The sequence below is a fragment of the Pseudomonas sp. KUIN-1 genome (assembly GCF_009176725.1).
Taxonomy (GTDB): Bacteria; Pseudomonadota; Gammaproteobacteria; order Pseudomonadales; family Pseudomonadaceae; genus Aquipseudomonas; species Aquipseudomonas fragariae.
Map to the genome: position 1 here is coordinate 1,429,313 of NZ_AP020337.1, position 115,343 is coordinate 1,544,655.

Below are 115,343 nucleotides of genomic sequence, written 5' to 3' on the forward strand. Positions count from 1 at the left end.
AACTGTCCAAGGCCGAAGCTGAAGGTTTCTACGCTGAGCACAGCGCTCGCGGTTTCTTCGGCGACCTGGTTGCTTTCATGATCTCCGGTCCGGTTGTCGTTCAGGTTCTGGAAGGCGAAAACGCTATCGCTCTGAACCGTGAGCTGATGGGCGCTACCAACCCTAAAGAAGCGGCTGCCGGCACCATCCGTGCTGACTTCGCTGATTCCATCGACGCCAACGCTGTTCACGGCTCCGATTCCGAAGCAGCCGCCGCTCGCGAAATCTCGTACTTCTTCGCAGCTACCGAAGTAACCGCTCGCTAAGTCATTTTTGACTGACGAGTGAAGGGTGAATTCATGATTGCATCGACTGGTAAAACCAACCTGCTGGGGCTGACTCAACAGGAAATGGAGAAATTCTTCGACTCTATCGGGGAGAAGCGCTTCCGTGCCGGTCAGGTCATGAAGTGGATTCACCACTTCGGCGTCGACGATTTCGACGCGATGACGAACGTCAGCAAGGCCCTGCGCGAAAAGCTCAAGGCCTGTGCTGAGGTTCGCGGTCCTGAAGTGGTCAGCGAGGACATCTCCAGCGACGGCACCCGTAAATGGGTGGTGCGCGTAGAGTCCGGCAGCTGTGTCGAGACCGTCTATATTCCGCAGGGCAAGCGTGGCACCTTGTGTGTTTCGTCCCAGGCGGGCTGTGCCCTGGATTGCAGTTTCTGCTCCACGGGCAAGCAAGGCTTCAACAGCAACCTCACCGCCGCCGAAGTCATCGGTCAGGTGTGGATTGCCAACAAATCCTTTGGCAGCGTCCCGGCGACCGTCGACCGTGCCATCACCAACGTGGTGATGATGGGCATGGGTGAGCCGCTGCTGAACTTCGACAATGTCATTGCCGCCATGCATCTGATGATGGATGACCTGGGGTATGGCATTTCCAAACGCCGGGTGACCTTGTCCACTTCCGGTGTGGTACCGATGATCGATGAGCTTTCCAAGCACATCGACGTGTCCCTGGCCTTGTCGCTGCACGCACCGAACGATGCGCTGCGCAACCAGCTGGTGCCGATCAACAAGAAATACCCGTTGAAAATGCTTCTCGAGTCCTGCCGTCGCTACATGTCCAGTCTGGGCGAAAAGCGTGTGCTCACCATCGAGTACACCATGCTCAAGGACATCAACGACAAGGTAGAGCACGCGGTCGAGATGATCGAGCTGCTCAAGGACACACCTTGCAAGATCAACCTGATCCCGTTCAACCCGTTTCCGCACTCCGGTTACGAGCGTCCCAGCAATAACGCGATACGTCGTTTTCAGGACCTGTTGCATCAGGCCGGTTATAACGTCACTGTGCGCACCACGCGTGGTGAAGACATCGATGCTGCATGCGGCCAATTGGTCGGGCAGGTGATGGACCGCACACGCCGTAGCGAACGCTATATAACCGTGCGTGAGTTGAGCGCCGAGGCCGATGCGGCCCCTGTCGCGGTGACTCGAACCTGACTGCGAACCTGACCGAGAGAGACCCCATGCCTGTGCGTGCCTCGCTGCTGCTCTGTGTTGTCGTCTTGCTGACAGCGTGCGTGTCCACCGGCAACGTCAACCCGCTGACGACGGCCCAGGGGCGCGAGGAAGCGCGCAAGGCATATGTGCAGCTCGGGCTGGGTTACTTTCAGCAGGGGCAGACCGAGCGCGCCAAGGTTCCGCTGAAAAAGGCGCTCGAGCTCGACAGTTCCGATGCGCAGGCCAACGCCGCGCTGGCCCTGGTGTTCCAGACAGAGATGGAGCCGGAGCTGGCAGAGCAGTACTTTCGCAAGGCGTTGGCTGCCAGCAATAACGAAACACGCATCGTCAACAATTACGGCAGTTTTCTTTTCGAACAAAAGCGTTATAAGGAAGCCTACGAGCGTTTTGAACAGGCGGCTGCCGACAACCTGTATCCTGAGCGGTCACGGGTTTTTGAAAGCCTGGGCATGACCTCGCTGAAACTGGGCAACCGCGAGCAGGCTCGCGAGCATTTTACCAAGGCATTGCGCCTGGACCGTCAGTTGCCGTTATCCTTGCTGGAAATGGCTCAGCTGTCCTACGAAGACAAGCAATATGTGCCGGCGCGTGACTATTACGACCGTTTTAGCCAGCTCAGCGAGCAAAATGCACGTAGTCTATTGCTCGGTACGCGGCTGGCGAAGATATATGATGATCGTAACAAGGCGGCCAGCTTTGGCCTGCTGTTGAAAAGACTCTATCCCGGTACGCCGGAATATCAGCAATACCTGTCGGAGCAATGATGAAAGCGGCGCATCCCGAAGTTGTAGCAACCAATCGCGTGAATCCTGGAGAAACCCTGCGCCAGGCCCGCGAGAGCAGGAGCTGGTCGCTGCCAGATGTGGCCTTGAGACTGAATCTCACCGTGACCTCCCTGACCAATCTGGAGAACGGCCAGTTTGAAAAGCTGCCCGGGCATACGTTTGCCCGGGGTTATGTGCGTGCCTACGCCAAACTGCTTGATCTTGATCAGGCGGCGCTGGTCGAGCGGTTCGACCAGTTCACCGGCACCGACGGTAAAGGCAGTTCGGTTCACGCGCTGGGCCGTATCGAAGAGCCGGTCAGGCTGTCGCACAATATTCTGCGTATCGTCAGCCTGCTGTTGCTGGTGATTCTGGTCGGCGGCGGTTTCTTCTGGTGGCAGGATCAGGCGACCTTGCGCGGCAAGGATCAGTCCGGGCTGAACATGGAGCACGTCGAAGTCGAAAGCGCGGATGGCACCACGCAGATTCACCCGCTTGACGAACCGGAAGAGCCTGCTGTGGCTGAAACGCCTGCCTCTGGACAAACTTCCTTGCCGTTGAATACCGGTGCGCCTGCCAGTGAGGCGCCCGCTGCTGCGCCTGCGGCCCCGGCTTCCAGCGTCACAGGTCACGCAACCGCACAACCACAGACACCTGCTGCCGCTACGCCACCGGCGAGCGCGCCTCAAGCACCCGTTGCTGCGCCGAACGTGCCGTCGATGCCGACTGCACCTGCCGAGCAGCCAGCGCCTGTCATGGCAGGTGCCGGTCAGGTGACCGTACAGTTCGTTGCCGATTGCTGGACCCAGGTCACTGACGGAAACGGCAAAGTGCTGGTCAGCGGTCTCAAGCGCAAGGGCGAGAGCCTGGATGTCAACGGCAAGCCGCCGTTGACCCTGCGTCTGGGCTACGCGCGCGGTGCGCAGGTCAGCTACAACGGTCAGCCTGTGGATGTAGCACCTTTTACCAGCGGCGAAACTGCTCGCCTGAAGCTAGGGCAATAAGTCATGCACGGCGAATCTCCAATCAAGCGTCGCGAATCCCGGAAAATATGGGTCGGTTCCGTACCGGTAGGCGGTGATGCGCCGATCGCGGTGCAGAGCATGACCAACAGCGATACCAACGATGTCGCCGCTACCGTGGCACAGATCAATCGTCTGGAAGCGGCGGGTGTCGACATCGTGCGTGTTTCGGTGCCGGACATGGACGCTGCCGAAGCATTCGGCCGCATCAAGCAACTGGTCAAGGTGCCGCTGGTCGCCGACATTCACTTCGATCACCGCATCGCCTTGCGTGTGGCGGAGCTGGGCGTCGACTGTCTGCGTATCAACCCGGGCAACATCGGTCGCGAAGACCGTGTGCGGGCGGTGGTCGATGCTGCACGTGATCGGGGCATCCCGATCCGTATCGGCGTCAATGCCGGTTCGCTGGAAAAAGACCTGCAGAAGAAGTACGGCGAGCCCACGCCAGAGGCCCTGGTAGAGTCTGCGCTGCGCCATGTCGAGCATCTGCAACGCCTGAACTTTCAGGACTTCAAGGTCAGCGTCAAGGCTTCCGATGTGTTCATGGCGGTCGCGGCCTATCGGCTGCTGGCCAAGGAGATCGTTCAGCCGCTGCACCTGGGCATCACCGAAGCCGGTGGCTTGCGTTCGGGTACGGTGAAATCGGCTGTCGGTCTCGGTATGCTGCTTGCCGAAGGAATTGGCGATACTATCCGCATCTCGCTGGCGGCTGACCCGGTCGAGGAAGTGAAGGTCGGGTACGACATTCTCAAATCGTTGCGCCTTCGTTCGCGTGGAATCAACTTCATCGCCTGTCCGAGCTGCTCGCGGCAGAACTTCGATGTGGTCAAGACCATGAACGAGCTGGAAGGTCGACTCGAGGATTTGCTGGTGCCGCTCGACGTCGCGGTGATCGGTTGTGTGGTCAATGGTCCGGGCGAAGCCAAAGAGGCGCACATCGGCCTGACCGGTGGCACGCCGAACCTGATCTACATCGACGGCAAACCCGCGCAGAAACTGACCAATGATAATCTCGTGAATGAGCTGGAACGCTTGATTCGCGAGAAAGCGGCTGAAAAAGCCGAAGCCGACGCCTCGGTCATCGTGCGCGGCTAACCCGGATTGCTAAGGATTTTCTGTGAGTAAGTCTCTACAAGCCATTCGTGGCATGAACGACATTCTGCCCGAGCAGACGCCGCTGTGGCGTCACTTCGAAGGCACTGTTGCCCGTCTGCTGGATAACTACGGTTACCGGCAGATTCGTATGCCTATCGTCGAATTCACCGAGCTGTTCAAGCGCTCCATCGGTGAAGTGACCGATATCGTCGAGAAAGAGATGTACACCTTCGCCGACCGCAACGGCGACTCTCTGACCCTGCGCCCTGAAGGCACTGCCGCGTGCGTGCGTGCGGTCCTCGAGCACGGCATCACCGGCGGCGGCCAGGTTCAGAAACTGTGGTACATCGGTCCGATGTTCCGTCACGAGCGTCCGCAGAAAGGCCGTTATCGTCAGTTTCACCAGATCGGTGTCGAGGTCTTCAACCTGGACGGCCCGGATATCGATGCCGAACTGATTGTCATGACCTGGCGCCTGTGGGGCCTGCTGGGCATTCGCAACGCCGTCAAGCTCGAGCTGAACAGCCTGGGCACCAGCGAGGCGCGTGCGCGTTATCGCGAGGCGCTGGTCGAATACCTCTCGGCACGTCTCGACCAACTGGACGAAGACAGCCAGCGCCGCCTGAAAACCAACCCGCTGCGCGTGCTGGACACCAAGCATCCTGAAACCCAGGCTGTGCTGGTCGATGCGCCGAAACTGGCGGACTACCTGGATGACGAATCCCGCGTTCACTTCGAAGGCCTGAAGGCCCGTCTGGATGCCGCCGGTATTCCTTATGTGATCAATCCCAAGCTGGTGCGTGGCCTGGATTACTACAGCAAGACCGTTTTCGAGTGGGTCACCGACCAGCTCGGTGCCCAGGGTACGGTCTGTGCGGGCGGTCGTTACGACGGTCTGGTCGAGCAGATGGGCGGCAAGCCTACTGCAGGCGTCGGTTTCGCGATGGGCATCGAGCGACTGGTGCTGCTGCTCGAAACCCTCGAGCAGGTGCCGGAAGAGATTGCCCGTCAGGTCGATGTCTACCTGTGCGCATTTGGCGAAGCCGCCGAGCTGGCTGCGCTGGCACTGACCGAAAAGGTGCGTGATCAGCTGCCGACTCTGCGGTTGCAGGTCAACGCCGGTGCCGGCAGCTTCAAAAGCCAGTTCAAGAAAGCCGACAAGAGCGGTGCGCTGTACGCGCTGATCCTCGGCGAAGAAGAACTGGCGGCGAAGGTCATTGGCGTCAAACCCCTGCGTGGCCAGGGTGAACAACAAAATATTGCCTGGGATGCTCTGTCAGAGCACCTGGCCTCCTGCGTCGTGCAGGGTTGAAGCTGATTTAACAGCCGTTTAGCGAATAGGAGTATTGGGGTGTCGGGTACCGAAGATGAAGAGCTGGCGGTAATGAAGGACTGGTGGCAGCGCAACGGCAAACCTCTGTTGACCGGCGGTCTGCTTGCGCTGGTCGTGGTTCTGGGTTGGCAGTTCTGGCACAGGTATCAAGCCAGCCAGTCGCAAGGCGCCTCGATGCTTTATCAGCAATTGCTGGAAACCGCACTGACGCCCAGTGGCCAGGCAGACACCGCACGTGTCGCCGAGATCTCCGGCAAACTGAAAAGCGAATTCGGTGGCACTACCTACGCACAGTTCGGTAGCCTGTTCGTCGCCAAGGTGGCGGTCGATGCCGGCAAGCTGGATGATGCTGCAGCCGAGCTGAAAACCGTGGCCGACAAGCCTGCCAACGACACGCTGGGCGAGATTGCCCGTCAGCGTCTGGCACGCGTGCTGGCTGCGCAGAACAAGACCGATGACGCGCTGAAGCTGCTCGACGGCGATGCCGACAAGGCTTTCCTCGCCAGTCGTGAAGAACTCAAGGGTGACCTGCTGGTACAGCTGGGTCGTACCGACGAGGCGTATGCTGCATACCAAAAGGCCAAATCTGCTCTGTCCGAAGACGCAGCAGTGGGTGGCCTGCAAATGAAGCTCGACGATCTGGCGAAAGGGGATGCGTGACGTGATTCGTTGGAAACATGCAGCATTGCTGGCTCTGGCCATTCTGGCCGCGGGTTGCAGCAGCAACAGCAAAAAGGAATTGCCTCCGGCCGAGCTGACCGACTTCAAAGAAGAAGTGGTTCTGCACAAGCAGTGGAGCCGTTCCGTTGGCGACGGCCAGGGCAAGACTTACAACATGCTCGTGCCAGCCATTGACGGCGACCGCATCTATGCGGCGGACGTCACGGGCGAAGTCGTGTCGCTGGATCGTCTGACTGGCGACGTGATCTGGAAGAAGGATCTCGATCTGCCCGTTTCCGGTGCAGTCGGCGTGGGCTATGGCCTGGTAATGATCGGCACCCTCAAGGGTGAAGTGATTGCCATGGACGCCACGTCCGGTGAGGAAAAGTGGCGCGCCCACGTGACCAGTGAAGTGCTGGCTCCGCCGGCCACCAACGGTTCTGTGGTCGTTGTCCAGACTCAGGATGACCGCATCGTCGGTTTCGACGCTTCTACCGGTTCGCAGCTCTGGATCTACGAAAGTACGCCGGCGGTGCTGACCCTGCGCGGCACGGGTGCTCCGCTGGCAACCAACCGTCTTGCCGTAGCGGGTCTGTCGACCGGCAAGGTCGTCGCTCTGGATATCACCAACGGCGTGCCGATCTGGGAACAGCGTGTTGCCATCCCGCAAGGCCGCTCGGAACTGGATCGTGTCGTCGATATCGACGGCGGCCTGTTGCTGTCCGGCGGTACGCTGTACGTCGCTACCTATCAGGGGCGCGTCGCCGGTCTCGATCTGGAAAGCGGTCGTGTGCTCTGGCAGCGTGATGCTTCGAGCTACTCGGGTGTCGCCCAGGGCTTTGGCAGCGTCTATGCCACTCTGGCCTCCGGTACTGTCGAAGGTATCGACGAGCGTTCGTCCTCTGCACTGTGGAGCAACGAATCACTGGCTCGCCGCCAGCTCGGCGCGCCGGAAGTGTATTCCAGCTACGTAGCGGTCGGTGACATGGAAGGCTACCTGCACCTGTTGAGCCAGGTGGATGGTCGTTTTGTCGGTCGCGAACGTATCGACAGCGACGGCCTGCGTGCGCGTCCGCTGGTGGTTGGGGACATGATTTACGTGTATGGCAACAGCGGCAAACTGGAAGCCCTGACCATCAAGCAATAAGTGTCCATGCCCGGGGCCAATGGCCCCGGGTGCCCTTGCTTCGGCAAGGCTGCGGTGCCTTTGTGGCATCGCCCCGAACTCCGGCCGCTGCCCTGCAGCGGCTTTTGTATTTTCTGAAATAACGAAGTGGAGAGCCGCATGGTTCCCGTAATCGCCCTGGTGGGTCGACCGAACGTCGGCAAGTCCACCATGTTCAACCGCCTGACCAGGACTCGCGACGCCATTGTCGGCGATCTGTCCGGTCTTACCCGTGATCGCCAATACGGAGAGGCGAAGTGGCAAGGGCGCTCCTATATTCTGATCGACACCGGCGGTATCTCCGGTGACGAGCATGGCATGGACGAAAAGATGGCCGAGCAGTCGCTGCTGGCCATTGAAGAAGCCGATGTGGTGCTGTTTCTGGTGGACGCCCGTGCGGGCTACACCGCTGCTGATCAGATGATTGGTGAGCACCTGCGCAAGCGCAACAAGCGTTCCTACGTGGTTGCCAACAAGATCGACAACATCGACGAGAACCTGGCGCGTGCCGAGTTCAGCCCGATGGGTCTGGGCGACGCCATTCCGGTGGCCGGTGCCCACGGCCGTGGCATCTCGCAGATGCTCGAAATCGCCCTGCGGGAATTCCCCAGGGACGAGGATGAGCCTGAAGAGGGCGTTGAGGTCGAAGAAGTCGCCGAAGGTCAGGAAGCCAAGCGCATCCCCGGCCCGAGCGAGAAGGACGGCATCAAGATCGCCATCATCGGTCGTCCCAACGTCGGCAAGTCGACGCTGGTCAACCGCATGCTGGGTGAAGACCGGGTTATCGTCTATGACGAGCCAGGCACCACGCGCGACAGTATCTACATTCCCTTCGAGCGTAACGAAGAGAAGTACACGCTGATCGACACCGCCGGTGTGCGCAAGCGCGGCAAGATCCACGAGGAAGTCGAAAAGTTCTCGGTGGTCAAGACGCTGCAGGCCATCAAGGACGCCAACGTGGTGATCTTTGTGATGGACGCCCGCGAAGGTGTGGTCGACCACGACCTGAACCTGCTGGGCTTCGCCCTTGAAGCGGGTCGTGCGCTGGTCATCGCGCTGAACAAGTGGGACGGCATGACGCCGGGCGAACGCGATTTCGTGAAGATCGAACTGGAGCGCCGGTTGTTCTTCGTCGACTTCGCCGACATCCACTTTATCTCGGCCATGCATGGCACGGGCGTGGGCAACCTGTATCAGTCGGTACAGAACTCGTTCAAGTCCGCGGTAACGCGCTGGCCAACCAGCCGCCTGACCCAGATTCTCGAAGATGCAGTCAGCGAGCATGCGCCACCGATGGTCGGCAGCCGCCGCATCAAGCTGCGCTACGCTCACCTGGGGGGTGCCAACCCGCCGCTGATCGTAATCCACGGTAACCAGGTCGAGAAGGTACCCAAGTCCTACGTCCGTTATCTGGAAAACACGTATCGGCGTGTGCTCAAACTGGTCGGTACGCCGATCCGTATCGAGTTCAAGGGCGGCGAGAACCCGTATGAAGGCAACAAGAACACGCTCACTGACCGTCAGGTCAACAAGAAGCGTCGGATGATGTCGCACCACAAGAAGGCCGACAAGAAGCGCCGCGACAAGCGCTGAGTCAGCATCGGGAAAAAGGCGCTTCGGCGCCTTTTTTTGTGTCCGTTTAATGGGCTATCCTGCCTGACCCGTGCCGCCCGGTGCCGGGAGATTGCAGGGAAAGGGTTCCATGATCGACAGCAAGTTGCCCAACGTGGGCACCACTATCTTCACCGTCATGTCACAGCTGGCCGCCGAAACCGGGGCTATCAACCTGTCCCAGGGGTTTCCCGATTTTGACGGGCCGCAGGCGCTGCGTGATGCAGTCTGCCGACACGTCACTCAAGGCCATAACCAATACTCACCGATGACCGGCCTGCCTGCGCTTCGTCAGCAAGTCGCGGCAAAGATCGCCCGCAGCTATGGGCGTACGGTCAATCCGGACAGCGAAATCACCATCACACCGGGTGCCACGCAGGCGATTTTCTGCGCGATCCACAGCGTTATTCGCGCTGGCGACGAAGTGATCATTTTCGACCCTTGCTATGACAGCTACGAGCCTGCCGTCGAACTGGCCGGTGGGCGCTGCGTGCATGTGCAACTGGGGCTGGATGACTTCTCCATCGACTGGCAAAAGCTCAGCGATGCGCTGAGCCCGCGCACCCGCATGATCGTCATCAACAGCCCGCACAACCCCAGCGGCGCGTTGATCAGCCGTGCAGAGCTCGATCGGCTGGCCGCACTGATTGCCGATCGCGACATCTACCTGCTCAGCGACGAAGTCTATGAGCACCTGGTGTTCGACGGCGCACGCCATGTCAGTGTGCTTGATCACGAAGCGTTGTATCAGCGCGCCTTCGTCGTCAGCTCGTTCGGCAAGACGTATCACGTCACTGGCTGGAAAACCGGCTATGTGGTCGCGCCGCCAGCATTGAGCGCCGAGTTGCGCAAGGTGCATCAGTATGTGAGCTTCTGCGGTGTCACGCCTTTGCAGTACGCGTTGGCCGACTTCATGGCCGAACACCCGGAGCATGTCGATGAACTGCCAGGCTTTTATCAGGCCAAGCGCGACTTTTTCTGTGGTCATCTGGCCGAGTCGCGTTTCAGCTTCCGGCCGGTGGGCGGGACTTATTTCCAGTTGGTCGATTACTCGCAGATCAGGCCCGACCTCAACGATGTCGACATGGCCTTGTGGATGACCCGTGAACACGGTGTGGCGAGCATTCCGATTTCTGTGTTCTACCAGAGCCCGCCAGCAGGGCAGCGCCTGATCCGCCTGTGCTTTGCCAAACAGGAAGAGACGTTGCGTCAGGCGGCGGAGAAACTATGCGCGATCTAAGCGGGCTGCCGAACCTCAACCTCGCGCTGATCCAGACCACGCTGGCGTGGCATGATCGCGAGGCCAATCTCGAGCATTTCGAGCCATTGCTGGATCAGGCGCGCGGCGCGGACCTGGTGATCCTGCCAGAGATGTTCACCACCGGATTCTCGATGGAGTCCGAGGCCCTGTCAGAACCGGAAGCCGGGCCTACATCGGCATGGCTACTGGCGCAGGCCAGGCGTATCAACGCCGTGGTGACCGGCAGCGTCATGATCCGCGCTGCCGATGGCAGTCATCGCAACCGCTTGCTGTGGGCGCGACCGGATGGTGCGCTGCTGCATTACGACAAGCGCCACCTGTTTCGCATGGCCGGAGAGCACGAGCATTACACGCCGGGCGATCGCCAGGTCATGTTTGAACTCAACGGCTGGCGTGTACGGCCGCTGATCTGCTATGACCTGCGCTTTCCGGTCTGGAGCCGTGACGCTCAGGACACCGACCTGTTGCTGTACACCGCCAACTGGCCGGGTGCGCGGCGTCTGCACTGGAATCGCTTGCTGCCTGCCAGAGCCATTGAAAACCTGTGCTATGTGGCGGCAGTCAACCGGGTCGGATCGGACGGCAAGGGCTTCGCTTACACTGGTGACAGTCAGGTTCTGGATTTCCAGGGCGAGAGCCTGTTGAGCGTGGGCGAAGCGGACGGAGTGTTCAAGGCGACGCTCAGCGCGGCAGACTTGCATGCCTATCGCACACGGTTTCCAGCCGGGCTGGATGCTGATTCATTTAATATTGAATAAAGGTACTTCAGAATGTTTCTGGTCGGCCGATAGCTTCTCCAGAATTCCTGGAGACCGCCATGACTACCATCAATACATCCACGCTGAACAGTTACTCGAGCTCGTTGACGTTAGCGATTAAACCTACCGAGGCTGAAACAGCCAAGGCCACTGCTGCTGCCGCCACCACGACTACCGAAACAGAGAAAAGCTCTGATCAGGCATCCACCGAAGGTGGCAAGGCCGGTGCGGCGGGTGGCGGCGGCAGCGTGGGTGGCTCCAGCGAGTCGTCTCTCAATCAGACCATCGAGCAAATAAAGCAGCAGATCAAGGACGCTCAGAAACAACTCGCCGAGCAGAAAGCGCAGTTGGCTGCCGCACAAAGCAGCAAAGGCACGGCGGAAGAAAAGGCCCAGAAATCCATGGCGATTCAGGGTCAGATAGCGAGCACCAGTGCCAACCTGCAGACCTTGCAGGCCTCGTTGTTGCAATTGGAGACTGAAGGTGGCGTGAACACCACTGCGTGATCCCTCCTGATGAGCGTCCGAAGTGACGCTCATCATGCCCACTCACAGTGTTGCGTGGGCATTCAGCTGCGTCTGCCTCCGATCAGGCGGCGCAGCGTCCGGCGTTGCCTGTCACTCGTTCACGTTCATGAACTTGCGGGCCCACTCTACGTAGTCTTCAGGCTGCGTATAGGTGTGGGTCAGTTCGGTTGCGCTCATGTTCGATTCGTTGCCCAGGATCTGGCGCTGTTCGCGCAGGCAATCGTAGGTGGCCTTGATCGCGGCGAAGTACGCTGCGTGGCCATGTACGCAGACCCTCACACCCATCTCGGCAAGGCGCGCGTTGTCGTGCAGTTCCGGGTTGCCGTACGTCACCAGCATCAGCGGCACGGTCACACCTTCGGATATCTGCGCCAGGTGATCGAAGTCACGAATGCCGACGATGGTAATGCCGTCAGCTCCGGCAGCCTGGTATTGCTGCACACGGCTGATGGCTTCCTGAACCGGGATAATTGCCGCATTGGTGCGGGCAAAGATCGACATCTCCGGATCGACACGTGCTTCCAGCGCTGCGCGGATCTTGCCAACACCTTCTGCAGTGGAAATCAGGTCCGTGGATTTGCGTCCGAACTGCGCCGGCAGCAGGGTATCTTCAATCGTCAGTGCAGAAATACCGGCACGTTCCAGTTCGACAACGGTGCGCATGACGTTAAGGGCATTGCCATAACCATGGTCTGCGTCCGCGATGACCGGGAGCTGTGCGACACGGCCGATGCGCGTGGCCTGTTCAACGAATTCACTCAGGGTGATCAGGGCGAAGTCAGGGGCTGCCAGGACTTGCAGCGACGCCACGGAGCCGCCGAGGATGCCTACTTCAAAGCCCAGATCCGCTGCGATTCGCGCTGACATGGGGTCGAACACCGAGGCTGTGTGAAAGCAAGCGTTCGACGAGGTGAGCGCACGGAAGCTGCGGCGCAAATCTTGATGGGAAGCCTTGGGCATAATCGCTCCAAATGTGATTGGATCAGCTCAGCGTACCGAGGCCGATGGTAATTTCAATGCACGGTGGGTCTGCCCGAGCATTCTTTTCGTCCGGAAATCAATGCAATAGTCGTCTTGGTTTTATAGGAAAGGTGCAGCTGGCAGGTAAGTCCGAGCAGGCATCGTCAGCATATGAATTGCTGTTGGATTGGGCGAACTCTGGAGTAAGGGCAGCATGCTACCACAGCATAAATGAAAAAGATTATGCCGAAACAGGCAGGGTCATGCGCGGAATGCAAGAGGCAGGTGCAGCGTGAGGCGGGGGAGGGAAGCGGGCGCTGCGGATGGCGGACCTGCGTCCGCCATCCGGCTATCGAATCAGGCAGCCTTGGCTTGCGTCTGACTGATTGAACGATTAAGGGCGCTGAACAGGGCGCGGAAGCTCGCCGTGGTGATGTTTTCATCGATGCCCACACCATGCACGGCGCGTTCGCCATTCACGCGCAGCTCAATGTAGGCGGCCGCCTTTGCGGTGGTACCCGAACCGATCGCATGCTCGTTGTAGTCCATGATTTCCACGGCCACTGGCAGACCGGCGACCAGTGCTTCCAGGGCGCCCTTGCCCTTGCCACGCCAGTGCTGGGTTTCACCGTCGACGTGCACCTCGGCATCCACCGAGCTGTTGCCGTTCTCTTCCTGCAACTTATGGCTGATCAGCGCATAAGGAACGTTAGCTTGCAGGTATTCACGACGCAACAGCGAGTGAATCTGCTCGGCCGTCATCTCCAGGCCCAGGCGATCAGTTTCACCCTGAACCACCTGGCTGAACTCGATCTGCATGCGGCGTGGCAGGGAAATGCCATATTCCTGTTCCAGCAGGTAAGCGATGCCACCTTTGCCTGACTGGCTGTTGACGCGAATCACCGCCTCGTAGCTGCGACCGATGTCGGCCGGGTCGATCGGCAGGTAAGGCACTTCCCACAACTCGCCTTCCTTCTGCTGGGTGAAACCCTTGCGAATCGCATCCTGGTGCGAGCCAGAGAAGGCGGTGTGGACCAGGTCGCCAACGTACGGATGACGTGGGTGCACCGGAATCTGGTTGCACTCTTCGACGACCTTGCGCACGCCGTCGATGTCCGAGAAGTCCAGCCCGGGATTGATGCCCTGGGTGTAGAGGTTCAGCGCCACGGTGACCAGATCGACGTTACCGGTCCGCTCGCCGTTACCGAACAGGCAGCCCTCGACGCGATCCGCGCCGGCCATCAGGCCCAGCTCGGTAGCCGCAACGCCCGTGCCGCGGTCGTTGTGGGTATGCAGGCTGATCAGCACGCTGTCGCGGCGGGTAATGTTGCGGCCAAACCATTCGATCTGGTCGGCGTAAATGTTGGGTGTCGCCACTTCCACGGTGGCCGGGAGGTTGAGGATCACCTTGTTCTCGGGCGTCGGGTTCCACACCTCGATCACCGCATCACAGACTTCCTTGGCGAATTCCAGTTCGGTCGCACTGAAGGTCTCCGGCGAGTACTGGAAGGTCCACTGGGTTTCCGGCTGCTGCGCTGCGTATTTGACGAACAGCTTGGCGGCGTTGACCGCGATCTCCTTCACCCCGGCCTTGTCCTGATTGAAGACAATGCGGCGGAACGACGGGCAGGTCGCGTTATACAGGTGAACGATGGCTTTCTTGGCGCCGCGCAGTGATTCGAAGGTGCGGGCGATCAGGTCTTCGCGAGCCTGGGTCAGTACCTGGATGGTGGTGTCATCCGGGATGTGACCGTCTTCGATCAGGGTACGCACGAAGTCGAAGTCAGTCTGCGAAGCCGATGGAAAGGATGCCTCGATTTCCTTGACGCCGACGCTGACCAGGGTTTTCCAGAAGCGCAGCTTCTTGGCCGCGTCCATTGGTTCGATCAGCGACTGGTTGCCGTCGCGCAGATCGGAGCTGCACCAGATCGGCACTGCGTCGATGGTCTTCGAAGGCCAGGTACGGTCAGGCAGATCAATGGTCGGGAACGCGCGGTACTTCTTCGACGGGTCTTTGAGCATGGTCATCAGGAAATCCTTTTGTATTCACGGGGCCGGGGTTGGGCGGCCTGCCGTTCTGGATAGATAGCACAGGGAATTGCGAACACAGGGACGAGGCACAGCACGCTAGCCAGGCAGTCGGGCGCTGACCAGGCTGAGGCACCGGTGTTGGCGCAACAGAATAAGGGTCTGAGAGGTTTTCATGAGGCCAACCGTAACCATTGGCATGGATGATGGCAAGCACTTGAAAAAGATTAGAATAAATTCTCGAAAATACGTCTTTGGCGAGTTTTTATAGCGGTATCTGAAGCGTTATGTGCGGGTTATTGTTGTTCGAAAGCGATGTGCGCAAGTGAGGGGGCGTGTGAGCGAGCGCCGTAGCGCTCGCTCACTAACAGGCTTACGGCTGAAACGCTCCGATGAAGATCGCCGGGTCCACGCGCGCATCGTTGAGGCTGACGTTCCAGTGCATGTGCGGCCCGGTTGCGCGACCTGTGGCGCCGACTTTGCCGACCACTCCGCCACGCGGGACGAGATCGCCGACTTTCACGTCGATCTTCGACATATGGCAAAACATGCTGATGAAGCCTTGCCCGTGATCGACGAATACGGTGTTGCCATTGAAGAAGTAATTGCCGGTCAGGATGACCTTGCCCGCTGCCGGGGATTTGATCGGCGTGCCGGCCGGCACCGCGAAGTCGAGGCCCGAATGCGGGTTGCGCTCTTCGCCATTGAAGAAGCGACGCACGCCGAACTTGCTCGATAACGGGCCATTGACCGGCTTGTCCAGAATCAGGTTGCTTGGCGTGCCTGGGCTGAAACTGCGGTAGGCGCGCAGTTGCTCGGCCAGTTCGCCCTCAATGCGTTTGTTGTCTTCAGGGTTGGGATTGACCTGACGTTTGTTCTTGAGCGTGATGTGCTGTTCCGGGTATTTCTTGATGCCAACGGTGAAGTTGAGCGTGCGCCCGCCGGAGGTGACCTGCTGGGTGCCGGGTTTGACGGTCAGTGGAATGCCGACGATGGCCAGCCAGCGCGTGCCCTGTTCCTTGACTACCAGCACCGGTTTGCCTTGATAGGTGGCGGTCGGTGCCTGAGCGCCAGTGCCCAGATCGACAACCGCCACGCCGCCTGGCACCGGTTTGTCGAGTGCGCGGGTAATAAAGCTGTCAGCGTGAACGGGAAGACAGAGCAGCAGGGCGAACAGCGGGGCGATAAAACGTAGCATCAGGCAGTCAGTCCAGAAGGGAGAGGGTCACAGGTGTGAGGTGATTGTCTTCGACGCGTACTTGCAGTTCGCCTTCGCCGAGCCTGGCGGTAAGTCGTTGGCCTGTCTGCGTCTGTGCAGCGTTACGAATCGCGTGGCCGCGCTCGTCGAGCAGAATGCTGTAACCGCGTCCCAGTGTGGCAAGCGGGCTGACTACGTTGAGGGTCTGCACCTGACTTTGCAGTTGCAGCTTGCGTGCCTTGATCTGTTCGCGAATGGCTCTCGGCAGACGCTCGGCCAGGGCATCCAGACGCTGGCGTAAAAAAGCCAGGGTCCGGCCTGGATGCTGGGCAGCAAGGCGGCTCTGCATATGCGCCAGACGCAGATGACGTTGATGCATGTTCTGTTCAAAGGCGCGGCGCAGGCGCATGTCCAGGTCATCCAGCCGCTGCGACTGCTGACGCAAGCGCTCGCCGGGGTGACGCAGACGCCGGGATATACCCTCGAGACGCAGCCGCTCGCGCATCAGACGGTCCTGCATGCGGCTGACCAGTCGCCGGTGCAGGTTGTCGACGCGTCGATGCAGGTCGCTGGAGTCCGGGGCGAGCAGTTCAGCGGCGGCAGAGGGCGTCGGTGCCCGCACGTCGGCGACAAAGTCGCTGATGGACACATCGGTTTCATGCCCGACAGCGCTGACAATCGGCGTTACGCAGGCGTCGATGGCACGGGCGACGGCTTCTTCGTTGAAGCACCACAGGTCTTCCAGCGAGCCGCCGCCACGGGCCAGGATCAGCGCATCGAAGCCTCTGCTGTCGGCCAGCTTCAGTGCGCGGACAATCTGGTTGATCGCCTCGCGGCCCTGAACGGCGGTGGGAATCAAGGTCAGCTCGACCCGCGGCGCGCGACGGCGGAACACGCTGATGATGTCGCGGATCACCGCACCGGTCGGAGAGCTGATAATCCCGATACGTTGCGGGTGCAGCGGCAGAGCGACCTTGCGCTCGGCGCTGAACAGGCCTTCGTCGCTGAGCTTGGCTTTCAGCGCATCGAACGCCAGGCGCAATGCACCGTCACCGGCAGGTTCCACCGTATCGAGAATCAACTGATAGTCGCCGCGGCCTTCAAACAGCGAGACCTTACCGCGCACCTTGACCTGCAAGCCGTCCTTGAGCGCCTGACGCACCCGCGCCGCGCTCTGCCGGAACAAGGCGCAGCGGACCTGCGCGCCAGAGTCCTTCAGCGTGAAGTACACATGGCCCGACGCCGGGCGCGAGAGGTTGGAGATCTCGCCCTCGACCCAGATGCTGCTGAACACGTCTTCCAGCAGTACGCGCGCGCGGCCGTTGAGCTGGCTGACAGTAAGGACTTCCCGGTCGAGGCCGAGTCTTGCGAAAGGGTCTTTGATCATGTCCGGCATCATAATGGCAATGCCGGTCTGGCGCACAGGTCTGTCTCGTCGGTAAAGGCAGGATTGCTTCTTGACCTGAATGGCCAGCCCATTAAGCTGCGGCCTCGAACAGCTTTAAGCGACGCTCCGTTATGAACACCCAAAGCATCATCGTCCCGCAAATCTCTACCTTTCCCGGGCACGAGGCCAGGGCGCGGCTCATTCTGCGCTGGCTGGTCAAGCTCGATGTGGTCGAGCCGGAGCTGACCACCTGCGGACGCACCTATAACAAGATGGCCTACGCGGTGGCATCGGGAGCGAAGCGGGTGGTGAAGAATCCCGATGCGTTGCCGTTCGGGCAGGTCGTCAACGGCCTGGAAATCGTCACCAAGCGCTGCATCTATACCCCGCTGAACGACTTTGCCGAAGAGGCCGGTTGCCCGGAGTGTCGCCGCGAAGTGGGGGAGGCGCTGTTCGACAGCCTGGAAGACTGGATGCCCGGTCACACCGATAATTTCACCTGCCCCGAATGCCGCCACGAAGATGACATCAACGGCTTTCTTTTTCTCGACGCCTGCGGGTTTTCCAACCTCGGTTTCATCTTCAATAACTGGCTGGATGCGTCGTTCACGCAGACCTTTCTGGATGACTTCGCCGAACGTCTGGATCGCCCGGTCTCCTGCGTTAATGTGCGTCTATAAACAGCTTTGATAATAGGCTGAGGTTTACATTGAGCCGGGCGGGGTCTGTGGGTATAATGGCGCGCTTCCAATTTCCCGCCCGGGAGCCCCCGCGATGCTGCGTATCAGTCAAGAAGCCCTTACATTCGACGACATTCTCCTTGTGCCCGGTTATTCCGAGGTACTCCCTAACGAAGTCAGTCTGAAAACCCGTTTGACCCGTGGCATCGAGCTGAATATACCTTTGGTCTCTGCTGCAATGGATACAGTCACCGAGGCCCGTCTGGCAATTGCCATGGCCCAGGAAGGCGGTATCGGTATCATCCACAAGAACATGACCATCGAGCAGCAAGCTGCCGAAGTGCGCAAGGTCAAGAAGTTCGAGGCCGGTGTCGTCAAGGACCCGATCACGATCGAAGCCGACGCCACTGTTCGCGATCTGTTCGAACTCACCCGCATGCACAACATTTCCGGCGTACCGGTCCTGCACAATGGCGACCTGGTCGGCATCGTGACGTCCCGCGACGTACGCTTCGAAAACCGTCTTGATGTCCCTGTCCGCGAAGTGATGACGCCCAAAGAGCGTCTGGTCACCGTGCGCGAAGGCGCCGACAAGAACGAAGTGCGCGAACTGCTGCACAAGCACCGTCTTGAAAAAGTCCTGATCGTGGATGCCAATTTCGCGCTCAAGGGCATGATGACCGTCAAGGACATCGAAAAAGCCAAGGCTTACCCGCTGGCCAGCAAGGACGATCAGGCTCGCCTGCGTGTCGGCGCTGCAGTCGGTACCGGCAAGGACACCGGCGAGCGCGTCACCGCACTGGTCGCGGCTGGCGTTGACGTTGTTGTCGTCGACACCGCTCACGGTCACTCCAAAGGCGTGATCGACCGCGTCCGCTGGGTCAAGGAAAACTTCCCTCAGGTGCAGGTCATCGGCGGCAACATCGCCACTGGCGAAGCAGCCAGGGCACTGGTTGCCGCAGGCGCCGATGCAGTCAAGGTCGGTATCGGCCCGGGCTCCATCTGCACCACGCGTATCGTTGCCGGTGTCGGCGTGCCGCAGATCAGCGCCATCGCCAACGTCTCCGCTGCCCTTGAAGGCACTGGCGTGCCGATGATCGCCGACGGCGGTATCCGCTTCTCCGGTGACCTGTCCAAGGCCATCGTGGCTGGCGCCTCCTGTGTGATGATGGGCTCGATGTTCGCCGGTACTGAAGAAGCGCCAGGCGAGATCGAACTGTTCCAGGGCCGTTCCTACAAGGCCTATCGCGGCATGGGTTCGCTGGGTGCGATGTCCCAGGCACAAGGCTCGTCCGATCGCTACTTCCAGGATTCGTCCGCAGGTGCCGAAAAGCTGGTGCCGGAAGGTATCGAAGGCCGTGTGGCCTATAAAGGTCCGTTGTCGGCCATCATCCATCAGTTGATGGGCGGCCTGCGTTCCTCCATGGGTTACACCGGCAGTGCCGATATCGAGCAGATGCGCACCAAGCCAGAGTTCGTTCGCATCACCGGTGCTGGTATGGCTGAGTCCCACGTCCATGACGTGCAGATCACCAAGGAAGCGCCGAACTATCGCGTCGGCTAAAGCCTCCAGCTTCAAGCCCCAAGCAATCAGCTACAAGCGGTAGTTACGCACATGTAACTACCGCATTGATTCCGACAACTTGCCGCTTGCAGCGTATAGCTTGCAGCTGCTCAGAGAGTTTCCATGGCCCTCGACATTCACGCCCACCGTATCCTGATCCTCGACTTCGGTTCCCAGTACACCCAGCTGATCGCCCGCCGCGTGCGCGAAATCGGCGTGTATTGCGAGCTGCATCCGTTTGACATGGACGACGAAGCGATTCGCGAATTCGCTCCAAAAGGCGTGATCCTCGCCGGCGGCCCCGAGTCCGTACACGAAGCCGACAGCCCGCGCTGCCCGCAAGCGGTATTTGACCTGGGTGTGCCGGTTTTCGGTATCTGCTACGGTATGCAGACCATGGCCGAGCAGTTGGGCGGCAAGGTTGCCGGTTCCGAGTTGCGCGAGTTCGGCTACGCTCGCGTTGACGTAGTTGGCAAAAGCCGTCTGCTCGATGGTATCGAAGACCATATCGACGCCGACGGCCTGTTTGGCCTCGACGTATGGATGAGTCACGGTGACAAGGTCACCAAACTGCCGGAAAACTTCCACATTCTGGCCAGCACCCCGAGCTGCCCGATTGCCGGTATGGCTGACGACGCTCGCGGTTACTACGGCGTGCAGTTCCACCCGGAAGTGACCCACACCAAGCAGGGCGGTCGCATCCTGTCGCGCTTCATCCTCGACATCTGCGGCTGTGAAGCACTGTGGACCCCTTCGAAGATTGCTGAAGACGCCATCGCTCAGGTTCGCGCTCAGGTCGGTACTGACAACGTGTTGCTGGGCCTGTCCGGCGGCGTTGACTCCTCCGTGGTCGCGGCGCTGCTGCACAAGGCCATCGGCGATCAACTGACCTGCGTATTCGTCGACAACGGCCTGCTGCGCCTGCACGAAGGCGAGCAGGTGATGGCCATGTTCGCCGAGAACATGGGCGTCAAGGTGATCCGCGCCAACGCCGAAGAGCAGTTCCTGAACAACCTGGCAGGCGAGAGCGATCCAGAGAAAAAGCGCAAGATCATCGGCCGCACCTTTATCGACGTGTTCGATGCCGAGTCCTGCAAGCTGGACAACATCAAGTACCTGGCGCAAGGCACCATCTACCCCGACGTCATCGAGTCGGCTGGCGCGAAAAGCGGCAAGGCCCACGTCATCAAGTCGCACCACAACGTGGGCGGCCTGCCGGAAGAAATGAACCTCAAGCTGGTCGAGCCACTGCGCGAACTGTTCAAGGACGAAGTCCGCCGCCTGGGCCTTGAACTCGGCCTGCCCTACGACATGGTCTACCGCCACCCATTCCCAGGCCCAGGCCTGGGCGTGCGCATCCTCGGCGAAGTGAAGAAGGAATACGCCGACCTCCTGCGTCGTGCCGACCACATCTTCATCGAAGAACTGCGCAAGGCCGACTGGTACCACAAGGTTAGCCAGGCATTCGTAGTGTTCCAGCCGGTCAAATCAGTCGGCGTCGTCGGCGACGGCCGCCGCTACGCCTGGGTCGTTGCGCTGCGTGCGGTGGAAACCATCGACTTCATGACTGCTCGTTGGGCACACCTGCCTTATGAGCTTCTGGAGACAGTGAGCGGCCGGATCATCAACGAGATCGAAGGGATTTCGCGGGTGACTTACGACGTGTCGAGCAAGCCGCCGGCTACGATTGAGTGGGAATGATTGGGTTGCCGGGATTTGCCGGTACCTGCAATCGAAACTGCCCTGGAGCCCGCGTGATTGCGGGCTTTTGGCTTTTTGGGTCTGGCAAACTCAGGCATCTTCATGCATCGCCAAGCACCTTGTTTCTGTGGCATGGTACGCGGCATTGACTGAGCCAAATGCCATGCTTGGTGCTTGATACCATGTCGCCCTAGTAGAGGTGGGCATGGTATCAAATCTCATCATCAGCCCGGTTTCATTGGGTTTTATCGTGGTGCATGAGTGCTTTTCTGAGCATGGTATTTTTTCCATGGAATCCGTAACTACCATGCTGACCGATACCAAGCTGCGTAACCTCAAACCGCAAGAAAAACTCTACAAGGTGAACGACCGCGACGGGCTGTACGTGGCCGTCACTGCTGCCGGTTCCATCTCATTTCGTTACAACTACTCAATCAATGGCCGTCAGGAGACCATCACGTTCGGTCGTTATGGCGTGGGTGGCATTACACTTGCGGAAGCCAGAGAGCGCCTGGGCGAGGCTAAAAAGATGGTTTCGGCGGGTAAGTCACCTGCCAAAGAGAAAGCCCGTGCAAAGGCTCGCACCAAAGGGGCAGAGACGTTTGATGCGTGGGCTGAGAAATGGCTGCGTGGGTATCAGATGGCTGACTCGACGCGTGACATGCGCCGATCGGTTTACGAGCGCGAGCTAAAGCCGCACTTCGGTAATCAGAAGCTGGTGGAAATTAATCATGAGGACCTGCGAACGCTGACTGATGCAATCGTGGAGCGTGGAGCTCCAGCCACGGCCGTGCACTCCCGCGAGATCGTGATGCAGGTGTTTAGATGGGCGATTGAGCGTGGTCAGAAGGTCGAGAACCCGGCTGATCTGGTGCGCCCTGCGAGCATCGCGAGATTTGAGCCACGTGACCGCGCTTTAGGGCCTGACGAAATCGCGTTGATGTATCAGTACCTAGACCGCATCGGCACCGCCTCGTCCGTTAGGGTCGCCGCTAAGCTGTTGTTGCTGACCATGGTCCGCAAAAGTGAGTTGACCAACGCTACTTGGAGCGAGATCAATTTCAGCGAGGCCTTGTGGATCATTCCGAAAGAGCGGATGAAGCGCCGCAACCCCCATTTGGTGTTCTTATCTCAGCAGGCTTTGGATTTCTTCATTGCATTGAAGACGTTTGCCGGCGGTTCAGATTACGTCTTCCCCTCCCGGTACGATTCTGATTTGCCGATGAGTACCGCGACGATCAATCAGGTTCTGACGCTTACCTATCGGCTCGCGCAGAAAGAGGGGCAGCCACTGAGTAAGTTCGGACCACATGATTTGAGGCGCACAGCGAGTACGCTGCTGCATGAAGCGGGGTACAACTCAGACTGGATTGAGAAGTGCCTCGCGCACGAGCAGAAGGGCGTACGGGCCGTCTACAACAAAGCTGAATATCGTGATCAGCGTCGGGCAATGTTGCAGGATTGGGCGGATATGATTGATGAGTGGACGCGCAGAAGAACGCGCTCAGAGAGTTGATTTCGTTTTTTGTAATTGGATAAGCGGGAACTGATCTATTTTGTTCTATCAAAAAACCCACATTCGTGGGTTTTTTCTTTCCCGAAACTATCGTTTGTGGGACACATATTTTCTCGTGGCTTCTGAGGAGAAAACTCCTGACAGAACAACTATATGGCATTGTTTTTTGTCCCGAAACCAGACGTTTGTGGGAATTAACATGCTGATTTAAAAGGGGATTCCCTGATAAATATCGCTGGAATGCTCTGGAAATATGGGGCAATAATCGAACCTCGAAATGCGACAAAACGAGGAGTTCGGTGTGAAGAAAGAATCAAAAAAAGCGGTTGGCGTCCTCATCAGTAAGAAGCAATTGCTGGCGATAATCCCGTTGTGCGAACGCACGATTTACAACTTTGAAAAACAAGGGAAGTTCCCGCGACGCATCGCTTTGAGCAGCCGTAAAGTCGTGTGGGATTTGGCGGAGATCGAGGCATGGATTGATAGCTGTAAGGAGTTCGGCAAGGCACACCGTCCAGGAATGGGGGCCTGAATTGTGGCGATTGATTTGCGGGCTGCGTTCGAGAACGAACCGCCCACTCTGGACTTCATTTGGCCGGGCTTCCTTGCTGGGACGGTAGGAGCCTTGGTAGCTCCCGGAGCCACGGGCAAGAGCTTTTGGGCGTTGGAAGCCGCAATGTCCGTTGCCTGTGCCGCAACCGTTGAAAGCAGAGCAGCCGGTGGTGACTTAGTAGGGCTTGCACCTGCGAAAGCTGGTCGCGTCGTCTATTACGCGGGAGAAGACCCTGAGCCAGCTCTGATTGGGCGGATTCACTCTATCGGCAAACACCTTGAGCAGGAAGCTCGCGAAGCCATCATAGAAAACCTAATGGTCATGCCGATCATGGGAAAACTAATGGACGTGATGGATGAAAGTAAGAGTGCCGAGGTAGTCGAGCAATGCGAAGGCGCTCGACTGATCGTTCTGGATACATTGAGTCGTATTCACACCCTTGATGAGAATAGCAACGGTGAGATGGCTCAGCTTGTCGCTAAGCTTGAGGAAATCGCGGCCATTACAGGAGCGTCACTGCTTTATCTGCACCATGTCAGCAAGGGCAGTGCTCGCGACGGGCAGGCCGATCAGCAGCAGGCAGTACGTGGTGCATCGGCTCTTGTCGATAATCCTCGATGGTGCGGTTTTGTCGCCAAAATGACTGAAAAAGAAGCGCGGAACCATACTGAACGCGTTTATGACCGACAGCCTATCGGGGAAGACCACCGGAAGTTCTTTGTTCGTTTTGGTGTTAGCAAACAGAACTACGATGCCACACCGCTCGATCAATGGTACAAGCGCCACGACGGTGGCGTGCTTGTGCCGGTGGAGTTGGAGGCGGTGAAGAAGGAACGCGCTCTGCACGTCGTAAGTGGGAATGACGATGAGCGGTGGTAACGCCGTGGTCCCCACCAGTACTACCGCACTGGCCCGAGTGAGGCTTTATCAGCCCAGCCAGCGCCCGCAGCATCGCCAAGGCGATTGGATCGATACATCATTTGGGCGTTGTCGCGTGGTAGGTAGACTAGGCCAGAGACACGCCGATACTGTTGAAGCAGTCTTGTATTGCGCAGAACGGCAACGCCCTGTTTCAGATGGCGGTGCGGAGCTTCTGGTAGATCCCGCTCAAGTTAGAAAAACAATTTCCGACAGCCGTTATAGCTTCACACAGATTGAGAAATTGTTTGTGGAGCTGCGCGCCGCAACGATCACGATTGAAACGCCCCAATTTGATTTCCCAATAATCGGCGGATTGATCGACCACGTTATCCCTTCGTCCAAGACACGACCTGATCCCCTAACTGGGGGGCAGCGTAATCTATGGCGGGTGCGCCTTGGTGTAGCACTAGTTATGCTGCTAGAGCATGACTTGAGTTTGTTCTACGATCCGGCCCCTATTGCCCGCCTCCAGCATGGCATCAGCCAAGCGGTAGCTCGGCACGTTTTGAGCCACAAAGTAGAGCCGACAGGCGGTTGGTATCTCGACACCCTTATCGCGGCCGTCGCAGGTACTGTGCCAAGTAAGGCAATGCGTGATGCACGATTCAGGCTAAGGGAAGACACGGATAAATTGAAGGCGTTAGGCCTGACTATCGACGGCAACAGGGTGAGGATAAAAGTTTCTCGCAACGCTTAAGGCGTCGCACACCCGCCCGATAGCGTCGCATACCCGCCCGATAGCGTCGCGCACCCGCCCGAAACGTCGCACACCCGCCCGGAGTTAACAGGATATTCAGGATATTCAGTCCCTGCGCGGCGCAGCCCGCGCTTTAGGCGCGGTCCGGCCTTGCCGGTCGGCCTGCGGCCGTTGGGCACCAAAAAGTAAGAGCTTGGGGCTTTCCGATCCCTTTGGGCTTGTCAGAATGCCCCAGGAGCCGTCAAAAACGCTTTTTAAGCGTGCGGTGATTGCTGTGAGTGCGCATAGTCCCAAGAACGCTCAGAACGGAGCGCAAGGCCTTACAGTGGGTGTGATGGACGGAGTTGAGACGAGTTCGTGCGTATTACAGCCCGATGAGGTGGCACAAGTCCGTGCGTATTACTAATGACGAAGCCCCCGTGTGTTTGTCCGGAGTAGTCGGGTGTAGCCCCCGGCATGAATTATCGCGAGTAGCCCGCAAGGCCGGTGCGTCAACGCGAAGCGTCGTCCACGGCCGCGCAGCCGCGGAAGGGGCGAAGTGTTCGTAGCCAGAATCGAGCAGCTAGGGTGGTCGGCGTCGTGTCCGCGTTGATAGTGGAGGTGTCCCCCTATCCTTCCAGAATTGGACATAAGTCAGGAGAGGCTGCGTTTGGAAAACACAACCCCGCACTGAGGCGGGGTTGTGTGGGGCTGGTCAGCGATCACCGCTTACTTGGCTTCTCTTGCTTCTGTGCTTCCTGCGCTGCCTGCGCTGCCTGGATGGCCATCAACGCCTGCTGATTCAGGGCTGCGTTATTCTTGCTGCCCAGCAAAGGTAGTCGATTCATAGCCTGTGCCCCGGCAAATAGGCGATACGAAGCCGATAGAGCGAGCGGGCTTACGCGAAGCTGCAAGGCCGTGTACTGGCGATCCAGCCTATCGAGTTGCGGCCCGTAGCCCTTGCTACGCAGCCATCGGCCGAGCGCCCACATGCCGATGCCGAACGTAAAAGCGAATACTACGAATCCAGCGAACATCAGAAAGCCCATCATGATTATTTCCCCGTTTTTTCGTTGTTGGAGGCCGTACATGGCACACTCAGCGAGGCTAGGCGACCATTAGTAGGGCTTGCGTCTGAGGCTGGACGGATCACGTTTGAATCCCCCTGCTCGGAATCAGCGGCTAAATCTCCACCGCCGTTTATCGGGGCCGAATTGACCTCGCTATTTGAAGGTGGGGTTGATCCAGCACCAAGGGACAGGCCATGCGCATTCTCCATGCCCGGTACAGCCATTGAAGCCATCACCCCAAGCACCTTTGCACCTCCATTCGCTGTTTGAGAAAGGGCATTTCCCAAGCCTTCAGTACCCCTTTTTGGTGTCTCTTGCTGTTTGTCTTTGTCGTCGTTGTCTTGGATTGCCTTTCCAGCCTGCTTAGCGGCCTGCTGTACGCCGCTGTTAGATTGCTGGGCAGGGCTAGGCCTCGTATTAGCCGTACTGCCCCCTACGCTCGAGCCCGCTGATGTAGAGCCCTTGAGGGCTGCGCCGCCACCAGTGCTAGCACCCACTCCAGAGGATGCGGCATTGGCTGTTGACGCTACCGCACCGGTGCCGGAGTTTGCCGCACCGGCAAAGCTGGAGTTGATAGCGCCAGCCAATCCTCCGCTACCGGCAGCCCCTGCAGCACTTGCACCACCACCACCGGCAGCGCCAAGCGCACCAGCGGCGGCGGGCGCAGCGGCACCGGCCGTGGCGATGGTGGCGACTGCGGCAGCAGCACCGGCTGCGCCAGCCGCTGCCATTCCGCCGATGGTCGAGCCTCCGCCCATTGACGTGCCGCTGATCATCCCGCCAATCAGTTCGGGAATAGTCTTGGTCAGGTAGGCGCATACGAGAGCCAAACCTGCCAATGTCATCAGAGATGCTTCGTCATTGGTATAAGCCGCTAACCAGGACTTAGCCGACGTGACAATAATTCCTACGATCAATGTTAAGACGAACAGCTTGGCACCTACTGCAACAACGAAACGGAGTGGTGCAATTGCAAAATCGCGAGTCCATTGCGAACCGCCGAAACCGAAGAACAGCACGGAGGCATTGATTATGACGTACGACTCTACAAGCGTCACAAACATGAATGCCGCGATAAAGGCGAAGCACAATAAAACCAAACAGCCAACAAGCGCGATAAGGACTGCTTTACCCGGAGAGAAAAGTGAAATTCCTTCCACAATGGTACGTGAGAAGTTGACGGCCACCGCGAACATATCACCGGGCTGAAGCGCACGACCCAAACCGCTAGCTGTGCCTGCCGCTTCTCGGAAACTGTCCACTACGGCTGTTGCCCATGGCACGGAATGCTCAATGACTGCGTAGAAAAAACCAATGACCATGAAGAAGCGGATCAGCTCGCCGACAACTTCGCCTAAGTCAACTTGTTTCATCACTAAAGGCATGAACGTCCAAACCAATTGGATGAGAGCGAGAGACGCCAGTAATTTGAGTGCATAACCCTGTAGTCGTGGTGACCATTCACTTGCAGCTTGATAGAGCATCCGCAAAAGTCCGTTCATTTCATTGCTTTGAGTTACATCTCCTGCTGCCATCGCGCTACCGGCTGAAAGCAAGAGTATTGCACTAATGAGTGGTAGAAATGCTGAGCGTTGCATAGTTAGAAATCCTCAGACGGGCCCCAATTGTTTTTCCGGGCTTCAAAGTTTTTATCCGTGTCTAATTGCATCGAACGATCAGTAGCACCGCAATCTGTGCGGATAGAAACAATGAATCCGGACAGAACAGCACCACTAAGAGCAGAGACGATACATAACCCAGCGATCAGGTTTTTAGATATGAACATAGTTAGAAATCCTCGGAGGGCCCCCAGTTATTTCTACGAGCCTCGAACTTCTGCTCGGCGGCTTCGCTAGCAGCCTTTCGGTCGCCCTGCTGAGCCATATAGTTACCTTGCATATTTATTTGCGTGGCCAGTAGATCGCGCAGTTTTTGCAACTGCTGCACGTTCTGAGACGCTATCTCGTTGCCTGCCTGAATGGCTTGCATCCGGCCCACGGCTGACTGTGAGCGAGCCACCATGTGATCGAGCTGGGTATCCTCAGACTCGAAAGTGCTGGTGTTGAGATTGGCAGCTTCAAGGGCCGCTTTTACGCTGTCGCGGTTTTGCTCTGACCACTTCTGATAGCGCTCACGCGCCGGTACTTCCGCAGAGTTCGCAGCTTGATTTAGGTATGACTGAAAGCCAGGAAAAGCGGTGTTGAACTGAGAGTCCATATTCTGGATCTGGCGGCCTAGGGACTGCGACCGGTTGTAGATGTTGGCCACATTTTTAAGATCGGCCGCGATGCTGCCAAACATGGAATTGGGCAAACCCGTGCCCTGAGTGACCATGTTTTGATACTGCTGAATCTGCGTCTGTAGCTGCTCGGCAGTGTTCAGCGACGTGTTGACTGCTTCGGCGTACTCGAACATCTGTTGATAAAACGTCGAGCAGTTCGAGCAGTAAATTGCGTAGGCGGGAGACGATGCCAAGTAGAGACCCACATTAAGGCTTGTGCTTATCATTGCTAAAATCATTGCAGTGCATCTTCTGGATTTTCGAGCTAATGAAATCGGCGGCTTTAGCGATTCTGCATTCACAACGAATACCTCGTTTTGTCATAGTTCAAGATTCGATTATTGCCCTATATTTCCAGAGCATTCCAGTGATGTTTGTTAAAATTTATCTTTAAAAATCAGTATGTTAATTCCCGCAAACGTCTAGTTTCGGGACGAAAAAAAATGCCATATCGTTGATCTGTCAGGAGTTTTCTGCTCAAGAACCGCAAGAAAAAATGTGTCCCGCAAACATTTGTTTCGGGACAGAAATAAAACCTACTGAAGTGGGCTTTGCAGCTAAAAGGTTTAGCCAAAAGCTAGATGGGATTGCCGCGATGTGGATCGCGCTGAAATCCGGGGTATTTTTCGCCGGTTTTCGGGCGGCCGCTGGTGTGGTCTTGGTTTGACTCCCTTAGCCTCTTGGACAGGATGGGTAGGGGGAGTGATTTGCTCGCCACTTTTTTTCTTTGGTGCCCATCGTCCTTTACTTGGTTCATATCATGCACGCCTTCTGTCTCTGTTTTGCGCATTGAGCAAGTAGGCCGTAACGGAATCCGCCCTAGTTAAAAACTGCGCTGTTACGCGTCTGGGTGCGTTTCTATGCGCCTATTAGCTTCTTTGCGACACACAAAGTGCGCTGGTATGCGCTTCAATGCGTCCTTATGCGTTTAGCCCTCTGTTTCGGGGCTCCGATGGATATTGATCGATTCGAACGCATGGAAACGCACGGAGTTAGACGGCAAGATATGTGTTGTACGGGTACGGGCAAGCCCGTACCCATCCACCACTGCCACTTATTCGCCTTCGGCTCAACGTATCTTGCTCTGCGAGGCGCACAGCCGCTGCCGCGTCTAAGAGCAAAAACACAGCAACAACAGGAGCACCCATGACAGGCAGCACCAAAGAAAAAACAACGGCTCGCCGACGCGGCAAGCCGATAGAGGTTTGGGTCACTGATGAGGAAAAAGAGGCAATTACTGAGCGTGCTAACGAGGCAGGCATGTCCCGTTCTGGCTACCTTCGCGCCCTTGGTTTGAACACTCCGATCCGGTCGGTTGTTGATCTGGTCGCAGTCGCTGACTTGGCCAAGGTCAATGGTGACCTTGGGCGGGTGGCTGGCCTGCTGAAACTCTGGCTGGCAGAGAAGCGAGGAGAAGGGGCTAGCGCCATTGATGTGGATGCATTGATGGTCGATTTCCGGGAACTACAGGTCACAGTTCGAGAAAAAATGGGATTGATCGTCAAAATTCATAAGTGAGCCCGTTTTTGCTTATATCTGTAGCGATCCGATATGCTCTTGGTCGAGAAATTGCCGACAGACCCTCGCCCGTAGTGTGAACCAGTTCAGTCTGCATCTGACACGTTCGAAAAGCGTAATTTCTAAGGCAGCACCGGACCTTACGTGTCACAGTAGCCTGATGCCATATGGGGCGCTACTATCCGACCAACGACGAAGTACTGCTCGTGGTTACGTGGTTGGGCTAAAGAGCACCAGCGCGCAAAAGCCAGTTGTATTGCGTTGTTACGCTCATATGGGGTCAAACCTTGACTAATTCGTGGATAAGGACATGCCTACAATCTAGGGGATAGGTTGTTCGCCAGGGAGGTAAGTGTGAGCGAGAGTAAAACGACCGTACCTACAGGTGCCCAAAGGACCGCCCTTCCTAGTCCAACACCGTGGCCAGGAGCAAACGCCCGGCTTCTAGGTCTCGGCGCAGGTCTGCCTGTTTCCAAGCTTGATCGACTCGCAAGCTTCGATGATAGCCAATTCGAGCGCTTCGTACTCGAATGGGGGAACGACTACCTAAAGGCAAGAGTGCCGGGTGTTTACGAAGTCCAGCTTCGCGGAGGCGCCGGTGATAAAGGGCGAGACGTCATCGTTTGGTTCGATCCACCGAGCGCAGTTCCACGCCGTTGGCATCTGTATCAATGTAAACATTACGCCACCGCGCTAGGGGCAAGCTCTGCTTACGAGGAAATTGGGAAGGTTCTATACTACACTTACGTCGATGACTACTCTTCACTGGCGGAGTATTGGTTTGTTACGCACAAAGGTGTGACGTCATCGTTGCAGGATCTTTTTGACTATCCCGAAAAATTAAGAGCAGGCCTTCTCACGAATTGGGATAAGTATTGCCAGAATAAGATAACTACAAAGAAGAAGGTCGAGCTCACTCCAATGCTCAAAGCGCATATTGAAGCGTTTGATTTCAGCATTTTTCGCGCAAAGCAGCCGCTTGATCTCATATCAGAGCATGCACAGACACGTTATCATCTCGCCGTATTTGGAGCTCCTTTAATCGATCGACCTTTACCACAAAAACCGCCGTCGTCAGTGGCTCCTCTTGAAGCGGTCTACATTGCCCAACTTTACAAGGCAATAAGTCAGAAACTTGGAATTGAAGTGACCAATACTGGCCACTTCAATCATGACACAAAGCTATCCGCTCTCTTTGAACGCTCCAGAATGGCTTTCTATTCGGCCGAAGGCTTAAAGGAACTTGCTCGCGATCAAATGGCCGATATGTCCTACTTTGACACGCTACTCGGCGAATTCTGCGACGGTCTTTATCATTACTATTCTGACGAAGGCCGTGTCGGCCTCGACCGCGTGGTGGACACAGTGAAGGGCGCGCAGTCTCTTCAACTCAGCGATCATGTATTGAAGCCACATGTTGTACCAAATGATCGTGAGGGAATGTGCCATCAAATGGCAAACGATGGTCGAGTGGAATGGTGCTCATCATGACTTATAATTCGGAGTTGACGCCGGTTCGCCCATTCAATAGCCCGCTCGAATGTGGCCTGCGGATGTTGTTTTTGCTAGAAGCTAGCACTGGGCAAGACACAGACCTTCAACGTTTGATCTCCTACGACTACTTGCTAGTGCACTCTGGTGATGTTGTCGGCGGTCCGGAAAGCCTTCACCCCGCAGTTCCTTTTCGAGGTAGCGAGTTCCTCGTAAAAAGAGATCTTGTCCATGCGGGACTTAATCAAATGTGCTCTCGAGAGCTACTCCTTAAAACCTTTGATGCTACAGGCATCCTATACCGTGCCACGACCCTGACGTCGGCTTTTCTAGCACTGATGAGAACGTCGTACGCGTTGGCGTTGCGTGAGCGCTCTAGCTGGGTTATTGAGCATTTTGGAATGTATTCAGACGGCGAGCTTGAAAAATATATGAATGAAAATGTTGGCCGCTGGGGTGGCGAGTTCGAACGGTTGTCCGCCCTAAATGAATTGGAGCTCTGAAGATGTTGCAGCTCCGACAAATAGTTCTTAGAGGCGAAGGTGTCCCGGATGCCTCAATTAAATTTTTACCCGGCGGAAACATCGTAGCTGGTGAGTCCGATACAGGTAAGAGTTATCTGCTTAGGTGCCTAGACTATATTTTCGGCGCCGATGAGATGAAGAAGCGAATTCCAGTAGCAGAGCCTTATTCAAAGTTATATGTTCAGTTTGAGAACAAAGTTGGCGGCGTTTTAACGCTAGAGCGCCATTTGTCTGGCGGTAATCTTGCATCACATACCTGCCTTATCGAAGATATCCAAGGCGCTGGAAAACCGCTAAAGCCGAAGCGAAAAGGCAAAAGTAAGGCCCGAGATATTACTGAGGTACTGTTCCAGTTCGCAGGCTTAAGTGAGGCTGTTCTTCGCAAAAATGATCGAGGGGAAGTGCAGCGCCTTACTATAAGGCAATACCTCCCAGTCTTACTTGTCGACGAGATCGCCATTATCGACGAAAGGTCACCGGTTTTAGGGAAGGGCGGCTTTGATGAGACCCCGCGTAAGCGCATGTTCGCCCATATGCTCACAGGTAAAGATGACGCAGGCGTAATCGCGGCCGAGAAGTCCGAGATTGCCCAAGCGAGGCTTACAGCGCAGCTTGGTCTGATTACCGGGCTCCTTGAACCACTAGAGCATCGGATTCAGCAGGGCCCGATGGCAGATCAAGACTCCATCGAAAAGGTCGAGTTTGCGATAGCCGAGCTGTCTGCCTCGCATTTCGAAATAACCGGCGAACGTGCCAAGTTGCAGGCTGAGCGTACAGAAAAAACTCGATCGCTGAACCGGGCAGAGTCTCAGGTGGTGGCAGCTGACGAGCTCTTGGCTCGGTACCATTTACTTGAAGATCGATATAACTCCGATTTGCAACGCCTTGATTTCGTCACAGAAGGTGCTCATTTTTTTGATGGCTTACAAGAAATAACTTGCCCATTGTGCGAACAGCCAATGACTACCGGTCACGCTCATACTACGCAAGATTCCGTGAGAAATATCTATGAGTCCGCAAGAGCAGAGGCTTCCAAGATTCTTGGTCAGCGCGGCGACCTCGCCTTAGCTATTAAGAGCCTTGAGAGTATCCGGAGCGCTAGATTATCTGAAGTGATCTCATCCAAGGATGCGCTTGCGCTAACCGATCAGAGAACTGTGGACGTTATATCTCCAGCTCTTCAACAAACGGCGGTGCGCCTCGAAGTATTGGTGGCCCGCCGGATAGAGCTTGAGAGGCTAAAAGCTGATGAGGATCAGGCGGGCACACTGCGGCTGATGAGAGATGAAATTGAACGTATGTTCGACGATAAGCCCGGCAAGAGCACTTGGGAGGCACTACCTTCTACAGCTCTCAGATTACTCTGCAAGGAGATAGAGGCCGTCCTAACGGAATGGGAATGGAAGGGTGAAGGACGTGTTGAGTTTGACCAAAAAGAGTTCGACATCATAGTAGATGGCCAGTCTCGGCAATCCCATGGTAAAGGCGTCCGGGCGGTTCTGCACACCGCGTTCACAATCGGGCTACTGCGCTTCTGCAAAATCAATGATTTGCCTCATCCGGGTGTCGTCGTTATTGACTCTCCTCTGACGAGCTATAAAAAAGGAAAACCCGGTGGAGCCAAAGATGGGCCAATCGATGCGGGTATGGAGTCCGCCTTCTGGCGTTCGCTCACGGCGATTGATCCCGGGGTCCAGGTCATCATTGTAGAGAATAAAGAGCCGCCGGCCGACGTGGCGAATGACCTGACATATTATTGGTTTGCGGGAGACACCGGTTCCTCGACCGATCGTAAAGGCTTCATTCCGGCCGCGTGAATCATGTGCGCTAAGTACGGCGCGAAACGTCGAAATGACTGGGTATGCGTTACCAATCGGGGCAAGCCTGAACGATCTGGAGTTCTACATTCTGTCCGGTGACCGTATTTTTCCGGCTAGCCGGTACCTCATCTTTACAGCTGCTTCCGTCGGTTTCGCTTGATAGAATGCTCCACTTTTTTCACGCTCTCTTGCTAGCTTCCCCATAAGGAAATGCGCCATATGTCGGCCCTTGCCGTGCTGCTCAACGCTTATCGCGTTGCTTCTGTTACCGAACGCGAGAAAGGCACCTATTTTGAAGAACTGATCTGTGCCTACCTGCGCAACGAGGCCACTTACCGCGACCTCTACGACCAGGTATGGACGTACGCGGATTGGGCCAAAGAAAGGGGCCTTAGTGGCAAGGATGCGGGTATCGATCTGGTGGCTAAGACCCAAGGCACCAACGAGTACCACGCTATCCAGTGCAAGCTGTACGCCGAGGACTACAAAGTCCAGAAAAAGGACATCGATAGTTTCTTCACTGCTTCAGGCAAAGCGCCTTTCACATATCGTGTCATTGTGACCACCACCAATAACTGGAGCGAGCACGCCGAGGACGCATTGCAGGGGCAGCAGCCCCCGGTGAGTAAGATTGATCTTCAAGCTTTGGAGGACAGTCAGATTGACTGGGCAAGGTACCAGTCCAGCAAAGTGGTCACGCTTAAAACCAAGAAGCAGCTGCGAGAGCACCAGCAGACTGCATTGAATGCTGTGGAGGCGGGCCTCAAAGATGCTGAGCGCGGCAAGCTGATTATGGCTTGCGGCACTGGCAAAACGTTCACGAGTCTAAAGATCGCTGAGCGTCTGGCCGGCAAGGGCAAACGAGTACTTTTTTTGGTGCCCAGCCTGTCGCTGCTATCCCAGACGCTCACAGAGTGGACGCAGGAGAGTGAAAACCCGCTGCACAGCTTTGCAGTCTGCTCTGACAGTGATGTAGGGAAGAAACGCAAAACTGATGACGACGCGGTGCAGGTTTTCACTCATGAGCTGCGCTACCCGGCGACGACGAAGGCAGATCGTCTGGCTGCGGAAGTGCTCAAGCGCCATGACGCTGAGCACATGAGCGTGGTGTTCTCCACCTATCACTCAATCGACGTGATCAGTCGTGCCCAGCATGAGCATGGCTTGGCTGACTTCGATCTAGTGATCTGCGACGAAGCACACCGCACTACAGGCGCGACCTTCGGTGATGATGACGAAAGCAATTTCGTGCGGATTCACGATGGTGCCGATATATGCGCCGCTAAGCGCTTGTATATGACCGCCACGCCACGCATCTACGGTGACATCGCTAAGGTCAAGGCTGAGTCCGGCGAAGTCACGCTCTGCTCGATGGATGACGAAGCCCTGTACGGTAAGGAGTTGTTCGTCATTAACTTCTCCGAGGCTGTCCAGCGTGGATTGCTCACGGACTACAAAGTGTTGGTGCTGACGGTTGAGGAGAGTGTTATCAGCCGTCGTTTGCAAGAGCTTCTGAAGGACGAGAACAACCAGCTCAAGGTCGATGATGCAGCCAAGATCGTTGGTTGTTGGAAGGCGTTGTCAAAGCAAGGGTTGCATGACCAGCTGATCGGTGATGATGAGCCAATGAAGCGCGCTGTCGCCTTTTGTCAGGTCATTTCACCCAACTACAAGGGCGCCAAGCACAAGGTCAGTTCCGTCAACATTGCCGACATGTTCCAGTCGGTAGTGGAGGCTTATCAGGACTCGGAGGAAATCGAAGAGGCCGTGCGGCTTACCTGCGAAGCCGAGCACGTTGATGGTGGCATGAATGCTAGCCAGAAGGAAGCCAAGCTGAAGTGGCTGAAGGCTGAGGCACCGGCCAATACCTGCCGTATCCTCAGCAACGTTCGCTGTTTGTCTGAGGGCGTGGATGTGCCGGCTTTGGACGCCGTACTTTTCCTCACTCCGCGTAACTCCCAAGTAGACGTGGTGCAGTCTGTTGGGCGCGTGATGCGTAACGCTCCGGGTAAAAAACGTGGCTATGTTGTGCTGCCGGTGGTTATCCCGGCAGGCATGGAACCTCACGAAGCGCTAAACGACAACCAGACTTACAAGGTGGTCTGGCAGGTACTTCAAGCGCTACGCTCGCACGATGACAGCTTCGACGCCATGGTTAACAAGCTCGACCTGATCGGTTCAGACCCGCGCAAGATGGAAGTCATCGCCATTACCGACAAGGCCGAGAAGAAGGCCAAGAAATCTTCCGGCACAAGCAACGGAAAAGCAGGCAAAGGCCAGTACGGCATTGGTAGCAAGAACAATGATGCTCCCGGGCAGCTGACCCAGCAGGCAGAGCTGGCCTATGAAGTGGGTGAAATCGAGAAGGCTATCTACGCCAAGATCGTCGACAAGTGCGGCAACCGCCACCACTGGGAGGAGTGGGCTGGTGATATCGCCAAGATTGCCCGTACTCACATTGACCGCATTCAGGGTATTCTGGAAAATCCGGAATATGGCAAAGAGAAGGCTGCATTCGCAAATTTTGCTGCCGAGCTGCGCGACGACTTGAACGACAGTATCACCGATGGTGAAATTATTGAAATGTTAGCCCAGCATTTGATAACTAAGCCGGTGTTCGACGCGTTGTTTGAGGAGTATAGTTTTGCTAGTAATAATCCTATGTCTAAAGCTATGCAGGGGGTGTTAGACGCGCTTCATGAACATAATCTTGAAAAAGAAGCTGATACACTAGAGAAGTTCTATAGTACCGTTAGGTTGCGCGCCTCAGGTATTAATAATTCTGAAGGTAAGCAACGGGTTATCAAAGAGCTCTATGATAAGTTCTTCAATGGTGCGTTCCCAAATTTAGCGAAAAGATTGGGTATTGTTTATACTCCAGTTGAGGTTGTAGATTTCATTCTCCACAGCGTCAATCATTTGCTTAAGAAAGAATTTGGTCAAGATTTGGGTGCTGAAGGGGTGCATATTATAGACCCCTTCACAGGTACTGGGACGTTTATTACGCGCCTTATCCAGTCTGGCTTGATTGGTCCGGATAAATTGACCCATAAGTACCGTCACGAAATTCATGCCAATGAGCTGGTGTTGCTTGCCTATTATATTGCTGCCATAAATATTGAGGCAACATATCATGATGAAGCCTTAGTTCCCTATACTCCGTTCGAGGGGATCTGTCTTACTGATACTTTTCAAATGTATGAAAGGGATGATCTGGTAAGTGGGCTTCTGGAAGATAATAGTGCGCGCCGTAAGCGCCAGAAAATGTTGGATATTAGGGTCATTGTCGGCAACCCACCTTACTCTTCTGGAGATAAGGATGATGAAAATAATAAGAATGTTGAGTATCCGTCTTTAGATGCTCGTATATCTGATACGTATGTCAATAAGTCATCTAAGAAAATGGGTAAGAGCAAGATTTATGACTCTTACATCAGGGCTATCCGTTGGGCTAGTGATCGCGTTGGGGATGCAGGAATTATTGGCTTTGTTACGAATGCTGGCTGGGTTGAAGCAAATACAACAGACGGACTTCGCAAATGCTTAGCTGAAGAGTTTTCTAGTATTTATGTATTTCACCTGCGAGGTAACCAGTACACGTCGGGTGAGCGGTCGCGTAAAGAAGGCGGAAAGATTTTTGGCGGCGGTAGTCGTGCGCCAATTGCTATCTCCTTCTTAGTAAAAAATCCAACGAAAGGTAGTCATGGCGAAATATTTTTCCACGATATTGGCGAATACCTCAGTCGAGAAGAGAAGCTTGAAAAAATTTCCAACTTGATTAGCATTGAGAATGTGAGCGAGTGGCAAGAAATTACACCAAACGATCATGGTGACTGGTTAGGTCAGAGGGATGAAAGCTTCTCTAGCCATATTTGCATCGGGGCTAAAGAGGGTAAGGGTGACGATTGCATTTTTGGCTCTTACTCAATGGGCATTAAAACAAATCGCGATGAGTGGACATATAATTGTTCAAGAAGTAAGTTGGTTGAGAATGTATCTAGCATGATTTCCTTCTATAATTCTGAGCTCTCGAGATTCAAGCTGTTGGGGCTAAGCAAGGACGAAGTTGAAGGTTTTTTATCTCGGGATAAGACGAAGATAAAATGGACTTCTGATATTGTTGGTGATTTTAAAAAAGAAAGATTTCACGTCGTTAAAGAAGAGGATTTTGTGATTTCTATGTATAGGCCTTTCTCTAAGGAATGGGTCTACGCAAATAAAAGCTGGAATTGGACGCGTCACTTGATGCCGCGATATTTTCCCAGAAATGAGCGCGAGAACATAGTTATCTGTGTCACGGGGACAGGTGAGACGAAAGGGTTTACTGCTCTTGTTACAAACTATGTGCCTAACTTGCATTTGGTTGCGGGTGCTCAATGCTATCCTATGTATCTTCACAAGGAAGAAATATCTTCTGCGGATGACGGACTTTTTAAGACGGAAGATGTTACTGAGCAAGGTCGGTCCAGTGCTATCACTGGGAGAGGTCTAGAGCATTTCTTATTGGCTTATCCAGGTGAAAAAATAACAAAAGAAGATGTGTTTTATTACGTCTATGGAATCCTACATTCTCCAGACTATCGCGAGCGTTATGCAGACAATTTGAGCAAGGAATTGCCTCGCATTCCAAAAGTCAAAAGCGTCGTTGATTTTTGGAGGTATAGTACGGCTGGAAGGGATTTGGCAGGCCTGCATCTAAATTATGAGTCTGTTGAACTTTATCCTTTGCTCATCGAGATTAGTGGAGGCCTATCAACTGCAGATTATCGCGTAAATAAAATGAAGCCTGCAAAAAAAGGCGATAAGACGACTGTGCTCTATAATCATAGGATCACAATAAAGGGTATTCCGGAGACCGCTTGGGATTATATGGTCAACGGCCGTCCAGCGTTAGAGTGGGTTATGGAGCGACAGTCTGTTCGAGCTGATAAGGTCAGTGGAATCGTCAATGATGCCAATGACTGGTCGACTGAAACAATGCGCAATTCTAAATATCCGCTAGAGCTCTTCCAGCGCATTGTGACTGTCAGCGTTAAGACGATGGATATCGTGAGAGCGTTACCTCCCTTGGATATTTGAGCTGAGCCTCTGATGCCAGCTAGAGCTGGCTCGGATCATCAAACTTTTACGTTGAAACAGGGCAAGCAATGAAAGACCGCAGTCATGATGAGGCAATGGCAAAGCTTTTCCAGGCGAATCCGTCTTACGCGGATGAGCTGCTTGCTGAGGTGCGTCGGACTGGCGACAAGGATGAGATGGCTATTTTGAGGCGTCAGCTTTCACCGGATCTAGCCATCAAAAGTACGCGCTCTGGCGAACGTAAAAACTAGCAGAATATGGCACTTTCCATGGTATCGTCACGGTTTATACGTGCTTAGTCCCATTATTAAAGGGTTTTCTAGACTAATTGATAATAGAGTGGGAATGATTGGACGTCCGGCATTGTCCGGCACGATCTAGCAAGAAATGCCCTGGAGCCCGCGTAATTGCGGGCTTTTGGCTTTTTGGGTCTGGCCGATTTTCTTTTTGAGAATGATGTGATTACTTTTCACGCAAGATGCTCACCCCCAGCCTACCTGCGAGCCGAGTCAGGTTCGCGCGATCCAGATTAAGACCTCTAGCTGCAGCAGAAACATTGCCTTCTGAAAGCCTGAGAGCCTCTTCCAATATCGCTTTCTTGTATCCGTCGACAGATGATTTGAAATCGTGAGACGGGATCTGCTGTGCAAGGATAGAGCCTGATTTTTCCGCAACCCTCTCGGAGGGCGATTCCAGTAGGTCAAGGTCCTGCAATTCCAGCGACAAAACACTCTGCCTTTGCAAAGACGCCGCTCTTTTTTTTGCCTTCAGCGCGGCCCTCGCCATCAGGTGTTCCAGTTCCCGGATATTCCCTGGCCACGAGTAGCCGACTAATGCTTGGCGGGCAGAGTCGGAAAATCGCAACGAAGGTACGCCGATCCTCCAGCGGTTTTCTTCCGCGAATGCTCCGGCGAGCAACATGATGTCGTCCCGACGTTCTTTCAAAGAGGGGACGCGTAATGGGTAGACGCTTAGTCGGTGATACAAGTCTGCTCGAAAGCGACCCGCACGCACTTCCTCAATCAGGTCTCGGTTGGTGGCGGCAATCAAACGAATATCGACGACATGGAGCTTGTCTGAACCGACCCGCTGAAGCTGGCCACCCTGAAGTACGCGAAGCAGGGTGGCTTGCGCGGCCAACGGCAGCTCGCCGAGCTCATCCAGAAATAGTGTGCCAGTGCTGGCCACTTCAAATTTACCCAGCCGATTTTCGATGGCTCCCGAAAAGGCGCCTTTGACGTGTCCGAAAAGCTCGCTTTCAATCAGGTGCTCAGGAAGGGCGGCGCAATTGACCGTTATGAACGGTTTGTCCGCTCGCGTCGAGAGATCGTGCAGCCGCTGGGCAACCAGTTCCTTACCTACTCCGGTTTCGCCGGTAATCAAAACCGTGAGGTCGCTTGAAGCGACCAGATCGATTTCAGAGAGGAGTTGCCTGAAACTTTCGCTGTTCCCAATCATTTCAGGCTTGGGCCTGCGTGCAGAGAGCCGGTACGCTTCTGCTCGTTTCCGTTCTCCGGCAACGGTGCGCAATAGATCATCAAATCGGGATGCCGCTACGACGGTCGCCGCAGCGAACATGGCAAAGGTCTCGACGGTTTGAAGATCCTGCTCAGAGAACTGCCCCACGGTCAGGGCGTCCAGTGTCAGAACCCCCCAGGTTTTGTCATTGATCCGCAACGAGCAGCCCATGCAGTCGTGTACGGGCAAGGCGCTTGAACCGATCAGTCCGTCATAGGGGTCTGGAAGATCACAGTTCGGTGGAAACAGAACGGCTCCCTGCGCTTCAATGATCGCCTCCAGTCGCGGATTGCTTGCCACGCGGTAGCGTCGGGCCATTGCGTCACTGGCCAAGCCATGCGCGGCAACCGGTATGAGTTCGCCCTGCTCCAAGCGCAGTAATGCCACAGCATCCGAGGGGACCAGCTCTCGCAATGCGTTCAGAACACGGTAGTAACGATGCTCTGCAGGCAGCTCTACTGCTAAATCACCCAAGAGCGGAAGAAGGGCATGCAACGCATTCAGTTGATGAGTCGAAATGACATCTTTTTTCACGGATAAGGTCTTAATAACACAGTCATAAAGACTCTATACGCCTTCGGCTTGCTGTTTTACAAGGCTTTTATGCCTGGCACGGCGGTTGCTCTAACCAAGGGTATAGATTCCTACCCTCTGGAGCCCACCATGCTGACCTCAACCCAGCGCGACATCATCAAAGCAACTGTGCCTCTGCTTGAAACTGGAGGGGAAGCGCTGATCACTTATTTTTATCAACTCATGCTCGACACGCACCCTGAAGTGCGTCCGTTGTTCAATGAGGCGCATCAAGCTAACGGGTCGCAGCCCCGCGCGCTTGCCAACGGCGTGCTGATGTATGCCAGGAATATCGACAGGCTCGAAAACCTGGGCGGGCTGGCGAGCCAGATAATCAACAAGCATGTGGCGCTGCAGATCCTTCCCGAGCATTACCCTATTGTCGGCTCCTGCCTTTTGCAGGCTATCCGCGAGGTGCTGGGCGCAGAAATCGCGACAGATGAAGTCATCGCAGCGTGGGCCGCAGCCTATCAACAGCTCGCAGATATCCTCATCGCCGGTGAGCAGAGTGTCTACGACGCCATTGCTGCAGCACCGGGCGGCTGGCGGGGTGGCCGTCAATTCACAGTCCTTAGAAAGGTGGCCGAAAGCGCTGAAATTACGTCATTTTATCTTGCGCCCACTGATCATCAGCCCGTTATCCGGCATAAAGCCGGACAGTACATCGGCCTACGGCTCATGATCGATGGTAAGGAAGTGCGGCGTAACTACTCTTTGAGTGAGCAGGCTGACGGTGTTCGATATCGAATCAGCGTCAAGCGCGAGCTGGGGGGACTCGCGTCTACCTATCTGCACGATCATGTGGAGGCGGGAAGCTCGCTCGATGTGTTTCCTCCTTCCGGGGATTTCACGCTTAACGACCATATCAAGCCACTGATACTTATCAGCGGCGGCGTCGGGATCACGCCAACGTTGGCAATGGCCGAGCAAGCGCTGGAGTCCGGGGAGCGACCAGTAACCTTCATTCACTATGCACGTAATGGTCAGGTGCATGCGTTCTCAGACCTCCTGCGAAGCTGGCAACAACGCTACCCGCTGTTCAAGGCTCGTGTCGTCTATGCGGAGCGGGCCGATCATGAGGTCTACACGCCAGACGCCATTGGCTTTCCCTTAATCACTCACCTTGAACAATGGCTGCCGGCTGACCGCGATGTCGACGTTTATTTCCTGGGACCCAAACCATTCATGGCATTCATGAAACGGGCCTTAAAGGATCTGGGAGTACCAGAGAAACAGGCCCGGTATGAGTTTTTCGGTCCCGCGCAAGCCTTGGCGTGAGGTTGCAAGGCAACTCTAGGCTCTGTACGAAAAGTGGCTGCGCTCGGTGATGCTTCGTTAAAAACAGGCTCGGAATGCTCATTTACAACACGTAGACTCCGCTTCCTCGCCTGTTTTTGCCTCGCCTGACCTTCGCTCGCCGACTTTTCGTACAGAGCCTAGGGCAGTGGCTAAAGAGTTCGTATTTGCTTTGGCAGATTCGGCTCAAAGACAATAAATGAGACCAGAGTGATGCATAACCAGGCGTTACCGGCACGAAATAATCAAAACCAGAACTTGCTATGGTCTGCGGTCGCTGCGGCCATGGTAATGGCCATTGGCATGGGCTTTGGACGTTTTGCTTATACCGGCGTCTATCCTGTGATGGTTCACGAGGGCATAGTGAACCTGCATGATGGCACTTTGGCTGCGTCAGCCAATTATGCCGGATACTTGTTAGGCGCTTTACTGGCTGCGCGCTTATCAAGCGGTCATTCACGCAGGTGGATAGTGGTCTCTATCCTCGCCAGCGTGGGGTGCCTGATTGCGCTGGCCTATACCGCACTGCCTTGGCTAATTATCAGCGTTCGAGGCGTGGCAGGGCTCTTCAGTGCGCTGTCCATGATCGCCGCATCGCAGTGGTTGTTGCAGCACAAGGGGCATCATGAGGGAGCCCCTATACTCTTTTCAGGAGTGGGCATAGGAATCTTCTTGTCAGCAGAAATTCTGGCCATTGCTCAAGGCGTCGGACTTAACAGTTTTAGTCTGTGGCTTACGCTGGGCGCGAGCAGCGCCGTACTAAGCGGCATTGCCATAAAGAAACTGGATAAGCGCTCCACCCATTTAATAGCCCCATCAGCCAGTGATGCTCCTGGGCGTCATATGGCGTTAGGCGCATGGCCTTTAATTGCGGCCTACGGGTTGGCGGGTTTTGGCTACATTATTACGGCGACGTACCTTCCGATGCTGGTGAAAAGCGCCTTTGGAGATATGAACCCCGTTCACATCTGGGCTATTTTCGGTCTTGGAGCCGCGCCCTCCTGCTACCTCTGGCACACACTTCACCTGAGATTTGGCACTCACGTTGCGCTCCGTGCAAACCTTCTGCTTCAAGCGTTCGGCGTCATTCTGCCAGTTATATCACCTACCGAGGTGGGATACGTGGGCAGCGCGTTAATTGTTGGCGGAACATTCATGGGCACCGTAACCATAGCCATGCCCGCCGCAAAACGCGTTTCACACACTATTAAGCACAACCTTATCGCTGTCATGACTGCTGCCTATGGCATAGGCCAAATCATTGGGCCGTTATTAGCGAGCTACCTGTTCGCATACAGCGGCTCGTTTAACACCTCGCTGATCGCCGCAGGCGTTGGCCTGCTGCTCTCGACACTGCTGACCGTTCGACTTCCTTCACCACTCCAGACAGACAGGTAGTGACATGAACACCACGAATTTCTGGTCCAGCATAGGGGTTCGGCTACCCATTATTCAGGCGCCGATGGTTGGCGTTTCAACCCCAGTACTTGCTGCCGAGGCTAGTAACGCAGGAGCCCTGGGATCGATCGGCCTTGGCGCCAGCACCCCGGATCAGGCACGAGCCCTTATAAAACAGACGCGCGAACTGACTGACCAACCGTTCAACGTGAACATGTTCTGCCACAGACCTGCCCGTTTTAGCCATACGCAGAACGATGCCTGGCTGGCCTATACCGCAAAATGGTTCTCCGAATTCAATGCAGCGCCTCCTCAAGAAATACGCGAAATTTATAAAAGTTTTCTGAGTGACCGGGTGATGCTTGAAGTGCTATTAGCCGAGCGGCCCGCCGTAGTCAGCTTCCACTTCGGCACACCCGACGCGGCCTGGGTAGCAGAGCTAAGAGAGGCGGGCATTGTTACGCTGGGTTGTGCCACCACGCTCAAGGAAGCACAAATGCTTCAGAAGACAGGCGTGGACGCCATTGTCGCGCAAGGCTATGAGGCAGGAGGGCACCGTGGTGTATTCGACGATACGCCCAACCAGGACCACGAGCTTGGGTTGTTCCCCTTGACCCGGATGTTGACTACACACGTAGGCTTACCGGTGATCGCAGCCGGTGGGATCATGGACGGCGTAGGCATTAACGCGGCATTGGCATTGGGGGCCATAGGTGTACAAATGGGAACCGCCTTTATCCTGTGTCCCGAGTCCTCAGCTACGCCCGAGCATCGCGCAGTGCTTGTCTCCGCAAGAGCCCATGAAACTCGCGTAACCAGCTATGTATCCGGCCGTCCTGCCCGTGGCTTGGCGAATCGTTTGTACCTGGAAAACACCGAACAACAGATCCCTGTCCCAGCCGAATATCCCTTGGCTTATGATGTGGCCAAAGCACTGCACGCCGCCGCTGTTCTAAAAGGCTGTCATGATTTTGCCGCTCAATGGGCCGGGCAAGGGGCGCCACTCGCACGCGCACTCCCTGCAGCAGAATTGATCAAAACCCTGGTGGAAGAGATGCGTTCAGCGTCTACATCCACAACCTTCCTGTAGAGAGACAATCAATGCCATTGCTGAAAATTGATGTAATAGAGGGCCGTTCGGATCAGGAAATCGAGACGTTGCTGGATGCGATCCACGACGCGATGGTGAACGCATTCCAGGTTCCTGAACGTGACCGCTACCAGGTGTTGAATGAACACAAAAGAAATCGACTGATCATTCAGGATACGGGTCTTGGATTTACGCGGTCCGACAAAGTCGTTGTCATCACCGCCATTAGCAGGCCGCGTCCAGCAGAGATGAAAAAGCGGTTTTATGCCCTGATAGCAGAAGGATTGGAGCGCAACTGTGGCATCGCAGCAGAGGACGTGATGGTTTCGATAGTGATCAACAGTGACGAAGACTGGAGTTTCGGTCTGGGGCGCGCTCAATTTCTAACCGGTGAGCTATAACGGCACTTCCGCCAATCACCACCTCGAACTTCATGCTAGATGCTGGGCAGAAATCAATCAGGGTTGGAGCTTATGTGATCTATCAAACGGCCCGAGAACGCAAAGGAATCAGCGCTACGTTACCCGCTGGTGATACGTCCCAATGATCACTTTCACGCAAGAGGCTGCCTTCGTGACGGGCGTCTCAGCTCCTTACCGACCGCAAAACACCTCATTTGATACTGATCTGAAGTTCGAGGAAAATCGTTACGGACAACCCGCTCAAAGGCACCCCAGCCCCAACGTCGACGCCGGGGTAGCCTAGCAAAAAATATTCGATATCCGCATCCCTAAAAACCAAGGACCCCATTCATGAAATCCCGATTTTCTCTCAGTTCATCTTTCCTGATCATGTTGTCGCTGACAGGATGCGCAGCGAATATGGATGCTCCAAAGCACGATCAGCCTGGAGAAAGCGCGCTTTACGGCAGTTGGCATGTTGCAGGTGTAGCGGTATCAGACTCGGGCGTGCAGGCACTGGGGGATGATGATCCGAGCTTTATGGGGCGACGTCTCAGTTTCAGTCACGACCAGCTTGCATGGAAAGCGTCCACAGACTCCACGGAAGATGTGTGCAAGGGGCCTGTTTTTCATAAGCTTCCGGCGATGAGTGGAGCTGAACTGGAGCCGCAACTCCATAAGCTTGGCATCGAAAAAGCTGTGCGCTATAGCGTTGAATGCAAATCTGGGAGCTGGGGTCCTTTTGACAAAGAAACTCCGGCATTTTTCCTGGCACAGGACGGGTCGTTAGCTCTTTCCTGGTATGACGGCGGACTGCTGAAGCTCGTGCGAGACTGATCACGCACAGACCCTTCGCATAGCGCTGTGAAGGGTCTCCTGAAAAAGTAACCTGCGTTGCAATCAGTACAACTGAGGCGGAACATCGGCTATTGGTACTAAGGGCTGCGCTCGGCAGTTACCTCTCTCTTACCACACAAGTCCCCCTGAGCATCAACTGTTGCTATCAGATCAGCCCCGACTGTAACTATCTCCCCATCAATAATCCGCTTATCGTCGTGCTTGTACTACGGAGTGACAGTCATGCCGGATGCAGCCAATCTCTACCTGTTCATTGTCGCCACCACGTTACTTTTAATCGTTCCGGGTCCGAACATGGCTTTTGTGACCAGTCATGCGTTGGCCCACGGTTGGCGTGCTGGCTTCGCTGCCGCTCTCGGTATCTCCTTCGCCGACGTGCTGATGACCGCTCTGGTCAGTGCAGGTATTGGCGCTGTGGTCATGAGTTGGGCACCTGCATTTGAAGTACTACGCTTGGCAGGGGCGTGTTATCTGATATGGATCGCCTGGCAAGCTTTAAAAGCGCCAGCCGCGACTGCCAGCGGGCAGCCCCAATTGGCTTCCTTCCGGAAAATATTCGCCAGAGGCACACTGAATAGCCTGTTGAATCCCAAGGCGCTTTTGTTCTTTATGGTATTCCTGCATCAGTTTGTCAGCGTAACTGGTGGCAATGTCAGCCTCCAGTTGATGTTTCTCGGAGCGCTGCTTGCGCTGATCGCGCTACTTTTCCATACCGCACTCGGAATATTTGCCGGGCAGCTAAGAGGGAAACTGGGCGGCGGCAAGATCGCCAGATGTTTAGGGATTTATGGCTTTGCCGGGATAATGGCAGCGTTGGCGGCACGCTTGTTGTTTCTTGACCGCCCGCTTTGAGGCGGTGAATGAAAACTCGCAGCCGAGTCATGCGTACTCGGCGAGTAAGCGGCAGGCCATGTCACGTCCCAAACGCCACATCACCACCAGTTGCGCATGTACACGCTGGCCCTCCGCACACGTTATGACCTGAAGCCACTTGCCCATTAACCCCAAACCGCGGCGACTCCATTTATGTTCAAACGCATTCTGTCCGCCCTCAGCGGCAAGAAATCTCAAGCTTCAACAGATAACTCGCCTGCTGATACAACGCCGCCAGAAGCTCACGACGGCGAGTTAATCACTGCCTACGACAGTTACGGACGCGAGATAAAGATCACTCGTAGCGAGTGGCGCGAGAAGGTGTTCCTGCCCAATCTGCAACAGCAGTGGGGTGATGCTGACGAGCTCTACAACCTCATCGTTTCGGGGCTGAACGATGGATTTGCGACTGACCTGATGTCTGCCGCCGAACGACTGGTCGAGATCGACGCTAATCCCGAGCGCAGCCATGTGGTGAATGGCATCGTGCTGATGCATAACGCGCGGCTCGATGCAGCAGAAGCCTCGCTACGCGAAGGGCTGGCTAAAGTCGGCGTGTCGGGAATCATCCTGACCAATCTGGCCAAGGTGTTTGCCGAGCGTGGTGATCAATCAGGTGCAGAGGCGACGCTTTGGCAGGCGGTTGAAGCCGATCCGAATCAGGAAAACGGTCTGTTGTGGTGGCTGAGCATTCAGCAGGAGCGGGGCGGTGAGGCCGCCTACCTCGATGCTCTACGCACTGTAGCGGCGTTGCCGGGCAGTTGGCGTGCGCAGTTGTGGATGGCGCGGCATTACCTGCAGCAGCAAAACGTCGCGCAGGCGCGTGTGTTGTATGAAGAGGTACTGGCAGGAGGTCATTTCGACCGCAGTGCCTTGCAGATGATATCGGGTGACTTGGGCAACAATGGCCACATTCCGCTGATCGTCGAGCTTGTCGGGCCTGCTTATGATGAGCACAAACATGATTCGACGGCAGGTCTCAACTTGCTGCGTGCCTATCAGGAACTGGGCAGGGTGGATGAAGGCGAAGCGTTGCTTACTCGCTTGTATGCACTCGGCTTTGCGCCAATCAAAAGTCACCTTGACCAGTTTGCGCATGCTTTCGAGGACGTGCGCAGGCAGGAAGACAAAGGCATTCCGATTGACCCTGCCAGCGTGACGATCAGTACCTTGGCGCTGAACAAGCCGGTCTGGCACTACGGTTTGCGCAATGCTGACTGGCTCTTCGCGCAAAAACCGGAAGGTGCGCCAGAAATCGGTTTCTTCGCCTTGTCCAAAATCATGGAGAAAGCAGAGCCTGCCGAATCGCAGCGCGAAGATGATGTCGGGCGCTATACGCGTGCCATTCCTCTTTACCTGGCGGAGTCGGTTCACTATTGGCATGACTATGTAGCCAATTGCTATGTTCAGGTCGCGGAGGGTGCGGGGCCGGTTGTATCGGGGGTTGAGGTCGACGGCAACACACTGTTCGATATCGTCCCGCCAACGACGAAGTATTTCGTGACGGGCGAAGTGGGTTGTTCGGGTGAGGGCGATCAGGCCCAGTGGCGGATTTCACTGAGCCTATGGAATTGTGCGACTCGCACCCGGCAAACCGTTGAAAGCGGTAGTGCAGGCAAGTCAGAACTTGGTGCGCTGGTACTTGATCTTCAACAGCGCTTGCTGGTCGGTATCGGACTCAAGCGCGAGCAGCCACTGGATGTTTTTTACCAGCAGCCCACCGCCGAAGTACTGCCGGTGTATCTGACCCAGTTGGGCCAATCATTCATGCTGACGTTGCTTGCGAACGACCATTTGCCCAAGTCATCAATGTGGGGTGAGCGGGCCATGCTCGAGTGGCCTCTGAATATGGCGCTCCAGTGGCCTGAGATGGAGACCGCAAAACTGATGTACATCTCCGGGCTGGGAAAGGCGTTCGGTTACAAGTCGGAGACAGTCGCCGAGCACAAGCAACGAAGCCTGCAAGTGCTGAGCGAACTGGAGCGGGCAAACAGCCCGGCATGGCGCCTTGCACCGTTGGTATGGAAAGTGTTCGGCATGCAGGCAGAGCTGGAGGATTACCGCGCCAATCTACCGCCTGATGTAGAGCCGGCCTATATCGAATGGCTGGAGCGGGTGAGCCAGGCATAGCGGTTGATCGATGCAAAAAGCCGGAGCGGGCGTCACTGCCTTGCCCGGCTTTTTTACGCCTCGACTTCAGTTCGTGGTATCCACCCTTATCTTTCCCCAAATGCAGGTGTATCGTATTCGCCCCTCGCATTTGCTCGCAGATGCGCTCAGTCGTCGTTTTCGAGGTTGCGCCGTTCATGTCCTTTACCCGTCGTCAAATCCTTACAGGCATCGCCGGTCTGGCCGTAGTCGGCCTTGGCGCGGGTGGTGCTTCGCGTTACTGGATGGGGCGTCGCGAGTCTGAAGCGGGCTCTGACTTCGTGCTGATCGCCGCTCCGCTGGATGTGGAACTGGTGGCGGGCCACAAGACGCCAGCCTGGGCCTTTGGCGGTTCTGCGCCGGGTACGGAGCTGCGCGTGCGGCAGGGTGAGTGGCTGCGGCTGCGCTTCATCAATCAGTTGCCGGTCGAGACGACCATTCATTGGCATGGCATTCGTTTGCCGCTGGAGATGGATGGCGTGCCGTATGTGTCGCAGTTGCCGGTCAAGCCGGGTGAATACTTCGATTACAAATTCCGTGTGCCGGACGCGGGTAGCTACTGGTATCACCCGCACGTCAGCAGCAGCGAAGAGCTGGGCCGCGGGCTGGTCGGGCCGCTGATTGTCGAAGAACGCGAGCCGACCGGTTTTGCCTATGAGCGCACGGTCAGCCTGAAAAGCTGGCACGTGGACGAGCAGGGCGCCTTTACCGAGTTCAGTGTGTTGCGTGAAGCGGCGCGTGAAGGCACGGCTGGTCGATTGTCGACGCTGAACGGTATTCCGCAGGCGGTGATTGAGTTGCCTGCCGGGCAGATCACTCGCGTGCGCTTGCTCAATCTCGACAATACCGTGACCTATCGACTCAATCTGCCGGACGCCGAGGCGCAGATCTATGCGCTGGATGGCAACCCGGTCAAACCGCGTCCCTTCGGCGACGAATACTGGCTGGGGCCGGGCATGCGCATCTGTCTGGCGATCAAGGCCCCGCCGGCAGGCGAGGAAATCTCGCTGCGTAACGGTCCGGTGCGCCTGGGGACGTTCCGCTCGGTCGCCAATAACGACGCGCCTGGCCAGTGGCCGCCCGAGCTGCCGGCCAATCCGGTGGCTGAGCCTGATATGGCTAACGCCGAAAAGATCAATTTCAACTTCGAGTGGGTGGGCTCGATGTCGGTCAACACCGACAATGGCAAACCGCCCAGCCTGTGGCAGATCAACGGCGAAGCGTGGGACATTACCGACAAGACCTGCGCCGATCGGCCTATCGCCAGGTTGAAGCTGGGCAAGAGCTATATCTTCGAGTTGAAGAACATGACTCAGTATCAGCACCCGATTCACTTGCACGGCATGAGTTTCAAGGTAATCGCCTCCAATCGGCGCAAGATCATCCCGTACTTCACCGACACCTTTTTGCTGGGCCGTAACGAACGGGCGCGAGTGGCGCTGGTGGCGGATAACCCCGGTGTATGGATGTTCCATTGCCACGTTATCGATCACATGGAAACCGGCCTGATGGCCGCCATCGAGGTGGCATGATGCGGCAACCGCAGATCATCGACCGCAGCAAGGATCAGGATTTCATGCGCGAGGCGCTGGCACTGGCCGCGCAAGGCGCACTGCTGGGCGAGGTGCCTGTCGGGGCAGTGGTGGTGCAGAACGGCGAGATCATCGGTCGTGGTTACAACTGCCCGATCAGCGGCAGCGACCCGAGCGCGCATGCCGAAATGGTCGCGATTCGTGACGCCGCCAAGGCGCTGGACAATTATCGCCTGCCGGGCAGCACGCTCTACGTGACGCTGGAGCCGTGCAGCATGTGCGCGGGGCTGATCGTGCACTCACGGGTGGCGCGTGTGGTCTACGGGGCGCTCGAACCCAAGGCGGGCATCGTGCAGAGCCAGGGGCAGTTTTTCAGTCAGGCATTTCTCAATCACCGCGTACTGTTCGAAGGCGGGGTGCTGGGCGAGGAGTGCGGGACGATGCTGAGCGAGTTTTTCAGAATGCGCCGGGCAGCCAAGGACGCTGACAAAGGCCAGGGCAACGTTTAGAGCGGAGATTCGTCCGTGCTGCTGGACGAGGGGACGGGAGAGGCTGGCGGGACGGGCGGTTGGGTCTTGTCGACGCCAGGAACATGCAGGTTGCCATCGGCGACCTGACTGCCTTCAAGCTGGGGCTGCGTCACCCAGGTCAGAATGTCGTAATAACGGCGAATGTTGGCCACGAAATGCACCGGCTCACCGCCTCGGGCGTAGCCGTAACGCGTTTTGCTGTACCATTTCTTCTGTGCCAAGCGCGGCAGCATTTTTTTAACGTCGAGCCATTTATCAGGATTCAGCCCCTCGTTCTGGGCCAATTTGCGCGCATCTTCGAGGTGACCGCTGCCAATGTTGTAGGAAGCGAGAGCTAGCCACGTGCGATCCGGCTCTTTAATCGAATCGTCCAGCTGATCCTTTATGTAGGCAAAGTACTTTGCCCCGCCCTGAATGCTCTGGCGCGCATCCAGCCTGTTGGACACGCCCATGGCTTGCGCGGTGTTCTGGGTGAGCATCATCAGGCCGCGCACGCCGGTTTTCGAGGTCACGGTCGGCTGCCACATCGATTCCTGATAGCCGATGGCGGCCAGCAGTCTCCAGTCGACCTGCTCTTTCTTGGCCGATGTCTGGAAGTGCTTCTCGTATTTGGGCAGGCGTTCCTGAAGGTGCTGGGCAAAGGTGTAGGCACCGACATAGCCGAGCACGTCGACGTGGCCGTAGTAACGGTCCTTCAGGCGTTGCAGGGTGCCGTTCTTTTCGACCTTGTCGAGGTAGGCGTTGATTTCGTTGAGCAGGCTGTTGTCTTCACCCGGCGCGACGGCCCAGCGCTGTGCACGGGCTTCGCCCAGGTCAAAGGCTACGCGTACATTGGGGAAGTAGACCTGGTTCATTGCCAGCTCATTGGAGTCGACCAGGGTCAGATCGATCTGGCCTTCGTCGACCATGCGCAGGAGATCAACGACCTCGACCGCGTCCGATTCTTCATATTGAATGCCGGGATTCTGCGCCTTGAGCGCCGCCAGTTGCTCGGCATGCGCGCTGCCTTTGAGCACCACGATGCGTTTGCCCACCAGATCGCCGGGATCGGTCGGTCGCGACTGGCCGTTGCGATAGACCACCTGAGGGGTGACTTCCAGATAAGAGTGCGAGAAACGCGCCTGTTGCTTGCGCAGTGGCGTTTCAATCAGGCCGGCGGCACCGAGTACCGGACCGCCCGGTTTGTTCATCTGGTCGAAAAGATCGTCAAGGTTGTCAGCTGTTTCTATCTTCAGTTCGACGCCCAGATCATCGGCAAAGCGCTTGACCAGCTCGTATTCGAAGCCGGTTTCACCGTTGCGATCCTGGAAATAAGTCGCCGGGCTGTTGCGGGTGATCACCCGCAGTACGCCGTCCTCCTTGACTCGCTCCAGTGTGGTGGGTTTTTCCACACAGGCGCCGAGCATCAGGAAGAGTCCGGTTGCGATGAGCCATTTGGCGCAACGTGGGCGGAAATCTGGTTTGAAGAACATCGGTGCAGTATACGCAAAGCGCACCGGGCGCCATATCTCGACAGTGAAGCTTGCGTCTGATAGGCGAGTGGCTTTTACCGGCATTTCCGGAGTTTTTTTGCCTGGGGCGACATTCGGGCGCAGCGGATGACGCCGTTTTGGGTGATCAAATGCCCGGTTTAGGCTAGAATACGCGGCCTCAAAGCACACCCCCTTCTCGAGGCTGTCCCGAAGATGTTGATCCTGCGCGGTGCTCCTGCCCTTTCTGCTTTCCGCCACAGCAAATTACTAGAACAACTGAAACAAAAAGTTTCAGCTGTCAGTGGCTTGTACGCCGAATTCGCCCACTTCGCTGACGTCAACGACGTTCTGACCAGCGAAGAACAGCAGGTTCTCGACCGTCTCCTGAAATACGGCCCCAGCGTGCCGGTTCAAGAGCCGAGCGGCCGTCTGTTTCTGGTGTTGCCGCGTTTTGGCACCATTTCACCCTGGTCGAGCAAGGCCAGCGACATCGCTCGCAATTGCGGCCTGAGCAAAATCCAGCGCCTCGAGCGCGGGATTGCCTTCTATGTAGAAGGCCAGTTCAGCGAGACCGAGGCCCAGGCAATCGCCGACGGCCTGCACGACCGCATGACGCAACTGGTCCTGGGCGACCTCGAGCAGGCTGCCAACCTGTTCAGCCACGCTCAGCCCAAGCCGCTGACCGCCGTGGACATTCTGGGTGGCGGCCGCGCAGCCCTGGAAAAAGCCAACGTCGAGCTGGGCCTGGCCCTCGCCGAAGATGAAATCGATTACCTGATCACCAGCTTCAACGGTCTGGGGCGCAACCCGCACGACATCGAGCTGATGATGTTTGCCCAAGCGAACTCCGAGCACTGCCGCCACAAGATTTTCAACGCCAGTTGGGACATCGACGGCCAGAGCCAGGAAAAAAGCCTGTTCGGCATGATCAAGAACACCTACCAGATGCACAGCGAAGGCGTGCTGTCCGCTTACAAGGACAACGCTTCGGTGATCGTCGGCAACGTCGCCGGTCGCTTCTTCCCGGACCCTGAAACCCGTCAGTACGGCGCGGTTCAGGAGCCGGTGCACATTCTGATGAAGGTCGAGACGCACAACCACCCGACCGCCATTGCACCGTTTCCTGGCGCAGCGACCGGCTCCGGCGGCGAGATTCGCGACGAAGGTGCAACCGGTCGCGGTGCCAAGCCCAAGGCCGGGCTGACCGGTTTCACCGTCTCCAACCTGCAGATTCCCGGTTTCGTGCAGCCCTGGGAAGTGCCGTACGGCAAGCCCGAGCGCATCGTGACTGCGCTGGACATCATGATTGAAGGCCCGCTGGGTGGCGCGGCGTTCAACAACGAGTTCGGTCGCCCGGCGCTGACCGGCTATTTCCGTACCTTCGAGCAGTCCATCACCACGCCGCACGGTGACGAGGTTCGTGGTTATCACAAACCGATCATGCTCGCGGGCGGTATGGGCAACATCCGCGAAGATCACGTCCAGAAGGGCGAGATCACCGTGGGTTCCAAGCTGATCGTGCTGGGTGGCCCGGCGATGCTGATCGGCCTGGGTGGCGGCGCGGCTTCCTCGATGGCGACCGGCACCAGCTCCGCAGACCTGGATTTCGCGTCGGTTCAGCGTGAAAACCCCGAGATGGAGCGTCGTTGCCAGGAAGTCATCGACCGCTGCTGGCAGTTGGGCGACCGTAACCCGATCAGCTTCATCCATGACGTCGGTGCCGGGGGGCTGTCCAACGCCTTCCCCGAACTGGTCAACGATGGCGATCGCGGTGGCCGTTTCGAACTGCGTAACGTACCCAATGACGAGCCGGGCATGGCCCCGCTGGAAATCTGGAGCAACGAATCCCAGGAACGTTACGTGCTGGCCGTGGGCGTTGAAGATTTCGAGCGCTTCAAGGCTATCTGCGAGCGTGAGCGCTGCCCGTTTGCGGTTGTCGGCGAAGCCACTGCAGAGCCGCAACTGACCGTCACCGACAGCCATTTCGGTAACAGTCCGGTGGACATGCCGCTGGAAGTCCTGCTGGGCAAGGCGCCGCGCATGCACCGTTCGGTCGCACGCGAAGAAGAGATCGGCGATGATTTCGACCCGAGCACACTGGACATCGAAGAAAGCGTGCAGCGCGTATTGCGCCACCCGGCCGTCGCCAGCAAAAGCTTCCTGATCACCATCGGTGACCGCAGCATTACCGGTCTGGTCGCTCGCGATCAGATGGTCGGTCCATGGCAGGTGCCTGTGGCTGACTGCGCCGTCACCGCCACCAGCTTCGACGTCAACACCGGCGAAGCCATGGCGATGGGCGAGCGTACTCCGCTGGCGCTGCTGGATGCTCCGGCGTCGGGCCGTATGGCAATCGGCGAAACGCTGACCAACATCGCGGCCTCGCGTATTGAAAAACTCTCTGACATCAAGCTGTCGGCCAACTGGATGTCGGCTGCCGGCCACCCTGGAGAAGACGCGCGTCTTTATGACACCGTGAAAGCGGTCGGCATGGAGCTGTGTCCGGAACTGGGGATCACCATTCCAGTGGGCAAGGACTCGATGTCCATGAAGACCCGCTGGAGCGACGAGGGCACCGAAAAGAGCGTGACTTCGCCGCTGTCATTGATCGTGACGGGCTTTGCGCCAGTGGTCGACATCCGTCAGACCCTGACGCCCGAGCTGCGCATGGACAAGGGCATCACCGACCTGATCCTGATCGATTTGGGACGTGGCCAGAACCGCATGGGCGCCTCGATTCTTGCGCAGACTCACGGCAAGCTCGGCCGCGTCGCTCCGGACGTCGACGACGCGGAAGACCTCAAGGCCTTCTTCGCCGTGATTCAGGGCCTCAATTCCGACGGTCATATCCTCTCCTATCACGACCGTTCCGACGGTGGTCTGCTGGTCAGCACGCTGGAAATGGCTTTCGCCGGTCACTGCGGTCTGAACCTGCACCTCGACGGTGTGGCGGACAACGTCTCCGAACTGAGCGCGATCCTCTTCAACGAAGAGCTGGGCGCGGTCATCCAGGTCCGTCAGGACGCTACTCCACTGGTGCTGGCGCAATTCAGCGCGGCCGGTCTGGAAGACTGCGTGGCAGTGATCGGTCAGCCGATCAACAACGATGAAGTGTCGATCAGCTTCCATGGCGAGCCGGTATTCAGTGGCCAGCGCCGTCTGCTGCAACGCCAGTGGGCCGAGACCAGCTATCAGATCCAGCGCCTGCGTGACAACGCCGAATGCGCGGATCAGGAATTCGATGCGCTGCTGGAAGAAGACAACCCGGGCCTGACCGTCAAGCTGGGCTTCGACGTCAACGACGATATCGCCGCGCCGTACATCAAGACGGGCGTGCGTCCTCAGGTTGCAGTTCTGCGCGAGCAGGGTGTCAACGGTCAGGTCGAGATGGCGGCAGCCTTTGATCGTGCCGGTTTCAACGCAATCGATGTGCACATGAGCGATATCCTGGCCGGTCGTGTCGACCTGAACGACTTCAAGGGTATGGTCGCCTGCGGTGGCTTCTCCTACGGTGACGTATTGGGTGCCGGCGAAGGCTGGGCCAAGTCGGCATTGTTCAACAGTCGCGCGCGTGATGCGTTCCAGGGCTTCTTCGAGCGTTCCGACAGCTTCACGCTCGGCGTCTGCAACGGTTGCCAGATGCTGTCCAACCTGCACGAGCTGATTCCGGGCAGCGAGTTCTGGCCGCATTTCGTGCGTAACCGCTCCGAGCAGTTCGAAGCGCGCGTGGCCATGGTCCAGGTTCAGGAGTCGGCTTCGATCTTCCTGCAGGGTATGGCCGGTTCGCGCATGCCAATCGCCATCGCGCATGGCGAAGGGCACGCGGAGTTCCGCAATGACGATGCGCTGCTTGAAGCGGACGTTTCCGGCACCGTTGCACTGCGCTTTGTCGACAACCACGGCAAGGTCACTGAAACCTACCCGGCCAACCCGAACGGCTCGCCACGCGGTATTGGCGGCATGACCACCCTCGACGGTCGTGTGACCATCATGATGCCGCACCCGGAGCGTGTGTTCCGCGCGGTGCAGAACTCATGGCGTCCCGAGGACTGGAACGAGGACGGTGCGTGGATGCGCATGTTCCGCAACGCGCGGGCCTGGGTTAACTAAGGCGCGTGTACAAGCTCGCCTTTTTTGTTCCACCGAGCCATGTGGACGAGGTCAAGAACGCCGTATTCGCTGCTGGTGCAGGGCGAATCGGCGCTTACGAGCACTGCGCGTGGCAAGTGCTCGGCCAGGGTCAGTTCCGCCCGCTGGATGGCAGTCAGCCATTTATCGGGCAGAGCGGTGTGGTCGAGTCGGTGCAAGAGTGGAAGGTCGAGCTGGTCGTCGCGGACGAGCTGATTCAGCAAGTGGTGATGGCGCTCAAGCAGAGCCATCCCTACGAAACGCCTGCTTACGAAGTATGGCGGCTGGCAGAGTTCTGAATCGCCTGCAAAGCTGGACGCAGAGCGTCCGCAAATGCGTCACCACGCTGGAGCGTTGGGACGATAATCATCCTGTAACTATCGTGCCAATGCTACGCGCTCAGACTTGTACACAAGTCTCGTGGGAGCGAGCTTGCTCGCGAATGCGCAACGCCGCACATTAAGGTCGAATTTCGATCATCGTCCCGTCTTTCACCAGATCCCATATCTCGCGCATGTCGTTGTTCTTCAGCGCAATGCAGCCGTTGGTCCAGTCCAGCGTGTGGAAATACCATTCCGGATACTCTTCATCCACCGGTGTGCCATGCAGCATGATCATGCTGCCCGGTTTCACGCCCTCGGAACGTGCGCGTGCCGAGTCCGAAACATTCGGGTAGGAAATGTGCATCGACAGGTTGTAGTTATTGCTGGGTTTACGCCAGTCGATCCAGTAGAAACCCTCCGGCGTGCGTTGGTCGCCTTCCTGCAGCTTGGTGCCCTTGGGGTTCTTGCCCAGCGAGATTCGGTAGGTCTTCAAAGCCTCGCCACCGCTGATCAGCTGCAATTGGCGCGCTGACTTGAGCACCAGCACCTTGTCGATCGGCTTGCTGGCGATACTCTCGGTATTGATGACCTTGTTATTGATGATTTTCTGTTCGCTGCCCTTGGGCACGATGGTTTGAGTAAACGCGGCCTGCGAAAGCGGCATGAACGACATGCAAAAGAGTGCGAGCAACCAGCGCATTACGATTTCCCTGAAGATACTTCTTTGACAAAAGCGCCGATGTTGTGTGCGACCCTGGCGTTCAGGTGTCCAGCAACGGACGTGACGGGGGAAGGGCGCTGGTATGAACCGGGTAGGCCTGCCGACGCCGATCCGCAAAGAAGTATTCTAGGGTACGCCCGACCGTCATGAAAGCCAGGTCCGACCACGGAATGTCTGCTTCGTCGAATAACTGCACTTCCAGGCTCTCGATGCCTGCGGCGAATGCCTCATTCGCCATCTCCCCACGATAGAACACATGCACCTGATTGATATGCGGTACGTCGATCAAGGTGTACAGATGCAGTTCGCTCAGAGTGGCGCACGCTTCCTCCATGGTTTCGCGCCGTGCAGCCTGTTCGATGGTTTCGCCGTTCTCCATGAAGCCGGCCGGCAACGTCCAGAAACCCAGGCGCGGCTCTATCGCCCTGCGGCACAGCAGCACTTTGCCGCCCAGCGTCACCAGACAGCCCGCCACGATGTTCGGGTTCTGGTAATGAACGGTGTGGCAATGCTCGCAGACATAGCGCAAACGGCTGTCGCCTTCGGGAATGCGCTGGATAACAGGGTTGCCGCACTGGCTGCAAAATTTCATGGGATCAGTCGATAGTGAACGCAGTCGCTATCTTGGCCTGTCGTGCGGCGGCTCGGCAACCCTCTGTGTGACAGGAGTTGTCCTGCAAGGGCTTGGGCGCAGCGTTGCTTTGGTGCATGATGCCAGACAGGCAACAGATCGAGATTTCCCATGCTGGATGAGCTACTTCGCCGTGTAGTCAGTCACACGCCAGAAACCCTCGACTCGGATCGAAAGTTCCCCGAGGCGGCTGTTCTGGTGCCGATTACCCGCAGCGAGCAACCCGAGCTGATTCTGACCCTGCGCGCCAGTGGCCTGTCGACGCATGGCGGTGAAGTGGCGTTTCCGGGTGGCCGTCGCGACCCGGGCGACCCTGATCTGATTTTCACTGCGCTGCGCGAAGCCGAGGAGGAGATCGGCCTGCCTCCCGGGCTGGTTGAGGTGATCGGGCCGTTAAGTCCGCTGATCTCCAAGCACGGCATCAAGGTCACACCTTATGTAGGGGTGATACCTGACTTCGTCGAATACCAACCCAATGACGCCGAGATTGCTGCAGTCTTCAGCGTGCCGCTGGAATTCTTTCGTCAGGACACGCGCGAGCACACTCACCGTATCGATTACGAAGGCCGCAGCTGGTACGTGCCCAGTTACCGTTATGGCGAGTACAAGATCTGGGGGCTTACCGCGATCATGATCGTCGAGCTGGTCAATGTGCTGTACGACACCAGGATCAGCCTGCATCATCCGCCCGAACGGTCGACGATCTGAGCCGCTGGCACCTGAAGCGTCACTGTTTATAGTTCGTCCCCATGAGTACGACCCGCCTGAGGAGGCCGCATGAAATTTCGCCTGGGAGAATCCCGTGTCCAGACCGATCCGCAGAGCTGGGTGGCTCCCAATGCAACGCTGATCGGCAATGTCAGGCTCGAGGCGGGTGCGAGTGTGTGGTTCAACGCGGTGTTGCGTGGCGACAACGAGCTGATTCACATCGGTGAAAACAGCAATGTGCAGGACGGTACGGTGATGCACACCGACATGGGGTCGCCGCTGAGTATCGGCAAGGGCGTGACCATCGGCCACAACGCCATGCTGCATGGCTGCAGCGTTGACGATTACAGCCTGATCGGCATCAATGCGGTCATCCTCAACGGGGCGAAGATCGGGAAGTACTGCATCATCGGCGCCAATTCGCTGATCGGAGAAAACAAGGTCATTCCTGATGGCTCGCTGGTCATGGGCACACCGGGTAAAGTGGTGCGCGAACTCACCGACGTGCAGAAGAAGATGCTGGAAGCCAGCGCAGCCCATTACGTACACAATGCCCAGCGTTACGCCCGTGACCTGGTAGTGCAGGAAGATTGATGAGCACTGATACCCCGATCGAAAAACCGGTCCGCTCCCCGTGTGTGAGTATTTGTGCACTGGATGAGCAGGATATCTGCACCGGTTGCCAGCGAACCGTCACCGAAATCACCCGCTGGAGCCGCATGAACAACGACGAGCGCCGCGTTGTACTCGGCTTGTGCGACGAGCGCGCCAGAGCCAGCGGCCTGATGTGGACAGTGGGCGAGGCACGCTGATGTTCCGATGGCCTTGTAGCCGCGAACAAGTTCGCGAAGGGGGCGGTGCAGTCGATGCATTTCCTGCGTCAGGAATAGCGCTTTCGCGAACAAGTTCGCTCCTACAGGGGGCATCCGCGAGCTTTTGTAGGAGCGAACTTGTTCGCGAAGAGGTCGGTGCAGTCGATGCATTTCCTGCGTCAGGAATAGCGCTTTCGCGAACAAGTTCGCTCCTACAGGGGGTATCCGCGAGCTTTTGTAGGAGCGAACTTGTTCGCGAAGGGGGCGGTGCAGTCGATGCATTTCCTGCGTCAGGAATAGCGCTTTCGCGAACAAGTTCGCTCCTACAGGTTATCCGCGAGCTTTTGTAGGAGCGAACTTGTTAGCGAAGAGGGCGGTGCAGTCGATGCATTTCCTGCGTCAGGAATAGCGCTTTCGCGAACAAGTTCGCTCCTACAGGGGGCATCCGCGAGCTTTTGTAGGAGCGAACTTGTTCGCGAAGAGGTCGGTGCAGTCGATGCATTTCCTGCGTCAGGAATAGCGCTTTCGCGAACAAGTTCGCTCCTACAGGTTATCCGCGAGCTTTTGTAGGAGCGAACTTGTTCGCGAAGGGGGCGGTGCAGTCTATGCATTTCCTGCGTCAGGAATAGCACTTTCGCGAACAAGTTCGCTCCTACAGGGGGTATCCGCGAGCTTTTGTAGGAGCGAACTTGTTAGCGAAGAGGGCGGTGCAGTCGATGCATTTCCTGCGTCAGGAATAGCGCTTTCGCGAACAAGTTCGCTCCTACAGGTTATCCGCGAGCTTCTGTAGGAGCGAACTTGTTCGCGAAGAGGGTGGTGCAGTCGATGCATTTCCTGCGTCAGGAATAGTGCTTTCGCGAACAAGTTCGCTCCTACAGGTTATCCGCGAGCTTTTGTAGGAGCGAACTTGTTCGCGAAGGGGGCGGTGCAGTCGATGCATTTCCTGCGTCAGGAATAATGCTTTCGTTTTCGCTTGGGCGCGGCTCTTTTCCGCGTTTGCTATCATTGCCGCTCGCTTGCACAGGCCCAAACCCTCCATGCTTTTCCTGATCGCCTACATCAGCAGTGTCGTGCTGATCAACTTCGCCTTTTCCAGTGCGCCGCACCTGGACATGATCTGGTCTGCCTGGGGCGGGTTGGTGTTCGTGTTGCGGGACATGGTGCAGATTCGCTTTGGCCATGGTGCGATCATTGCCATGCTGGTGGCGCTGGTCCTGTCCTATGTCACCAGCGACCCCACCATCGCCTTGGCCAGCGCCACGGCGTTTGCGGTTTCCGAATGCTGACCTTGCCCCCGAGAAACGTATCCCTTAACCCGGCGTCGGGGTTGAGTATCTAAGGTTGTTGCCTTTGCCAGTTCTGCTCGTATTGCATCGGACTTACGTAATGAAGCGTCGAGTGCAGGCGCTCTTGGTTGTACCACAGCAGCCAGTTAATGACCTCGTCCTTGGCAGCGCGTCGGGTTTTGAATTTCAAGCCATGCAGACGTTCCACCTTCAACGAGCCGAACACGGTCTCGCTGCACGCGTTATCCCAGCAATTGCCCCGTCGACTCATCGAGCTGACAATCCCGTAGCCCTGAAGGACATGACGAAAATCAAAGCTGGCGTACTGGCTCCCGCGATCACTATGAAACAGCAGTCCGGAGGCCTTATGTGGATGACGCTTGAACCAGGCCATGCGCAACGCATCAATCACCAGGCTGCTTTTCATGCGCTCGTCCATCGACCAGCCCACGATCTGGCGACTGAACAGGTCTACCACTACCGCCAGAAACAGCCAGCCCTCATCTGTCGGGATGTAGGTGATGTCGCCCACCCAAGCTCTGTCAGGCTCCATCACGGCGAACTGGCGATCCAGCAGGTTCTCCGAAATGGGTAAGTCATGAGCGCTATCAATGGTCACTTTGAAACGTCGTTTGCCCTTGCCGCAAATACCATGAAGCTGCATCAGCTTTTGCACACGCTCTTTGCCGACGCGAACGCCGTCAGCCAGCAAACCGTGCCAGATCCTGGGCCAGCCGTAGCTGCCACGACTGCGGGCATGAGCGGCGCGAATGTGGACGAGCAATGCTGCGTCGCTTAAACCTCGTTGAGGGCAATTAACTGCACAGCGAGCTTGGTGGCAATGAAAGCCGGTCGCACTGACGCCCAGCACCCGGCACTGCACACCGATAGGCCAGAGACGGCGATGAGTAAAGATGAACGCGTACTTCAGCTGGATGCTTTTGCGAAGTACGCCGTCGCCTTTTCCAGAATGTCGCGCTCCATCTTGACGCGTGCCAGCTCGGCTCGTAGACGGCTTATCTCCATCTGCTCGGGAGTGACAGACTTGATGTCAGCGCCGGTCAGCCTGCCTTGGCGATGCGCCTTGACCCAGTTGAACAAGGTCTGGTCGGATATACCCAGAGAGCGGGCAGCGGCAGCAAGCGTCAGGCCTGTATCGACCAGTCGCACGGCCTCAAGTTTGAACTCAAGGGTGTATTTAACGCGATCTGTCTTGGGCTTAGTCATGTCGTATCCTTGCGGCTATTGAGGCACCTGGCAAGGGATACGTTTTTCAGGGGCAAGGTCATGCATTGACTGGCTGGTGTTCAGCATTACCAGACGCCCGTTGCGTGATCGGTTGTGGATCAGCTCGGCACTCAGCATTCCGCTGGATACCTTTATCTTCTTCGGCATGATCGACGCCCTGACGGCGCCGGTCGTGCTCACCGCGCTGGCATCGAAGTTCGCTGGCGTGACCATTGTCTGGATGATCATGGCCTGGCGGGCGCGCAACAGTGCGTGTCCAGGCTGAGCGCCCATTTGCCGGGGCTTCGTGGTAAATTGCGCGCCTTTCTTCACAGCGGTTGCTTGCATACGGCGGGCAGCCCTCGACATCTGCTTCACGAGGACCTGAGATGACTCAAATCGGAACTCCACTGTCGCCCACCGCGACGCGCGTACTGTTTTGCGGTAGCGGCGAACTGGGCAAGGAAGTCGTGATCGAGCTGCAGCGCCTAGGCGTTGAAGTGATCGCTGTTGACCGTTACGAGAACGCGCCAGCCATGCAGGTCGCTCATCGCAGCCATGTGATCAACATGCTCGACGGTGCGGCACTGCGCGCAGTCATCGAGGCCGAGAAGCCGCACTTCATCGTTCCGGAAATCGAAGCCATCGCCACCGCAACGCTGGTCGAGCTCGAGGCCGAAGGCTTCACCGTGATCCCGACCGCGCGCGCCGCGCAACTGACCATGAACCGCGAAGGAATTCGTCGTCTCGCGGCTGAAGAGCTGAAGCTGCCGACCTCGCCTTACCACTTTGCCGACACCTTCGAGGCGTACAGCAAGGCGGTCGAAGACCTCGGTTTCCCGTGTGTGGTCAAGCCGGTCATGAGCTCTTCGGGCAAGGGGCAGAGCCTGCTCAAGAGCACCGATGACGTGCAGAAAGCCTGGGATTACGCGCAAGAGGGTGGTCGCGCTGGTAAAGGGCGTGTCATCGTCGAAGGGTTCATCGACTTCGATTACGAAATCACCCTGCTGACCGTGCGTCACATCGGTGGCACCACATTCTGCGCGCCGGTTGGGCATCGTCAGGAAAAGGGCGACTATCAGGAATCTTGGCAGCCGCAGGCCATGAGCCCGGTTGCGCTGGCAGAGTCCGAGCGGGTTGCCAAGGCGGTGACCGAGGCATTGGGTGGACGCGGGATGTTTGGCGTCGAACTGTTCATCAAGGGCGATCAGGTGTGGTTCAGCGAAGTCTCGCCGCGCCCGCACGACACCGGTCTGGTGACGCTGATTTCTCAGGACCTGTCGCAGTTTGCCCTGCACGCGCGCGCGATTCTGGGGCTGCCGATTCCGTTGATCCGTCAGTTCGGCCCTTCGGCTTCGGCAGTGATCCTGGTCGAAGGCCAGTCCACGCAAACCGCTTTCGCCAACCTCGGCGCTGCGCTGGCCGAGCCTGATACCGCATTGCGTCTGTTCGGCAAGCCGGAAGTCAACGGTCAGCGGCGCATGGGCGTTGCCCTGGCGCGTGACGAGTCCATTGAAGCCGCTCGGGCCAAAGCGACCCGGGCATCGCAGGCGGTAAACGTAGAACTGTAGGGGCGCAGCGGTAAGCCTCAAGGCTCAAGCTGCAAGAAAGAGCACCACGCTTCTTCTTGCAGCTTGCAGCTCAAAGCTCCCTATCTCTCGTCTCTTTCAGGCTCAACACCGCCAGCACGCTGATCAGCGCTGCAGCAGACACATACCCGCCCACCCAGCTCAGGCCACCCATCGCCACCAGTTTCTGGGCGAAGAAGGGGGCGACCGACGCTCCGACGATTCCGCCCAGGTTGTAGGCCGCCGATGCGCCGGTGTAGCGAACCTGTGTCGGGAACAGTTCCGGTAGCAGTGCGCCCATCGGGGCGAACGTGATGCCCATCAGAAACAGTTCGATGCACAGAAACAGCGCCACAGCCCAGGTGCTGCCGTGGGTCAACAGTGGCTCCATGGTAAAACCTGAAAGGATCGCCAGCACGCCTCCCACAATCAACACCGGCTTACGCCCGAAGCGATCGCTCGCCAGTGCGGCCAGTGGTGTGGCCGCTGCCATGAACAGCACCGCAAAGCACAACAACCCCAAGAACGTTTCACGCGTATAGCCCAGCGTGGCCACGCCGTAGCTCAACGAAAACACCGTCGAGATATAAAACAGCGCGTAGCAGACCACCATCGAAGCCGCACCGAGCAGCATGGGTTTCCAGTGCTGGCTGAAGGTTTCCACGATGGGCAGGCTGACCCGTTGGTGGCGAGCCATGGCCTTGGCGAACACGGGCGTCTCTTCCAGCTTCAGGCGCACGTACAGCCCGACCATGACCAGTACGGCGCTGAGCAGAAATGGAATCCGCCAGCCCCACGCGCGGAACTGCTCGTCATCGAGGGTCATGGCCAGCGCCAGAAACAGGCCGTTGGCGGCGAGAAAGCCGATCGAAGGGCCCAGTTGCGGAAACATGCCGAACCAGGCGCGCTTGCCTTTCGGGGCATTCTCGGTCGCCAACAGCGCCGCGCCACCCCATTCGCCACCCAGGCCAAGCCCCTGACCGAAACGCAGCACACACAACAGAATCGGCGCCCACGCCCCGATCGTCGCGTAGCCGGGCAATACGCCGATCAGCGTGGTGCAGATCCCCATCAACAGCAGCGAGGCCACCAGGGTCGACTTGCGCCCGATCCGGTCACCGAAGTGACCGAACAGCGCCGACCCCAGAGGGCGAGCGAGAAAGGCGATGCCGAAGGTCAGAAATGACGACAGCATCTGGGCGGTGCCCGAGGTCTGTGGAAAGAATACCGGACCGATCACCAGGGCGGCGGCGGTGGCATACACGTAAAAGTCGTAGAACTCGATGGCCGTGCCGATAAAGCTGGCCGTGGCGACGCGGGTCGTCGAATTCACCGGCTTTGCGTGCGCGTCGTGATCTTCGCGAGAGAGCGGGGTGCTGGTCATGCGGATTTCCTGACAGTCGACTCGCCGGTCGGCATCGACCGTATTCCGGCAAGCGTGCATTTATTGTGATTGTGGGTGCGGCGTCGAGCAGAGTAACCCGAATGGGTCGAGAGGCAAGGGCGGTTCAGGAATCTATTTGAACGCAGACAGCTATTTGAAAGTGCGGACCAGCGTGTTCTGCCACATGGCGACACGCTTGACGCGGTTGTCCTCGGTTTCGAGGATTTCCAGCCGGTAAGGCCCTATTTTCAAGCACACCGGAGCGTCCGGGATGGTTTCCAGTGCCTCGGTAACCAGTCCGTTGACGGTTTTCGGGCCGTCTGACGGCAGGTGCCAGCCAAGGCTCTTGTTCAAATCGCGGATGGACGCTGCGCCTTCGACTTCGAGACGCCCGTCGTCCTGTTGTTTGACGTGCGGGTTATCCAGCCGCTGCTCGCTTTCGAACTCGCCGACAATCTCTTCGAGAATATCCTCGAGGGTAACGATGCCCAGCACTTCCCCGTATTCATCGACCACCACGCCGAGACGCCGCTGCTGTTTGTGGAAATTCAGCAGCTGCAACTGCAGCGGGGTGCTTTCCGGTACGAAATAAGGCTCGTAGCAGACCGCCAGCAACTGCTCCTTGGTCAAAGTGCCCTTGGGCAGCAGGTGGCTGATGTCTCGGGTATTGATGACGCCTTGCACCTGATTGATATCGTTGTGATAGACCGGCAGGCGCGTGTGCCGTGAAATGATCAGACGCTCGATGATCATGTCCATGGGGTCATCAAGGTTGACGCCATCCACTTCGTTGCGCGGGATCAGGATGTCATTGACGGTAATGCTGTCCAGCGCACGAATGCCTGACAGCACGCTGGCACGCGGAGAGTATTCCTGGGCGGCATCGTTGCGCGGAGTATTTTGCGTGTCGTCTTCGAAGTCCTGATCCTGCTGCTGTACGGCGCGAGACAGGAAGGGACGCAGCAGTGTCTTGGCCAGAACATTGAACACGTAGGCCAGCGGCCAGATGATCTTCATCGGGATGCGCAGCACACCGTTGCCCAGCAGTAGCGTCGAGACAGGGTGGCGGTTCGCCAGGCGGCGCGGCATGTATTCGGCGAAGACCAGCATGATGCTCACGGTAGCGAGCCATGCCACGGTCGGACCGTTGTAGAGCCAGTAATTGGCGGCGATCAGCGTTGCGATCACGCTGATCAGTACTCGGATCAGCGTATTGCCCAGAATCAGGCTGTTCAGGTTGAAGGCCAGTTCGGGGAGCGGCGCCGACTTTTCCGGGCGGCTGGCAGAGCGCATCGCCTTGACTTGATGATGAGCGGCTTCGACCGCAGTCAGCAGGCCGGCCCACAGCAGCAGTAGGGCGAGGACTCCGAGCAACGGGCCCAGGGGCAGATTATCCATGATCAGGGCCCGTCAGATGTGCAGGATGAATTCGCGTACCAGCTTGCTGCCGAAATAGGCGAGCATCAGCAGGCAGAAACCGCCCAGCGTCCAGCGAATGGCCTTGTGTCCACGCCATCCAAGGCGGTTACGCCCCCACAGCAGCACACTGAACACTATCCAGGCCAGACAGGCCAGCAGGGTCTTGTGCACCAGATGCTGGGCAAACAGGTTTTCGACGAACAGCCAGCCGGAAATCAGCGACAGCGAGAGCAACGACCAGCCAGCCCACAGAAAGCCGAACAGCAGACTTTCCATGGTTTGCAGCGGCGGGAAGTTCTTGATCAGCCCGGAAGGGTGCTTGTGCTTGAGGCGGTAGTCCTGCAACAGCAACAGCAGCGCCTGGAATGCAGCAATGGTAAACATCCCGTAAGCCAGCAGAGAGAGCAGGATATGGCTGAGGATGCCGGGCTCTTCCATGATCGGCTGCACAGTGCCGCTAGGGGCGAACTGGGCGAGCAGTACAGTGACCATCCCTAAAGGGAACAACAACACCAGCAGGTTTTCCACCGGGATGCGCGATGTGGCGATCAGGGTGACGACGATCACCGACGCCGCGATAAGGCTGGCGGAGTTGAAGAAGTCCAGACCAAGACCGACGGAATGCGTCAATTGGGAAAACAGACCAATGGCATGTGCGATGACCGCCAACGCTCCAAGCAGGCAAAGCAGCCGCTTGTCGGGCTTGACGGCCTGGCTCAGACGCAGGCTCTGATAGACGGTCGCAGCGGCATAAATGATGGCGGCGGCGAGGCTGGGAAGCAGGCTGGGTGGCAAAGGGGACATAGATCCTGATGGACGGGCCTGAAAAGACGCTGAGTTTGGCATAGAACCGGCAAATCACGAAAGACCACAGAAGCAGTCTGCGTGGTGTCCGTGCGACGGAGTCTTCGCTATAATCCGCGACCTGCTCAAGCCGCAGGCTCGCCGAGCGCCATTTCTGCATTACGGGCCGGGCCGCATCAACCGGGGTTCGACGAGAGCCTGAAAGGATCGCGCATGTTTGAAAATCTGACTGACCGCCTCTCGCAGACGCTGCGCCATGTTACTGGCAAGGCCAAGCTGAACGAGGACAACATCAAAGATACCTTGCGCGAAGTGCGTATGGCGTTGCTCGAAGCCGACGTCGCCTTGCCGGTGGTCAAAGACTTCGTCAATAACGTCAAGGAACGCGCCGTCGGCACCGAGGTGTCGCGCAGCCTGACGCCAGGTCAGGCTTTCGTGAAGATCGTCCAGGCCGAACTCGAAAGCCTGATGGGCGCCGCCAACGAAGACCTGGTGCTCAATGTCACGCCGCCTGCCGTCATCCTCATGGCGGGTTTGCAGGGCGCGGGCAAGACCACCACTGCCGGCAAGCTGGCGCGCTTCCTTAAAGAGCGCAAGAAGAAAACCGTGATGGTGGTGTCGGTCGACGTTTACCGTCCCGCGGCCATCAAACAGCTCGAAACCCTGGCCAACGATATCGGCGTGACGTTCTTCGCCTCCGACATCAGCCAGAAGCCGGTGGACATCGCCCAGGCGGCCATTAAAGAAGCCAGGCTCAAGTTCATTGACGTGGTCATCGTCGACACCGCCGGTCGTTTGCACGTCGATGTCGAGATGATGGGCGAGATCCAGGCGCTGCATGCGGCGGTCAAGCCGGCCGAGACGCTGTTCGTGGTCGATGCCATGACCGGCCAGGATGCGGCCAATACCGCCAAGGCCTTCGGTGATGCACTGCCGCTGACCGGTGTGATTCTCACCAAGGTCGACGGTGATGCCCGCGGTGGTGCGGCGCTGTCGGTGCGTGCCATTACCGGCAAGCCGATCAAGTTCATCGGTATGGGCGAGAAGAGCGAGGCGCTGGAGCCGTTTCACCCGGACCGCATCGCCTCACGCATCCTCGGCATGGGCGATGTGCTCAGCCTTATCGAGCAGGCCGAACAGACTCTCGACAAGGACAAGGCCGACAAGCTGGCGAAAAAGCTCAAGAAGGGCAAGGGCTTCGACCTCGAAGACTTCCGCGACCAGCTGCAGCAGATGAAGAACATGGGTGGCCTTGGCGGCCTGATGGACAAACTGCCGAGCATCGGCGGCGTCAACCTGTCGCAGATGGGCAACGCTCAGGGCGCAGCGGAAAAACAGTTCAAGCAGATGGAAGCCATCATCAACTCGATGACCCCTGCCGAGCGCCGTGATCCGGATCTGGTCAGCGGTTCGCGCAAGCGCCGCATTGCCATGGGCTCGGGCACTCAGGTTCAGGACATCGGGCGTCTGATCAAGCAGCACAAGCAGATGCAGAAGATGATGAAGAAATTCTCCGCCAAGGGCGGAATGGCCAAAATGATGCGCGGCATGGGGGGAATGTTCCCCGGTGGCGGCATGCCAAAAATGTAATTGCGTCGCGTGCAAGACGCTTTGCACGCTTCCCATCTGGGGGGTGACCCCCAGTCAGCCCGCGCTATGCGGGCTTTTACCGGCTGTCATACCGACAGCTCCCTCGCAAATCTGGAAGGCATGCCGATAGGCGCCGGAAAAAGACATTTGCAAAAGTCGGGATATTCCTTAGAATATGCGGCCTTTCGGGCACCTATGCCCGCTGTGCATCTTAGATTTGCAGCACCGACTACAGGAACGATGTTCAATGCTAACCATCCGTCTTGCCCTTGGCGGCTCCAAAAAGCGCCCGTTTTACCACCTGACCGTAACCGACAGCCGCAACGCTCGTGACGGTTCCCACAAGGAACAGGTTGGTTTCTTCAACCCGGTTGCCCGTGGTCAGGAAATCCGTCTGTCCGTTAACGAAGAACGCGTCAACTACTGGTTGAGCGTGGGTGCACAAACTTCCGAGCGCGTTGCCCAGCTGCTCAAAGAGCACAACAAGACCAAGGCCGCGGCCTGAGTCTTATGAACGCGACGCCTGCATCTGCCGACGATCTGATCGTCATTGGCAAGATTTACTCGGTTCATGGCGTTCGCGGCGAAGTGAAGGTTTATTCCTTTACTGATCCGATTGGAAACCTGTTGGACTACAAAACCTGGACGCTTCGGCGCGAAGGCAGCGTTGATAAACAGGTGGAGTTGGTCAGCGGACGCTTGCAAAGCAAGTTTCTGGTCACAAAGCTCAAGGGTCTCGATGATCGTGAAGAAGCGCGTCTTCTGTCCGGTTACGAAATCTGCGTGCCGCGTAACCTGTTCCCTGATCTGGACGATGGCGAGTACTACTGGTACCAGCTTGAAGGCCTCAAGGTCATCGACCAACTCGGGCAACTGCTCGGGAAAATCGATCACCTGCTCGAAACCGGTTCGAACGATGTAATGGTTGTAAAGCCCTGCGCGGGTAGCCTGGATGATCGCGAACGCCTGTTGCCCTATACGGAGCAATGCGTGTTGGCAATCGATATGGCTGCTGGCGAGATGAAGGTGGATTGGGACGCGGACTTCTGAATGCCATGGCCAGCCTGCGCATAGAAGTCATCAGTCTGTTTCCCGAGATGTTTTCCGCCATCAGCGAATACGGCATTACCAGCCGTGCGGTGAAACAAGGGCTGTTGCAGCTCACTTGTTGGAATCCGCGGGATTACACCACTGATCGCCATCACACTGTGGATGATCGCCCATTTGGCGGTGGTCCGGGCATGGTGATGAAGATCAAGCCCCTTGAAGATGCTCTGGTTCAGGCCAGGCAAGCGGCAGGGGATGCGGCGAAGGTGATTTACCTGTCGCCACAAGGCCGCCAGCTGAATCAGTCTGCGGTACGCGAACTGGCGCAGGAGGAAGCGATTATCCTCATCGCCGGTCGTTATGAAGGCATTGACGAGCGTTTTATTGATGCTCATGTCGATGAAGAGTGGTCGATTGGTGACTATGTTCTTTCCGGTGGCGAGCTGCCGGCGATGGTCCTGATTGACGCGGTTACGCGGCTGCTGCCTGGAGCTTTAGGGCATGTGGACTCCGCGGAGGAAGATTCCTTCACGGACGGTCTGCTGGATTGCCCGCATTACACCCGACCTGAGGTGTATGCGGATCAGCGTGTTCCCGACGTGTTGCTAAGTGGCAATCACGCGCACATCCGGCGTTGGCGTTTACAGCAGTCCCTTGGGCGGACCTATGAACGACGCGCTGATCTTCTGGAAAGCCGCTCGCTTTCTGGAGAAGAGAAGAAGCTGCTGGCGGAATACATCCGCGAGCGGGACGATAGTTAACGTATCGATGGTCGATCCAGACGGATTACCTTAGGAGCACCAGCATGACTAACAAAATCATTCTTGCCCTCGAAGCAGAGCAGATGACCAAAGAGATCCCTACCTTTGCACCAGGCGACACCATTGTCGTCCAGGTTAAAGTGAAGGAAGGCGACCGCGCTCGTCTGCAAGCATTCGAAGGCGTTGTCATTGCCAAGCGTAACCGTGGCGTGAACAGTGCTTTCACTGTTCGTAAAATCTCCAACGGTGTTGGCGTTGAGCGTACTTTCCAGACTTACAGCCCGCAAATCGACAGCATGGCTGTGAAACGTCGCGGTGACGTTCGCAAGGCCAAACTGTACTACCTGCGTGACCTGTCCGGTAAAGCAGCGCGCATCAAGGAAAAACTGTCCTGATACAGTTTTTCGATGCATAAAAAAGGCAGCCTCAGGGCTGCCTTTTTGCTGTCTGTTGTTTGATGATTCATCCCTTGTCTACCGACATATGCACTGAGTGAACATGGCTGCCATCGACCACCCGCTGATTGACCGGTTTCTGGACGCGCTCTGGCTCGAGAAGGGGCTGTCCGACAACACCCGGGATGCTTACCGCAGTGACCTGGCGCTGTTCAACGGCTGGCTGCAGGAGCGCAACGTTGATCTGATCAGTGCCGGGCGTGAAGTCATCCTCGATCATCTTGCCTGGCGCGTGGACAATGCCTACAAGCCGCGTTCTACCGCGCGTTTTCTGTCCGGCGCGCGTGGCTTCTATCGCTACCTGCTGCGTGAAAAGCTGATTGCCGTCGATCCCACCCTGCAGATCGACATGCCTCAGCTGGGCAAGCCGTTGCCCAAGTCGCTCTCCGAAGCCGACGTCGAAGCATTGCTTGCCGCCCCCGACCTGAGCGAGCCCATCGGCGAACGTGACCGCGCCATGCTTGAGGTGCTGTATGCCTGCGGTCTGCGCGTGACCGAATTGATCAGCCTGACCCTGGAGCAGGTCAATCTGCGTCAGGGCGTGCTGCGCGTGATGGGCAAAGGCAGCAAGGAGCGACTGGTGCCCATGGGCGAAGAGTCCATCGTCTGGGTCGAGCGTTACCTGCGTGGTGCTCGCGACGAGTTGTTGGGCGGCAAGCCCAGCGACGTCCTGTTCCCCAGCACTCGCGGCGACCAGATGACCCGCCAGACCTTCTGGCACCGTATCAAGCATCAGGCGACTGTTGCGGGCATCGGCAAATCCCTGTCGCCGCACACCCTGCGCCACGCCTTCGCCACCCATCTGCTCAATCACGGTGCCGACTTGCGCGTGGTGCAGATGTTGCTCGGGCACAGTGATCTCTCGACCACGCAGATCTACACCCATGTGGCGCGTGCGCGGTTGCAGGAGATGCATGCCAGGCATCATCCGCGCGGTTAGTGAGCCTCTCTGCTGTGAGTCATTGCGCGGTTTGATGAATGATTATTCCAAATCGTTCTTGCAGAAGATCCTTTTTTTTGGAGGGTATGGCTATTCTTTAGGTGAGGGCGCTTGAAACCAACTATCAAGGATGATCAACATGGCTATTGAAGAAAAAGGGCTACCCTTTCTCGCACTACTGGATCTGGCCGATAAAAACCTTACAAAGTTAGCATTTTCCAAAATTGCGGCAGGAGGAAAGGTCGAGAACCATAAGTTTCTCTGCGCCAATTCGTTGGCAACGAAATCCTTGTGTGTGTATTTTCAGCCTCAAATAGACAACAACTATGCAATGATTGTTAAGGAGGTCCCTGCTAAATATTTACCGCAGGCTAAAGTAGCTGAGGATAAAGCGCCTACGGGTGAGCCAGGAACTGAGGACGAGTGGTTTTACCTCGAGGATGAGGAGGATCCTCCAACCCAGCCTGCAGCACCAGTACCTGCACCTGCACCTGCAGCTCAGCCTCCTAAGCAGGAAGTTCCTGTCTATTTAGGTATCAACGAACAAGGATGGGTTCATGCAACAACGAATTCTGGATGGGCTTATCTGGCGCAGATATCAGGTTGTAAAAATATTGAGTTCTCGATTGACCGCACGGACGCTCAAGACGTTTATTTGAAGTCGTGGCGAAGCAAGAACTTCATGCAGACTTACAAGCGTGAAGACTTTCCAAACAAGGCATGGTTCGCCTGGATGACTGACTGCGACGGCACCGATGCGGTACTGAAGCTGACGATCATCGAGCGTTACAACGCAGACGGCTCGGTCAAAAAGTAAGGCGCGGGTAAAGCATTTGCCGGGGATGAGGGTTGTGACAGCCCCCATTCCGGTTTCGCCTGTCAAGGTGGGCACTCTTTTTTCGACAGTTGCCAACCTGTCCGCCGTTATAGAAGTTTTCAGGTTTTACTCCGGATCTTCGTTGCCGCCGGCTTAAATGCTGGTTGGCACCTTCAGTATGCTGCCCTGGCTGGTGCAGCCCCGGTATCAGCGGTTGCAGGTTATGCATGTGACGCATCATCCTCGAGGTTAATGTTCTGATGTCAGCGGCATGAAGGAGTGCGATGATTTTTATGCCGGTTATTTCCAATCGTTATTGAGACGTGCGGGCGATGTTTCTTCGAACAGCTACCATCAGGATGAGGTTATCTGAAACTCACTATCAAGGATGATTGACATGTCTGACGAAAAAAAAGAGCGTTCATTTCTGGCGACGCTGGACCTCAAGGACGGTACCAAGCTGGGGTTTTCCAAAATTACTGCGGGAGGAAGCGATACGAAAGAGGTGGAGGAGCTGTGTGCCAATTCACTGCTCACGCAATCGATCAGGATTTACTTTGAGCCCAATGATGAGGGCAACTACGTTATGTTTTTCAAAGGGTTTGCGGCGGCGGATAAAATACCTCCAAAGACTAATGATCTGATTGAGGAATCTTTTGACAAGACAGTTACGGAGGAGCGCGAACAGCCAGAGGAGCGGGTTAAATTTTACTCTCCGTCTGACGCTGCCTTAAATACAGTCCGTGCTTCAGTGTCTGTTTCACAAGACAGAACCCCGCCTCCTGCAAACCAAATCACGGCCTCTCAATCCCCCGAGCCAGAGCCGCCCATTTACTTAGCCGTTAGCGACGGCGGTTGGGTCCATAAAACAAAAGAGCCTGGATATGTTTATCTGGCCGGGATAGCAGATGGTGGAAGCAGTAAGTTCTCGATTGACCGCACGGATGCTCAAGACGTTTATTTGAAGTCGTGGCGAAGCAAGAACTTTATGCAGACTTACAAGCGTGAGGACTTTCCAAACAAGGCATGGTTTGCCTGGATGACTGATTGCGACGGCACCGATGCGCTACTGAAGCTGACGATCATCGAGCGTTACAACGCAGACGGCTCGGTCAAAAAGTAAGGCGCGGGTAAAGCGTTTGCCGGGGATAGGGGCTGTGACAGCCCTATCCCGATCTGCACAGGAAAAATCTGCAATTCATCAGGGAAACCTCCCGAATCATGACGGCCTGTCGGCCCCGCGGGCCTTATGTGGTAGGCTTTGCCGGTTTCGCCTATCAAGGCTGGCGCGCCTTTTTTCGACAGTTGCCAGCCTGTCCGCCGTCATAGGAGTTTTCATGCGTTTGCCACAGATTTTCGCTGCCGCGGCTTTGATGCTGGCCGGCACCTTCAGTATGTCTGCCCTGGCTGATGCAGCCCCCGATCAGGCTATCCGCAAGACGCTCGACTCGCTGGAATTGCAGCTGCCGGTCGAGAGTATCTCGCCGAGCCCGCTCAATGGCCTCTATGAAGTGAAGCTCAAGGGCGGCCGCGTTCTGTACGCCAGCGCCGACGGTCAGTTCGTGGTTCAGGGCTATCTGTTTCAGGTGCAGAACGGCAAGCCGGTCAACCTGACCGAGAAGACCGAGCGTCTGGCCATTTCCAAGACCATCAACGCCATTCCTGCGTCCGAGATGGTGATCTACCCGGCGGTGGGCGAGACCAAGTCGCACATCACCGTATTCACCGACACGACCTGCCCGTATTGCCACAAGCTGCACGAAGAAGTCGGCCAGCTGAACAAGATGGGTGTCGAAGTCCGTTACCTGGCATTCCCGCGTCAGGGGCTTGGTTCTCCGGGTGACGAGCAGTTGCAGGCCGTGTGGTGTTCCAAGGATCGCAAGGGCGCGATGGACCGTATGGTCGATGGCAAGGACATCAAGGCCGCCAAATGCGACAATCCGGTCAGCAAGCAATATGAGCTCGGTCAGTCGATCGGCGTCAACGGCACGCCTGCGATTGTCCTCGCTGACGGTCAGGTGATTCCGGGTTATCAGCCTGCGGCTCAGGTTGCCAAACTGGCATTGAGCGCCAAATAAACCGGTGTTTTCAGGCGCGCCTTGTGCAGACAGGGGGCAAGTGGCCGAAGTGTCGTCAAAATTTCAGCCGCATGGCGCCATGCGGCAGTTTTTCCACAGCCGATTCAGGTTCGGCTGTTTTTCGGGGAGTTCATCAGTGAAACCGGTCAAAGTAGGCATATGTGGGCTGGGTACTGTCGGTGGCGGTACCTTCAACGTACTTCAGCGTAACGCCGAGGAGATTGCCCGCCGTGCCGGGCGCGGAATCGAAGTGGCGCAAATTGCGGTTCGTACACCAAATCCCAATTGCCAGATTACCGGTACGCCGACCACCAGCGATGTGTTTGCCATTGCGACCAACCCTGAAATCGACATCGTCGTAGAATTGATCGGCGGCTATACCGTTGCCCGCGAACTGGTCCTCAAGGCCATCGAAAACGGCAAGCACGTGGTGACCGCCAACAAGGCGCTGATCGCGGTGCATGGCAACGAAATCTTCGCCAAGGCGCGTGAGAAGGGCGTGATCGTCGCTTTTGAAGCAGCGGTTGCCGGTGGCATCCCGGTCATCAAGGCCATTCGTGAAGGCCTGTCGGCGAACCGTATCAACTGGGTTGCCGGCATCATCAACGGCACCGGCAACTTCATCCTCACCGAAATGCGCGAGAAGGGCCGTACCTTTGCGGATGTTCTGGCCGAAGCTCAGGCCCTGGGTTATGCCGAAGCCGATCCGACCTTCGACGTAGAAGGTATCGACGCGGCGCACAAACTGACCATTCTGGCCTCCATTGCCTTCGGCATTCCGCTGCAGTTCGACAAGGCCTACACCGAAGGCATTACCAAACTGACCACTGCAGACGTCAATTATGCCGAAGCGCTGGGCTATCGCATCAAGCACCTGGGCGTTGCACGCAGCACGGCGCAAGGCATCGAACTGCGCGTACACCCGACCCTGATCCCGGCCGATCGCCTGATCGCCAACGTCAACGGCGTCATGAACGCCGTGATGGTCAATGGCGATGCGTCCGGCTCGACGCTGTTCTACGGCGCGGGTGCCGGTATGGAGCCTACCGCGTCTTCGGTGGTGGCCGATCTGGTCGATGTGGTCCGTGCGATGACCTCCGACCCGGAAAACCGGGTCCCTCATCTGGCCTTCCAGCCCGATTCGTTGTCCGCTCACCCGATCCTGCCGATCGAAGCCTGCGAAAGCGCCTACTACCTGCGCATTCAGGCCAAGGATCACCCGGGCGTGCTGGCTCAGGTCGCGAGCATCCTGTCCGAGCGTGGCATCAACATCGAATCGATCATGCAAAAGGATGTCGAAGAACATGATGGCCTGGTGCCGATGATCCTGTTGACCCACCGGGTAGTGGAGCAGCGTATCAATGACGCCATCCAGGCCCTGGAAGCGTTGCAGGATGTGGTGGGCCCGGTAGTCCGTATTCGCGTCGAACATCTTAATTAAGGCAGCGGCAAGCGGTCAGCTACAAGCTACAAGTCAGACGCCGATCGTTTTGGACTTGCAGCTTGCAGCTTCCAGCTTGCAGCTCGAACCGAAGGTTTGATCCCATGCGCTATATCAGTACTCGCGGGCAAGCGCCTGCATTGAATTTTGAAGACGTGCTGTTGACTGGTCTGGCCAGCGATGGTGGCCTCTACGTGCCGGAAAACCTGCCGCGCTTCACGCAGGAAGAGATCGCTTCCTGGGCAGGTCTGCCTTATCACGAGCTCGCCTTCCGGGTGATGCGCCCCTTCGTGGCGGGCAGCATCCCGGATGCCGACTTCAAAAAGATTCTCGAAGAGACCTACGGCGTGTTTGCCCATAGCGCTGTTGCGCCGCTGCGCCAGCTGCATGGCAACGAGTGGGTACTCGAACTGTTCCATGGCCCGACGCTGGCGTTCAAGGACTTCGCACTGCAACTGCTCGGCCGCCTGCTCGACTATATTCTGGCCAAGCGTGGCCAGCGTGTCGTGATCATCGGCGCGACCTCGGGCGACACCGGTTCTGCGGCCATCGAAGGCTGCCGTCGCTGCGACAACGTCGACATCTTCATCCTGCACCCGAATAACCGGGTATCGGATGTACAACGTCGGCAGATGACCACGATCTTCGGCGACAACATTCATAACATCGCAGTCGAAGGCAACTTCGACGACTGCCAGGAAATGGTCAAGGCCAGCTTCGCTGATCAGAGCTTCCTGAAGGGCACTCCTCTGGTCGCGGTCAACTCGATCAACTGGGCGCGGATCATGGCTCAGATCGTCTACTACTTCCACGCGTCGCTGCAGTTGGGCGGACCTGCGCGTTCGGTGTCGTTCTCGGTGCCGACCGGTAATTTCGGCGACATCTTTGCCGGTTATCTGGCGCGCAATATGGGCCTGCCGATCAATCAGTTGATCGTTGCCACCAACCGCAACGACATCCTGCACCGCTTCATGAGCGGCAATCAGTACGTCAAGGAAACCCTGCACGCCACGCTGTCGCCTTCCATGGACATCATGGTGTCGTCCAACTTCGAGCGCCTGCTGTTCGACATGCACGGTCGCAACGGCGCTGCCATTGCCGAGTTGATGAGCACGTTCCGCCAGGGTGGCGGTTTCAGCGTCGAGGAAGAGCGCTGGACCGAGACCCGCAAACTGTTCGATTCGCTGGCAGTCAGTGACGAGGACACCTGCACGACCATCGCCGAAGTGTTCGCCAGCACTGGCGAGTTGCTCGACCCGCATACCGCTATCGGGGTGAAGGCTGCGCGCGAATGCCGGCGCAGTCTGGACACGCCGATGGTGATTCTGGGCACCGCGCATCCGGTCAAGTTTCCGGAAGCGGTTGAGAAAGCCGGTGTAGGAAAAGCGCTTGAACTACCTGCACATTTGTCTGATTTGTTCGAGCGCGACGAGCGCTGTACGGTTCTGCCAAATGACCTGAAAGCCATACAGGCGTTTGTCAGCCAGCACGGCAATCGCGGCAAACCGCTCTGACAGAAGCGTTGTGTAACAACTTTAGGCCCGCCATCTGGCGGGCCTTTCTGTTTCTACGTGCCAAACTTCGCTGGTTTTTCGAACCATAGAGTCGGGTCATTCGTAGTGAAGCAGGCAAGTATGCAAAGCGTAGTCAGGGAGACAGGCAGCACATCGAGATGCCGCGCATGGCGCCGGGTGTGGATGTTGCTGGCGCTGGTTTTTGCCGGGGCAGCCAATGCGGCGCAAAGCCTGCCGTTTTCACTGACAGCTCCTTTTGTGGCTTCAGCGGATATGGTTCTCGAAGATCAGGACCGGGCCTGGCTCGACCAGCGCAAGGTGCTTCAGGTCGGCATTGCGATCGCAGACTACGAACCGATCGACATCACCAGTGACCGCAACCGTTATCAGGGCATCAGTGCTGACTACCTGGGGCTGGTCAGCGACCAGTTGAACCTCCCGGTGCAGGTCACCGGTTTTGCCAAGCGTGACGAGGCTATCGAGGCGCTGCGCGACGGCAAGATAGATCTGCTGACCAGTGCCAATGGTTTCGAACGGGGTGTGAAAGGACTGTCCTTCTCAACCGAATACATGCCCGATCGATCGGTAGTGGTTGGCCGCGGCAACGATCTGAGCCCGTCGTCGAGCCTGGCCGGCAAGAAGGTCGTACTGCTTGATGGCTATGCCGATTCGGACGTGCTGCACCGCATTTATCCTGACAGCCAGATCATTATTGCGCCTAACCTCTACAGTGCTCTGGAAGCCCTGAGTCAGGGTGAAGTAGACGTGTTCATCGGTAACGAAGTCATCGTCCGTACCTACACTGCCCTGCGGCCCTATCTCGGTTTGCAGATCAAATTCGAAAGTCGTCTGCCCCCGGTGGGGTTTTCCTTTGCGGTCAGGGATGACGAGCAGCGCTTGCTGACCTTCATCAATCGGGCCCTGGACAGCATCGCACCTTCGACCAGTCGTGAAGTGCTCGGCCGCTGGACCATGGGGCTGGGCGCCGACGTGGAAGGACAACGTATTCGCCTCACCAGTGCCGAGCGACGCTGGCTGCTCAAGCATCCGAGTGTGACCATCGCGACCGTGCAGCACCCACCGTATATCTACAAAGACAATAACGGCCACTGGGTAGGGTTGAACGCAGATGTGCTGTCACGTATCTCGCGCATGACCGGCTTGCAGTTCGTCCATCAGGAATCACTTTCCACGCAGCAGAGCATCGACGTGCTGCGCGCCGGCCAGGCCGACATGAACACCACGCTCGCGGAAAATACCGAGCGCCGAAGGTTTCTGGACTTTACCTATTCGTTCGGCGGCAATAGCTGGATGTTCGTGGTGCGCTCCGACCACTCGTCCCGCATATCGCTCGACAGTCTGGCCGGGAAAGTACTGGCACTGCCGGCCAGGCATGCGCTCGAAGACCTGATCAGGCGCGAACACCCCTTGATCCAGCTGCGGCTGGTCAATACCTATGATCAGGCTCGCGCGCTGGTGGAAAGTGGTGCTGCCGACGCGACCATTCAGAATGAAGTGGGGGCCTACCTGTTTCCGTCCGGAGAGTTGAAGGTCGCCAGAAGTGTCGAAGGTCAGTGGTCACCCGACAGATTTTCAGTGATCAAGACCCAGCCCGAACTGCTGGGGATTCTGAACAAGGCGCTGGAGGAGTTCCCGGTGGCCGAATTGCGCTCGATCCGTCTGAAGTGGCTGGGATCGGCGCTGCCTCAGCCGTCGCTCTGGGCGCGCATACCGCCGTGGGTATTCTGGGTGGTGTCCCTGGCGCTGCTGACCGGGCTGGTGTCGCTGACCTGGAGCAGTCGCCTCAAGGTGCAGATTCGCCAGCGGCAAAGGGCGCAAAGACAGCTCAATGATCAACTGGCCTTCAAGCACGCGCTGCTCGACGGTATCCCCAATCCGATCTATGTGCGCGATCTCAAAGGGCGCCTGATTTCCTGCAACCGCAGCTACGAGCAGAGTCTGGGCATCAGTTTCGAACAGATGAATGGCCGACGCCTCACGGACGTCAATCTGATTCCGCGTGCGTTGGCCGAGCAGATGCACACCGATTACCTCAATCTGCTGGAAAATCATCAGCCGGTCTTTTCCGATCGCACCATCGAACTGCCTGGCAAACGTATGGATGTCTGGCAATGGACGGTGCCTTTCTTCGCCGCCGATGGTCAGCTGCAGGGGCTGCTCGGCGGCTGGATCGATATCACCGAACGCAAGCAACTGGAACAGCAGCTTCAGGAAGCCATGCGTCTCGCCGCTCAGGCCAACGAGGCAAAAAGCGCTTTTCTGGCCAGCATGAGCCATGAAATTCGTACGCCGATGGGGGCAATCATTGGCTTGCTGGAACTGGAATGCGAACAGGCCTTGCGCTTGGGCACGATGCCGTCGCAAGGCCTGCAAGTGGCTCACCGCTCGGCTACGGAGCTGGTCGCGCTGATTGGCGAAAGTCTTGATCTGGCCAGAATCGAAGCGGGCGGCATGCAGTTGTCACTGGCTGTCACCTCCCTGCAAGGGCTTTTCGACGGTGTGATCGAGCTTTTTTCCGCACAGGCTCGGGAAAAGGGTGTGGAGCTACGCCTGGAATTCTCTGCGCAGGCGCGCGGCGACTACTGGCTGGATCCCTTGAGGTTGCGCCAGGTGTTGCACAATGTGCTGGGCAACGCCTTGAAGTTCACCCGTCAAGGTGCGGTGGTCGTGAGGCTCGATGTGACCAGCGATTCGCCTGACTCCACGCGTGTGCGCATTGGTATCCAGGACAGTGGCGAAGGTATCGATCCGCAGCGTCAGCAGCAGGTATTTCAACCTTTCACTCAGGCGAACGACGACACGGCCGCACACTACGGGGGCAGCGGGCTGGGGTTGAGCATCACCCGGCAACTGGTGGCGCTGATGAAGGGCGATATCAGCCTGCACAGCGAGCCGGGCAAGGGTACCCTGGTTACCATCGACCTGCCGTTGACCAGGGTGAGCGAGCCGGTTTTGTCAGCGGACGATGTGACGGATGCGCCTGTCGACACGCGTAGTCTTCATCTGTTGGTGGTCGATGACATGTCCGCCAATCGCCTGGTATTGACCCGCCAGCTGGAGTTTCTTGGCCATCAGGTAACGGCTGTCGAAGATGGCAAGGCGGCGTTGTCGAATTGGTGTGAAGGGGCGTTCGATGCGGTCATCACCGATTGCAACATGCCGGGTATCAGCGGCTACGCGTTGACCCAGGCCATTCGCCAGATCGAAGAGAAAGAGCAGCGTCAGCGCTGCCCGGTGATTGGCTGTACCGCCAACGCGATGAGTGACGAGGCGGCACGTTGCGAGCAGGCAGGCATGGACGGCCTGCTGATCAAGCCGCTGTCACTGGCGCGTCTGGCCCAGGAGCTGGCGGATCGGGTACGCGAGCCGACGTTCGACATCGGCACGCTGCAAGCCATGACTCAGGCCAACCCGCAACAAATGCAACGGTTGCTGAGCGAGTTATGGAAGAACCTCAGGCATGAGCACGCGTTGCTGGAGCCCGCAGTGTCGGTCAATGACTGGAAGACCCTGGGCGCCTGTCTGCATCGGCTCAAGGGCGCGGCGAGTCTGGTCGACGCTGTGCCGCTCGCCAAGGCGTGTGCCGCGCTGGACGACAGTGTACGGCTGCAGAGCGCAGCCAGGCTGGCCGAACGCTGGCAGGTACTGGAAGTGGCCATGACCGGTCTGCGCGCGGATATCGAATTGCAACTGGTGGCCGTGCCCGAGACCGCGGTGCCAGGCGCTTGAATCCTGCGGAAAACCTGTGGCGTGTTTAGGACATGTCCTATGGGGCGGGTCTGCGGGACGAGCTACAGTTAATGCTATCCCGGGCCGATGGCTCTGACTCCGCAGGCGTGATCGTGCACTCACTCAAGGTTCTTATTCTCGAAGACCATCCCTTCCAGCTGATGGCTCTGCATCAGATGCTCAACGCCAATCAAGTGTTCGATGTGCTGGTGGCCGACAGCGTCGAGGTCGCCAGGCTTTCGCTGCAAACCCGCGGTCCTGTCGACATCGCGATCTGCGACCTGCAGATGGAAGGGCCTGATGGTCTGGAACTGATCCGCTTCATGGCTGAGAACGGCCTGGCGCGAGCGCTGATCATTGTCAGCTGTTCCGCCGCCTGCGTGCTGGAAGGGGCCGCGCAGCTGGCGCTCGCCCAAGGTCTGAATGTTCTGGGGTATGTGCAGAAACCTGCTTCCGCCGGGGCGTTGTACGAGTTGCTCGAGGCCTATGGGCCTGGCCGCTCGGACTGTATAGAGCAGGCATCGCCGGGCAGCGCGTTCAGAGCTCTTTCCGCCATCGAATTGTTTGACCCGACAGGCAGCGGACCGATAGACGTGGCGTCCATTGCCGAACAATGGATCACCTATTTTCAACCCAAGGTCAGTCTGCAGGGCGAGTTGCTGGGGGCCGAAGCGTTGGTTCGCTGGCAGCATCCGGTGTATGGCCTGCTGGCCCCCGGGCGATTCATCGAGGCCATCGAGGCTGAAGGGCTGACCGTTGCGTTGACCTGGCGGGTGCTGGATCAGGCCCTGCAGTTCTCTGCGCAGGTCATGCGCGAGCAGGGCGAGCCGCTGTCGGTTGCCGTCAACATTGATCCACAAGTGCTGCAACAACTGGATTTCGCCGAGCAGATCACGCAGGCGCTTGCCCGTCATGGCGTGCCGGCCACCGCGCTGACCCTGGAAATTATCGAGCAGGACGCCGCACGACCGGAAACCTGGCAGCTCGAAGGCCTGCTGAGGTTGTGCATGCAGGGTTGCAAGTTGTCCATCGATGACTTTGGCATGGGCGCTTCGAATATGGACCGGCTTCTGCAATTACCTTTCAGCGAACTGAAAATACCGACCGAGTTCGTGCGCGGCATGGCCGACGACGCGCGTAAATCGGCGGTAGTGGCCGGTGCCTTGCTCATGGCGCAGCGGCTGTCGATGTCGGTCGTGGTTGAAGGGGTCGAGACGATTGAAGACGTCCACAGTCTGCTGGCGCTGGGCGATCCGGCCATTCAAGGGTATTTCATTGCGCGCCCGATGCCTGCCTCGGCGTTCATGCGCTGGATGGCTGAGCATGATAGCAGCCACCTGCACGCCGTTTCGAAGGACGACCGGCCTCAGGACATGCCGCTTTCCTGCAAATAAATGAACAGGGCTGCGTCATTGGCCAGTCCGAGCTTGCGCATGGCGGCGACTTTCTGGGCGCTGACGGTCTGTTTGCTGCGATTGAGTTGCGCAGCGATCTGGCCAACCGTATGGCCGGCCGAGAGCAGGCGTAACACCTCAAGTTCCCGCGGCGACAAGCGATCTGCCGGCACAAGTGTGTCGTGTCCGTGCTGCCGGGCCTCTCTGAGTACCCTGCGTACGGATTGGGCGACGAAAAGCTCACCGCGCCTGACCCCCTGGATGGCAGCAGGCAGTTCTCCGGCAAGGCTGGCCTTGCTCAACAGACCCCGGACATCCAGGTCGAGCATGGACTGAAACAGTCCGGCATTGCTCAGGGTCGTGACAACGATCACCGGCAGCGCCGGAAAGTCCCGGCGGATGCGCTGCAGCAGACGCAGGCCATCGTTCTGCCGCTCAACGGGCATCATGAAGTCAGTCACCAGCACATCGCAGGCGTGGCGTTCGAGTACCTGAAGCAGTTCGTCCGGATTGCAGGCCTCGGCGACGACGCTGGCCAGATTGTTCTGCTCCAGTACGACCCGCAGGCCGATTAGAAAAATCGGGTGGTCATCAGCCACGATGACCCGCAACGGGCGATCAGCGGAATCGCTCAAGAGGTGGCTCCGTGAAAAAGGCTATACGGGTATTGCATGCGATAGAGGTGTTTAACGCAGTGATCAAGAGCATAGGCACCTTGTAGGACGCGTAGCGGAATTATGTTGGATTCTTCCTACAAGCTGACTTTCAGTTGTCATCGGCGTCCGGTTTTTTCCTTGTCACATTCAACAGGCATGCTCGAAATGACAGACAGGTGCTGCGATCTGGCGATAGAAAGAACTTTCTGCTGTCGCCGATGGTCATTGGTTAGCACCTTTGCATTCAAACTGTTGAGTGGTGATCCGGATGGAAAATATCAGCTTACTGCTAAGCGAAGCGCTGGCTCCCTATCAGGCCAGTATTGGCCCGGCCGGTTCTCGGGGCGAACGTCTGGTGACTCTGAAAGATAAAGCGGGCACCTGTGTGATCGAGCGCGCATTCGGCGCTGATCAGCTGAGCGACAAGCGTCAGCTCACCGACGTGGTAGACGGCCTGCGCCGCGATCTGATGGTTGCCGAGGGTCGAATCGAACCCTGTGTCATCGCTGCCATGCGCAATGCTGCAATCAGCCGCACGTTTGTCGGCACCCCATCATTTGCTTAACAGTTGCTTAACCGGCGACAACGATTCTGGAACCTGACGGGTTCTATGCACTCCTATCCATTACGTCAGACTTGATCATTGTGCTCCGGTGATCAAGGGCTGACGTACTGACCAGCATGGTCATGTTTACCCCGAGCAGGTCCCCCTCTGCCCGGGGTTTCTTTTGTCCGCTCATTCCTTGTCCAGCAGCGCCTTGACGTCCTCCAGGTAGCTGGCCCGTTGCGCGGGTTCCAGCCACTGCGCATAAAAGCCCATCAGGCTGGTTTCGCGCAGCACGCGCATCTCGCGGTTGATCAGCGCAATGGCCTGCTGGCCTTTGGGTGAGTTGCTGCAACTGACATAGACGAACTGGTATGCAGGGTTGCCCTTGATCGGCAAGAAGGCCAGCTCCTCGGGCCTTATGCCTTGTTGCATGGCGTGATAGCGCGCTTCCGGCCAGAAGCTGATAAAGGCCTGCAGACGCTCCAGACGCTCCATTTGCAGCAGGCTGCCGACGGCATCGTTACCGTAGTGCGGCACAAGGACGTCTTCATCGACGTCGTGCAACGTGTGGTCGATCACTTCTCCATAGCTGCGTTCGGCAACGATGCCCAATTTGATCTTCCGGCTGGCCATCAACGCCGCCACGTCGATTTTTCCGTCTTCTACATAGGGCTCGAACTTCGACATCTCCTCCTTGCGTACAATCAGGCCGCTGCTCAGTACCGCACCGATCGGTATGGAAAAAAGCAGGGTTCTGGCTCTTTCTGCCGTCCACAGCATGGTGGGATCACAATTGAGAGACGTCTCGTCGCTCAGCATTTGCAGAGCCCTGGCGCGGTTGACCCGCATCAGCACGTGATCGTATTCGGGCATTTGCGCAGTCAGCAATGGCATGAGCTGATCAATTGCACCTTGCCCGCGCATGGCACCGGAAAAAATCGTCGAAGGGGGGATGTCGCGCATCAGCCAGGTCAGCGTCTCCCTGGCCTGGCTGGCGCACGACGTGGCAGCCAGCGACAGGGCGAGCATCAATCGAGCCGTTGTGCAGTACGAGGCAGGAAGGGGCATTCGCGGGTGTCATCCTCGAAAAGGGTTCAACGGTCTGAGGTAGGGTTGGCAGCTCTTTGAATGGCGCTGCGCCAGTGGCGTCACATTCAGGTGCCCCGGTTGGGAGTCCGGGCGCTCGCTGCAGATCGTCTTTAGCACAGATATGTATCAGAAATTTGTTTCAAACTATCGATTTTTGTTCGTCCTGCAAATGGGGGGCAAACACACCCTTGCGCGAGCAAGTTCGTTCACAGGCCCGGCATCGGGTAGACTTGCCGTCTTCCCTCCAGACTCTAGAAGCCCGTTCATGGCCCAGCCGTCCACGACCTACAAATTCGAACTCAATCTCACCGACCTTGATCGCGGCGTGTACGAGAGCGTCAAGCAGACCATTGCCCGCCATCCTTCGGAAACCGAAGAGCGCATGACTGTGCGTCTGCTGGCCTATGCCTTCTGGTACAACGAACAGTTGTCGTTCGGTCGTGGCCTGTCAGATGTGGACGAACCCGCACTGTGGGAAAAAAGCCTGGATGACCGGGTTCTGCACTGGATCGAAGTGGGGCAGCCGGATGCCGACCGACTGACCTGGTGCTCGCGCCGTACCGAACGCACCAGCCTGCTGGCCTATGGCAGCCTGCGCGTCTGGGAAGGCAAGGTCATCCCGGCGATCAAGAACCTGAAAAACGTCAATATCGCCGCCGTCCCGCAGGAAGTGCTGGAAGTGCTGGCCAAGGACATGCCGCGGGTCATCAAGTGGGATGTGATGATCAGTGAAGGGACGGTGTTCGTCACTGACGACCGCGGCCAGCATGAAGTCCAGTTGCAATGGCTTACGGGCGAGCGCGGCTGACAGCCGCCGGTTCCGTTCGAAAAACATTCATCGACACTGCACAGAGAATCAGCTGACCCGCATGCGCATCGAACCTCGTCCATTGCCCGACACCTTGCCGTTCCTTGGCGACCTGCCGCCCTTGCTCACTCGTCTATACGCAGCACGAGGTGTGGCCTGCGAGGCCGAACTGGACAAAAGCCTGGCGCGGCTGATCCCCTATCAGCAACTCAAGGGGATCGATGCAGCGGTAGACCTGCTGGTCACCGCGCTGCGCGAGGGCCAGCGTATGTTGATCGTCGGCGATTTCGACGCCGATGGCGCGACCGCCAGCACCGTGGGTGTTCTGGGCTTGCGTCTGCTGGGCGCGGCGCATGTGGATTATCTGGTGCCCAACCGGTTCGAATACGGCTACGGCCTGACGCCGGAAATCGTCGAAGTGGCGCTGCAGCGCGAACCTCAGCTGTTGATCACCGTGGATAACGGCATTTCGAGCGTCGAGGGTGTAGCAGCGGCCAAGGCGGCCGGCTTGCAGGTACTGGTGACCGATCACCATTTGCCTGGGCATGAGCTTCCGGCCGCAGACGCCATCGTCAACCCGAATCAGCCAGGCTGTACCTTTCCCAGCAAGTCGCTGGCCGGTGTCGGGGTCATTTTCTACGTACTGATGGCCTTGCGGGCGCGTCTGCGCGAGACCGGCTGGTTCGAGAGCAATCAGCGTGCCCAGCCCAATCTGGGCGAGCTTCTGGATTTGGTCGCGCTGGGCAGCGTGGCCGATGTGGTGCCGCTGGACGCCAACAACCGCATTCTGGTCCATCAGGGGCTGATGCGTATCCGTGCCGGGCGTGCCAGACCGGGGCTGCGCGCCATTCTGGAAGTTGCCCGGCGTGAACCTTCGCGCATCACCTCCACCGACCTGGGGTTCATTCTCGGGCCACGCCTGAACGCGGCAGGGCGCCTGGATGACATGAGCCTGGGCATCGAATGCCTGCTCTGCGACGACCCGACACTGGCGCGGGAAATGGCCGTGCAGCTGGACGAATTGAACCAGGATCGCAAATCCATCGAGCAGGGCATGCAGCGTGAAGCACTCGCGCAGCTCAAGGACCTGCCGCTGGAGTCGATGCCGTTTGGCCTCTGCCTGTTCGATGCCGAATGGCATCAGGGTGTCATCGGCATCCTCGCTTCGCGTCTCAAGGAGCGTTACCACCGCCCGACCATCGCGTTCGCCAGCGCCGGGGAGGGCGTGCTCAAAGGCTCGGCCCGCTCGGTGCCAGGGTTTCACATTCGCGACGCGCTGGACGCCGTGGCGGCCAGTCATCCGCACCTGATCAGCAAGTTCGGCGGCCACGCGATGGCGGCAGGTCTCTCGCTGCCTGAAGAGAACTTCCCGGCATTTGCCGCAGCGTTCGACCAGGAGGTGCGTCGTCAGCTCGATGAGCAGGACCTGACCGGGCGTCTGCTGTCCGACGGCTCGCTGGCCGTCGAGGAGTTTCATCTGGAACTGGCCCGTGCACTGCGCAATGCCGGTCCCTGGGGGCAGCACTTCCCGGAGCCTTTGTTCCACGGCGTGTTTCAGCTGGTCGAGCAACGGGTGGTGGGCGAGCGTCATTTGAAGATGGTGCTCAAGACCGAGTGCGGCAGCGTCAAGCTCGATGGCATTGCGTTCGGCGTCGACCGGGATATCTGGCCCAATCCGAATATCCGCTGGGTCGAGCTGGCCTACAAACTCGATCTCAACGAGTTTCGCGGTAACGAAACCGTGCAATTGATGGTGGTGCATATCGCGCCACGCTGACGATAGCAGGAACCCCTCTCGCTAACGGGGTGTCGACACTACACGGTCTGTCAAACCTGTTCTTTGAATGAACGGAACCTGGACACCTGAATTTTCATTACGAGAGGTTGCCATGAGCCTGCTGCTTGAACCCTATACCCTGCGTCAATTGACCCTTCGCAATCGCATTGCCGTATCGCCGATGTGCCAGTATTCCAGTGTCGACGGCCTGGCCAACGACTGGCACCTGGTTCACCTGGGCAGTCGTGCTGTCGGCGGTGCCGGCCTGGTCATCACCGAAGCGATGGCGGTGACGCCGGACGGCCGCATCACTCCCGAAGACCTCGGGCTGTGGAATGACGAGCAGATCGAACCGCTGCAACGTATCACCCGCTTCATCAACGCTCAGGGCGCGGTTGCCGGCGTCCAGCTGGCGCATGCCGGCCGCAAGGCCAGCACCTGGCGCCCGTGGCTTGGCAAGCACGGCAGTATCTCCCTCAATGAAGGTGGCTGGACGCCGGTCGGGCCTTCGGCGATCGCCTTCGATCCGCAGCACACTGCCCCTGTGCAATTGAGCGAGACGCAGATCCAGGAGTTGATCAAGGCGTTTGTCGATTCCGCACGGCGTGCCCTGGAGGCAGGCTTCAAAGTCGTGGAAATCCACGCTGCCCATGGCTATTTGCTGCATCAGTTCCTGTCGCCCCTGAGCAACCAGCGCACCGACGAGTATGGCGGTTCATTCGAGAACCGCATTCGCCTGACGCTGCAAGTCACCGAAGCCGTGCGTGCGGTGTGGCCTGCAGAGCTGCCAGTGTTCGTTCGCGTGTCCGCCACCGACTGGGTGGAAGACGGCTGGAACGCTGATGAAACGGTCGAGCTGGCGCGTCGGTTGAAAGCCATCGGGACCGATCTGATCGATGTATCGTCGGGCGGTACGTCAGCCAAGGCGGAAATTCCGGTCGGCCCAGGCTACCAGACGCGCTTTGCCGAGCGGGTTCGCAAGGAGTCCGAGATCGCAACGGGCACGGTGGGCATGATTACCGATCCGGCGCAGGCAGAGCACATTCTGCGCACCGGGCAGGCCGATATCATCCTGCTGGCGCGTGAGCTGCTGCGTGATCCGTACTGGCCGCTGCGTGCCGATGAAGACCTGGGTGGGCGCCTGGCAACCTGGCCTGCGCAGTACCAGCGCGCCACACACCGTGATCAGCCGATTCATGAGTCAGATCTGCGCGACTGATCGCCAGTCGGCTCACGGATAGCAATACCCGAAAAATGAGCGCCGTATGGCGCTCATTTTTTGTTACTCGCCTTCCAGCAGCTCGGTGACGCGGCCAATCAGTTCGGCAATCGCAAAGGGCTTGGGCAGCACGTGCATGCCCGGCTCCAGCGTGTCATGCGCCAACGCGGCGTTTTCAGCATAACCGGTCACAAACAGGATTTTCAGGTCGGGCCGGACATCCCGCGCCGCGTCTGCGACCTGACGACCGTTCATGCCGCCCGGCAGACCGACGTCGGTGATCAGCAGGTCGATGGCCGCCTTGGACTGCAGAATGGTCAGCGCATCGGCGCCTCGTTCAGCCTGCAAAACGATATAGCCAAGGTCCTCTAGCAACTCCGTAATGAGCAAGCGCACGGCGGGCTCGTCATCGACCACCAGAATGGTTTCGTCGCCGGTGCTGGAGGCGGGCACTTGCAGCGGGCTGTCATCGAAGGCCACTGTTTCAGCTTCGCCTTCGTGCATCGGCAGCAGAATGCTGACTTTCGAACCCTCGCCAACCTTTGACGTGATGTAGACGCCGCCACCTGACTGCCGTGCAAAACCGTAAATCATCGACAACCCCAGTCCGGTGCCCATGCCTGTCGGTTTGGTGGTGAAGAACGGGTCGAAGGCCCTCGCCATGACGTCGTTGCTCATGCCCGTGCCGGAGTCGCTGACGGACAGTTCCACATAGCGGCCTGCAGGCAACTGATACCGGGTCGCCGTGACTGCAGTCAGGTGACGGTTGCCCGTCTGGATCAGCAGCTTTCCGCCATCGGGCATGGCGTCCTTGGCGTTGATGCACAGGTTGAGCAGTGAATTTTCCAGTTGATGCGGGTCAACCAGGGTCGCCCACAGTCCGCGTGAGGCATTGACCTGCATATCGATGGCCGGACCTACGGTGCGCCGGATCAGCTCGTCCATGTCCACGACCAGCAGGTCGATATCAGTAGCCTTGGGCGCCAGTGTCTGACGGCGCGAAAATGCCAGCAGTCGATGTGTCAGGGATGCCGCGCGTCGCGAACCTTCCAGTGCGGCGTTGATGTAGCGGTCCAGCTCTGTGAAGCGTTCCTGTCTGATCCTCGACAGGAGCAGCTCCATGTTGCCGGTCACGCCCATCAGCAGGTTGTTGAAGTCATGAGCCAGACCGCCGGTCAATTGCCCGACCGCTTCCATTTTCTGCGATTGAATCAAGGCCTCTTCGGCGATACGCAGTGCCTTGATGCGGTCCTTTTCGTGGGTTAGGTGTTTGCCCAGCGCAAAAATGATTCCATTGCCGGGTGCCGCGGTCCAGCCGAACCAGTGATAGCTGCCGTCGACGTGCTGATAACGATTTTCAAACAGCGGCAGCACATGGTTGATGGTGTGTTTCAGAGCATTCTGGGTGCCGCTGACATCATCCGGATGCAGCAGGGTCATGATGGAGGTGCCCAGCAGCTCGTGTTCCGGGTGGCCCAGCAGCGCTGTCCAGGCCGGGTTTACCCGCAGAAAGATACCGTTGAAATCGAGTATCGCCAGCGGGTCCGGAGATATCTCCCAAAACGTGTCCAGCTCCAGCGTGCGTTGCTCCAGCCTGGCGGTCTGCTGTCGTTCCAGGCTGACCAGGTCATCGATCAGTTTCAGGCGTTTGCGTTCGCTATCCTGCAGCGCCTGCTGGTTGAGGACATGCGCGGTGGTTTCGTTGGTGATGCAGAACATGCCGACAACCACGCCGTATTCGTCGATTACCGGTGAAAACGAAAATGACCACCATGTCTGTTCGACCTCGCCGTAGCGTGCCATGGTCAGCGGCATATCCGTGTAGCGGCAGGGCTTGCCGGCAAACGCATCGATCACCAGCGGCGCGACCTGATCCCAGACGTCAGCCCACAGATCCGGAATGAGTGCGCCGATAGCGTTGTCCTTGCGCGGGCCGAGAATCGGCGTATAGGCGTCATTGTGGAAAAACACCAGATCCGGCCCCCAGAGCAGGTACATGGACTCCGGGGAATTGAGGATCAGATTCAGGGTGTTTTTCAGCGATACCGGCCAGTGCTCGATCGGTCCGAGTGAAGTCTGGCTCCAGTCCCTGGATCGGATAATCCCGGCGGCCTTGCCGTTGGCGGTCGGGAAACCAGTGGGCGATATCACTTCGGACAAGCTCCTGAAAATCTGCATGGAGGGGCAGTGGCATTCATATGAATATGGATGTGTGTTCGATCAGTCCAGGAAAGGGGCTGCATACCTGACTTTACCTGCAGCCTGTCCTTATTGACTCTTTGCCACAGGCGCCGGTTGCACGCATTTCGCCGATAAGCGGGGCAGATTGACGAACGGGTATCGGTGCAACTCCGTAACATCCGGAAGCACACCGGTAAGGGCCTGGCAGTGACTTCTCTTCAACTTGTTGGTCAATCACTCATCTGACAAACCTTGTAGGAGGCTTCCTGTGAATACGCGTGGTTTACTCGATCAATTGCTCAAGTCCGGACAAAGCATGTTGCAGGACAAGAACAAAGGCAAATCCGGCAAGCAATCGTCGGGCGGCGATTCACTGATCAATGGCCTCGGCAGCCTGCTTGGCGGTGGTAAAGGGCAGGGCGCTTCCCAGAATGGGCTGGGTGGTCTGTTGTCCGGCGCAGGTGGTGGTGCGCTGGCCGCAGGTGCCATGAGCCTTCTGCGTGGCAAACGCACACGCGGGATGGGCGGCAAGGCGTTGACCTACGGAGGCTTGGCGGCGCTGGGGGTGTTGGCTTACAAGGCTTACAACAACTGGCAGGCCAGTCAGGGGCTCGCCGCTCAGCGCGAACCGCAAACCATCGACCGGCTGCCCGAGGCTGAAGCCGAGCAGCATAGCCAGGCAATCCTGCGTGCACTGGTCGCCGCGGCAAAGGCAGATGGTCATGTCGATGAGCGTGAGCGCGAACTGATCGAAGGTGAGTTCACCAAGCTGGACAGTGATCATTCACTTCAGCAGTGGCTTCACGCCGAGCTGAACAAGCCGCTGGACCCGGCAGAGGTGGCCCGGGCCGCGACCACGCCGGAAATGGCGGCGGAGATGTACATCGCCAGTGTGATGCTGGTGGATGAAGAGCACTTCATGGAACGCGCCTACCTCGATGAGTTGGCGCGTCAGTTGAAGCTGGAACCCGGCCTCAAGACCGAGCTTGAAGGCCAGGTGCGGAACGCTCAGTGAACTGGCGCTTCCAGCAGCGGGTTGCCTGACACGCCTTGTGTCAGGCAACCCGCTCGATCAGTGATGTTCCATTCCTTCGGCGTTGGTCAGCTCCCTGATCAGTGCTGTCTGCTGCTCCTTGAACCTGGCTTCGAACTCTTGAATCCGTCCTTCGTATTCCGGGTCGTCGAGGCTGATATTGCGTTGCTCGAACTCGTCGGTGAGTTGGTTCAGTTCAGTCCTGTAGGTGCGTTCGAGTGCTTCGAAGCGTCCAGCATGGATTTCGCGCAGGTAACTGATCCAGTAATCCTGCTGCTGGGCAAAACGCAGGAAGGGCTCGCCGCGTTCGCCGTTTTGCACGCGAAGCAGTGCCGCGTCGAATTCCCCCGGCCTGATGGCGGCGTGGGCCTGGTACAGCATGCCTTCCGGCGGCACGGGCAAGTCCAGCGCGCTGGCCCAGTGCGTGCGATACGCCAGACGTACCTCGGCTTCATCACGGCTGCCGGTCTGTTCGCGGGCTGCGGTATCCAGCTCGGACAGGCGATACAGCCGGACGGTCAGCCGATACAACAGCGCACCGCGCTGCTCCGCGACGACGTCCTGCAACGACTGCCGGATGAACACCAGCACTTCCATCTGGTTGAACTCCAGAAGGATGCCGTCCGGGCAGGTGTGGTTGTCACGAAACAGCCTGAGCGGTTCTTCGGCAATAGCGTTGAGGGTCAGTCCGAGTTGCGGGTCCTGACTCACCGTGACCAATACCCGCCAGACGCGCTCGCGCAGCGCTGCACGGCTGGTGATGTTGCGATAATCGGCGCTGTGACGCAGCGAATCGATCAGGTCGAGCAGGTTGCGGGTCTGCTCGCGGGCCTCCAACTGCTCCCAGATCTCGCGCCGCCCGGCGCTCAACGGGTTGCTGTCGTCCAGCCAGGGCTCGACGGTGACGGGTTCCGGAGTCGATGCCCGGCTGTCCTCTGAGGACAGGTACTCGGAATACGATGAGTCCGAGTCATGGTTTTCCGTCCAGTCCATCGCGCTGAGCTCGGGCGGCAGGTCCATGTCGAAGGTGAAAGAACGTCCATAACGCTCTGAAAAATGCGCCTGCCGCATGGTGTCTTCGGAAAGCGGATTGTTCAGCAGGCTTATTTCCGTGTGCGCAAACTCGCTGCCGGGATTGGCGAGTATGTGCTCTGGCAATTCGCTGATCAGATTACCCTCCAGCAAGAGTGTCCTGATTTGCGCTGGAACCATGCTCTCTGTCCAGGCTGGCCATTCGACCAGTCCGGCATTGTTCAGTGACAGCCAGTTGAGTGCAGTGCCACTGAGGCTGGTCAGGTCGCTGATGGCGCCTATTCGGTTGCCATCCAGCTCCAGTCGTTCAAGCGTCGCAATCCGGCTGAAGAAATCGATGTGCTGTTGCTCTACCAGCATTCCCTGATCCATCAGCGATAGCGAACGAAGTGATCGAAGCTCGAGCAGCGCCGGTGGCAGTTGCAGCAGGGGGGCGACATGTCCGCTTATTTCCAGTGAGGTCAGATCAGTCATGCGGCGCAACAGTTGATCGAGATCAGAGGCCGTGCCGGTGATTCGGCTCAGGTGCAGATAGCGTACCTGGCGATAAAAGAAATCAGGCAGCTGTCGAGGAAAGTCGATCAATGCGATGTCTGCAAGGCGCAGGGGGCTATGGAGCTGCCCCAGGCTGAAATTTCGCCAGTGATCGATCAGTATCCTGCCGATTTGCTGGCGTGATTCGATGGTCTGCTCGCTCGGTACGGCCATCGAGCCGGAGGCATGCGTCCATTGATCAACGGCGGCAAATAATTCGGCACCTTCGTTCAGTTGCCTGTTTACAGCGGCCTGCACGGCAACCGGAGTGTCCATGACAAAACTGAAGGAACTGCCGGCTACCGCTTCATTGATACGTGCGTGTATTGCGGTGTGTCGGGACAGGATATTGCCGCGCAAGTCAATCAAGGTCCGGTGCTCAGGGCTGGGAGGATTGTCAAGGATCCACCCGGGCAGTTCCGTCAGGTTGTTGTGAGCCACCGACAGCTCACGAATGTTGTTCGGAATGATGTCGGTCAGCCAGGACGGCCAGCGGTTCATGCCAACCCGCTCCAGCACCAGCCGATCAAGGTGCAGCCAGCTCAGGTCCATGGGCAGCACACTGACCAGTCGATTGCCACTGAGGTTCAGCATCCTGAGGCCCGGCATGCTGCGCAGGTGGTCCATCTGCGCCTGATCCAGAAAAATCTCCTGGTTGATCAGCGCCAGTTCGGTCAGTTGGGGCAGCACACGGGACACTTGCTGAGGCAGGTTGAGAAAGACCGAGGTCTCGGGGGCCAGTCCGGCGGCTGGCTCACTGATCAGGTTCAGTGCGCGGGTATGCGGGAAACGTTGCAGGAAGGCTCCAAGTTCGGCGCTGTTGGTCGACTGCCGGGGCAGGTTTATGCCGGCAGGCGTCAGGTCAATTGCACCGGGGCGTGCTCTGGGCTCGACCGATATGTTTTCCAGGTGCAGCGCGGTAACGCGATTGAAGACGAAGTCCGGCAGATGGTGCGGAAAGTCACTCAGCGAGACATGTTGCAGGCTTAGCGGCTCAAGCGTCCGTCCTATCTCGGGCAGGTTGTTGAGGCGCCAGTGGTTCCAGATCGCTTCGTTGATGCGCATGCGACTGTCCATATGAGCCTGAGTCATGGGCGGCATTGACACGGATTCATAGGCCCACGCGTCGAGACTTGCGCGCAACAGCATTTGCTCGTGCAGCAGGTCGTTGAGTCGCGCATCGATGGTTCTGTTGTCCCAGCCAGTGTGGCGCAGGCGGCCGAGGATCTCTTCGGGAAACGCGTCCTCCAGCTCAAGCATGCGGATCTTGTCCAGCAGGCTCTCGTCGGTCATGTGCCAGTCGACCCTGCCACCGCCGCTTAATGGGTAGCCAAGGCGACCATCGGCCAGGCGCATGGGGGATTTCGAGCCTGGCTTGATCGCCTGCATGTTCAGCAATGGCGCGAGTTTCTGGCGGGGCAGGGGATTGTCCTGGATCAGCGCTGCCAGCGCCTGACCCTGCCCGGTGTGGGCAAAGCCCAACTGGTTGCGTTCGGCATCGGGCAGGGCGTGCAGCACGGACGAGTACAGATCGTCCAGCCCGTGCAGGTGCTGGTCATCAGCGTCACGGGCCTCGTAACGATTACCGTCCTTGATCAGTACTTTGCGCACAGGCGCATCCTCGAGACCGATGCTGTCGATCAGCCGGCCACCGAAATACCGGTCATGGACCTCCAGCCTGACCTGTGCAGGCCATTGCGGCAGGGCTTCAAGGCTGTGCAACGCAAGACAGTCGGTATCGGCGCTGGAGACCGAGGTCAGATAAAGCCCTTCATAGGCCCGCGCCAGCCTTACCTGTTGTAGATAGGCGCTGGCCTCTTCGGCAACGGGCAGCGGCACCCGGCGCTCCATCGTCAGTTGCAGCCGCTCTGCCGGCAAAGCGTGGCTGGCCAGTTCCTCGGCAACCAACGGCGGCAGGCCAGGAAATGCCTTCTGCAGGGTCTGCACGCCGTCAGCCTCGGCGACGCTCAATGCGCGGTAACGGGATTCGAACAGCCAGCCTCGGGTGGCTCGGGCGCGTGCCGCCAATTGCGCCCGTAGTGTGATCAGTCGCGGTGACATGCCGAGCTGACCCGCGCCGAACTCTTCGTTGAGCAGGGTGCGTATTTCGTTGTTGCCGAGCTTTTCCAGCACCTGGCGCAGGGCATCCGGCTGGTCGGCACGCACCGTGATGTCGAGGCTGTCAGCCGCCACCGGATGAGAGGCCGGGGCGAATGTCTGAAGCGTATGGCCCTCGGCATCCACCAGGACCAGCGCGCGATTGCCCGGCCAGCCACGGTCCTGGCTCAACAGCTCCAGTTGAAGCGGTGCCGCCGCGTTTATATCGTTGGCTTCCAGTTGCTCGATGAACCGCTCGATCTCCTGGTCCAGCCTGAACCGGCGCGCCGTGTCCTCAAGCAATGCCGGAGGGCGACGCTGATCGGCCAGTGCCTCGCGCATTACCGATTCAGGCGTGTTGCTGACGTTGACGATGCGCCTGGCGGTGCTGTCGGAAAACGTATCGCTGGAATAGCCCAGCCGTCGAAACAAGGTCAGGCCTTCCATCTCCAGCGGCTGATCGAGCTCATGCAGCCATGCTCCGGCGCCGTTGTGCCGCAAGGCGGGCCGGTAGCTGTCCGTACGGGTCGGATGCTCGATCAGGTAACCGTCGCCGTTGGCGGCAGGGCTGACCGAATAGGTGCGTCCTTCAAGTGGCAGCCATTGTTTGCCCTGCCATGTGTACAGCCCTGTAGCATCGGGCTGCAGCCCCTTGGGCAGGACGATGTCATGGGCAAAGGGCGTCAGATCAGGCTTCCACAGGCGCGTCGTGCCGCCTGGTAAATCCACGGGCTTGAGGCGGTGGACGAACTCGGGCGCCTGTACTGCAGGGATGCCCGCTGCGCCCGTCGACGCAGCACCAAGGGCCGATATCAGCGCAACGTTCTCGATCACATCGAACAGGTAGGCGAACGCCTGTCGTTTCTCGTCCCTGGCCCAGCTCTCCATGCCCTCATACACTTCGTGAACCAGCTGAATGGCGGTGACGGCCATCATCACTTCGCCCAATACCGGAACCACGAAGCCTGCGATATTCAAGACGTCGAAGGCGGTGTCCATGAAGTACTGCACCCGCTCATCGAAGGTCTTCTGGTCCTGTGCCGCAGTCGGCACACCATGAAACAGTGCGTCGTCGCGCAACGCCGCGCGTTTGCGCTCGTGCAGGTTGTCCAGCAGTGGGCCTTGCAGCACGGTTTCTCTCAGGTCGAGTCGCGCGTTTCGGTCCGCTTCACGCTCCAGCCACTGACGTTCGAAAATGCCGCCTTTCTTGACTTTGGGGTACAGGCGTTCGGACAACTTTTCAAATACGGTACTTCGATGGCGTGCAGGTACGAAACGCATGAAGAAGTTCAGGTAGCCGTTGATGAACATCCGCTCACGCAACGCATTTATGAAGACTTCGACCGAGTCGTATTCCTTCAGCGGCGCAACGGGGTCATCCGGGATATACACCACAATCCTTTCTGCCTGAGTGGCAATATCCCGGTCTTTGCCAATCACCAGAAGACCGTTCAGTTCGATATCGCCCAGGCACAGTACGCTGCAGTTGACCGGCCTGTTATCAAGTCGGACATGTTGCTTGCCGTCGAGAAGCTCAAGTAATGCGCCTTGCAAATCCGGGCCGATCTGCTGTTGCAGGGAGGCCATCTGCAACTGCAGCCGGATCGACGATGCTTCCAGTTGCATGAAGCTCTGGCGCAGTCTGGATGCCGCGGCGTCTGCAGTTTCGTCGGGGCTCGAAGGCGTGCTGAAGACGGCCTGGATATGCGCCTGATATTGGCCGCCCAGGTCCAGCTCACGGCACAGCGCCGCAAAGCCGGTCGGGGAAATCGGCAGGGACGTGCCGGTGATCTGTTGGCCGATGATTTCAAAGGAAGAAAACACCTGGGCCTTGATGCCGGTGCTGGCGTCCATTGCGCCCGGTGTGGTTTCCCAGGCTTCGAAATTCTGCAGCGCAGCCTTGAGCAGGCTCTGGGTCGACGCCCTCAGGGCAGTGTTTGCCTGCGTTACCGGGTCTCTGGATGCCGTATTGAACGACTGGTCGACCCGTGCACGACTGGCATGGAACAGCCAGGTGTTGGCGACGTCCACCTCCAGCCCGAAGCGATCCTTGATGGCGGCTGTCAGCAGGGGTCTTGCGAAGTCCTCCAGTGTCGACAGACCGTCCAGCGTCGGACGAACCTGTTGCTCGTACTCGCGGTGCCCGGCATACAGGCGCTGCAGCTCGGCGAGCTGACCGGGGCTGGACTTGCGGGCGCCTGCCAGCCATTGCAACGGACGTCGCGAGGCTTTGCGCAAGGTTGCATGGGTTGCCGGCGTTGCCTGAAGCAGCCACTCGGGGGATTTGTCTTTTATCAGTTGCAGATGCGGGAGCTCAGGAGCCTTGCCCGACGGAGATAGATCCAGCATTTAAATGCCTTGTCGTGAATGAACAGGCGACAAAGCTTACGGCCGCGACTTGCCGTGCAAGTGCTAACTATCTATGTGCTCTTGCTGTTTCTGAAGGCCATTGCTCAAGTAGTGGTGGCGATGGCCGACAAGACATGAAGAGGGGCGAAAGAGTGGCGGTCGACAGCGGCCATGACTTCATTTTGTATTACCCATGTAACGTTTGACGGCTGGGCTATACTCACGCCGTTTGGACCGTTCGTCGGTCCGCTTCTTGAACACGGCCCGACGCCGTCGTTGAACTCTTGAGGGCTGACTGTGAAGAACTGGACCTTGCGCCAACGGATTCTGGCGAGTTTCGCCGTCATCATCGCAATCATGCTACTGATGGTCGTTTTATCTTATTCACGTCTGTTGTCCATCGAGTCCAGCGAGGAAGATGTGCGTCTCGATGCGTTGCCCGGCGTCTACTACAGCACCCTGGTGCGCAGTGCCTGGGGCGAGAGTTACATCCGCACGCTGGAGCTGATTGCCGAAGGGCAGGGGCGGCCGCTGACCAAGCAGGAACGAGACCAGTTTCAGGGCTTTGACGAAAACCTGCAGGCACAGATGGACGGCTACAAGAAGTCCATCTTCGATGATACGGACAGAGACAGCTTCGCGCTTTTCGAAAAGCGCCGCGAAGCCTATTCGCGCATGCTCGCCGATGTTCACGCCAAGTACGATCGCGGCGACTACGCAGGCGCGCGCGCCGAGTTCTATGGCGAAGTCAACCCGGTCTGGCTCGCGGGCCGCAAGCAGCTCAATGATCTTATCGTGGCCAACAAACAGCTGGCGGATCAGGCCACCACCAATATCGTCAATGCCGTGCTGGCTGCCAAGATCAGCATGGTGCTCTCTCTGCTGATCGCGGTCATGGCCGCAGCGGCCTGCGGGCTGTTGTTGATGCGTTCGATCATGGCACCGATGCAACTGATCGTGCGGATCCTGGACGTCATGCGTACCGGCGACCTGAGCACCCGCTTGAGCCTGTCCCGCAAGGACGAGTTCAATGCCGTCGAGACCGGCTTCAACGACATGGTCACCGAGCTCACCGCGCTGGTTGCGCAGGCGCAGCGCTCTTCGGTACAGGTCACCACATCGGTGACGGAAATCGCTGCAACGTCCCGCCAGCAGCAGGCTACCGCCACCGAGACCGCTGCAACCACCACCGAGATCGGCGCCACGTCGCGGGAAATTGCCGCCACCTCGCGGGACCTGGTGCGGACCATGACCGAAGTTACCTCGGCCGCCGATCAGGCCTCGGTGCTCGCCGGTTCCGGCCAGCAGGGGCTGGCCCGCATGGAAGACACCATGCATCAGGTAATGGGCGCTGCCAATCTGGTCAACGCCAAGCTGGCGATCCTCAACGAGAAGGCCGGTAACATCAATCAGGTCGTCGTCACCATCGTCAAGGTCGCCGACCAGACCAACCTGCTATCGCTCAACGCCGCCATCGAGGCCGAGAAGGCCGGTGAGTACGGTCGCGGGTTTGCAGTGGTTGCCACCGAGGTCCGTCGCCTCGCCGACCAGACGGCTGTCGCCACGTATGACATCGAGCAAATGGTGCGTGAAATCCAGTCGGCGGTGTCTGCTGGCGTGATGGGCATGGACAAGTTTTCCGAAGAGGTGCGCCGCGGCATGTTCGAGGTCACGCAGGTCGGCGAGCAATTGTCGCAGATCATCCATCAGGTTCAGGCGTTGGCACCCCGTGTGCTGATGGTCAACGAAGGCATGCAGGCCCAGGCCACCGGCGCCGAACAGATCAACCAGGCGCTGGTGCAACTGGCGGATGCCAGCAGCCAGACCGTCGAATCACTGCGTCAAGCCAGTTTCGCCATCGACGAATTGAGTCAGGTCGCGGTCGGGCTGCGCAGTGGCGTTTCGCGTTTCAAGGTCTGAAGGATCAATGAGTGATCAATCGCCGAGGCGCAATGGCCCGCCACTGACCGCCAGCAAGCTCTTTCTGCTGTTTTGCATAGGCGAAGACCGCTATGCACTGGACGCGACCGAGATCGCTGAAATCCTGCCGCGGGTGAAGCTCAAGACCATTGCCCAGGCACCTCACTGGGTGGCGGGAATCTTTGCCCATCGCGGCGAGATCGTCCCGGTGATTGACATCAGTGCGCTGAATTCCGGCGAGCCGGCGCGCTCGCGTACCAGTACGCGCATGGTACTGGTGCATTATCGCTACGACGACGCGCACCCGGCGCAGTTGCTCGGGCTGATTCTGGAACAGGCGACAGAGACGCTGCGCTGTCCTGTTGCGCAGTTCAAGGCCTATGGGCTGGACAATCGCCTGTCGCCTTACCTGGGGCCGGTGCGTGAGGATGAGCAGGGCCTGCTGCAGTGGATTCATGTTCACGAGCTGTTGAGCGAGCCGGTGCGCGAGTTGTTGTACCCGGTGCCGCCGATTGACCTCGAACTGCTCGAGGACGCGCAATGAAGGTGGATGATTCGCGCTTCTTCAGCTTTCTCAAGGAGCGTATCGGCCTGGATGTGACCTCCGTCGGCGAGGCGATCATCGAGCGCGCCTTGCGTCAGCGCGCAACGGCCGCCCACTGCGCTGACAGTGATGCCTACTGGCATCTTCTGGTCTCCTCACCGCAGGAGCAGCAGGCGCTGATCGAAGCGGTGATCGTTCCCGAGACCTCGTTTTTTCGTTATCCCGAATCGTTTGTCACGCTGGGCATGCTGGCCCGTGAGCGAATCGCCAGTCTTGCCGGTGCGCGCCCCTTGCGCATTCTCAGCCTGCCGTGCTCGACCGGTGAGGAACCGTATTCCATCGCCATGGCGTTATTCGACGCCGGGGTCGACGCCAGGCAATTCAAGGTCGATGCCATCGATATCAGTCCTGTTTCGATTGCCAAGGCCGAACACGGTGTTTATGGCAAAAATTCGTTCCGTGGCAGCGACATCGGTTATCGCGAGCGCTATTTCAATCCGGTCGCTGACGGCTTTGAAATCGCTGACAGTGTTCGCGCCTGTGTAAGTTTTCAGCCGGGTAATCTGCTCGACCCCAAACTCGTTTCGCAAGCGGCCTATGACATCGTCTTCTGCCGCAATCTGGTGATCTATTTCGATCGGCAGACCCAGCAACATGTGTTCAAGGTGCTCAAACAACTGACCCGCGAAGATGGCCTGCTGTTCATCGGCCCGGCGGAGGGCAACCTGCTGGCCGGTATCGGCATGCGCTCGACGGGGATCGCCCAGTCGTTCGCCTTCCGGCACGCACCTGTCGATGCGCCGGTGCCGGCTCCGACCCCCCGGCAGGTCCCTGCACCCGTGGCGCCCCGTCCGGTCGTCGAGGCCCCTGCCAGAGTTGTCGCGCCACGGCCTGCGCCGCGCCCCTCTGCGACATTCGCGCCCATTGCAAAACCAGTCGCTGCGGCGGGTAACACCGAGGTGTCGGCAGTGCTCGACAGGATTGCGGGGCTGGCCAACGAAGGCAAAAGTGCCGAGGCGCGGGCTGAATGCGAGCGTTACCTGCAGCAGCATGAGCCGGTCGCGCAAGTGTTTTACTGGCTGGGTCTGCTCAGCGAAGTGGAGGGCCGTGTGCCACAGGCGCAGGGCTTCTATCGCAAGGCGCTGTATCTGCAACCGCAGCACTCAGAATCGCTGGCCCAACTGGCGGCATTGCTGGCTGCGCAGGGTGACACTGCCGGCGCGCGCCGCTTGCAGGACCGCGCTGCGCGTGGCGCGAATAAACAAGGAAACCACTGATGGCGGGCGTGTCCGGTTTTTCCAGTCTGACCCATGATCAGGCCCTGGATATCGATGATTGCTGGAACCGCATCGGCATTCATGGCGATCGCTCCTGTCCGTTGCTTGCAGAGCACATCCACTGCCGCAACTGCGCGGTTTATTCGGCCGCAGCCACCCGTCTGCTGGACCGCTATTCGCTGGCCCAGGAGTCGCCCGAGCATTTTCAGGGCTCGGTGTTGCTGCGCGACCTCGAGACCCGCTCGATTCTGGTATTTCGTCTTGGCGAAGAGTGGCTGGGGCTGGCGTCGCGCTGCCTCTCGGAAGTCGCCCCCAGCCAGACCATCCATTCACTGCCACACCAGCGCTCGCGTGCGTTGCTGGGTGTCGCCAATGTACGCGGCGCTCTGGTAGCGTGCATCTCGCTGGTCGAGCTGCTCGGGTTGGACAGTACCGCGGTGAGTAACCCGTCGACGCGGGTGGTACCGCGCATGCTGATCGTCAGCGTCGAAGGCGGCCCGGTGGTGGTCCCGGTGGACGAGGTGGACGGCATTCATGCCATCGACGAGCGGGAGCTGGAAGCCGCTTCGGCATCCGGCACGCACGCCAATGCCCGTTTCACCCGTGGCGTCCTGCAATGGAAGGGCCGCAGCCTGCGCTGGCTGGATGAAGATGAGTTGTTGTCGGCGGTGTATCGGAGCCTCACATGACGCCAGATCAAATGCGTGACGCCTCGCTGTTCGAACTGTTCACGCTGGAAGCCGATGCGCAGACCCAGGTACTGAGTGCCGGCCTGCTGGCACTCGAACGTAACCCGACCCAGGCGGATCAGCTGGAAGCCTGCATGCGTGCCGCTCATTCGCTCAAGGGCGCAGCGCGGATTGTCGGCGTCGATTTCGGTGTGAGCGTTGCGCATGTGATGGAAGATTGTCTGGTCAGCGCGCAGGAAGGGCGTCTGCTGCTTCAGGCCGAGCATATCGATGCGCTGCTGTCGGGGACCGACCTGTTGATGCGTATCGCCACGCCTGGCGGCGACAGCGTTGGTCAGCCTGATATCGACAGTTATGTCGAAAGGCTCAATACGTTGCTGGCTTCCGGTGCTGGCGCGGCGCGAACGGTCAGTACGCCACTGCCGGACCCGGCCTCGGACGCTTTACTCGCCAGCGCGATGCTGCAGTTCGAGACGCCCAGCGCGGCAGTTGTGCCGGAGTCTGTGCCCGAGCCCTTGGCCGCAGACTTGCCTGCGTCGGCCAATCCGGCCGCCATGCCGGCTGCGGAACCTGAAGCACCGTTCACGCCATTGCGTGAACGGCGTGTGGCCGAAGGTGGCGAGCGCGTGTTGCGAGTCACCGCCGAGCGCCTCAACGGGCTGCTGGACATGTCCAGCAAATCGCTGGTCGAGACTCAGCGACTCAAACCGCTGCTGGCCGGTATGCAGCGGCTCAAGCGTCTGCAAAGCAGCAGTGATCGTGCGCTTGAAGTGCTGGGCGCCAGCTTCGGCGAGGAAGGTCCTTCGGCTGATGTGCAAAAAGCCCTGGAAGACGCGCGTAGCCTCTTGTCCCAGGCGCAGCAGGTGTTGGTCCGGCACACTGCCGAGCTGGATGAATTCGGCTGGCAGTCGGCGCAACGTGCGCAGCTGTTATACGACACGGCACTGGCCTGCCGGATGCGACCTTTCGCCGACGTGCTGAACGGCCAGGCGCGCATGGTTCGCGACCTGGGGCGTGAACTGGGCAAACAGGTCCGCTTGCAGATCGAAGGCGAGAAGACGCAGGTCGATCGCGATGTGCTGGAAAAGCTCGATGCGCCACTGACTCACCTGCTGCGCAACGCCGTGGACCACGGCATCGAATCGCCCGAGAAGCGCGTGGCGTCCGGCAAGGACCCTGAAGGTCTGATTCGTCTGCAGGCCTCGCATCAGGCGGGCTTGCTGGTCGTCGAGTTGAGCGATGACGGTGGCGGCGTGGACCTTGAACGTGTGCGCCAGAGCATCATCGACCGCAAGCTCTCGCCCGCCGAGACCGCTGCGCAGTTGAGCGAGGAGGAACTGCTGAGTTTTCTGTTCCTGCCGGGCTTCAGCATGCGCGACAAGGTCACGCAGATTTCCGGCCGTGGTGTTGGTCTTGACGCCGTGCAGCACATGGTTCGCCAGATGCACGGCAGCGTCGAGCTGCAGCAATGGGCAGGCGAGGGCAGTCGCTTCAGAATAGAAATGCCGCTGACGCTTTCAGTGGTACGCAGCCTGGTCGTGGAAGTGGGCGGTGAAGCCTATGCCTTTCCGCTGGCGCATATCGAGCGCATGCGCGACCTGCAGCCTGACGATATTCTGCAACTGGAAGGGCGTCAGCACTTCTGGGATGAAGAGCGGCATGTCGGTCTGGTTTCGGCCAGCCAGCTGTTGAACCGGCCACCCGCGCAGAAGGCCGGAGAAACGCTCAAGGTCGTGGTGATTCGCGAGCGCGATGCGGTTTATGGCGTGGCCGTCGAACGCTTCATCGGCGAGCGTACGCTGGTGGTGATGCCGCTCGATGCGCGCCTTGGCAAGGTCCAGGACGTGTCGGCAGGGGCCTTGCTCGACGACGGTTCAGTGGTGTTGATCATCGATGTCGAAGATATGCTGCGCTCGGTGGAAAAACTCCTGAATACCGGCCGTCTGGAGCGCATCGACCGGCGCGCTCGTCAGGCAGATCAGGTGTCACGCAAACGCGTGCTGGTCGTCGATGATTCTTTGACCGTTCGCGAGCTGGAACGCAAGCTGCTGGTCAGTCGCGGTTACGAAGTATCGGTGGCCGTGGACGGAATGGATGGCTGGAATGCCCTGCGCGCCGAGGACTTCGACCTGCTGATCACCGACATCGACATGCCGCGTATGGACGGTATCGAACTGGTGACCCTGTTGCGCCGCGATACCCGCTTGCAGTCCTTGCCGGTCATGGTCGTGTCCTACAAGGACCGTGAAGAAGACCGGCGTCGCGGCCTGGACGCCGGCGCCGATTATTACCTGGCCAAGGCCAGTTTCCACGATGATGCCTTGCTCGACGCTGTCGTCGAATTGATAGGAGACGCGCAAGGATGAAGATTGCCATCGTCAACGATATGCCCATGGCCATCGAAGCCCTGCGTCGTGCGCTGGCCTTCGAGCCCGCGCATCAGATCATCTGGGTGGCGTCCAATGGTGCCGACGCCGTGCAGCGTTGCGTCGAGCAGACCCCGGACCTGATCCTGATGGACCTGATCATGCCGGTGATGGATGGCGTGGAAGCCACGCGCCGGATCATGGCCGAAACACCTTGCGCCATCGTCATCGTGACCGTCGACCACGAGCAGAACATGCGCCGCGTGTTCGAAGCGATGGGGCACGGCGCGCTGGATGTGGTGGACACGCCGGCCATTGGTGGTCCCAATCCAAAAGAGGCGGCGGCGCCCCTGCTGCGCAAGATCCTCAATATCGACTGGCTGATCGGCCAGCGTGTCGGCCTCGAACGGGTCGCGGCTACACCGCGCGCCGCGCCCTCGAGACGTGATCGGCTCGTGGCGATCGGCTCCTCGGCAGGCGGGCCTGCCGCGCTGGAGATTCTGCTCAAGGCGCTTCCGGTGAGCTTTCCTGCAGCGATCGTCCTTGTGCAGCACGTCGATCAGGTCTTCGCCGCCGGTATGGCCGACTGGTTGAGTTCCGCCTCCGGCCTGCCGGTACGTCTGGCAAGGGAAGGCGAAACGCCACAGCCGGGTGTGGTGTTGCTGGCAGGCACCAATCATCATATCCGCTTGCTCAAGGACGGCACGCTGGCGTACACGGCGGAGCCGGTGAATGAAGTTTACAGGCCCTCGATTGATGTGTTTTTCGAGAGCGTAACCCGTTATTGGAGTGGCGAGGCGATCGGCGTTCTGCTGACCGGGATGGGGCGCGACGGTGCACAGGGACTCAAGGCCATGCGTGAGCGGGGGTTTCTGACCATCGCTCAGGATCAGGCCAGTTCTGCTGTGTATGGCATGCCCAAGGCCGCCGCAGCCATCGATGCTGCCGTGGAAATCCGTCCGTTGCCCGCCATAGCACCTCGCTTGATCGAGGTATTTACTCAATGACTGCTCTGCTGAACCCAGCGGCAGTCGGCGATCAGGAGAAAGATCATGAATGACCTGCAAACGGATGAGCTCAAGACACCGGATGAAAACAGCGCAATGGTGCTTCTGGTGGATGATCAGGCCATGATTGGTGAAGCCGTACGGCGCGGCCTGGCCGGCCATGAGTCTATCGACTTTCATTTTTGTGCCGACCCGCATCAGGCGATTGCCCAGGCCGTGCAGATCAAGCCGACGGTGATTCTGCAGGACCTGGTGATGCCGGGCCTCGACGGGCTGACGCTGGTTCGCGAGTACCGCAGCAACCCGCTGACCCGCGATATCCCGATCATCGTGCTGTCCACCAAGGAAGACCCGCTGATCAAGAGCGCGGCGTTCACGGCCGGGGCCAACGACTATCTGGTCAAGCTGCCGGACAACATCGAGCTGGTGGCGCGCATTCGCTATCACTCGCGCTCGTACATGACACTGCTGCAGCGCGATGAAGCCTACCGCGCGCTGCGCGTCAGCCAGCAACAACTGCTCGATACCAATCTGGTTTTGCAGCGCCTGATGAATTCAGACGGCCTCACGGGGCTGTCGAATCGCCGCCATTTCGACGAGTATCTGGAACTGGAGTGGCGCCGGGCAATTCGCGAGCAGTCCCAGTTGTCGTTGCTGATGATCGATGTCGACTACTTCAAGCCCTACAACGATAACTTCGGGCATCTGGAGGGCGACGAGGCCCTGCGTCAGGTCGCCAAGGCCATTCGTAACAGTTGCAGTCGCCCGTCGGACTTGCCGGCTCGCTACGGCGGCGAGGAGTTCGCCATGGTCCTGCCCAACACCTCACCGGGCGGGGCGCGTCTGCTGGCTGAAAAACTGCGCCAGAGCGTTTCAGGCATGAATATTCCGCACATTGCGCCAGCGCCGGGCTCCAGCCTGACCGTGAGTATCGGTGTGGCGACCATGACGCCACAGCTCGGAATGCCCAGCCGTCAGCTGATTCTGGATGCCGACAAGGGGCTTTATCAGGCCAAGAACAACGGTCGCAATCAGGTCGCAGCGGGCTGACGCCGGCTGCGATCGGTAAAATAGGCCTCACAACGCCTGCCCGACGGGCTGCTTTCGTGGCCTTGCCTGGGGTATACTCGTCGGCTTTGAAAATTTCGCCTGCGAGTGCTGCCTACCATGGAAATCAACCCGATCCTAAACAGCATCAAGGATTTGTCCGAGCGCTCCGAAACCATTCGGGGGTATCTTTGACTACGATCACAAACATGATCGTCTGACCGAAGTCAACCGCGAGCTCGAAGATCCAAACGTCTGGAACAACCCGGCCTACGCTCAGGAACTGGGGCGCGAGCGCTCCCTGCTGGCGCAGATCGTCGAAACCCTGGACGAAATGTCCTCGGGTCTGGCCGATGCCAAAGACCTGTTGCTGATGTCTGCCGAAGAAGAAGACCAGGCTGCCGTCGATGACGTCGCTGCCGAAGTCGAGCGCCTGCGCGAATCGCTGGAAAAGCTCGAATTCCGTCGCATGTTCAGCGGCGACATGGACCCCAACAACGCCTACCTGGACATCCAGGCCGGCTCCGGCGGTACCGAAGCGCAGGACTGGGCGAACATCCTGCTGCGCATGTACCTGCGCTGGGCCGACAAGCGCGGTTTCGACGCCACCATCATGGAACTGTCCGCCGGTGAAGTCGCCGGTATCAAGGGCGCTACCGTGCACATCAAGGGCGAGTACGCCTTCGGCTGGCTGCGCACCGAGATCGGCGTCCACCGTCTGGTGCGCAAGAGCCCGTTCGACTCGGGCAACCGTCGCCACACCTCGTTCTCGGCCGTGTTCGTTTCGCCGGAAATCGATGACAACATCGAAATCGACATCAACCCGGCGGACCTGCGCATCGACACCTACCGCTCCTCCGGTGCCGGTGGTCAGCACGTAAACACCACTGACTCGGCGGTGCGTATCACCCACGTTCCGACCAATACCGTGGTCAGCTGCCAGAACGAGCGTTCCCAGCATGCGAACAAGGACACCGCCATGAAAATGCTGCGGGCCCGTTTGTATGAGCAGGAAGTGCAGAAGCGCAACGCGGCGTCCCAGGCGCTCGAAGACACCAAGTCCGATATCGGCTGGGGTCACCAGATTCGCTCCTACGTACTGGACGCCTCGCGTATCAAGGACCTGCGGACCAACATCGAACGCAGCGACTGCGACAAGGTGCTTGATGGCGATATCGACGAATACCTGATCGCGAGCCTCAAGCAAGGGCTGTAAACCGTCAGCCAACACCTCAAGTCCCTCGTCGCCAGGCGAGGGCGAACCTGTGATGGAATATTTAAAGACATGAGCGACCAACAACTCGACCCGCAAGCCCTGCAACAGGAAGAAAACACCCTGATCGCCTTGCGCAAGGAAAAGCTTGCTGCAGGCCGTGCCAAGGGTCAGGCCTTCCCCAATGACTTCCGCCGCGACAGCTACTGCAATGACCTGCAGAAGCAGTACGTCGACAAGACCAAGGAAGAACTGGCAGAGGCAGCGATTCCGGTCAAGGTTGCCGGTCGCATCATGCTCAACCGTGGCTCGTTCATGGTGATCCAGGACATGACCGGGCGCATCCAGGTCTATGTCAACCGCAAGACCCTGCCCGAAGAAACCCTGGCCGAGGTGAAAACCTGGGACCTGGGCGACATCATCGCCGCCGAAGGTACCCTGGCACGCTCCGGCAAGGGCGACCTGTACGTCGAGATGACCAGCGTTCGCCTGCTGACCAAGTCCTTGCGTCCGCTGCCCGACAAGCACCACGGCCTGACCGACACCGAACAGCGCTACCGTCAGCGTTACGTCGACCTGATCGTCAACGAGGAAGTGCGTGAGACCTTCCGCGTGCGTTCGCAGGTCATCGCTCACATCCGCAGCTTCCTGATGAAGCGCGACTTCCTCGAAGTCGAAACGCCGATGCTGCAGACCATTCCGGGCGGCGCGGCGGCCAAGCCGTTCGAAACCCACCACAACGCGCTGGACATGGAAATGTTCCTGCGTATCGCCCCGGAGCTGTACCTCAAGCGTCTGGTGGTCGGTGGTTTCGAGAAGGTCTTCGAGATCAATCGCAACTTCCGTAACGAAGGTGTTTCGACCCGGCACAACCCCGAGTTCACCATGCTCGAGTTCTACCAGGCCTACGCCGATTACGAAGACAACATGGACCTCACCGAGGAACTGTTCCGCGAACTGGCGCAACTGGTTCTGGGCAGCACCGATGTGCCTTATGGCGACAAGGTGTTCCACTTCGGCGAACCGTTCGTGCGCCTGTCGGTGTTCGACTCGATCCTCAAGTACAACCCTGAGCTGACCGTTGCCGACCTGCAGGACATCGACAAGGCGCGCGCCATTGCGAAAAAGGCCGGTGCCAAGGTGCTGGGCTTCGAAGGCCTGGGCAAATTGCAGGTGATGATTTTCGAAGAGCTGGTCGAGCACAAGCTGGAACAGCCGCACTTCATCACCCAGTACCCGTTTGAAGTGTCGCCGCTGGCGCGTCGCAACGACGAAAACCCGAACGTCACCGACCGTTTCGAGCTGTTCATCGGTGGTCGCGAAATCGCCAATGCCTACTCCGAGCTCAACGACGCCGAAGATCAGGCCGAACGCTTCCAGGCTCAGGTGGCCGACAAGGATGCCGGTGACGACGAAGCCATGCACTACGACGCCGACTTCGTTCGTGCGCTGGAGTACGGCATGCCGCCGACGGCAGGCGAGGGGATCGGTATCGATCGGTTGGTGATGTTGCTCACCGACTCGCCGTCGATTCGCGACGTGATCCTCTTCCCGCACATGCGCCCGCAAGCGTAACCAGTGGAAAAACAGCCGCCTTCAATGGGCGGCTTTTTTTTAAGTGTTTTTCAGATCGACTCATTTCAGAGCGACTTATAAGGAAGCTGTCGTGACGATTGCCAGAGAAGGGGCCGCCGGAGTAGCCAGCGCGGTGGCCAAAAGTGTCAAGTATCAGGGCCGCAAGGCTGCGCGTGAGGGCAGTGAGCAACGCAGGCAGGTCATTCTCGATGCCGCCATGCGTATCGTGGTGCGTGACGGCGTACGCGCCGTTCGCCATCGCGCAGTGGCCGCCGAAGCCAGTGTGCCGCTGTCGGCAACCACCTATTACTTCAAGGACATCGATGATCTGTTGACCGATGCCTTCGCCCAGTATGTACAGCGTAGCGCTGATTATCTGGCGCGGCTGTGGCAAAACACCGAAGGTATTCTGCGCGAGATGATGAACCGCAGTTCCGGGAGTCCGACCGACCGTTTTCGTCTGGCGGACGACATTGCGCGTATGGTGATGGAGCATATCCGTCATCAGTTGCTGACCCGGCGTGACTATCTGATTGCCGAGCAGGCGTTCTACCATGAAGCACTGATCAACCCGCGCCTGACGCCATTGGTCATGGCCCATCAGGAAATTTTGCTGCAGGGCAGTTGTCAGTTCTTCCAGGTAATCGGCTCCCTGCATCCCTATCAGGATGCTCAGGTGTTGACGGGGCTTATCCGGCGCATTGAGTATCAAGGCCTGCTTCACGGGCCGCAGCGTCAGGCGGACGAAGAAATGCTCTGTATCCTGACCCGGCAGATGCGTCTGGTCCTGGGCACCCCGCAGCCGGTTCGAGGGTGACTATACTGCTGCGCGGGTGTCGCGGATCGGCCATTCAGACGGCTTGACGATCCTGCCAGTTTCGATATTTACCAGCGATGGCGTGTTGTTCCGCGCCGCCAAGCAGTAGCGTGACAACCAGCCAAGGAGTACCGGTGGACGAGTATCAACAGACTATTCGTGCTTTATCGGATCGGATCGTCGTTGCACAGACGCCGATTCGCATTCTGGATGCAGTTAAATGGGATGAGAACGTCCGCAAGGAGTTTCTGGCCGCCAAGGGCAAGGCGCTGCCTGCCGTGGACCGCGCCTATTACGAAAACCGTCCGCTGGGTTTCGACTCTTCGGCCTTGAAGCAAGAGTTCCAGAACATCGAGCGGGACGTGACGCGTCAACTGGGTCAGTTCAACCCGGTCGGGCAGATCATGCGCCGCATGTGCCGTGAGTACCGCATGGTGGTGCGTATGCTTGAAGCGCGCGGCACGTCCGACTTCGGGCTGATTTCTCAGGAGCTGTACGGCGCGGCATCCGATGCCTTTCATGCGGGTGATCCGACGCTGGCCGATCTTGGCTTGATGCTCTCTGATTACCTGAACAACATTGCCGGGCGCGGCGACCTGAAGGACGAGCCGAAAACGCTCACCGCCAAAGACGCCGTTTCGCTGCTGCAATCGCGTTTGAACCGCGTGTTCGGTGAGGCCGAGGAGACCATCCGGGTTTTCGAATCCGACGGGATCGTCGCCGATGCGGCTGCGGGTGCCGACTACATCAAGATCCGCACCGACGCGATGTTCAACGAACGCGATGTACGCGCGCTGGAAGTGCACGAAGGGCTGGTGCACGTGGGCACCACGCTGAACGGGCAAAACCAGCCGATCTGTACGTTCCTGTCCAAAGGCCCGCCATCCTCGACGGTGACGCAGGAAGGCCTGGCGATTCTCATGGAAGTCATCGCCTTTGCATCCTATCCCAGCCGCCTGCGCAAGCTGACCAATCGCACGCGGGCCATTCACATGGCCGAGCAGGGCGCTGATTTTCTCCAGGTGTTCGAGTTCTATCGCGAGCAGGGCTTCGGCATGTCCGAGAGCTACGGCAATGCCAGTCGCGTTTTCCGCGGCTCGGTGCCCAACGGCCTGCCGTTCACCAAGGACCTGTCCTACCTGAAAGGCTTCATCATGGTCTACAACTACATTCAGCTCGCCGTGCGCAAGGGCAAGCTCGAACAGGTGCCGCTGCTGTTCTGCGGCAAGACCACCCTGGAAGACATGCGTACCCTGCGTCAACTGGTGGACGAAGGGCTGGTGGTTGCACCCAAGTACCTGCCCGAGCAGTTCCGTGACATGAACGCCCTGTCGGCCTGGATGTGCTTCTCCAACTTCCTCAACCACCTGAGCCTGGACCGTATCGAAGCGGATTACTCGAATATTTTGTAGGCAGCGATCTTCGCTGTACGCCAGCCTGTTTTTGACTCTGGCCGAAGGCCGTAGGAGCGAACTTGTTCGCGAAGGAGAGGTACATTCTCCGAAAGCTCATGATTATGCCTATCGGCGAATGCTCGCGGAACATGGGAACGAGAATCTGAGTCTCGCGCCAGCACGGCAGTGATGTGGCGATGAAAACAACAAGGAGCCCTCATTTGAAACTGCTCGGCATCTTCACCCTGGTCCTTGCGCTCACCGGCTGCAGTTCGATGTTGTTCTACCCCGAGCAAGGTGTTCCGTTCACGCCCGACAAGGCGCGCCTGCAGTATCAGGACGTGAACCTCACTGCTGCCGACGGGACGCGCCTGCACGGCTGGTGGTTGCCCGCCAAAGAAGGCGTGCCGGTCAAGGGTACGGTGCTGCATCTGCACGGCAACGGTGGCAACCTGTCCTGGCATCTTGGCGGCGTCTGGTGGCTGCCCGAGCAGGGTTATCAGGTGTTGATGCTGGATTACCGTGGCTATGGCGAGTCGCAGGGCGAGCCGAGCCTGCCGGCGGTCTATGAGGATGTTCAGGCCGCTTTCGACTGGTTGAACACTGCACCGCAAGTGCAAGGCAAACCGCTTGTGGTCCTGGGGCAAAGCATTGGCGGGGCGCTGGCCGTGCATTATCTTTCCGAACACCCGCAAGAGCGTTCGCGTCTCAAGGCGCTGGTGCTGGACAGTGTGCCGGCCAGCTACCGCAGCGTCGCGCGAAACTCGCTGAGCAAATCGTGGCTGACCTGGCCATTGAAAACGCCCTTGTCCTGGCTGATCCCGGAAGCCGACAGCGCGGTCAACGGCCTGCCACGACTGGCCGGCACACCGATGCTGATCTTTCACAGCATGGACGACACGCTGGTGCCGCTCGCCAACGGCCTCGAGCTGTACAAGGCCGCGCCTCCGCCGCGCGTATTGCAATTGACCCGTGGTGAACACGTGCAGACGTTCGCAGACCCTCTCTGGCGTCAGGTGATGCTGCGCTATCTGGACGATCCGACGCATTTCAACGGTCTGCGTCGCCTTGCGGAAGTGCCCAATTACCCGACCCCCGCAACACCGCCAGCGCAATGAGCCGCGATCGTAACCTCAACGGCATGATCCTCAGCGCTGTTGGTGCGGTCATCGGCACAGTGGGCTGTCTGTGGTTTTACGGCTACCTGCACTTCGCAAAGCCCGAGGATGCACTGTTGCTCGGTGAATTCACCCTGCTCAAAACCGTGCCCGGCGAGGATTACAAGGTCGCTGCCACGCCAGCCGCCGAGGTCGCGCAGTGCGTTGATGGCGTACTGGTGTTGTTCGATACGTCGCGAAAAGGTCTGTCAGGCGTGTTGATCGATGATCGCAGGCACGCAGTGCGCTGCCTTGGCCAGCAAACGCCTCGGCCGTAAGACACCGGTAAAAACCAGCGTCCATGAAAAAGCCCCGCCTGTATGCGCAGGCGGGGCTTCGGTGCAGCAGCTCAGTCGCTTATTTCATCGAAGAGCGCGGTGCAACAGGCTGGTTGTCGTTGGAGATAGTCACTTCCACACGACGGTTCATGGCGCGGCCCGAGTTGCTGGTGTTGTCAGCAACCGGGTATTCCTTGCCATAACCCATGGTCACAACGCGCGCTGGGTCTACACCCATGCGTACCAGAGCCATACGCACCGAGTTGGCGCGACGCTCGGACAGCGACTGGTTGTAGGAAGCCGAACCGGTGCTGTCGGTGTAGCCTTCGACAATCACTTTGCGATCAGGGTTTTCCTGCAGGAAGGCAGCCAGCTTGCCAATGTCGCCCTGGGCGGTCGGCTTCAGTTCGGCCTTGTTGTAGTCGAACAGCACGTCACCGAAGGTCACCAGCGTACCGCGTTCGGTCTGCTTGGCGTTCAGGCTGTTTTTCAGTGCAGCGATCTGCGCGTCACGTGCTTCCAGACGGGCCTTGGCGCGGTCGGCAGAAGCATTTTGCAGCGCTGCTTCAGAAGTGCGCAGGGCGATGGTCTGCTTGGCCAGCTCGACGCGCTGGTTGGTCAGATACGACAGTTGGTCGACTTTCTGCACGTCCTCATCGTTGCGGAAGGCCTGTTCTGCCTTGGTCAGCCATTCGCTGGCGTCCTTGGTTTCAAGGGCTGCGACTTGAGTGGCCTGAGGGTTGGTCTGCAGCGCGGTGAAGTTGCTGCGAGCCTGTTCCAGGTTAGGGTTCGGCTTGGTTGCACAGGCTGCCAGGGCAACGCTCATGGCCAGCAGAGCAGGGATCATCAATTGTTTACGCATAATAGGGTCGTCCTTTAATCAGTTACGAATTCATGAAAACAGAAGGGTGTACAGGACAATCACTGCACCTGACGCAGGCCTTCTTCACGGAGTTCGTTGACGCCTTGACGAGCGTCCTGCACGGCCTTGGCAGCTTTGGCGGCCTGAGATTTGCGTTCTGCTACGCGAGCGTCCCACTCGGCCTGTTCAGCCAGACGGCGTGCTTCATCGTATTTGTGATCCTGCATGGCCAGATCAGCAGCCTTGAGCTTGTCCTGAGCCGACTTCATTTCTACCGCCGCGAACTCGGTACCGCCAGCGCTGACAGCGCTGTTGACTGCCGATTGCGAAACCGCGTACTGCTCGGAGGGCGGGTTACCGGCACAGCCGGCCAGGATAAAGGTGCTACCGAGTGCCAGCGCAGCCAGCTTGAGACCGCGCAGGCCTTTGAATTTGGTTTTGGCAGTTAGGGTGTTCATGTTGATCAACTCCAATGTCTGACTCCAACGTGGTTATCCATGACAGTCGTTGCATCAAGTCCGGGCATCAGGTTCTACAACCGCCTACTGCCTTTCGGGCTTTCCTGTAATGGTTAATGGTTCCGACCTTCGCGGTTTTTGAATAGTTCAGATAAATATCTACTGACCGGTCAGGAATTTTCAGAGGCATTCAGACGAGTGCCAATATGTTGATCATCATATGAAGGCGCGTCGAACCCCGTTCAATAACCCTGATCGC

At 58.1% G+C, this 115,343-nt stretch carries 91 protein-coding genes and 3 pseudogenes (1 of these 94 cut by a window edge); 73 read left to right on the forward strand and 21 right to left on the reverse strand.

The features are described 5' to 3' along the window. The 12 genes from ndk to KUIN1_RS27600 all read left to right on the forward strand — a co-directional run. On the forward strand, positions 1-305 hold the 3' portion of the coding sequence (ndk, locus tag KUIN1_RS06900; protein WP_002552482.1) for a nucleoside-diphosphate kinase. 121 nt of this gene lie to the left of the window's left edge; 305 of the gene's 426 nt are visible here — the last part of the coding sequence; its start codon lies off the left edge, out of view; it ends in the stop codon at positions 303-305. A 33-nt stretch (positions 306-338) separates the two neighbouring features. Continuing rightward, positions 339-1,487 (forward strand): 23S rRNA (adenine(2503)-C(2))-methyltransferase RlmN, encoded by a 1,149-nt coding sequence (rlmN, locus tag KUIN1_RS06905; protein ID WP_152091896.1) that lies wholly within the window; start codon positions 339-341, stop codon positions 1,485-1,487. A 26-nt stretch (positions 1,488-1,513) separates the two neighbouring features. Further along, entirely contained in the window at positions 1,514-2,272 is a 759-nt protein-coding gene (pilW, locus tag KUIN1_RS06910) for a type IV pilus biogenesis/stability protein PilW (RefSeq protein ID WP_003409116.1), read from the forward strand. Continuing rightward, a complete protein-coding gene (locus KUIN1_RS06915; RefSeq protein ID WP_152091897.1) occupies positions 2,272-3,276 on the forward strand; it encodes a RodZ domain-containing protein in 1,005 nt (334 codons plus the stop codon). Before pilW ends, KUIN1_RS06915 begins: the two co-directional genes overlap by 1 nt. Before the next feature lie 3 nt (positions 3,277-3,279). Next, a complete protein-coding gene (gene ispG, locus KUIN1_RS06920; RefSeq protein ID WP_004406481.1) occupies positions 3,280-4,389 on the forward strand; it encodes a flavodoxin-dependent (E)-4-hydroxy-3-methylbut-2-enyl-diphosphate synthase in 1,110 nt (369 codons plus the stop codon). A 22-nt stretch (positions 4,390-4,411) separates the two neighbouring features. Beyond that, positions 4,412-5,701 carry a histidine--tRNA ligase gene (hisS, locus tag KUIN1_RS06925; RefSeq protein ID WP_003409119.1) on the forward strand — a complete coding sequence of 430 codons (1,290 nt, stop codon included), beginning with the start codon at positions 4,412-4,414 and terminating at the stop codon, positions 5,699-5,701. Between the two features lie 39 nt (positions 5,702-5,740). Beyond that, positions 5,741-6,382 (forward strand): YfgM family protein, encoded by a 642-nt coding sequence (locus KUIN1_RS06930; RefSeq protein ID WP_002552488.1) that lies wholly within the window; start codon positions 5,741-5,743, stop codon positions 6,380-6,382. Next, complete coding sequence (gene bamB, locus KUIN1_RS06935) at positions 6,375-7,529, forward strand: outer membrane protein assembly factor BamB (protein ID WP_024642815.1); 1,155 nt, start codon at positions 6,375-6,377, stop codon at positions 7,527-7,529. The genes KUIN1_RS06930 and bamB overlap by 8 nt, the downstream gene beginning before the upstream one ends. A 138-nt stretch (positions 7,530-7,667) precedes the next feature. Beyond that, the gene (gene der, locus KUIN1_RS06940; protein ID WP_011266911.1) at positions 7,668-9,140 is read left to right on the forward strand and encodes a ribosome biogenesis GTPase Der; all 1,473 of its coding nucleotides are present in this window, start codon (positions 7,668-7,670) and stop codon (positions 9,138-9,140) included. Positions 9,141-9,249: 109 nt separating this feature from the next. After that, positions 9,250-10,398 carry a pyridoxal phosphate-dependent aminotransferase gene (locus KUIN1_RS06945; protein WP_011266912.1) on the forward strand — a complete coding sequence of 383 codons (1,149 nt, stop codon included), beginning with the start codon at positions 9,250-9,252 and terminating at the stop codon, positions 10,396-10,398. Beyond that, positions 10,386-11,177 (forward strand): amidohydrolase, encoded by a 792-nt coding sequence (locus KUIN1_RS06950; protein WP_103714987.1) that lies wholly within the window; start codon positions 10,386-10,388, stop codon positions 11,175-11,177. Before KUIN1_RS06945 ends, KUIN1_RS06950 begins: the two co-directional genes overlap by 13 nt. 59 nt (positions 11,178-11,236) lie before the next feature. Then, positions 11,237-11,683: a FlxA-like family protein gene (locus KUIN1_RS27600; protein ID WP_004406464.1), complete on the forward strand. Its 447-nt coding sequence runs from the start codon at positions 11,237-11,239 to the stop codon at positions 11,681-11,683. Between the two features lie 111 nt (positions 11,684-11,794). On the opposite strand, the gene KUIN1_RS06960 is transcribed toward KUIN1_RS27600, so the two are convergent. The 4 genes from KUIN1_RS06960 to xseA all read right to left on the reverse strand — a co-directional run bounded on the left by KUIN1_RS06960 (position 11,795) and on the right by xseA (position 17,277). Next, positions 11,795-12,664: an isocitrate lyase/PEP mutase family protein gene (locus KUIN1_RS06960; RefSeq protein WP_004406462.1), complete on the reverse strand. Its 870-nt coding sequence runs from the start codon at positions 12,662-12,664 to the stop codon at positions 11,795-11,797. 357 nt (positions 12,665-13,021) lie between these two features. Next, positions 13,022-14,692 carry a 2-isopropylmalate synthase gene (gene leuA, locus KUIN1_RS06965; RefSeq protein WP_054092906.1) on the reverse strand — a complete coding sequence of 557 codons (1,671 nt, stop codon included), beginning with the start codon at positions 14,690-14,692 and terminating at the stop codon, positions 13,022-13,024. Positions 14,693-15,065: 373 nt separating this feature from the next. After that, a complete protein-coding gene (locus KUIN1_RS06970; protein ID WP_116886809.1) occupies positions 15,066-15,890 on the reverse strand; it encodes a peptidoglycan DD-metalloendopeptidase family protein in 825 nt (274 codons plus the stop codon). 7 nt (positions 15,891-15,897) lie between these two features. Continuing rightward, positions 15,898-17,277, reverse strand: coding sequence for an exodeoxyribonuclease VII large subunit (gene xseA, locus KUIN1_RS06975; RefSeq protein WP_162885974.1), 1,380 nt, complete (start codon positions 17,275-17,277; stop codon positions 15,898-15,900). Between the two features lie 131 nt (positions 17,278-17,408). Between xseA and KUIN1_RS06980 the strand changes: the two genes are divergently transcribed. The 7 genes from KUIN1_RS06980 to KUIN1_RS07010 all read left to right on the forward strand — a co-directional run bounded on the left by KUIN1_RS06980 (position 17,409) and on the right by KUIN1_RS07010 (position 24,909). Continuing rightward, complete coding sequence (locus KUIN1_RS06980) at positions 17,409-17,957, forward strand: hypothetical protein (protein ID WP_011266917.1); 549 nt, start codon at positions 17,409-17,411, stop codon at positions 17,955-17,957. 94 nt (positions 17,958-18,051) lie between these two features. Then, positions 18,052-19,521 carry an IMP dehydrogenase gene (guaB, locus tag KUIN1_RS06985; protein WP_003314194.1) on the forward strand — a complete coding sequence of 490 codons (1,470 nt, stop codon included), beginning with the start codon at positions 18,052-18,054 and terminating at the stop codon, positions 19,519-19,521. Positions 19,522-19,644: 123 nt separating this feature from the next. Beyond that, on the forward strand, positions 19,645-21,222 hold the full coding sequence (guaA, locus tag KUIN1_RS06990; protein ID WP_004406449.1) for a glutamine-hydrolyzing GMP synthase: 1,578 nt from the start codon (positions 19,645-19,647) through the stop codon (positions 21,220-21,222). A 307-nt stretch (positions 21,223-21,529) separates the two neighbouring features. Then, on the forward strand, positions 21,530-22,738 hold the full coding sequence (locus KUIN1_RS06995; protein ID WP_152092432.1) for a tyrosine-type recombinase/integrase: 1,209 nt from the start codon (positions 21,530-21,532) through the stop codon (positions 22,736-22,738). A gap of 301 nt (positions 22,739-23,039) precedes the next feature. Then, on the forward strand, positions 23,040-23,270 hold the full coding sequence (locus tag KUIN1_RS07000) for a helix-turn-helix transcriptional regulator (RefSeq protein ID WP_172980038.1): 231 nt from the start codon (positions 23,040-23,042) through the stop codon (positions 23,268-23,270). Between the two features lie 3 nt (positions 23,271-23,273). After that, positions 23,274-24,170 (forward strand): helicase RepA family protein, encoded by an 897-nt coding sequence (locus KUIN1_RS07005; protein ID WP_152091899.1) that lies wholly within the window; start codon positions 23,274-23,276, stop codon positions 24,168-24,170. Next, positions 24,157-24,909 carry a hypothetical protein gene (locus KUIN1_RS07010; protein WP_044422432.1) on the forward strand — a complete coding sequence of 251 codons (753 nt, stop codon included), beginning with the start codon at positions 24,157-24,159 and terminating at the stop codon, positions 24,907-24,909. Before KUIN1_RS07005 ends, KUIN1_RS07010 begins: the two co-directional genes overlap by 14 nt. Positions 24,910-25,610: 701 nt before the next feature. Here KUIN1_RS07010 and KUIN1_RS07015 read toward each other — a convergent pair. The 3 genes from KUIN1_RS07015 to trbJ all read right to left on the reverse strand — a co-directional run bounded on the left by KUIN1_RS07015 (position 25,611) and on the right by trbJ (position 28,478). Then, positions 25,611-25,940: a hypothetical protein gene (locus KUIN1_RS07015; RefSeq protein ID WP_152091900.1), complete on the reverse strand. Its 330-nt coding sequence runs from the start codon at positions 25,938-25,940 to the stop codon at positions 25,611-25,613. Positions 25,941-25,942: 2 nt separating this feature from the next. Further along, complete coding sequence (gene trbL, locus KUIN1_RS07020) at positions 25,943-27,556, reverse strand: P-type conjugative transfer protein TrbL (RefSeq protein ID WP_152091901.1); 1,614 nt, start codon at positions 27,554-27,556, stop codon at positions 25,943-25,945. A gap of 190 nt (positions 27,557-27,746) precedes the next feature. Beyond that, a complete protein-coding gene (trbJ, locus tag KUIN1_RS07025; RefSeq protein WP_232060018.1) occupies positions 27,747-28,478 on the reverse strand; it encodes a P-type conjugative transfer protein TrbJ in 732 nt (243 codons plus the stop codon). Between the two features lie 907 nt (positions 28,479-29,385). Between trbJ and KUIN1_RS07035 the strand changes: the two genes are divergently transcribed. From KUIN1_RS07035 to KUIN1_RS07060, 6 genes are all read left to right on the forward strand, one after another. Next, positions 29,386-29,757, forward strand: a complete 372-nt coding sequence (locus tag KUIN1_RS07035) for a plasmid mobilization protein (protein WP_152091903.1) — start codon at positions 29,386-29,388, stop codon at positions 29,755-29,757. Between the two features lie 354 nt (positions 29,758-30,111). Then, complete coding sequence (locus KUIN1_RS07040) at positions 30,112-31,248, forward strand: ABC-three component system protein (protein WP_152091904.1); 1,137 nt, start codon at positions 30,112-30,114, stop codon at positions 31,246-31,248. Next, positions 31,245-31,751, forward strand: a complete 507-nt coding sequence (locus KUIN1_RS07045; RefSeq protein WP_197739788.1) for an ABC-three component system middle component 2 — start codon at positions 31,245-31,247, stop codon at positions 31,749-31,751. Before KUIN1_RS07040 ends, KUIN1_RS07045 begins: the two co-directional genes overlap by 4 nt. 2 nt (positions 31,752-31,753) lie before the next feature. Then, complete coding sequence (locus KUIN1_RS07050; protein WP_152091906.1) at positions 31,754-33,589, forward strand: hypothetical protein; 1,836 nt, start codon at positions 31,754-31,756, stop codon at positions 33,587-33,589. A gap of 222 nt (positions 33,590-33,811) precedes the next feature. Next, the gene (locus KUIN1_RS07055; RefSeq protein ID WP_152091907.1) at positions 33,812-38,671 is read left to right on the forward strand and encodes a DEAD/DEAH box helicase; all 4,860 of its coding nucleotides are present in this window, start codon (positions 33,812-33,814) and stop codon (positions 38,669-38,671) included. A gap of 68 nt (positions 38,672-38,739) precedes the next feature. Further along, positions 38,740-38,922 (forward strand): hypothetical protein, encoded by a 183-nt coding sequence (locus KUIN1_RS07060; protein ID WP_065349239.1) that lies wholly within the window; start codon positions 38,740-38,742, stop codon positions 38,920-38,922. Between the two features lie 211 nt (positions 38,923-39,133). On the opposite strand, the gene norR is transcribed toward KUIN1_RS07060, so the two are convergent. Further along, complete coding sequence (gene norR / locus KUIN1_RS07065; protein ID WP_024660544.1) at positions 39,134-40,723, reverse strand: nitric oxide reductase transcriptional regulator NorR; 1,590 nt, start codon at positions 40,721-40,723, stop codon at positions 39,134-39,136. A gap of 129 nt (positions 40,724-40,852) precedes the next feature. Here norR and hmpA point away from each other — a divergent pair, with 129 nt between their 5' ends. The 9 genes from hmpA to tadA all read left to right on the forward strand — a co-directional run bounded on the left by hmpA (position 40,853) and on the right by tadA (position 50,867). Continuing rightward, positions 40,853-42,040 (forward strand): NO-inducible flavohemoprotein, encoded by a 1,188-nt coding sequence (gene hmpA, locus KUIN1_RS07070; RefSeq protein ID WP_024660545.1) that lies wholly within the window; start codon positions 40,853-40,855, stop codon positions 42,038-42,040. Positions 42,041-42,271: 231 nt separating this feature from the next. Next, on the forward strand, positions 42,272-43,456 hold the full coding sequence (locus KUIN1_RS07075) for a YbfB/YjiJ family MFS transporter (RefSeq protein WP_116886810.1): 1,185 nt from the start codon (positions 42,272-42,274) through the stop codon (positions 43,454-43,456). A gap of 4 nt (positions 43,457-43,460) precedes the next feature. Further along, positions 43,461-44,546, forward strand: a complete 1,086-nt coding sequence (locus tag KUIN1_RS07080) for an NAD(P)H-dependent flavin oxidoreductase (RefSeq protein WP_116886811.1) — start codon at positions 43,461-43,463, stop codon at positions 44,544-44,546. 11 nt (positions 44,547-44,557) lie between these two features. Then, positions 44,558-44,947 carry a tautomerase family protein gene (locus KUIN1_RS07085; protein WP_003409144.1) on the forward strand — a complete coding sequence of 130 codons (390 nt, stop codon included), beginning with the start codon at positions 44,558-44,560 and terminating at the stop codon, positions 44,945-44,947. A 351-nt stretch (positions 44,948-45,298) separates the two neighbouring features. Continuing rightward, a complete protein-coding gene (locus KUIN1_RS07090; RefSeq protein ID WP_004406435.1) occupies positions 45,299-45,784 on the forward strand; it encodes a hypothetical protein in 486 nt (161 codons plus the stop codon). A 243-nt stretch (positions 45,785-46,027) separates the two neighbouring features. After that, on the forward strand, positions 46,028-46,657 hold the full coding sequence (locus KUIN1_RS07095; RefSeq protein ID WP_116886812.1) for a LysE family translocator: 630 nt from the start codon (positions 46,028-46,030) through the stop codon (positions 46,655-46,657). Between the two features lie 174 nt (positions 46,658-46,831). Next, positions 46,832-48,808 (forward strand): tetratricopeptide repeat protein, encoded by a 1,977-nt coding sequence (locus tag KUIN1_RS07100; RefSeq protein ID WP_116886813.1) that lies wholly within the window; start codon positions 46,832-46,834, stop codon positions 48,806-48,808. Between the two features lie 176 nt (positions 48,809-48,984). Next, a complete protein-coding gene (locus KUIN1_RS07105) occupies positions 48,985-50,358 on the forward strand; it encodes a multicopper oxidase family protein (protein ID WP_004406430.1) in 1,374 nt (457 codons plus the stop codon). After that, complete coding sequence (gene tadA, locus KUIN1_RS07110; protein ID WP_011266922.1) at positions 50,358-50,867, forward strand: tRNA adenosine(34) deaminase TadA; 510 nt, start codon at positions 50,358-50,360, stop codon at positions 50,865-50,867. The genes KUIN1_RS07105 and tadA overlap by 1 nt, the downstream gene beginning before the upstream one ends. Here the strand turns inward: tadA and mltF are convergent. Beyond that, positions 50,864-52,360 (reverse strand): membrane-bound lytic murein transglycosylase MltF, encoded by a 1,497-nt coding sequence (gene mltF, locus KUIN1_RS07115; RefSeq protein ID WP_011266923.1) that lies wholly within the window; start codon positions 52,358-52,360, stop codon positions 50,864-50,866. The two genes, tadA and mltF, sit on opposite strands and share 4 nt — an antisense overlap. Positions 52,361-52,573: 213 nt before the next feature. Between mltF and purL the strand changes: the two genes are divergently transcribed. After that, complete coding sequence (purL, locus tag KUIN1_RS07120) at positions 52,574-56,470, forward strand: phosphoribosylformylglycinamidine synthase (RefSeq protein WP_116886814.1); 3,897 nt, start codon at positions 52,574-52,576, stop codon at positions 56,468-56,470. A 5-nt stretch (positions 56,471-56,475) separates the two neighbouring features. Continuing rightward, entirely contained in the window at positions 56,476-56,787 is a 312-nt protein-coding gene (locus tag KUIN1_RS07125) for a Nif3-like dinuclear metal center hexameric protein (protein WP_032656390.1), read from the forward strand. Between the two features lie 160 nt (positions 56,788-56,947). Here the strand turns inward: KUIN1_RS07125 and KUIN1_RS07130 are convergent. Both KUIN1_RS07130 and KUIN1_RS07135 read right to left on the reverse strand, forming a co-directional pair. Continuing rightward, positions 56,948-57,370 (reverse strand): annotated as a pseudogene (locus KUIN1_RS07130) (L,D-transpeptidase family protein); the annotation flags it as partial. 202 nt (positions 57,371-57,572) lie between these two features. Continuing rightward, positions 57,573-58,124, reverse strand: coding sequence for an NUDIX hydrolase (locus KUIN1_RS07135; protein WP_003421963.1), 552 nt, complete (start codon positions 58,122-58,124; stop codon positions 57,573-57,575). Positions 58,125-58,274: 150 nt separating this feature from the next. Between KUIN1_RS07135 and KUIN1_RS07145 the strand changes: the two genes are divergently transcribed. The 4 genes and pseudogenes from KUIN1_RS07145 to KUIN1_RS07170 form a co-directional block, all read left to right on the forward strand. Continuing rightward, positions 58,275-58,871, forward strand: a complete 597-nt coding sequence (locus KUIN1_RS07145) for a CoA pyrophosphatase (RefSeq protein WP_004406418.1) — start codon at positions 58,275-58,277, stop codon at positions 58,869-58,871. Positions 58,872-58,940: 69 nt separating this feature from the next. Then, entirely contained in the window at positions 58,941-59,465 is a 525-nt protein-coding gene (locus tag KUIN1_RS07150; protein ID WP_004406417.1) for a gamma carbonic anhydrase family protein, read from the forward strand. Next, the gene (locus tag KUIN1_RS07155; protein WP_054092350.1) at positions 59,465-59,683 is read left to right on the forward strand and encodes a DUF1289 domain-containing protein; all 219 of its coding nucleotides are present in this window, start codon (positions 59,465-59,467) and stop codon (positions 59,681-59,683) included. The genes KUIN1_RS07150 and KUIN1_RS07155 overlap by 1 nt, the downstream gene beginning before the upstream one ends. Positions 59,684-60,699: 1,016 nt before the next feature. Beyond that, positions 60,700-60,966, forward strand: a pseudogene (locus tag KUIN1_RS07170) (preQ0 transporter); the annotation flags it as partial. Between the two features lie 52 nt (positions 60,967-61,018). Here the strand turns inward: KUIN1_RS07170 and KUIN1_RS07175 are convergent. Next, a protein-coding gene (locus tag KUIN1_RS07175) for an IS3 family transposase (RefSeq protein WP_162833982.1) occupies positions 61,019-62,196 on the reverse strand; the annotation gives its coding sequence in 2 pieces (ribosomal slippage) (positions 61,019-61,926 and positions 61,926-62,196; 1,179 coding nt in all). A 61-nt stretch (positions 62,197-62,257) separates the two neighbouring features. Here KUIN1_RS07175 and KUIN1_RS07180 point away from each other — a divergent pair. Next, positions 62,258-62,482 (forward strand): annotated as a pseudogene (locus tag KUIN1_RS07180) (preQ0 transporter); the annotation flags it as partial. Between the two features lie 103 nt (positions 62,483-62,585). Then, a complete protein-coding gene (gene purT, locus KUIN1_RS07185; RefSeq protein WP_004406408.1) occupies positions 62,586-63,767 on the forward strand; it encodes a formate-dependent phosphoribosylglycinamide formyltransferase in 1,182 nt (393 codons plus the stop codon). A 70-nt stretch (positions 63,768-63,837) separates the two neighbouring features. Here the strand turns inward: purT and KUIN1_RS07190 are convergent, their stop codons facing one another. The 3 genes from KUIN1_RS07190 to KUIN1_RS07200 form a co-directional block, all read right to left on the reverse strand. Further along, positions 63,838-65,148, reverse strand: a complete 1,311-nt coding sequence (locus KUIN1_RS07190; protein ID WP_024659769.1) for an MFS transporter — start codon at positions 65,146-65,148, stop codon at positions 63,838-63,840. A gap of 150 nt (positions 65,149-65,298) precedes the next feature. Then, positions 65,299-66,546 carry a CNNM domain-containing protein gene (locus KUIN1_RS07195; RefSeq protein WP_004406402.1) on the reverse strand — a complete coding sequence of 416 codons (1,248 nt, stop codon included), beginning with the start codon at positions 66,544-66,546 and terminating at the stop codon, positions 65,299-65,301. A gap of 12 nt (positions 66,547-66,558) precedes the next feature. After that, complete coding sequence (locus KUIN1_RS07200) at positions 66,559-67,371, reverse strand: cytochrome C assembly family protein (protein ID WP_004406400.1); 813 nt, start codon at positions 67,369-67,371, stop codon at positions 66,559-66,561. A gap of 213 nt (positions 67,372-67,584) precedes the next feature. Between KUIN1_RS07200 and ffh the strand changes: the two genes are divergently transcribed. The 13 genes from ffh (at position 67,585) to KUIN1_RS07265 (ending at position 83,158) form a co-directional block, all read left to right on the forward strand. Continuing rightward, complete coding sequence (gene ffh, locus KUIN1_RS07205; protein WP_004406399.1) at positions 67,585-68,961, forward strand: signal recognition particle protein; 1,377 nt, start codon at positions 67,585-67,587, stop codon at positions 68,959-68,961. Positions 68,962-69,208: 247 nt separating this feature from the next. Then, entirely contained in the window at positions 69,209-69,466 is a 258-nt protein-coding gene (rpsP, locus tag KUIN1_RS07210) for a 30S ribosomal protein S16 (protein ID WP_002552521.1), read from the forward strand. A gap of 5 nt (positions 69,467-69,471) precedes the next feature. Then, positions 69,472-70,011, forward strand: coding sequence for a ribosome maturation factor RimM (rimM, locus tag KUIN1_RS07215; protein ID WP_004406396.1), 540 nt, complete (start codon positions 69,472-69,474; stop codon positions 70,009-70,011). A gap of 5 nt (positions 70,012-70,016) precedes the next feature. Continuing rightward, complete coding sequence (trmD, locus tag KUIN1_RS07220) at positions 70,017-70,769, forward strand: tRNA (guanosine(37)-N1)-methyltransferase TrmD (RefSeq protein ID WP_002552523.1); 753 nt, start codon at positions 70,017-70,019, stop codon at positions 70,767-70,769. A gap of 44 nt (positions 70,770-70,813) precedes the next feature. Then, on the forward strand, positions 70,814-71,164 hold the full coding sequence (rplS, locus tag KUIN1_RS07225; RefSeq protein WP_002552524.1) for a 50S ribosomal protein L19: 351 nt from the start codon (positions 70,814-70,816) through the stop codon (positions 71,162-71,164). 103 nt (positions 71,165-71,267) lie between these two features. After that, positions 71,268-72,164 carry a site-specific tyrosine recombinase XerD gene (gene xerD, locus KUIN1_RS07230; RefSeq protein ID WP_011266933.1) on the forward strand — a complete coding sequence of 299 codons (897 nt, stop codon included), beginning with the start codon at positions 71,268-71,270 and terminating at the stop codon, positions 72,162-72,164. 139 nt (positions 72,165-72,303) lie between these two features. Next, positions 72,304-72,981 carry a hypothetical protein gene (locus KUIN1_RS07235; protein ID WP_152091909.1) on the forward strand — a complete coding sequence of 226 codons (678 nt, stop codon included), beginning with the start codon at positions 72,304-72,306 and terminating at the stop codon, positions 72,979-72,981. A gap of 397 nt (positions 72,982-73,378) precedes the next feature. Continuing rightward, positions 73,379-74,104, forward strand: coding sequence for a hypothetical protein (locus KUIN1_RS07240; protein WP_116886363.1), 726 nt, complete (start codon positions 73,379-73,381; stop codon positions 74,102-74,104). A 214-nt stretch (positions 74,105-74,318) separates the two neighbouring features. Next, on the forward strand, positions 74,319-75,059 hold the full coding sequence (gene dsbC / locus KUIN1_RS07245) for a bifunctional protein-disulfide isomerase/oxidoreductase DsbC (RefSeq protein WP_004406382.1): 741 nt from the start codon (positions 74,319-74,321) through the stop codon (positions 75,057-75,059). A 136-nt stretch (positions 75,060-75,195) separates the two neighbouring features. Beyond that, a complete protein-coding gene (locus tag KUIN1_RS07250; protein WP_024639874.1) occupies positions 75,196-76,500 on the forward strand; it encodes a homoserine dehydrogenase in 1,305 nt (434 codons plus the stop codon). A gap of 104 nt (positions 76,501-76,604) precedes the next feature. Beyond that, positions 76,605-78,014 (forward strand): threonine synthase, encoded by a 1,410-nt coding sequence (gene thrC / locus KUIN1_RS07255; RefSeq protein ID WP_003314231.1) that lies wholly within the window; start codon positions 76,605-76,607, stop codon positions 78,012-78,014. A gap of 183 nt (positions 78,015-78,197) precedes the next feature. Then, positions 78,198-81,764 (forward strand): ATP-binding protein, encoded by a 3,567-nt coding sequence (locus KUIN1_RS07260; RefSeq protein ID WP_162885977.1) that lies wholly within the window; start codon positions 78,198-78,200, stop codon positions 81,762-81,764. A gap of 113 nt (positions 81,765-81,877) precedes the next feature. After that, complete coding sequence (locus KUIN1_RS07265) at positions 81,878-83,158, forward strand: EAL domain-containing response regulator (protein WP_431191786.1); 1,281 nt, start codon at positions 81,878-81,880, stop codon at positions 83,156-83,158. Here the strand turns inward: KUIN1_RS07265 and KUIN1_RS07270 are convergent. Next, a complete protein-coding gene (locus tag KUIN1_RS07270) occupies positions 83,131-83,793 on the reverse strand; it encodes a response regulator (RefSeq protein WP_024639877.1) in 663 nt (220 codons plus the stop codon). The genes KUIN1_RS07265 and KUIN1_RS07270 overlap by 28 nt on opposite strands. A gap of 289 nt (positions 83,794-84,082) precedes the next feature. On the opposite strand from KUIN1_RS07270, the gene KUIN1_RS07275 reads away from it, so the two are divergent. Then, positions 84,083-84,379, forward strand: coding sequence for a DUF3509 domain-containing protein (locus tag KUIN1_RS07275; protein WP_004406361.1), 297 nt, complete (start codon positions 84,083-84,085; stop codon positions 84,377-84,379). A 171-nt stretch (positions 84,380-84,550) separates the two neighbouring features. Here the strand turns inward: KUIN1_RS07275 and KUIN1_RS07280 are convergent, their stop codons facing one another. Beyond that, positions 84,551-85,390, reverse strand: a complete 840-nt coding sequence (locus KUIN1_RS07280; RefSeq protein WP_162885226.1) for a TIGR02285 family protein — start codon at positions 85,388-85,390, stop codon at positions 84,551-84,553. 325 nt (positions 85,391-85,715) lie between these two features. On the opposite strand from KUIN1_RS07280, the gene KUIN1_RS07285 reads away from it, so the two are divergent. From KUIN1_RS07285 to KUIN1_RS07295, 3 genes are all read left to right on the forward strand, one after another. Next, on the forward strand, positions 85,716-86,258 hold the full coding sequence (locus KUIN1_RS07285; protein WP_152091910.1) for a YaeQ family protein: 543 nt from the start codon (positions 85,716-85,718) through the stop codon (positions 86,256-86,258). 61 nt (positions 86,259-86,319) lie between these two features. Continuing rightward, on the forward strand, positions 86,320-88,035 hold the full coding sequence (gene recJ / locus KUIN1_RS07290) for a single-stranded-DNA-specific exonuclease RecJ (RefSeq protein WP_152091911.1): 1,716 nt from the start codon (positions 86,320-86,322) through the stop codon (positions 88,033-88,035). Positions 88,036-88,147: 112 nt separating this feature from the next. Further along, entirely contained in the window at positions 88,148-89,254 is a 1,107-nt protein-coding gene (locus KUIN1_RS07295) for an NADH:flavin oxidoreductase/NADH oxidase (RefSeq protein WP_058398415.1), read from the forward strand. A gap of 63 nt (positions 89,255-89,317) precedes the next feature. Here the strand turns inward: KUIN1_RS07295 and KUIN1_RS07300 are convergent, their stop codons facing one another. Beyond that, a complete protein-coding gene (locus tag KUIN1_RS07300) occupies positions 89,318-91,405 on the reverse strand; it encodes a response regulator (protein ID WP_011266943.1) in 2,088 nt (695 codons plus the stop codon). 298 nt (positions 91,406-91,703) lie between these two features. Here KUIN1_RS07300 and KUIN1_RS07305 point away from each other — a divergent pair, with 298 nt between their 5' ends. Beyond that, positions 91,704-92,450 carry a tellurite resistance TerB family protein gene (locus tag KUIN1_RS07305; protein WP_024639879.1) on the forward strand — a complete coding sequence of 249 codons (747 nt, stop codon included), beginning with the start codon at positions 91,704-91,706 and terminating at the stop codon, positions 92,448-92,450. Between the two features lie 57 nt (positions 92,451-92,507). Here the strand turns inward: KUIN1_RS07305 and KUIN1_RS07310 are convergent, their stop codons facing one another. Continuing rightward, positions 92,508-98,480 carry an NEL domain-containing protein gene (locus tag KUIN1_RS07310; protein WP_152091912.1) on the reverse strand — a complete coding sequence of 1,991 codons (5,973 nt, stop codon included), beginning with the start codon at positions 98,478-98,480 and terminating at the stop codon, positions 92,508-92,510. 297 nt (positions 98,481-98,777) lie between these two features. On the opposite strand from KUIN1_RS07310, the gene KUIN1_RS07315 reads away from it, so the two are divergent. From KUIN1_RS07315 to KUIN1_RS07375, 13 genes are all read left to right on the forward strand, one after another. Then, the gene (locus KUIN1_RS07315) at positions 98,778-100,400 is read left to right on the forward strand and encodes a methyl-accepting chemotaxis protein (protein ID WP_103712935.1); all 1,623 of its coding nucleotides are present in this window, start codon (positions 98,778-98,780) and stop codon (positions 100,398-100,400) included. 7 nt (positions 100,401-100,407) lie between these two features. Next, entirely contained in the window at positions 100,408-100,944 is a 537-nt protein-coding gene (locus tag KUIN1_RS07320; RefSeq protein WP_004406336.1) for a chemotaxis protein CheW, read from the forward strand. Further along, entirely contained in the window at positions 100,941-102,221 is a 1,281-nt protein-coding gene (locus tag KUIN1_RS07325; protein WP_103359290.1) for a CheR family methyltransferase, read from the forward strand. Before KUIN1_RS07320 ends, KUIN1_RS07325 begins: the two co-directional genes overlap by 4 nt. Continuing rightward, on the forward strand, positions 102,221-102,910 hold the full coding sequence (locus tag KUIN1_RS07330) for a chemotaxis protein CheW (RefSeq protein WP_004406331.1): 690 nt from the start codon (positions 102,221-102,223) through the stop codon (positions 102,908-102,910). Before KUIN1_RS07325 ends, KUIN1_RS07330 begins: the two co-directional genes overlap by 1 nt. Continuing rightward, positions 102,907-105,276 carry a hybrid sensor histidine kinase/response regulator gene (locus KUIN1_RS07335; RefSeq protein ID WP_096126443.1) on the forward strand — a complete coding sequence of 790 codons (2,370 nt, stop codon included), beginning with the start codon at positions 102,907-102,909 and terminating at the stop codon, positions 105,274-105,276. Before KUIN1_RS07330 ends, KUIN1_RS07335 begins: the two co-directional genes overlap by 4 nt. Next, entirely contained in the window at positions 105,273-106,283 is a 1,011-nt protein-coding gene (locus KUIN1_RS07340; protein WP_011266950.1) for a chemotaxis response regulator protein-glutamate methylesterase, read from the forward strand. The genes KUIN1_RS07335 and KUIN1_RS07340 overlap by 4 nt, the downstream gene beginning before the upstream one ends. 45 nt (positions 106,284-106,328) lie before the next feature. After that, positions 106,329-107,333, forward strand: a complete 1,005-nt coding sequence (locus KUIN1_RS07345; RefSeq protein WP_004406328.1) for a response regulator — start codon at positions 106,329-106,331, stop codon at positions 107,331-107,333. 117 nt (positions 107,334-107,450) lie between these two features. Beyond that, positions 107,451-108,546 (forward strand): peptide chain release factor 2 gene (prfB, locus tag KUIN1_RS07350; protein ID WP_096102164.1). Its coding sequence is split into 2 segments (ribosomal slippage): positions 107,451-107,522 and positions 107,524-108,546, totalling 1,095 coding nucleotides; the frame shifts between segments, so codons are not numbered across the junction. 69 nt (positions 108,547-108,615) lie between these two features. Continuing rightward, complete coding sequence (gene lysS, locus KUIN1_RS07355) at positions 108,616-110,118, forward strand: lysine--tRNA ligase (RefSeq protein WP_011266952.1); 1,503 nt, start codon at positions 108,616-108,618, stop codon at positions 110,116-110,118. A 91-nt stretch (positions 110,119-110,209) separates the two neighbouring features. Then, on the forward strand, positions 110,210-110,935 hold the full coding sequence (locus KUIN1_RS07360) for a TetR/AcrR family transcriptional regulator (protein WP_011266953.1): 726 nt from the start codon (positions 110,210-110,212) through the stop codon (positions 110,933-110,935). A gap of 134 nt (positions 110,936-111,069) precedes the next feature. Beyond that, a complete protein-coding gene (locus tag KUIN1_RS07365) occupies positions 111,070-112,347 on the forward strand; it encodes a flavohemoglobin expression-modulating QEGLA motif protein (protein WP_003433414.1) in 1,278 nt (425 codons plus the stop codon). A gap of 203 nt (positions 112,348-112,550) precedes the next feature. Continuing rightward, positions 112,551-113,447, forward strand: a complete 897-nt coding sequence (locus KUIN1_RS07370; RefSeq protein ID WP_152091913.1) for an alpha/beta hydrolase — start codon at positions 112,551-112,553, stop codon at positions 113,445-113,447. After that, complete coding sequence (locus KUIN1_RS07375; RefSeq protein WP_011266955.1) at positions 113,444-113,764, forward strand: lipoprotein; 321 nt, start codon at positions 113,444-113,446, stop codon at positions 113,762-113,764. The genes KUIN1_RS07370 and KUIN1_RS07375 overlap by 4 nt, the downstream gene beginning before the upstream one ends. 79 nt (positions 113,765-113,843) lie before the next feature. Here the strand turns inward: KUIN1_RS07375 and KUIN1_RS07380 are convergent, their stop codons facing one another. Both KUIN1_RS07380 and KUIN1_RS07385 read right to left on the reverse strand, forming a co-directional pair. Beyond that, positions 113,844-114,626 (reverse strand): OmpA family protein, encoded by a 783-nt coding sequence (locus tag KUIN1_RS07380; RefSeq protein ID WP_011266956.1) that lies wholly within the window; start codon positions 114,624-114,626, stop codon positions 113,844-113,846. 59 nt (positions 114,627-114,685) lie between these two features. Next, a complete protein-coding gene (locus KUIN1_RS07385; protein ID WP_003409265.1) occupies positions 114,686-115,099 on the reverse strand; it encodes a DUF4398 domain-containing protein in 414 nt (137 codons plus the stop codon). Positions 115,100-115,343: the final 244 nt, after the last annotated feature.

Excerpts from the sequence above, each read along its gene's own strand:
- rlmN (WP_152091896.1), top strand. The coding sequence starts at position 339 with ATGATTGCATCGACTGGTAAAACCAACCTGCTGGGGCTGACTCAACAG.
- pilW (WP_003409116.1), top strand. The coding sequence starts at position 1,514 with ATGCCTGTGCGTGCCTCGCTGCTGCTCTGTGTTGTCGTCTTGCTGACA.
- KUIN1_RS06915 (WP_152091897.1), top strand. The coding sequence starts at position 2,272 with ATGAAAGCGGCGCATCCCGAAGTTGTAGCAACCAATCGCGTGAATCCT.
- ispG (WP_004406481.1), top strand. The coding sequence starts at position 3,280 with ATGCACGGCGAATCTCCAATCAAGCGTCGCGAATCCCGGAAAATATGG.
- bamB (WP_024642815.1), top strand. The coding sequence starts at position 6,375 with ATGCGTGACGTGATTCGTTGGAAACATGCAGCATTGCTGGCTCTGGCC.
- der (WP_011266911.1), top strand. The coding sequence starts at position 7,668 with ATGGTTCCCGTAATCGCCCTGGTGGGTCGACCGAACGTCGGCAAGTCC.
- KUIN1_RS06945 (WP_011266912.1), top strand. The coding sequence starts at position 9,250 with ATGATCGACAGCAAGTTGCCCAACGTGGGCACCACTATCTTCACCGTC.
- KUIN1_RS06950 (WP_103714987.1), top strand. The coding sequence starts at position 10,386 with ATGCGCGATCTAAGCGGGCTGCCGAACCTCAACCTCGCGCTGATCCAG.
- KUIN1_RS27600 (WP_004406464.1), top strand. The coding sequence starts at position 11,237 with ATGACTACCATCAATACATCCACGCTGAACAGTTACTCGAGCTCGTTG.
- KUIN1_RS06960 (WP_004406462.1), bottom strand. The coding sequence starts at position 12,664 with ATGCCCAAGGCTTCCCATCAAGATTTGCGCCGCAGCTTCCGTGCGCTC.
- leuA (WP_054092906.1), bottom strand. The coding sequence starts at position 14,692 with ATGACCATGCTCAAAGACCCGTCGAAGAAGTACCGCGCGTTCCCGACC.
- KUIN1_RS06970 (WP_116886809.1), bottom strand. The coding sequence starts at position 15,890 with ATGCTACGTTTTATCGCCCCGCTGTTCGCCCTGCTGCTCTGTCTTCCC.
- xseA (WP_162885974.1), bottom strand. The coding sequence starts at position 17,277 with ATGATCAAAGACCCTTTCGCAAGACTCGGCCTCGACCGGGAAGTCCTT.
- KUIN1_RS06980 (WP_011266917.1), top strand. The coding sequence starts at position 17,409 with ATGAACACCCAAAGCATCATCGTCCCGCAAATCTCTACCTTTCCCGGG.
- guaB (WP_003314194.1), top strand. The coding sequence starts at position 18,052 with ATGCTGCGTATCAGTCAAGAAGCCCTTACATTCGACGACATTCTCCTT.
- guaA (WP_004406449.1), top strand. The coding sequence starts at position 19,645 with ATGGCCCTCGACATTCACGCCCACCGTATCCTGATCCTCGACTTCGGT.
- KUIN1_RS06995 (WP_152092432.1), top strand. The coding sequence starts at position 21,530 with ATGCTGACCGATACCAAGCTGCGTAACCTCAAACCGCAAGAAAAACTC.
- KUIN1_RS07010 (WP_044422432.1), top strand. The coding sequence starts at position 24,157 with ATGAGCGGTGGTAACGCCGTGGTCCCCACCAGTACTACCGCACTGGCC.
- KUIN1_RS07015 (WP_152091900.1), bottom strand. The coding sequence starts at position 25,940 with ATGATGGGCTTTCTGATGTTCGCTGGATTCGTAGTATTCGCTTTTACG.
- trbL (WP_152091901.1), bottom strand. The coding sequence starts at position 27,556 with ATGCAACGCTCAGCATTTCTACCACTCATTAGTGCAATACTCTTGCTT.
- trbJ (WP_232060018.1), bottom strand. The coding sequence starts at position 28,478 with ATGATTTTAGCAATGATAAGCACAAGCCTTAATGTGGGTCTCTACTTG.
- KUIN1_RS07035 (WP_152091903.1), top strand. The coding sequence starts at position 29,386 with ATGACAGGCAGCACCAAAGAAAAAACAACGGCTCGCCGACGCGGCAAG.
- KUIN1_RS07045 (WP_197739788.1), top strand. The coding sequence starts at position 31,245 with ATGACTTATAATTCGGAGTTGACGCCGGTTCGCCCATTCAATAGCCCG.
- KUIN1_RS07050 (WP_152091906.1), top strand. The coding sequence starts at position 31,754 with ATGTTGCAGCTCCGACAAATAGTTCTTAGAGGCGAAGGTGTCCCGGAT.
- KUIN1_RS07055 (WP_152091907.1), top strand. The coding sequence starts at position 33,812 with ATGTCGGCCCTTGCCGTGCTGCTCAACGCTTATCGCGTTGCTTCTGTT.
- KUIN1_RS07060 (WP_065349239.1), top strand. The coding sequence starts at position 38,740 with ATGAAAGACCGCAGTCATGATGAGGCAATGGCAAAGCTTTTCCAGGCG.
- hmpA (WP_024660545.1), top strand. The coding sequence starts at position 40,853 with ATGCTGACCTCAACCCAGCGCGACATCATCAAAGCAACTGTGCCTCTG.
- KUIN1_RS07075 (WP_116886810.1), top strand. The coding sequence starts at position 42,272 with ATGCATAACCAGGCGTTACCGGCACGAAATAATCAAAACCAGAACTTG.
- KUIN1_RS07080 (WP_116886811.1), top strand. The coding sequence starts at position 43,461 with ATGAACACCACGAATTTCTGGTCCAGCATAGGGGTTCGGCTACCCATT.
- KUIN1_RS07085 (WP_003409144.1), top strand. The coding sequence starts at position 44,558 with ATGCCATTGCTGAAAATTGATGTAATAGAGGGCCGTTCGGATCAGGAA.
- KUIN1_RS07090 (WP_004406435.1), top strand. The coding sequence starts at position 45,299 with ATGAAATCCCGATTTTCTCTCAGTTCATCTTTCCTGATCATGTTGTCG.
- KUIN1_RS07095 (WP_116886812.1), top strand. The coding sequence starts at position 46,028 with ATGCCGGATGCAGCCAATCTCTACCTGTTCATTGTCGCCACCACGTTA.
- KUIN1_RS07100 (WP_116886813.1), top strand. The coding sequence starts at position 46,832 with ATGTTCAAACGCATTCTGTCCGCCCTCAGCGGCAAGAAATCTCAAGCT.
- KUIN1_RS07105 (WP_004406430.1), top strand. The coding sequence starts at position 48,985 with ATGTCCTTTACCCGTCGTCAAATCCTTACAGGCATCGCCGGTCTGGCC.
- tadA (WP_011266922.1), top strand. The coding sequence starts at position 50,358 with ATGCGGCAACCGCAGATCATCGACCGCAGCAAGGATCAGGATTTCATG.
- mltF (WP_011266923.1), bottom strand. The coding sequence starts at position 52,360 with ATGTTCTTCAAACCAGATTTCCGCCCACGTTGCGCCAAATGGCTCATC.
- purL (WP_116886814.1), top strand. The coding sequence starts at position 52,574 with ATGTTGATCCTGCGCGGTGCTCCTGCCCTTTCTGCTTTCCGCCACAGC.
- KUIN1_RS07135 (WP_003421963.1), bottom strand. The coding sequence starts at position 58,124 with ATGAAATTTTGCAGCCAGTGCGGCAACCCTGTTATCCAGCGCATTCCC.
- KUIN1_RS07145 (WP_004406418.1), top strand. The coding sequence starts at position 58,275 with ATGCTGGATGAGCTACTTCGCCGTGTAGTCAGTCACACGCCAGAAACC.
- KUIN1_RS07150 (WP_004406417.1), top strand. The coding sequence starts at position 58,941 with ATGAAATTTCGCCTGGGAGAATCCCGTGTCCAGACCGATCCGCAGAGC.
- KUIN1_RS07155 (WP_054092350.1), top strand. The coding sequence starts at position 59,465 with ATGAGCACTGATACCCCGATCGAAAAACCGGTCCGCTCCCCGTGTGTG.
- purT (WP_004406408.1), top strand. The coding sequence starts at position 62,586 with ATGACTCAAATCGGAACTCCACTGTCGCCCACCGCGACGCGCGTACTG.
- KUIN1_RS07190 (WP_024659769.1), bottom strand. The coding sequence starts at position 65,148 with ATGACCAGCACCCCGCTCTCTCGCGAAGATCACGACGCGCACGCAAAG.
- KUIN1_RS07195 (WP_004406402.1), bottom strand. The coding sequence starts at position 66,546 with ATGGATAATCTGCCCCTGGGCCCGTTGCTCGGAGTCCTCGCCCTACTG.
- KUIN1_RS07200 (WP_004406400.1), bottom strand. The coding sequence starts at position 67,371 with ATGTCCCCTTTGCCACCCAGCCTGCTTCCCAGCCTCGCCGCCGCCATC.
- ffh (WP_004406399.1), top strand. The coding sequence starts at position 67,585 with ATGTTTGAAAATCTGACTGACCGCCTCTCGCAGACGCTGCGCCATGTT.
- rpsP (WP_002552521.1), top strand. The coding sequence starts at position 69,209 with ATGCTAACCATCCGTCTTGCCCTTGGCGGCTCCAAAAAGCGCCCGTTT.
- rimM (WP_004406396.1), top strand. The coding sequence starts at position 69,472 with ATGAACGCGACGCCTGCATCTGCCGACGATCTGATCGTCATTGGCAAG.
- trmD (WP_002552523.1), top strand. The coding sequence starts at position 70,017 with ATGGCCAGCCTGCGCATAGAAGTCATCAGTCTGTTTCCCGAGATGTTT.
- rplS (WP_002552524.1), top strand. The coding sequence starts at position 70,814 with ATGACTAACAAAATCATTCTTGCCCTCGAAGCAGAGCAGATGACCAAA.
- xerD (WP_011266933.1), top strand. The coding sequence starts at position 71,268 with ATGGCTGCCATCGACCACCCGCTGATTGACCGGTTTCTGGACGCGCTC.
- KUIN1_RS07235 (WP_152091909.1), top strand. The coding sequence starts at position 72,304 with ATGGCTATTGAAGAAAAAGGGCTACCCTTTCTCGCACTACTGGATCTG.
- KUIN1_RS07240 (WP_116886363.1), top strand. The coding sequence starts at position 73,379 with ATGTCTGACGAAAAAAAAGAGCGTTCATTTCTGGCGACGCTGGACCTC.
- dsbC (WP_004406382.1), top strand. The coding sequence starts at position 74,319 with ATGCGTTTGCCACAGATTTTCGCTGCCGCGGCTTTGATGCTGGCCGGC.
- thrC (WP_003314231.1), top strand. The coding sequence starts at position 76,605 with ATGCGCTATATCAGTACTCGCGGGCAAGCGCCTGCATTGAATTTTGAA.
- KUIN1_RS07260 (WP_162885977.1), top strand. The coding sequence starts at position 78,198 with ATGTTGCTGGCGCTGGTTTTTGCCGGGGCAGCCAATGCGGCGCAAAGC.
- KUIN1_RS07275 (WP_004406361.1), top strand. The coding sequence starts at position 84,083 with ATGGAAAATATCAGCTTACTGCTAAGCGAAGCGCTGGCTCCCTATCAG.
- KUIN1_RS07280 (WP_162885226.1), bottom strand. The coding sequence starts at position 85,390 with ATGCTCGCCCTGTCGCTGGCTGCCACGTCGTGCGCCAGCCAGGCCAGG.
- KUIN1_RS07285 (WP_152091910.1), top strand. The coding sequence starts at position 85,716 with ATGGCCCAGCCGTCCACGACCTACAAATTCGAACTCAATCTCACCGAC.
- recJ (WP_152091911.1), top strand. The coding sequence starts at position 86,320 with ATGCGCATCGAACCTCGTCCATTGCCCGACACCTTGCCGTTCCTTGGC.
- KUIN1_RS07295 (WP_058398415.1), top strand. The coding sequence starts at position 88,148 with ATGAGCCTGCTGCTTGAACCCTATACCCTGCGTCAATTGACCCTTCGC.
- KUIN1_RS07310 (WP_152091912.1), bottom strand. The coding sequence starts at position 98,480 with ATGCTGGATCTATCTCCGTCGGGCAAGGCTCCTGAGCTCCCGCATCTG.
- KUIN1_RS07320 (WP_004406336.1), top strand. The coding sequence starts at position 100,408 with ATGAGTGATCAATCGCCGAGGCGCAATGGCCCGCCACTGACCGCCAGC.
- KUIN1_RS07325 (WP_103359290.1), top strand. The coding sequence starts at position 100,941 with ATGAAGGTGGATGATTCGCGCTTCTTCAGCTTTCTCAAGGAGCGTATC.
- KUIN1_RS07330 (WP_004406331.1), top strand. The coding sequence starts at position 102,221 with ATGGCGGGCGTGTCCGGTTTTTCCAGTCTGACCCATGATCAGGCCCTG.
- KUIN1_RS07335 (WP_096126443.1), top strand. The coding sequence starts at position 102,907 with ATGACGCCAGATCAAATGCGTGACGCCTCGCTGTTCGAACTGTTCACG.
- KUIN1_RS07340 (WP_011266950.1), top strand. The coding sequence starts at position 105,273 with ATGAAGATTGCCATCGTCAACGATATGCCCATGGCCATCGAAGCCCTG.
- KUIN1_RS07345 (WP_004406328.1), top strand. The coding sequence starts at position 106,329 with ATGAATGACCTGCAAACGGATGAGCTCAAGACACCGGATGAAAACAGC.
- lysS (WP_011266952.1), top strand. The coding sequence starts at position 108,616 with ATGAGCGACCAACAACTCGACCCGCAAGCCCTGCAACAGGAAGAAAAC.
- KUIN1_RS07375 (WP_011266955.1), top strand. The coding sequence starts at position 113,444 with ATGAGCCGCGATCGTAACCTCAACGGCATGATCCTCAGCGCTGTTGGT.
- KUIN1_RS07380 (WP_011266956.1), bottom strand. The coding sequence starts at position 114,626 with ATGCGTAAACAATTGATGATCCCTGCTCTGCTGGCCATGAGCGTTGCC.